Source organism: Burkholderia sp. JKS000303, assembly GCF_002563755.1.
In the GTDB taxonomy this organism is placed as follows: domain Bacteria; phylum Pseudomonadota; class Gammaproteobacteria; order Burkholderiales; family Burkholderiaceae; genus Burkholderia; species Burkholderia anthina_B.
On record NZ_PDBZ01000001.1, the window covers coordinates 4,220,170 to 4,334,660 of the forward strand.

At 67.0% G+C, this 114,491-nt stretch carries 100 protein-coding genes and 2 pseudogenes (2 of these 102 only partly in view); 46 read left to right on the forward strand and 56 right to left on the reverse strand.

Features of this window, described 5'->3' with window-relative positions; translation table 11 throughout:
- Together pcaQ and BX604_RS19785 are read right to left on the reverse strand one after the other, a co-directional pair.
- On the reverse strand, positions 1-893 hold the 5' portion of the coding sequence (gene pcaQ, locus BX604_RS19780) for a pca operon transcription factor PcaQ (RefSeq protein WP_098552285.1). The gene continues 94 nt to the left of window position 1, outside the view; the window shows 893 of its 987 coding nt (coding positions 1-893); it begins with the start codon at positions 891-893; its stop codon lies off the left edge, out of view.
- Between the two features lie 78 nt (positions 894-971).
- Positions 972-1,709, reverse strand: coding sequence for a helix-turn-helix domain-containing protein (locus BX604_RS19785; RefSeq protein WP_098552286.1), 738 nt, complete (start codon positions 1,707-1,709; stop codon positions 972-974).
- 120 nt (positions 1,710-1,829) lie between these two features.
- Here BX604_RS19785 and BX604_RS19790 point away from each other — a divergent pair, with 120 nt between their 5' ends.
- From BX604_RS19790 to pcaG, 3 genes are all read left to right on the forward strand, one after another.
- On the forward strand, positions 1,830-2,390 hold the full coding sequence (locus tag BX604_RS19790) for a YiiX/YebB-like N1pC/P60 family cysteine hydrolase (RefSeq protein ID WP_098552287.1): 561 nt from the start codon (positions 1,830-1,832) through the stop codon (positions 2,388-2,390).
- Between the two features lie 284 nt (positions 2,391-2,674).
- Positions 2,675-3,382: a protocatechuate 3,4-dioxygenase subunit beta gene (gene pcaH, locus BX604_RS19795; RefSeq protein WP_098552288.1), complete on the forward strand. Its 708-nt coding sequence runs from the start codon at positions 2,675-2,677 to the stop codon at positions 3,380-3,382.
- 3 nt (positions 3,383-3,385) lie between these two features.
- Complete coding sequence (pcaG, locus tag BX604_RS19800; RefSeq protein ID WP_096499042.1) at positions 3,386-3,979, forward strand: protocatechuate 3,4-dioxygenase subunit alpha; 594 nt, start codon at positions 3,386-3,388, stop codon at positions 3,977-3,979.
- Between the two features lie 464 nt (positions 3,980-4,443).
- On the opposite strand, the gene BX604_RS19805 is transcribed toward pcaG, so the two are convergent.
- Complete coding sequence (locus tag BX604_RS19805; protein WP_098552289.1) at positions 4,444-5,223, reverse strand: AraC family transcriptional regulator; 780 nt, start codon at positions 5,221-5,223, stop codon at positions 4,444-4,446.
- 142 nt (positions 5,224-5,365) lie between these two features.
- On the opposite strand from BX604_RS19805, the gene BX604_RS19810 reads away from it, so the two are divergent.
- Positions 5,366-6,145: an alpha/beta fold hydrolase gene (locus tag BX604_RS19810; protein ID WP_098552290.1), complete on the forward strand. Its 780-nt coding sequence runs from the start codon at positions 5,366-5,368 to the stop codon at positions 6,143-6,145.
- Positions 6,146-6,183: 38 nt separating this feature from the next.
- Here the strand turns inward: BX604_RS19810 and BX604_RS19815 are convergent, their stop codons facing one another.
- From BX604_RS19815 to gsiD, 3 genes are read right to left on the reverse strand one after another with little or no spacing between them, the layout of a single operon-like run.
- Positions 6,184-7,011 carry a M55 family metallopeptidase gene (locus BX604_RS19815; RefSeq protein ID WP_098552291.1) on the reverse strand — a complete coding sequence of 276 codons (828 nt, stop codon included), beginning with the start codon at positions 7,009-7,011 and terminating at the stop codon, positions 6,184-6,186.
- On the reverse strand, positions 7,008-8,099 hold the full coding sequence (locus BX604_RS19820) for a DmpA family aminopeptidase (protein WP_098552292.1): 1,092 nt from the start codon (positions 8,097-8,099) through the stop codon (positions 7,008-7,010). Before BX604_RS19820 ends, BX604_RS19815 begins: the two co-directional genes overlap by 4 nt.
- Positions 8,099-8,992: a glutathione ABC transporter permease GsiD gene (gsiD, locus tag BX604_RS19825; protein WP_098552293.1), complete on the reverse strand. Its 894-nt coding sequence runs from the start codon at positions 8,990-8,992 to the stop codon at positions 8,099-8,101. The genes BX604_RS19820 and gsiD overlap by 1 nt, the downstream gene beginning before the upstream one ends.
- A gap of 89 nt (positions 8,993-9,081) precedes the next feature.
- Between gsiD and BX604_RS19830 the strand changes: the two genes are divergently transcribed.
- Complete coding sequence (locus BX604_RS19830) at positions 9,082-10,134, forward strand: RNA-guided endonuclease InsQ/TnpB family protein (protein ID WP_098552294.1); 1,053 nt, start codon at positions 9,082-9,084, stop codon at positions 10,132-10,134.
- Positions 10,135-10,158: 24 nt separating this feature from the next.
- Here the strand turns inward: BX604_RS19830 and gsiC are convergent, their stop codons facing one another.
- The 5 genes from gsiC to BX604_RS19855 form a co-directional block, all read right to left on the reverse strand.
- The gene (gene gsiC / locus BX604_RS19835; RefSeq protein ID WP_098552295.1) at positions 10,159-11,079 is read right to left on the reverse strand and encodes a glutathione ABC transporter permease GsiC; all 921 of its coding nucleotides are present in this window, start codon (positions 11,077-11,079) and stop codon (positions 10,159-10,161) included.
- A gap of 70 nt (positions 11,080-11,149) precedes the next feature.
- The gene (gene gsiB / locus BX604_RS19840; RefSeq protein ID WP_098552296.1) at positions 11,150-12,712 is read right to left on the reverse strand and encodes a glutathione ABC transporter substrate-binding protein GsiB; all 1,563 of its coding nucleotides are present in this window, start codon (positions 12,710-12,712) and stop codon (positions 11,150-11,152) included.
- Between the two features lie 129 nt (positions 12,713-12,841).
- Entirely contained in the window at positions 12,842-14,740 is a 1,899-nt protein-coding gene (locus BX604_RS39910; RefSeq protein WP_098552297.1) for a dipeptide ABC transporter ATP-binding protein, read from the reverse strand.
- 27 nt (positions 14,741-14,767) lie between these two features.
- Positions 14,768-15,763, reverse strand: a complete 996-nt coding sequence (locus BX604_RS19850) for an isoaspartyl peptidase/L-asparaginase family protein (RefSeq protein WP_098552298.1) — start codon at positions 15,761-15,763, stop codon at positions 14,768-14,770.
- Positions 15,760-16,704: a MurR/RpiR family transcriptional regulator gene (locus tag BX604_RS19855; protein ID WP_098552299.1), complete on the reverse strand. Its 945-nt coding sequence runs from the start codon at positions 16,702-16,704 to the stop codon at positions 15,760-15,762. Before BX604_RS19855 ends, BX604_RS19850 begins: the two co-directional genes overlap by 4 nt.
- Before the next feature lie 450 nt (positions 16,705-17,154).
- Here BX604_RS19855 and BX604_RS19860 point away from each other — a divergent pair, with 450 nt between their 5' ends.
- The 5 genes from BX604_RS19860 (at position 17,155) to BX604_RS19875 (ending at position 23,007) form a co-directional block, all read left to right on the forward strand.
- A complete protein-coding gene (locus BX604_RS19860) occupies positions 17,155-18,426 on the forward strand; it encodes an MFS transporter (RefSeq protein ID WP_098552300.1) in 1,272 nt (423 codons plus the stop codon).
- Positions 18,427-18,453: 27 nt separating this feature from the next.
- Positions 18,454-20,874 (forward strand): glycoside hydrolase family 31 protein, encoded by a 2,421-nt coding sequence (locus BX604_RS19865; protein WP_098552301.1) that lies wholly within the window; start codon positions 18,454-18,456, stop codon positions 20,872-20,874.
- A gap of 113 nt (positions 20,875-20,987) precedes the next feature.
- Positions 20,988-22,175: a porin gene (locus BX604_RS19870; RefSeq protein ID WP_098552974.1), complete on the forward strand. Its 1,188-nt coding sequence runs from the start codon at positions 20,988-20,990 to the stop codon at positions 22,173-22,175.
- Positions 22,176-22,468: 293 nt separating this feature from the next.
- Positions 22,469-22,699: a hypothetical protein gene (locus BX604_RS38455; protein WP_143748063.1), complete on the forward strand. Its 231-nt coding sequence runs from the start codon at positions 22,469-22,471 to the stop codon at positions 22,697-22,699.
- A complete protein-coding gene (locus BX604_RS19875) occupies positions 22,696-23,007 on the forward strand; it encodes a hypothetical protein (protein WP_098552302.1) in 312 nt (103 codons plus the stop codon). The genes BX604_RS38455 and BX604_RS19875 overlap by 4 nt, the downstream gene beginning before the upstream one ends.
- Positions 23,008-23,093: 86 nt before the next feature.
- On the opposite strand, the gene BX604_RS19880 is transcribed toward BX604_RS19875, so the two are convergent.
- Positions 23,094-23,942 carry a class I SAM-dependent methyltransferase gene (locus tag BX604_RS19880; protein ID WP_098552303.1) on the reverse strand — a complete coding sequence of 283 codons (849 nt, stop codon included), beginning with the start codon at positions 23,940-23,942 and terminating at the stop codon, positions 23,094-23,096.
- A 151-nt stretch (positions 23,943-24,093) separates the two neighbouring features.
- On the opposite strand from BX604_RS19880, the gene BX604_RS19885 reads away from it, so the two are divergent.
- The 3 genes from BX604_RS19885 to BX604_RS19895 all read left to right on the forward strand — a co-directional run bounded on the left by BX604_RS19885 (position 24,094) and on the right by BX604_RS19895 (position 27,441).
- Positions 24,094-25,557, forward strand: coding sequence for a metallophosphoesterase family protein (locus BX604_RS19885; protein ID WP_098552304.1), 1,464 nt, complete (start codon positions 24,094-24,096; stop codon positions 25,555-25,557).
- A 56-nt stretch (positions 25,558-25,613) separates the two neighbouring features.
- On the forward strand, positions 25,614-27,068 hold the full coding sequence (locus BX604_RS19890; RefSeq protein WP_373562419.1) for a cytochrome-c peroxidase: 1,455 nt from the start codon (positions 25,614-25,616) through the stop codon (positions 27,066-27,068).
- A gap of 97 nt (positions 27,069-27,165) precedes the next feature.
- Positions 27,166-27,441, forward strand: coding sequence for a hypothetical protein (locus BX604_RS19895; RefSeq protein ID WP_098552305.1), 276 nt, complete (start codon positions 27,166-27,168; stop codon positions 27,439-27,441).
- A gap of 144 nt (positions 27,442-27,585) precedes the next feature.
- Here BX604_RS19895 and BX604_RS19900 read toward each other — a convergent pair whose 3' ends face one another.
- Entirely contained in the window at positions 27,586-29,064 is a 1,479-nt protein-coding gene (locus tag BX604_RS19900) for an aminotransferase-like domain-containing protein (RefSeq protein WP_179894828.1), read from the reverse strand.
- 203 nt (positions 29,065-29,267) lie between these two features.
- On the opposite strand from BX604_RS19900, the gene BX604_RS19905 reads away from it, so the two are divergent.
- The gene (locus BX604_RS19905) at positions 29,268-29,618 is read left to right on the forward strand and encodes a hypothetical protein (protein WP_098552307.1); all 351 of its coding nucleotides are present in this window, start codon (positions 29,268-29,270) and stop codon (positions 29,616-29,618) included.
- A 152-nt stretch (positions 29,619-29,770) separates the two neighbouring features.
- Here BX604_RS19905 and BX604_RS19910 read toward each other — a convergent pair whose 3' ends face one another.
- The 8 genes from BX604_RS19910 to gtdA form a co-directional block, all read right to left on the reverse strand.
- Entirely contained in the window at positions 29,771-30,193 is a 423-nt protein-coding gene (locus BX604_RS19910; protein WP_098552308.1) for a DUF6691 family protein, read from the reverse strand.
- Position 30,194: 1 nt separating this feature from the next.
- A complete protein-coding gene (locus BX604_RS19915) occupies positions 30,195-30,629 on the reverse strand; it encodes a YeeE/YedE family protein (RefSeq protein WP_098552309.1) in 435 nt (144 codons plus the stop codon).
- On the reverse strand, positions 30,619-30,972 hold the full coding sequence (locus tag BX604_RS19920) for an ArsR/SmtB family transcription factor (RefSeq protein ID WP_098552310.1): 354 nt from the start codon (positions 30,970-30,972) through the stop codon (positions 30,619-30,621). Before BX604_RS19920 ends, BX604_RS19915 begins: the two co-directional genes overlap by 11 nt.
- 118 nt (positions 30,973-31,090) lie before the next feature.
- The gene (locus BX604_RS19925) at positions 31,091-32,449 is read right to left on the reverse strand and encodes an MFS transporter (protein WP_098552311.1); all 1,359 of its coding nucleotides are present in this window, start codon (positions 32,447-32,449) and stop codon (positions 31,091-31,093) included.
- A gap of 78 nt (positions 32,450-32,527) precedes the next feature.
- Positions 32,528-33,736, reverse strand: a complete 1,209-nt coding sequence (locus tag BX604_RS19930; protein WP_098552312.1) for a 3-hydroxybenzoate 6-monooxygenase — start codon at positions 33,734-33,736, stop codon at positions 32,528-32,530.
- 19 nt (positions 33,737-33,755) lie between these two features.
- Entirely contained in the window at positions 33,756-34,397 is a 642-nt protein-coding gene (maiA, locus tag BX604_RS19935) for a maleylacetoacetate isomerase (protein ID WP_098552313.1), read from the reverse strand.
- Positions 34,398-34,431: 34 nt separating this feature from the next.
- Positions 34,432-35,130 (reverse strand): fumarylacetoacetate hydrolase family protein, encoded by a 699-nt coding sequence (locus tag BX604_RS19940; protein ID WP_098552314.1) that lies wholly within the window; start codon positions 35,128-35,130, stop codon positions 34,432-34,434.
- Between the two features lie 90 nt (positions 35,131-35,220).
- Positions 35,221-36,267, reverse strand: coding sequence for a gentisate 1,2-dioxygenase (gene gtdA, locus BX604_RS19945; RefSeq protein WP_098552315.1), 1,047 nt, complete (start codon positions 36,265-36,267; stop codon positions 35,221-35,223).
- A 164-nt stretch (positions 36,268-36,431) separates the two neighbouring features.
- On the opposite strand from gtdA, the gene BX604_RS19950 reads away from it, so the two are divergent.
- The gene (locus BX604_RS19950; RefSeq protein ID WP_098552316.1) at positions 36,432-37,376 is read left to right on the forward strand and encodes a LysR substrate-binding domain-containing protein; all 945 of its coding nucleotides are present in this window, start codon (positions 36,432-36,434) and stop codon (positions 37,374-37,376) included.
- 45 nt (positions 37,377-37,421) lie between these two features.
- Here the strand turns inward: BX604_RS19950 and BX604_RS19955 are convergent, their stop codons facing one another.
- The 4 genes from BX604_RS19955 to BX604_RS19970 form a co-directional block, all read right to left on the reverse strand.
- The gene (locus BX604_RS19955) at positions 37,422-38,690 is read right to left on the reverse strand and encodes an NAD(P)/FAD-dependent oxidoreductase (RefSeq protein ID WP_098552317.1); all 1,269 of its coding nucleotides are present in this window, start codon (positions 38,688-38,690) and stop codon (positions 37,422-37,424) included.
- A complete protein-coding gene (locus BX604_RS19960) occupies positions 38,687-38,920 on the reverse strand; it encodes a 2Fe-2S iron-sulfur cluster-binding protein (protein ID WP_098552318.1) in 234 nt (77 codons plus the stop codon). Before BX604_RS19960 ends, BX604_RS19955 begins: the two co-directional genes overlap by 4 nt.
- Before the next feature lie 100 nt (positions 38,921-39,020).
- A complete protein-coding gene (locus BX604_RS19965; RefSeq protein ID WP_098552319.1) occupies positions 39,021-40,148 on the reverse strand; it encodes an NAD(P)/FAD-dependent oxidoreductase in 1,128 nt (375 codons plus the stop codon).
- Complete coding sequence (locus BX604_RS19970; RefSeq protein ID WP_098552976.1) at positions 40,145-41,077, reverse strand: 4-hydroxyproline epimerase; 933 nt, start codon at positions 41,075-41,077, stop codon at positions 40,145-40,147. The genes BX604_RS19965 and BX604_RS19970 overlap by 4 nt, the downstream gene beginning before the upstream one ends.
- 622 nt (positions 41,078-41,699) lie before the next feature.
- Between BX604_RS19970 and BX604_RS19975 the strand changes: the two genes are divergently transcribed.
- The 4 genes from BX604_RS19975 to ilvD all read left to right on the forward strand — a co-directional run bounded on the left by BX604_RS19975 (position 41,700) and on the right by ilvD (position 48,124).
- Complete coding sequence (locus BX604_RS19975) at positions 41,700-43,325, forward strand: APC family permease (RefSeq protein WP_098552320.1); 1,626 nt, start codon at positions 41,700-41,702, stop codon at positions 43,323-43,325.
- Between the two features lie 69 nt (positions 43,326-43,394).
- Entirely contained in the window at positions 43,395-44,987 is a 1,593-nt protein-coding gene (locus tag BX604_RS19980) for an aldehyde dehydrogenase (NADP(+)) (RefSeq protein ID WP_098552321.1), read from the forward strand.
- Positions 44,980-46,002 carry an Ldh family oxidoreductase gene (locus BX604_RS19985; RefSeq protein ID WP_098552322.1) on the forward strand — a complete coding sequence of 341 codons (1,023 nt, stop codon included), beginning with the start codon at positions 44,980-44,982 and terminating at the stop codon, positions 46,000-46,002. The genes BX604_RS19980 and BX604_RS19985 overlap by 8 nt, the downstream gene beginning before the upstream one ends.
- A gap of 262 nt (positions 46,003-46,264) precedes the next feature.
- Positions 46,265-48,124, forward strand: a complete 1,860-nt coding sequence (ilvD, locus tag BX604_RS19990; RefSeq protein WP_098552323.1) for a dihydroxy-acid dehydratase — start codon at positions 46,265-46,267, stop codon at positions 48,122-48,124.
- Between the two features lie 102 nt (positions 48,125-48,226).
- Here ilvD and BX604_RS19995 read toward each other — a convergent pair whose 3' ends face one another.
- Both BX604_RS19995 and BX604_RS20000 read right to left on the reverse strand, forming a co-directional pair.
- Positions 48,227-48,994, reverse strand: a complete 768-nt coding sequence (locus BX604_RS19995) for an SH3 domain-containing protein (RefSeq protein WP_098552324.1) — start codon at positions 48,992-48,994, stop codon at positions 48,227-48,229.
- Between the two features lie 33 nt (positions 48,995-49,027).
- Positions 49,028-49,459, reverse strand: coding sequence for a hypothetical protein (locus BX604_RS20000; RefSeq protein ID WP_098552325.1), 432 nt, complete (start codon positions 49,457-49,459; stop codon positions 49,028-49,030).
- 305 nt (positions 49,460-49,764) lie between these two features.
- On the opposite strand from BX604_RS20000, the gene BX604_RS20005 reads away from it, so the two are divergent.
- Positions 49,765-51,336 (forward strand): sigma-70 family RNA polymerase sigma factor, encoded by a 1,572-nt coding sequence (locus tag BX604_RS20005; RefSeq protein WP_098552326.1) that lies wholly within the window; start codon positions 49,765-49,767, stop codon positions 51,334-51,336.
- Positions 51,337-51,462: 126 nt separating this feature from the next.
- Here the strand turns inward: BX604_RS20005 and tnpA are convergent.
- A pseudogene (gene tnpA / locus BX604_RS20010) lies at positions 51,463-51,934 on the reverse strand (IS200/IS605 family transposase).
- A 10-nt stretch (positions 51,935-51,944) separates the two neighbouring features.
- Here tnpA and BX604_RS20015 point away from each other — a divergent pair.
- Both BX604_RS20015 and BX604_RS20020 read left to right on the forward strand, forming a co-directional pair.
- Positions 51,945-52,397: pseudogene (locus BX604_RS20015) on the forward strand (RNA-guided endonuclease InsQ/TnpB family protein); the annotation flags it as partial.
- Between the two features lie 173 nt (positions 52,398-52,570).
- The gene (locus BX604_RS20020) at positions 52,571-53,449 is read left to right on the forward strand and encodes a helix-hairpin-helix domain-containing protein (protein ID WP_098552327.1); all 879 of its coding nucleotides are present in this window, start codon (positions 52,571-52,573) and stop codon (positions 53,447-53,449) included.
- Between the two features lie 45 nt (positions 53,450-53,494).
- On the opposite strand, the gene BX604_RS20025 is transcribed toward BX604_RS20020, so the two are convergent.
- On the reverse strand, positions 53,495-53,920 hold the full coding sequence (locus BX604_RS20025) for a helix-turn-helix domain-containing protein (RefSeq protein ID WP_098552328.1): 426 nt from the start codon (positions 53,918-53,920) through the stop codon (positions 53,495-53,497).
- Between the two features lie 140 nt (positions 53,921-54,060).
- Between BX604_RS20025 and BX604_RS20030 the strand changes: the two genes are divergently transcribed.
- Entirely contained in the window at positions 54,061-54,558 is a 498-nt protein-coding gene (locus BX604_RS20030) for a DUF2938 domain-containing protein (RefSeq protein ID WP_098552329.1), read from the forward strand.
- A gap of 87 nt (positions 54,559-54,645) precedes the next feature.
- Here BX604_RS20030 and BX604_RS20035 read toward each other — a convergent pair whose 3' ends face one another.
- Both BX604_RS20035 and BX604_RS20040 read right to left on the reverse strand, forming a co-directional pair.
- Positions 54,646-55,719 (reverse strand): tetratricopeptide repeat protein, encoded by a 1,074-nt coding sequence (locus BX604_RS20035; protein ID WP_098552330.1) that lies wholly within the window; start codon positions 55,717-55,719, stop codon positions 54,646-54,648.
- 56 nt (positions 55,720-55,775) lie between these two features.
- Entirely contained in the window at positions 55,776-56,216 is a 441-nt protein-coding gene (locus BX604_RS20040) for a MarR family winged helix-turn-helix transcriptional regulator (RefSeq protein ID WP_098552331.1), read from the reverse strand.
- A gap of 189 nt (positions 56,217-56,405) precedes the next feature.
- Between BX604_RS20040 and BX604_RS20045 the strand changes: the two genes are divergently transcribed.
- Positions 56,406-57,887, forward strand: coding sequence for a DHA2 family efflux MFS transporter permease subunit (locus BX604_RS20045; protein ID WP_098552332.1), 1,482 nt, complete (start codon positions 56,406-56,408; stop codon positions 57,885-57,887).
- Between the two features lie 57 nt (positions 57,888-57,944).
- Here BX604_RS20045 and BX604_RS20050 read toward each other — a convergent pair whose 3' ends face one another.
- Together BX604_RS20050 and BX604_RS38465 are read right to left on the reverse strand one after the other, a co-directional pair.
- Complete coding sequence (locus BX604_RS20050) at positions 57,945-59,459, reverse strand: acetyl-CoA hydrolase/transferase family protein (protein ID WP_098552333.1); 1,515 nt, start codon at positions 59,457-59,459, stop codon at positions 57,945-57,947.
- Between the two features lie 1,688 nt (positions 59,460-61,147).
- Positions 61,148-61,504 (reverse strand): hypothetical protein, encoded by a 357-nt coding sequence (locus BX604_RS38465; protein WP_143748064.1) that lies wholly within the window; start codon positions 61,502-61,504, stop codon positions 61,148-61,150.
- Here BX604_RS38465 and BX604_RS20060 point away from each other — a divergent pair.
- From BX604_RS20060 to BX604_RS20100, 9 genes are all read left to right on the forward strand, one after another.
- Positions 61,503-61,886 (forward strand): MarR family winged helix-turn-helix transcriptional regulator, encoded by a 384-nt coding sequence (locus BX604_RS20060; RefSeq protein WP_098552335.1) that lies wholly within the window; start codon positions 61,503-61,505, stop codon positions 61,884-61,886. The two genes, BX604_RS38465 and BX604_RS20060, sit on opposite strands and share 2 nt — an antisense overlap.
- A 57-nt stretch (positions 61,887-61,943) precedes the next feature.
- Positions 61,944-63,074, forward strand: coding sequence for a site-specific integrase (locus BX604_RS20065; protein WP_098552336.1), 1,131 nt, complete (start codon positions 61,944-61,946; stop codon positions 63,072-63,074).
- A 212-nt stretch (positions 63,075-63,286) separates the two neighbouring features.
- Positions 63,287-63,982, forward strand: coding sequence for a CDP-alcohol phosphatidyltransferase family protein (locus tag BX604_RS20070; protein WP_098552337.1), 696 nt, complete (start codon positions 63,287-63,289; stop codon positions 63,980-63,982).
- The gene (locus tag BX604_RS20075; protein ID WP_098552338.1) at positions 63,979-64,788 is read left to right on the forward strand and encodes a HalD/BesD family halogenase; all 810 of its coding nucleotides are present in this window, start codon (positions 63,979-63,981) and stop codon (positions 64,786-64,788) included. The genes BX604_RS20070 and BX604_RS20075 overlap by 4 nt, the downstream gene beginning before the upstream one ends.
- Positions 64,785-65,786 (forward strand): HpnL family protein, encoded by a 1,002-nt coding sequence (locus BX604_RS20080; RefSeq protein WP_098552339.1) that lies wholly within the window; start codon positions 64,785-64,787, stop codon positions 65,784-65,786. The genes BX604_RS20075 and BX604_RS20080 overlap by 4 nt, the downstream gene beginning before the upstream one ends.
- A gap of 36 nt (positions 65,787-65,822) precedes the next feature.
- Entirely contained in the window at positions 65,823-66,590 is a 768-nt protein-coding gene (locus BX604_RS20085) for a phosphocholine cytidylyltransferase family protein (protein WP_098552340.1), read from the forward strand.
- Positions 66,587-68,257 (forward strand): phosphoenolpyruvate mutase, encoded by a 1,671-nt coding sequence (gene aepX, locus BX604_RS20090; RefSeq protein WP_098552341.1) that lies wholly within the window; start codon positions 66,587-66,589, stop codon positions 68,255-68,257. The genes BX604_RS20085 and aepX overlap by 4 nt, the downstream gene beginning before the upstream one ends.
- Positions 68,254-69,441 (forward strand): phosphonopyruvate decarboxylase, encoded by a 1,188-nt coding sequence (gene aepY, locus BX604_RS20095; protein ID WP_098552342.1) that lies wholly within the window; start codon positions 68,254-68,256, stop codon positions 69,439-69,441. The genes aepX and aepY overlap by 4 nt, the downstream gene beginning before the upstream one ends.
- Complete coding sequence (locus BX604_RS20100) at positions 69,441-70,505, forward strand: 2-aminoethylphosphonate aminotransferase (protein WP_098552343.1); 1,065 nt, start codon at positions 69,441-69,443, stop codon at positions 70,503-70,505. The genes aepY and BX604_RS20100 overlap by 1 nt, the downstream gene beginning before the upstream one ends.
- A 187-nt stretch (positions 70,506-70,692) precedes the next feature.
- Here the strand turns inward: BX604_RS20100 and BX604_RS20105 are convergent, their stop codons facing one another.
- The 5 genes from BX604_RS20105 to BX604_RS20125 all read right to left on the reverse strand — a co-directional run bounded on the left by BX604_RS20105 (position 70,693) and on the right by BX604_RS20125 (position 76,220).
- A complete protein-coding gene (locus tag BX604_RS20105) occupies positions 70,693-72,147 on the reverse strand; it encodes a methylenetetrahydrofolate reductase C-terminal domain-containing protein (protein ID WP_098552344.1) in 1,455 nt (484 codons plus the stop codon).
- Between the two features lie 161 nt (positions 72,148-72,308).
- Positions 72,309-72,818 (reverse strand): flavin reductase family protein, encoded by a 510-nt coding sequence (locus BX604_RS20110; RefSeq protein WP_098552345.1) that lies wholly within the window; start codon positions 72,816-72,818, stop codon positions 72,309-72,311.
- Between the two features lie 293 nt (positions 72,819-73,111).
- On the reverse strand, positions 73,112-74,146 hold the full coding sequence (locus BX604_RS20115; protein WP_179894829.1) for a methionine synthase: 1,035 nt from the start codon (positions 74,144-74,146) through the stop codon (positions 73,112-73,114).
- A 27-nt stretch (positions 74,147-74,173) separates the two neighbouring features.
- Entirely contained in the window at positions 74,174-75,157 is a 984-nt protein-coding gene (locus BX604_RS20120; protein ID WP_098552347.1) for a DUF1852 domain-containing protein, read from the reverse strand.
- Positions 75,158-75,548: 391 nt separating this feature from the next.
- Positions 75,549-76,220 carry an epoxyqueuosine reductase QueH gene (locus BX604_RS20125; protein WP_098552348.1) on the reverse strand — a complete coding sequence of 224 codons (672 nt, stop codon included), beginning with the start codon at positions 76,218-76,220 and terminating at the stop codon, positions 75,549-75,551.
- A gap of 529 nt (positions 76,221-76,749) precedes the next feature.
- Here BX604_RS20125 and BX604_RS20130 point away from each other — a divergent pair.
- A complete protein-coding gene (locus tag BX604_RS20130) occupies positions 76,750-77,655 on the forward strand; it encodes a LysR family transcriptional regulator (RefSeq protein WP_098552349.1) in 906 nt (301 codons plus the stop codon).
- Between the two features lie 122 nt (positions 77,656-77,777).
- Positions 77,778-78,596 (forward strand): multidrug ABC transporter ATPase, encoded by an 819-nt coding sequence (locus BX604_RS20135; RefSeq protein WP_098552350.1) that lies wholly within the window; start codon positions 77,778-77,780, stop codon positions 78,594-78,596.
- A 13-nt stretch (positions 78,597-78,609) separates the two neighbouring features.
- Here BX604_RS20135 and BX604_RS20140 read toward each other — a convergent pair whose 3' ends face one another.
- Positions 78,610-79,761: an acyltransferase family protein gene (locus BX604_RS20140; RefSeq protein ID WP_098552351.1), complete on the reverse strand. Its 1,152-nt coding sequence runs from the start codon at positions 79,759-79,761 to the stop codon at positions 78,610-78,612.
- Between the two features lie 358 nt (positions 79,762-80,119).
- On the opposite strand from BX604_RS20140, the gene pip reads away from it, so the two are divergent.
- Complete coding sequence (pip, locus tag BX604_RS20145; RefSeq protein WP_098552352.1) at positions 80,120-81,052, forward strand: prolyl aminopeptidase; 933 nt, start codon at positions 80,120-80,122, stop codon at positions 81,050-81,052.
- 73 nt (positions 81,053-81,125) lie between these two features.
- On the opposite strand, the gene BX604_RS20150 is transcribed toward pip, so the two are convergent.
- The 7 genes from BX604_RS20150 to BX604_RS20180 all read right to left on the reverse strand — a co-directional run bounded on the left by BX604_RS20150 (position 81,126) and on the right by BX604_RS20180 (position 92,465).
- Complete coding sequence (locus BX604_RS20150) at positions 81,126-81,398, reverse strand: hypothetical protein (protein WP_098552977.1); 273 nt, start codon at positions 81,396-81,398, stop codon at positions 81,126-81,128.
- Positions 81,399-81,583: 185 nt separating this feature from the next.
- A complete protein-coding gene (locus tag BX604_RS20155) occupies positions 81,584-82,690 on the reverse strand; it encodes a transglutaminase family protein (RefSeq protein ID WP_098552353.1) in 1,107 nt (368 codons plus the stop codon).
- Positions 82,684-85,290, reverse strand: coding sequence for a circularly permuted type 2 ATP-grasp protein (locus BX604_RS20160; protein WP_098552978.1), 2,607 nt, complete (start codon positions 85,288-85,290; stop codon positions 82,684-82,686). Before BX604_RS20160 ends, BX604_RS20155 begins: the two co-directional genes overlap by 7 nt.
- A 224-nt stretch (positions 85,291-85,514) precedes the next feature.
- Positions 85,515-88,958: a transglutaminase family protein gene (locus BX604_RS20165; protein WP_098552354.1), complete on the reverse strand. Its 3,444-nt coding sequence runs from the start codon at positions 88,956-88,958 to the stop codon at positions 85,515-85,517.
- Positions 88,959-89,057: 99 nt separating this feature from the next.
- Positions 89,058-90,035 carry a transglutaminase family protein gene (locus BX604_RS20170; protein WP_098552355.1) on the reverse strand — a complete coding sequence of 326 codons (978 nt, stop codon included), beginning with the start codon at positions 90,033-90,035 and terminating at the stop codon, positions 89,058-89,060.
- Between the two features lie 8 nt (positions 90,036-90,043).
- Positions 90,044-90,985 (reverse strand): alpha-E domain-containing protein, encoded by a 942-nt coding sequence (locus BX604_RS20175; protein WP_098552356.1) that lies wholly within the window; start codon positions 90,983-90,985, stop codon positions 90,044-90,046.
- 64 nt (positions 90,986-91,049) lie between these two features.
- Positions 91,050-92,465: a circularly permuted type 2 ATP-grasp protein gene (locus BX604_RS20180; RefSeq protein ID WP_098552979.1), complete on the reverse strand. Its 1,416-nt coding sequence runs from the start codon at positions 92,463-92,465 to the stop codon at positions 91,050-91,052.
- Positions 92,466-93,073: 608 nt separating this feature from the next.
- Between BX604_RS20180 and BX604_RS20185 the strand changes: the two genes are divergently transcribed.
- Positions 93,074-94,069 carry a LysR substrate-binding domain-containing protein gene (locus BX604_RS20185; RefSeq protein WP_098552357.1) on the forward strand — a complete coding sequence of 332 codons (996 nt, stop codon included), beginning with the start codon at positions 93,074-93,076 and terminating at the stop codon, positions 94,067-94,069.
- 188 nt (positions 94,070-94,257) lie between these two features.
- Positions 94,258-95,094: a cytochrome c gene (locus BX604_RS20190; protein ID WP_098552358.1), complete on the forward strand. Its 837-nt coding sequence runs from the start codon at positions 94,258-94,260 to the stop codon at positions 95,092-95,094.
- A 10-nt stretch (positions 95,095-95,104) separates the two neighbouring features.
- Here BX604_RS20190 and BX604_RS20195 read toward each other — a convergent pair whose 3' ends face one another.
- From BX604_RS20195 to BX604_RS20205, 3 genes are read right to left on the reverse strand one after another with little or no spacing between them, the layout of a single operon-like run.
- The gene (locus BX604_RS20195; RefSeq protein WP_098552359.1) at positions 95,105-96,361 is read right to left on the reverse strand and encodes a Zn-dependent hydrolase; all 1,257 of its coding nucleotides are present in this window, start codon (positions 96,359-96,361) and stop codon (positions 95,105-95,107) included.
- Positions 96,354-96,896: an L-2-amino-thiazoline-4-carboxylic acid hydrolase gene (locus tag BX604_RS20200; protein ID WP_098552360.1), complete on the reverse strand. Its 543-nt coding sequence runs from the start codon at positions 96,894-96,896 to the stop codon at positions 96,354-96,356. Before BX604_RS20200 ends, BX604_RS20195 begins: the two co-directional genes overlap by 8 nt.
- Before the next feature lie 16 nt (positions 96,897-96,912).
- The gene (locus tag BX604_RS20205) at positions 96,913-98,079 is read right to left on the reverse strand and encodes a branched-chain amino acid ABC transporter substrate-binding protein (protein ID WP_098552361.1); all 1,167 of its coding nucleotides are present in this window, start codon (positions 98,077-98,079) and stop codon (positions 96,913-96,915) included.
- Between the two features lie 177 nt (positions 98,080-98,256).
- Here BX604_RS20205 and BX604_RS20210 point away from each other — a divergent pair, with 177 nt between their 5' ends.
- From BX604_RS20210 to ahpF, 6 genes are all read left to right on the forward strand, one after another.
- Complete coding sequence (locus BX604_RS20210; protein WP_098552362.1) at positions 98,257-99,150, forward strand: LysR substrate-binding domain-containing protein; 894 nt, start codon at positions 98,257-98,259, stop codon at positions 99,148-99,150.
- Between the two features lie 117 nt (positions 99,151-99,267).
- Positions 99,268-99,486: a ribbon-helix-helix protein, CopG family gene (locus BX604_RS20215; RefSeq protein WP_098552363.1), complete on the forward strand. Its 219-nt coding sequence runs from the start codon at positions 99,268-99,270 to the stop codon at positions 99,484-99,486.
- Positions 99,480-99,653 carry a hypothetical protein gene (locus tag BX604_RS39030; protein ID WP_179894830.1) on the forward strand — a complete coding sequence of 58 codons (174 nt, stop codon included), beginning with the start codon at positions 99,480-99,482 and terminating at the stop codon, positions 99,651-99,653. The genes BX604_RS20215 and BX604_RS39030 overlap by 7 nt, the downstream gene beginning before the upstream one ends.
- Positions 99,647-100,012: a type II toxin-antitoxin system VapC family toxin gene (locus BX604_RS20220; RefSeq protein ID WP_098552364.1), complete on the forward strand. Its 366-nt coding sequence runs from the start codon at positions 99,647-99,649 to the stop codon at positions 100,010-100,012. The genes BX604_RS39030 and BX604_RS20220 overlap by 7 nt, the downstream gene beginning before the upstream one ends.
- A gap of 544 nt (positions 100,013-100,556) precedes the next feature.
- A complete protein-coding gene (gene ahpC, locus BX604_RS20225; protein ID WP_006750178.1) occupies positions 100,557-101,120 on the forward strand; it encodes an alkyl hydroperoxide reductase subunit C in 564 nt (187 codons plus the stop codon).
- Positions 101,121-101,243: 123 nt separating this feature from the next.
- Positions 101,244-102,842, forward strand: a complete 1,599-nt coding sequence (gene ahpF, locus BX604_RS20230) for an alkyl hydroperoxide reductase subunit F (RefSeq protein WP_098552365.1) — start codon at positions 101,244-101,246, stop codon at positions 102,840-102,842.
- A gap of 121 nt (positions 102,843-102,963) precedes the next feature.
- Here ahpF and BX604_RS20235 read toward each other — a convergent pair whose 3' ends face one another.
- From BX604_RS20235 to BX604_RS20260, 5 genes are all read right to left on the reverse strand, one after another.
- Positions 102,964-103,740 carry an extensin gene (locus BX604_RS20235; RefSeq protein ID WP_098552366.1) on the reverse strand — a complete coding sequence of 259 codons (777 nt, stop codon included), beginning with the start codon at positions 103,738-103,740 and terminating at the stop codon, positions 102,964-102,966.
- Positions 103,741-104,178: 438 nt separating this feature from the next.
- On the reverse strand, positions 104,179-104,733 hold the full coding sequence (locus BX604_RS20245; protein ID WP_098552367.1) for a carboxymuconolactone decarboxylase family protein: 555 nt from the start codon (positions 104,731-104,733) through the stop codon (positions 104,179-104,181).
- Between the two features lie 25 nt (positions 104,734-104,758).
- On the reverse strand, positions 104,759-106,093 hold the full coding sequence (locus tag BX604_RS20250; protein WP_098552980.1) for an aspartate aminotransferase family protein: 1,335 nt from the start codon (positions 106,091-106,093) through the stop codon (positions 104,759-104,761).
- A 14-nt stretch (positions 106,094-106,107) separates the two neighbouring features.
- A complete protein-coding gene (locus BX604_RS20255; protein WP_098552368.1) occupies positions 106,108-107,157 on the reverse strand; it encodes a C45 family autoproteolytic acyltransferase/hydolase in 1,050 nt (349 codons plus the stop codon).
- Positions 107,158-107,351: 194 nt separating this feature from the next.
- On the reverse strand, positions 107,352-110,894 hold the full coding sequence (locus BX604_RS20260) for an ABC transporter ATP-binding protein/permease (RefSeq protein WP_098552369.1): 3,543 nt from the start codon (positions 110,892-110,894) through the stop codon (positions 107,352-107,354).
- Positions 110,895-111,013: 119 nt separating this feature from the next.
- Between BX604_RS20260 and BX604_RS20265 the strand changes: the two genes are divergently transcribed.
- Positions 111,014-111,967 (forward strand): LysR family transcriptional regulator, encoded by a 954-nt coding sequence (locus BX604_RS20265; protein WP_098552370.1) that lies wholly within the window; start codon positions 111,014-111,016, stop codon positions 111,965-111,967.
- A 42-nt stretch (positions 111,968-112,009) separates the two neighbouring features.
- On the opposite strand, the gene BX604_RS20270 is transcribed toward BX604_RS20265, so the two are convergent.
- Positions 112,010-112,381, reverse strand: coding sequence for an MAPEG family protein (locus BX604_RS20270; protein ID WP_098552371.1), 372 nt, complete (start codon positions 112,379-112,381; stop codon positions 112,010-112,012).
- Between the two features lie 303 nt (positions 112,382-112,684).
- Here BX604_RS20270 and alr point away from each other — a divergent pair, with 303 nt between their 5' ends.
- The gene (gene alr / locus BX604_RS20280; protein WP_098552373.1) at positions 112,685-113,806 is read left to right on the forward strand and encodes an alanine racemase; all 1,122 of its coding nucleotides are present in this window, start codon (positions 112,685-112,687) and stop codon (positions 113,804-113,806) included.
- Positions 113,807-113,977: 171 nt separating this feature from the next.
- On the opposite strand, the gene BX604_RS20285 is transcribed toward alr, so the two are convergent.
- A protein-coding gene (locus BX604_RS20285; protein WP_098552374.1) for an enoyl-CoA hydratase crosses the window boundary here: on the reverse strand, positions 113,978-114,491 show its 3' portion. 281 nt of this gene lie beyond the right edge of the window; 514 of the gene's 795 nt are visible here — the last part of the coding sequence; its start codon lies off the right edge, out of view; the stop codon is at positions 113,978-113,980.

Below are 114,491 nucleotides of genomic sequence, written 5' to 3' on the forward strand. Positions count from 1 at the left end.
TCGATCAGCGTCCGCGCAACCGGCGACGGCTGTGCATCGGTGCGCAGCACGAGGCCGACCGGTTCGTCGGTCCCCGCGGCCGGCAACGCGAGACGCGCGAGCGCACCGGCCGTCAGGTCGTATTCCGCCGCATAGAGTGGCACGAACCAGACCGCATCGTTCTCGAGCGCGAGCGCGCGCGCGACCGACACCGACAGCACCTCGATGAACGAATCCAGCGGCGGCGCGCCGCACGCGCCGAGCAGTTGTTCGGCCGACTGCCGGATCAACGTACCGAACGGCGGCAGCACGACCGGATAGCGCGCGAGTTCGCCGGCCGGTGCGGCGCTGGCCAGCAGCGGATGCCCGGCGCGCACGACCGCGACGAGCGGCTCGTTGTACAGCTGCTCGAATGCGAGCCCGATCATCCGCTCCGGTTCCGACAGGCGCCCGATCGCGCATTCGAGCGCGCCCGCCTTCAGGCGCTCCAGTAACTCGGCATTCGCGGCCGTCGCGATCCGCACGACGATGCGCGGCCAGCGTGCGGCCAGCGCCTTCATCAGCGCGGGCGCGAGCGACGCGGCAACCGTCGGCAGCATGCCGATTTCCAGCGTCGCGGCGGCGGCCCCGCCCTCGCGCGACAGCAAGCCGACGCCCTGCCGCAGCGCCAGCACGCACGCGTTCGCATGCGGCATGAACAGTTGCGCCTCACGGGTCGGCTGCGCGCCGTGTCGCCCGCGCTCGAACAGCTTCACGCCGAGGATCGACTCGAGTTCGGCGATCGTCTTCGACACGGCCGGCTGCGTGATCGACAGGCTTTCGGCCGCCTTCTGCACGCCGCCCAGTTGCGCGACCGCGAGAAAGCACTGCAGGTGCCGGAATTTGACGCGGCCGTCGGCGATTCGGTTATTCATAACGGGCGGTTATACGGAGGTCGATGAAATGCCATTTTGCATAACTTTCCGGATAGTCCCAAGCATTCGGCGGCTACGTCAGGCAGGACGCCGCAACGCGTGAAAGCCGGTCGGCTCCCAGACCCGCTTCGCGATCAGCAGGGCCGTCCCGTGCTTTTGTCCGAGCGGCGCGGACGACGACTCCGCGTGCAGCGCCGCCGCCTTGCTGCTCAGCCGCCGCAGTTCCTGCTCCAGTTCCGCGGCAGCCGCCTCGGTCAGCATCCCCTGCGAGAACGTCATCGTCTCGCCCGGGCCATCGAAGCGGCTGCCGAGAAAATCGTCGAGCACGTGCGCATGGAAGTAGCGGCGGATCGGGCCGCCCGGCAACCAGTCGAAATCGCGCGCGACACGCACGCGAATCCGGTCGCCCGGCAGCAGCGCGATCACGTTCATCCGGTCGAGCATCAGCAGGTATTTCACGCACTCGGCCTGCGTCAAGCTATAGGCCGCCACGATGTCCTGCACGGTCCAGTAATTGATCGCGCAGACGGCGACGAGCAGCAGCTTCTCGTCCGACACGAGCAGCGCCTCCTGCGGCTCGGTCAGCACCCTCAGCCGCGGCGCGGACGCGGACGCCTCCTGCACGAGCTCGGCAAGCGTATAGCCGAGCAGTTGCGCGATCTCCGCGACGCGCTCCAGCGTAAAGCGGCCGCTCGCGAACAGCCGCTTCACGCTGGTTTCGGACACGTCCAGCGCACGCGCGACGTCGCGATAAGTCATTCCCTGCGCCTTCAACTGGCGCTTCAGCGTTTCGATGAGTTGGGCGGTTTCGGTCATGTTGGTATCGAAAAATGATGCTCAAGGTCGGATATTAGGCTACCGACCTATCCAGGCAAGCACTTTTGGATACTTGTCTGCATAATCCGCTCCGTCCTGTCACACAACGACGGAGCTGCAATGACCACCCGAACCGAAACCGCCGACTTGGCCCCGCATCACCCCGCCTCGCGCGATGCCCGCGACACCGATCGGATGCTGCCGCTCGCCACGGCACGCACGCTGGCCGCCGGCGCACACGTCGGCGACCTCGTGTTCATCCGCGTGGCCGGCTCGTCCCGCGATGCGGCAGGCAGCGCGGGCGCGTGGGCCAACCGGTTCGGGATCGTCGTCGATACGTCGGGTGACGAGCCGCTGATCGCCGAGCCCGCGTTTGCGCGAACGAAGCTCACGCCGCTGTCGCGCTTCGTCGCCCGCGCCGACGGCGCACGCATCGCACTGGCACGCCGGATCGCGGCACCGACCGTCGAAGCGCAACGCGACGTGCACGCGGCGGCCGAACAGCGGATCGACATGCTGCTTCGCCACCGCTTCACCCTGCTGTCGCCACGCGGGTTCTGCGCGAACTACGTGACCGACGTGCTCGGCGCCGGGCAGGCCGCGACACCGGCCGCGCTGCTGCGCAGCGGCACGCTGGCGCTCGAATTCGACGGGATCGTGTTCGATTCCGGCTGCCGGTAACGACGCAACACGGGCACGCTCGGGGAGACCGGATAACAACAATAACGACATATCAAAAAACAGCGACGGGCTGGCTGGAGGGCCGTGCACGGGGTCGTCACCGACGACGCGAAGCCCGATCGCTTTTTCCGCCGGACAGGCTTCCTGTCCGGCGGATTTTCATTGGCGCGGCCGAACATAACGAACGGTTATGCGATTCGCGAAAAAAGGTCATTTTGCATAACTTTCCGGATTGGCTAAAGTCCTGCCATCCACTTCGCGAAATACCTATCAGGAGACGCCCGATGGATTCCCCCACGATCCTCACGCCGCGCGACTGGCCGTCGCACCCCGCGTATGTCCACCCCGAGTACCGTTCGTCGGTGAAGCGCGGCCCGACCCGCCCGATGATCCCGCTGAAGGAAAAGCTGCGCGACCAGTACGCCCCCGTCTACGGTGCGGAAGATCTCGGCGCGCTCGACCACGACCTGACGAAGAACGCCGTGAAGAACGGCGAGCCGCTCGGCGAGCGCATGGTCGTCACGGGCCGCGTGCTCGACGAAGGCGGCAAGCCGGTGCGCAACACGCTGGTCGAGGTGTGGCAGGCGAACGCAGCCGGCCGCTACGTGCACAAGGTCGACCAGCACGACACACCGCTCGACCCGAACTTCCTCGGTGCAGGCCGCTGCCTGACCGACGACGAAGGCCGCTACCGCTTCCTGACGATCAAGCCCGGCGCGTATCCGTGGGGCAACCATCCGAACGCGTGGCGCCCGAATCACATCCACTTCTCGCTGTTCGGCGACTACTTCGGCTCGCGCCTCGTCACGCAGATGTACTTCCCCGGCGACCCGCTGCTCGCGTACGACCCGATCTTCCAGGGCACGCCCGAGGCCGCGCGCGATCGCCTCATCTCGCGCTTCTCGATGGACATCACCGAAGAAGGCTATGCGCTCGGCTACGAATTCGACATCGTGCTGCGCGGCCGCGACGCCACCCCGATGGAGCGCTGAACCATGACGACGCTGAAGCAAACCCCTTCGCAGACGGTCGGCCCGTACTTCGCTTACGGCCTGTGCCCGCAGCAATACGATTACGACCTGAAGAGCCTGTTCACGCCGACGATCGCCGCATCGCACGCCGAAGGCGAGCACGTGCTGCTGATCGGCCAGGTGTTCGACGGTGACGGCAACATCGTCGGCGACGCCGTGCTCGAATTCACGCAGGTGGACAGCGCGGGCCGCTACCCGGCATCGCGCGACGACATCGCGAAGTCCGGCTTCACGGGCTTCGCGCGCGTCGGCACGGGCACCGATCCGCAGCAGCGTTTCGTCGTCGAGACGGTGAAGCCGGGCCGCATCGCCGCGGACGAAGCACCGCACATCAACGTGACCGTGATGATGCGCGGGATCCTGACGCACGCGTTCACCCGCGTGTATTTCGACGACGAAGCCGCGGCGAACGCGGCCGATCCGGTGCTGAACGAGGTGCCGGCCGAGCGCCGCGCGACGCTCGTCGCCAAGCGCGATGCGCAGCCGGGCCGCCCCGTCGTGTACCGCTTCGACATCCGCATGCAGGGCCCCGAAGAAACCGTGTTCTTCGACGTGTAACGCTCGAACCGGCACGCAACCGCACGCGCCGGCGCAGGCCGGCCTTGCATCGAACCGCCGCGTGGCGCGATACCGACTGGCATCGCATCATGCGGCGGTTTTTCGTTGGACGGCGCCATCATTCGATGCTGCGTCGCGACATGCCCGATCGCGGCTGTCGCAGCCTTCCGTTGACACCTTCTGCCCCCGATCTCGAACAGGCGATTCAAACGCATGCTGCGACAGCACATCAATTGTGCAGCGCACACGATATCGTTTGCGCGTTACGCGGCGTATGCTTGGCTATCTGCAACACACCAACGGAATTGAATCGAAACAGGCAACAATCCCCCGAGCAATGCGCGACACGCCAGCAGGCTGTTCGCGCATTTTTTCTGACCGAGTGCCTTTAAGCGCGTCTGACCGAATCCGGCAGGCGCGTTTTTTTCGCGCGCGGAAAAGTCGCGCCATCGCCGCCGCTCCGGCTACCGGCGAATCTCCAGATACCGGCTCGGCGTATCGCCCAGGATGCGCCGAAACGCGGACGTAAACGCGCTCGCGCTCGCATAGCCGAGATCGAATGCGACGCGCGTCACCGGCTGCCCGTCGCTCAGGCGGGTAATCGCCGCGAGCATGCACACCTGTTGACGCCACGCGGCGAAACTCACGCCGGTCTGCGCACGAAACAGCCGTGTGAAGGTGCGCCGGCTAACGCCCGCATCGGCCGCCACCTTGTCGAGATCGGCCGCGATCGACGGCGACGCCAGCAGATGGCGGCAGACCTTCGCGAGACGTGCATCGGCCGGCAGCGGCGCATGCAGCGACAGGCGCGGCATCGTCGCGATTTCCGCGACCAGCAGCGCCATCAGCTTGCCGGCCCGGCCGTCGACGTCGTACATCGCCGGCAGGTCGATCGCGTCGTCGATCAGCTGGCGCAACAGCGCCGATACGCCATATACGCCGCACTGCTCGGGCAGCCCCGCCTCCAGCGCGGCCTCGCCGGACACGAACGTGTTGAGCATCGTGACCGGCCCGGTCATCGTCATTTCGTGCCGCACGCCGGCCGGCACCCAGCACGCGCGCTGCGGCGGTACCAGCCAGCGCCCGTGCGGCGTCGACACGCTGATCGTGCCGCGCGACGCGAACGCGAATTGCCCGCGCCCGTGCGCGTGCTCGGGAAACGTTGTTCCCGCCGCATAGTCGTTGGCGGTCACCACCACGCTCCGGGGAATCTGTTCGTAGGGATCTAGCAGCGTATTTCTCACGGCCCGAATTCCATCATCATTGACCCGATATCGAAGGCGGGCCGCTTTCGCCCGATCTACGATTCGCTCCACCCTTGCGCGACCTGACGGCCGCAAGACCCGTCGGCCAGATCGGCCGCATGACCACTGCATCGGAGCGAACATGCCGAATACGTTTCATCGCGTGGGGGAAGGCCCCCACCCTGTTCTTGTCCTGCCCGGCTGGTTCGGCGACGCCCACGCGTTCGAACCCGTCGAAGCATGGCTGTCGCGCGAGCACTTCAGCTATGTCTTCATGGACTACCGAGGTTACGGCCGCATGCGCGACGCAGCGGGCCATTACACGATCGACGAGATCGCCGCCGACGCGCTCGCGCTGGCCGACGCGCTCGACTTCGCGACCTTCAGCCTCGTCGGCCACTCGATGGGCGCGATGGCGACCGAGAAAGTCGCCGTCATGGCCCCCGAGCGCGTGCGCGCGCTGGTGCAGATCACGCCCGTGCCTTCCGGCGGCCTGCCGTTCGACGCGGAGAAACGCGCGCTATTCGAGCGTGCCGCCAGCCACGTCGCCGATCGACGGACCATTATCGATCGCAGCACCGGCGGCCGGCTACCCGCCGCCTGGGTCGAGTGGAAAGCCGCGTATTCGGCAGCCCGCTCGTCGCCGCCGGCGTTCGGCGCGTACTTCCGTGCGTGGGCCGATACGGATTTCAGCGACGAGATCGCGGGCGCCCATCCGGTGAAGGTACTGATCGGCGAGCACGATGCGGCGTTCGACGCGGCGCTGATGGCCCGCACCTACCTGCGGCGCTATCCGCTCGCCACCGTCGACGTACTGCGCAATGCGGGCCACTATCCGATGAACGAGACGCCGCTCGCGCTGGCCGCGGCGATCGAAGCGTTCCTGCTCGCGGCGACGGCAAGCCCTGTCGCCCGGCACTGACGACGCGCGGCGCGCAGGCAGCATGGCGGCGGCCCGCATCAGCGCAGCATGAACGACATCGCCGACAGGCTGTTCAGCGTGCGCACCACATGTTCGACCGAAGGCCCGTCGAAGCGCAACGTCACCGCATCGGTCCGTTCGATCGACGGCAGCACGCAGAACAGGTCGGCGAGCGCGGCCGTCTGCACGCGCAGCGTGCACATGGCCGGCGCGGGCCGATGCGCGCCGGCGCGCCGGCCGGCCGACAGCGCGTGCGCGACCGTTTCGCGTGCGGCGGTCGCGATGCGCACGCACGACGCGGCCGGCGTGAGCGTATCGCCGCTCGATGCGCCGCCGGCCGTCTTGACCGTCTCGAAACGCGCGTCCGGAAACAGCGGCTGCGTTTCCTCGGCGAACACGTCGTCGCCCGACGCCAGCGCGACGTGCGCACCGTATTCGCGGGCCAGCGCGCCATACAGCCCGGCTTCGCCGAGCTCGACGCCGTTCAGCCACACCTGCGTGAACGCGAAGCTGTTGATCGTATGCGCGAGCACGCCGCGCGTCTGCGATTTCGCGTGAAAGCCGATCATGAATACGAGGTCGGGCTGCTGTTCGAGGCCGGCCATCATCCCGAGCGGGCGCGGCTTGCCAAGCACGACGCGCGCGCGGGCATCGAGCCCGTCGGGCAGCAGGTTGCGGAAGCCGCCGTGCGAGTCGTTGACCCACACGGCCTGCGCGCCGCCCGCGAACGCGCCTTCGATCGCCGCGTTCGCCTCGGCGGTCATCCAGCGCCGTGCGCGTTCGTATTCCGGATTGCCGGCACGCGTCTGCTCGGCGGCGAACACGCCGGCGACGCCTTCGATGTCGGTCGAGATCAGGATTTTCATGACTGGGTCGAACGTCCTTCGTTGCTTGCGTTGCCTTCGTTGAACAGGCGCTCGAGATCGGGCACCGCGTCGCGCAGCGATTGCCGCACGTGACCGTCGCGCCCGGCAACGGTCACGGCCTGCAGCAGCGCGTCGGCGATCGCATGCTCGACGCTTTCGGCCGCGGCCATGAACAGCGGATCGAGCGCCGCGTCGGCCACGAGGGCCGGCAGCGCGACGGTCGATGCATCGTGCGCGACGGTGTACGCGGTCGAGAATGCCAGTGCGATATCGCCGCTGCCGTGTCCGTAGACCGAACCGGTGCGGGCCAGTCCCGCGCCCGCGCGGCGTGCGAGCCGCGACAGCTGCCGCGCATCGAGCGGCGCATCGGTCGCGAGCAGCAGGATGATCGAGCCTTGCTCGGGCGGTGCTGCATGCGCAGCCGCCTCGGCGCGTCGTTGCGCAACGATGCGCCCGACCGGCACGCCGCCGAGCATGAGCATCGGCAGCCGGCCGAAATTCGCGAGCACGAGCGCGCCGACCGTGTACGGCCGACCGGCCGCGACGGCCACGCGCGATGCCGAGCCGATCCCGCCCTTCAGGTCGAAACACGACATCCCGCGCCCGGCGCCCACCGCACCGCGCGCGAAATCGCGCGCGGCCGTGCGGCACGCATCGTCGTAATGCGCGGCCGTCACCGCGAACGCCTGGATGTCGTTCAGATACCCGTCGTTGCACTCGAACACGAGCGGATTGACCGTCGACCAGTCGCGGCCGATCTGCGGATTCGCGGCGATGGCCGCGCGAATCTGTGCGTGCGCAACGGTGCCGACGCCGAACGTGTTGGTCAGCGCGATCGGCGTGTCGAGCGTGCCGAGTTCGTCGACCTGCACGAGCCCGACGCTCTTGCCGAAACCGTTGATCACGGCCGCGCCGGCCGGCACCTTGCTGCGATACAGGTCGCCCGGATGCGGCTTCACGACGGTGACGCCCGTCTGCACGCCGCCCGCGTCGAGCGTGGCATGGCCGACGCTCACGCCCGGCACGTCGGCGATCGTGCCGCGCGGCCCGGCCGGCAACGTCTGTGTCCACATCGAAACCGCGCCCATCAGCGACGCTCCAGCTTCGGATCGAGCGCGTCGCGCAGCCCGTCGCCGAGCAGGTTGAACGCGAGCACCGTCAGGAAGATCGCGAGACTCGGGAAGATCGCGATGTGCGGCGCGGTCACCATGTCCGCGCGCGCCTCGTTGAGCATCGCGCCCCACTCCGGCATCGGCGGCTGCGCGCCGAGCCCGAGGAACGACAGGCTCGCGGCCGTGATGATCGACGTGCCGATCCGCATCGTGAAGTAGACGACGACCGACGACACCGTGCCCGGCAGGATGTGCCGCATGATGATCGTCCAGTCGGACGCGCCGATGCTGCGCGCGGCCTCGACGTAGGTCATGTGCTTGAGCATCAGCGTGTTGCCGCGCACGAGCCGCGCGAACGCCGGGATGCTGAAGATCGCGACCGCGCAGATCACGTTGACCATCCCGTTGCCGAGGATCGCGACCACGCCGATCGCGAGCAGGATCCCCGGGAATGCGAACAGCACGTCGGCCACGCGCATCGTGATGCGGTCCCACCAGCCTTCGTAGTAGCCTGCGAGCAGCCCGAAGAACGTGCCGATGAGCGCGCCGAGCGCGACCGAGAAGAACCCGGCCGCGAGCGAGATGCGCGTGCCGGCGATGATCCGGCTGAAGATGTCGCGGCCGAGCGAATCGACGCCGAACCAGTGCACGGCCGACGGCCCCGCGTTCAGTGCGTCGTAGTCGAAGTAGTTTTCCGGATCGAACGGCACGATGTGCGGGCCGACGAACGCCAGGACGACGAGCGCGAGCACGAAGCCGGCCGCGACCAGCGCGACGGTCTGCTTGCGGAACTTGCGCCAGAATTCGCGCCACGGCGTGCGGATCGCCGCCGATGCGGCCGGCGCCGCGGGCTGGACAGTCGCGTTCATCAGTAGCTCCGAGAAACCCCGCCATTGATGGCGGGAAGGAAAGGAACGCAGTTGACAGGCAGCTTCTTCCACGAGTTAGGATCACCTGCATGATCCTTGTCTACCGCTACCGCGTGAAGTCGCTCAACGGACTGCTCAACCAGCAGAGCCGTGCGGTGAACTACGTCTGGAACTTCTGCAATGACACGCAGAAGCACGCGCTCAAGTGGAGCAAGAAGTGGCCGACGGGTTTCGACTTGAACGTGCTGACGACGGGGAGCAGCAAGGCGCTCGGCATCCACTCCGGCACGATCAACGCGACGTGCGAGCAATACGCGAAGTCGCGCAGCCAACACCGACGCTCTTACCTGCGCTATCGCGGCAGGAAATCGCTGGGCTGGGTGCCACTTAAGGGCCGCGACCTGAAGCGTGAAGGCAACGCATTCCGTTTCGCCGGCAACGCCTTCCGCGTGTTCAATAGCCGGCCGCTTCCTGACGGTAAGATCAAGGACGGAACCAACTTTGCGCAGGATGCGCGTGGCAATTGGTTCTTGAACATCGTGATCGAGGTGCCCGATGTTCAAGCTCGCCCGATCCGTTCCGGTGTCGGCATCGATCTCGGCCTGAAAGACTTCGCCACACTTTCGACGGGCGAGAAGTTGCCCAATGATCGGTTCGGCCGGCAAGCGGCGGAAAAGCTGGCGAAAGCGCAGCGAGCACGCAAGCACAAGCGGCATATCGCGAAGCTGCACGCGAAGGTGGCGAACGCCCGAGCAGATTTCCAGCACAAGCTCGCGCTCGATCTGGTGCGGCGCTTCGATTACATCGCGGTCGGCAACGTGTCGGCCGCCAAACTCGCCAGAACCAGGATGGCGAAGAGCGTCTACGACGCATCCTGGTCGTCCTTCCGAAACAAGCTCCGCTACAAGGCGATGGCGCACGGAGCCACGTTCGAGGAAGTGGACGAAAGCGGTTCTACCCAGTCCTGTTCGTCGTGCGGCTCGAAAGACAGCACGACGCGGCCGAGAGGTATCGCGGGACTGCGAATAAGAGAGTGGGCCTGCAGTGGCTGTCGTGTCGTGCATGATCGTGATACCAATGCTGCGTTGAACATTCTCCGATGCGGACGTGCATCGCCAGGTGTGGGAATCGCCCGCTTTTAGTCGGGCGAGGACGTCAAGCGGGCCTCACTTGAACCGGATGGTCGGGTTGATGACCGCATACAGCACGTCGACGGTCAGGTTGATCAGGATGAACTCGAGCGAGAACAGCAGCACGATCGCCTGGATCACCGGGTAGTCGCGCATCGTCACCGAGTCGACCAGCAGGCGCCCGAGCCCCGGCCAGTTGAACACGACCTCGACGACGATCGAGCCGCCGAGCAGGAAGCCGAACTGCAGCCCCATCATCGTGACGACCGGGATCATCGCGTTGCGCAGGCAGTGCTTGAGCACGACCATCGGCTCGCGCACGCCCTTCGCACGCGCGGTGCGCACGAAGTCCTCGTTGAGCACCTCGACGAACGACGCGCGCGTGAAGCGCGCCATCACGGCCGCGACCGCCGCGCCGAGCGTCAGCGACGGCAGCACGTAGCTCTTCCACGTGCCGTCCGGCACGACCGGCAGCCAGCCGAGCTTCACCGAGAAGATTTCCATCAGCAGCATGCCGAGCGCGAACGCGGGAAACGAGATGCCCGACACCGCGATCGTCATCCCGACGCGGTCGGGCCAGCGGTTGCGCCACACCGCCGACGCGATCCCGATCGCCATCCCGAACAGCGTCGCCCACACCATGCTGACGAGCGTGAGCAGCAGCGTCGGCATGAAGCGCTCGCCGATCTCGGTCGACACCGGCCGCTTGCTGCGCGTCGACATCCCGAAATCACCGTGCGCGATCTTCACGAAGAAGTTCGCGAACTGCGCGGGCAGCGGCCGGTCGAGCCCGAGATCGGCACGCACCAGCGCGACCGTCGCATCGTCGGCTTCGGGGCCGGCCGCGAGCCGCGCCGGGTCGCCCGGCAGCAGGTGCACGAACAGGAACACCAGCACCGCGACGATCGCGAGCGTGGGCAGCAGGCCGAACAGGCGTTTGGCGAGAAAATTCAGCATGGGGCAGCACCGGTCGAATCAGCGTGCCGGCAGCTTGCGCCGCCGGCACGGCATGGCGGGCGAATCGCCGTCATTTCAGCGAGATTTCGTCGAAGTTGAACGAGCCGTCCGGCATCACATACGCGCCCTGCAAACGCTTGCTGCGCGCATAGACGATCTTCTCCTGCACGAGGAAGATCCACGGCGCGTCGGTCCAGATCTGCTTCTGCGCGTCGGCATACAGCTCGGTCTTCTTCGCGCGGTCGACCGTCTCGAGTGCCTTCGCGAGATCGCCGTCCACCGCGTCGTTCTTGTAGTACGCGGTGTTGACGAGCTTCGGCGGCGCCGATGCGCTCGCGAGCAGCGGTGTGATCGCCCAGTTCGCTTCGCCCGTCGACGACGACCAGCCGATGTAGTACATCCGCACCGGCGCCTTCGCCGGATCCGGCGCGCTCTCGACCTTCGCGACGCGCTCGCCGGCTTCCAGCGCCTGCACCTGCACCTTCACGCCGACCTGCGCGAGTTGCTGCTGCACGAACTGGATCGCCTTCTGCGACGTCGAGTTGTTATACGCGGACCACAGCGTCGTCTCGAAGCCGTTCGGATAGCCGGCCTCCTTCAGCAGCGCGCGCGCCTTCGCCGGGTCGTACGGCCACGGGCCGAGCTTGGTCGCATAGTCGACGCCCTGCGGCACCACGCCGGTGGCCGGCGTCGCGAAACCGGAGAACGCCACCTTCGCGAGCGCTTCCTTGTTCACCGCATAGTTCAGCGCCTGGCGCACCTTCGGGTTGTCGAACGGCTTTTGCAGCGTGTTCAGCGACACGTAGCGCTGCACGATCGACGGCCGCTCGATGACGTCGACCTTCGCGTTGCCCTTCAGGTCGGCCGCCTGCTCGAACGGAATGCGGAACGCGAAATCGGCTTCGCCCGTCTTCATCAGCGCCGCGCGCGTGTTGTTGTCGACCACCGGCTTCCAGTCGATCGCGTCGATCTTCGGATAGCCCTTCTTCCAGTAGCCGGCGAACTTCTTCACCTTCAGGTCGTCGGTCTGCTTCCATTCGACGAACTCGAACGGCCCGGTGCCGACCGGATGCAGCGCGATGTCGCGCCCCCACTTCTTCAGCGCGGCCGGCGAGATCATCACGGCCGACGGGTGCGCGAGCGTGTTGATGAGCGCCGAGAACGGTTCGCGCAGCGTGATCTTCACCGTGTACGGATCGACCACTTCGGTCTTCTCGATCACGCGGAACATGTTGTAGCGCTTCAGGTGGTTCGCCGGATCGGTCACGCGGTCGAAGTTCGCCTTCACGGCCGCCGCGTTGAAGTCGGTGCCATCGTGGAATTTCACGCCCTGGCGCAGCTTGATCGTGTAGGTCTTCGCGTCGGGGCTGGCCTCGTAGCTCGTCGCGAGCACGTTGACGAGCTTCATGTCCTTGTCGAAGCCGAACAGCCCCTGGTAGAACGATTTGACGACGGCCTGCGACACCGTGTCGTTCGCGTCGTACGGGTCCATCGTCGTGAACGTCGAATCCACTGCCATCACCGCGGTCTGCTGCGCGAACGCCGGCAGTGCGACCGTCAGCGCGATCGCGCCGGCGAGCGCGGCGAAGCATGCGCGCGGACGAAACATCGGGAACGGATGCTGCTTGTTCATTTTGCTGGGCTCCTGTTGGATCGGTGACGCCTCACGGGCGTTTCGGTTTCGGTTTCGACTGCGTACTGCATGGCGCGCGCTCCTTGCCGAAGCGTCGCGCGACACGACGGGTCCGGCGTTACCCGGTGCTCAATACGCACCGCCGACGCGATGCGTGGCGACGTAGTGATCGGGGCCGACCGCGACGAGCGGCGCGACGGTCGGCTCGTCGCCCACCGCGCGGATCGGGCTCGGAATCTCGTCCGCCGCGAGCTGGCGCGGTGCGTGCCGGCGAGCGGGGTCGGCCACCGGCACCGCGCTCATCAGCTTCTTCGTGTACGGATGCTGCGGCGCTTCGAACACCGCGCGGCGCGGGCCGATCTCGACGATCTGGCCGAGATACATCACCGCGACGCGATGGCTGATGCGCTCGACCACGGCCATGTCGTGCGAGATGAACAGATACGCGACGCCAAGCTCGCGCTGCAGGTCGAGCATCAGGTTGACGATCTGCGCCTGCACCGACACGTCGAGCGCGGACACCGATTCGTCGGCGATCACGACCTTCGGATTCAGCGCGAGCGCGCGGGCAATCGCGATCCGCTGGCGCTGGCCGCCCGAGAATTCGTGCGGATAGCGGCGCGCGGCCTCCGGCGGCAGGCCGACCTTCTCCAGCAGCCAGTCGACACGCGCCTGCGCTTCGCGGCCGCTCGCGACGCCATGCACCAGCAGCGGCTCCATGATCGAGAACCCGACGGTCAGGCGCGGGTTCAACGACGCAAACGGATCCTGGAAGATGAACTGGATGTTCCGGCGCAACGCTTGCAGATCGGCGCCCTTCAGCGCGCTGATGTCGCGGCCGTCGAACTCGATCGAGCCGCTCTGCGATTCGACGAGGCGCAGCAGCGAGCGGCCGGTCGTCGACTTGCCGCAGCCCGATTCGCCGACGAGCGCGAGCGTCTCGCCCGCGCGCAACTCGAAGCTCACGCGCTCGACCGCATGCACGTACTGCGACACGCGGCCGAACACGCCGCTCTTCACCGGAAACCGCGTGACGAGATCGCGCACGCGCAGGATCGGCGGCGCGGCCGGATCGACGTGCGGCTGCGCAGCGGCGTCGTTCGCAGCCGGTGCAGGTGCGACCGCGTTCGTGCCGTCCACCTTCAGCAGCGGGAATTTCTCGGGCGCGTCGGTGCCCTGCATCGAGCCGAGCCGCGGCACGGCCGCGAGCAGCGCGCGCGTGTAGCGATGCGCAGGCGCCGCGAAGAGCCGGTCGGACTCGCCTTCCTCGACCTTCTCGCCGCGATACATCACGAGCACGCGGTCGGCCACTTCGGCGACCACGCCCATGTCGTGCGTGATGAAGATCACGCCCATGTTCATTTCGTCCTGCAGCCCGCGAATCAGTTGCAGGATCTGCGCCTGGATCGTCACGTCGAGCGCGGTCGTCGGTTCGTCGGCAATCAGCAGCGCGGGCCGGCACGACAGCGCCATCGCGATCATCACGCGCTGGCGCATCCCGCCGGACAACTGGTGCGGATAGCGCGCGAACACGCGGCGCGCTTCCGGGATGCGCACGAGGTCGAGCAGCCGCAATGCTTCGGCGCGCGCTTGGGTCGCGCTCTTCGACTGGTGCAGCGCGATCGCCTCGCTGATCTGGTCGCCGACCGTAAACACCGGGTTCAGCGACGTCATCGGCTCCTGGAAAATCATCGCGACGTCCGCGCCGCGAATGCCGCGCATCGCCGCCGCGCTCGCCTGCGCGAGGTCGACGAGCGCGCCGCCGCGGCGACGCAGTGCGATGCGCCCGCTCGTGATCTCGCCACCGCCGTGCTCGACGAGCCGCATCAGCGCGAGCGACGTGACCGACTTGCCCGAGCCCGATTCGCCGACGATCGCGAGCGTCTCGCCGCGATCGACGTGAAACGACACGTTACGCACCGCATCGAACGTCGCGCCTTCGCGGCGGAACATCACCGACAGGTCGTCGACGGCAACGACGCGCTGCTCGGGCAGCACCAGTCCGGACGGGTTACGGCTCGAAGTCATGCGAAGGTCTCCTCGTGCGATCCGCAATCAGGCCGCATCGTCGCGGTAGATGCCGACCACGGGCGTCTCGCCGACGCGCGCGTAGCCGCGATACATCCCTTCCGTGTTGAACGGCAGCGCGACGTTGCCGTGCGCATCGACCGCGATGATCCCGCCGCGGCCGGCCAGGCGCGGCAGCTTGTTCATCACGACGTCGTGCGCGGCGTCGGCGAGCGACGCGCCGCGATACGCGATCTGCGCGGCCACGTCATGCGCGGTCGCGAGCCGGATGAACATCTCGCCGGTGCCCGTCGCGGATACCGCGCAGGTCGCGTCGTCCGCGTAGCAGCCCGCGCCGATGATCGGCGAATCGCCGACGCGCCCGGGCTGCTTGTTCGTGATGCCGCCCGTCGACGTCGCCGCCGCGACATGGCCGTGCATGTCGCACGCGACCGCGCCGACCGTGCCGTGCTTGCGGTCCGGATCGAGCGGCTCGGCCGGTTGTGCAGCCCCAGCCCCGCCGAACGTAAAACTCGCCGCGTCGTGGTCGAGCATCGTGCCGGCTGCCGCACGCGCCTTCACCCACTGCGCGTGCCGCGCTTCGGTATCGAAGTAGCCGGGTTCGACGACGTCGAGCCCCTGCGCAGCCGCGAACGCGTCGGCGCCCGCGCCGGCGAACAGCACGTGCTCGCTCGCCTCCATCACGCGCCGCGCGGCGAGCACCGGGTTGCGCACGCGCGTCGCGCAGCAGATCGCGCCGGCCGCGAGCGTCGCGCCGTCCATCACGGCCGCGTCGAGTTCGTGCTTGCCTTCGGCCGTGTACACGGCGCCGCGCCCGGCGTTGAACAGCGGACAGTCCTCGAGCATCCGCACCGCGACGGTGACGGCGTCGAGCGCGCTGCCGCCGTCGGCGAGCACCTTCTGCGCGGCCTCCAGGATTGCGGTCAGCTCGGCGCGGTACTGGCGTTCGGTGTCGGTATCCATTGCATCGCGCAGGATCGTGCCTGCACCGCCGTGAATCGCGACGATCGCGGGTGAAGTCATGATTTTTTCGGACCAGTGGAAGAAGGTTTGGCGGCCGGTTGCGCCGCTTGAGGCTGAATCAGCCAGGGCAACAGGAATTCGGTCATTTCGGCGGCCGACTTCGCGGAACGGTGCGTGCGCAGCGCGACCGCGTCGATCAGCGCCTCGATCATCGTCAGCACGGCCGCCTCCGACGTCGCCGCGAAACGCCGCTCGGCCTTCACGTACAGCTTCAGCGACGCGATCGGCGCCAGCGGCGAATCGGGCCCGTCGGTGATGCCGAGTACCCGCGCGCCGCGTGCGGCTGCCCGGCGTGCGAGTTCGATCGTGTCCTTCACGTAGCGTGGAAACGCGAGCGCGATCACGAGATCGCGCGAGTCGGCCGTATACAGGCGCCGCGCCGCGTGCGACGGGCCGCCCAGCAGCGCGAGCGACTGCACGTTGTCGTGGCACACCGACAGCCCGTGTTCCATCAGCCCGGTGAGAAACGCACTCGAACCTGCGCCGAGAATCAGCACGCGCCGCGCGCCGACGATCGCCTCGACGACCGCTTCGACGTCGCTCGCATCCAGCTGCGCACGCGTGTTCTCGATGTTCGCGACAGCCTGGTCGAACACCGCGTCGATCCACGCGGCGCCACGCACGCCCGACTCCTGCTCCTGCGCGGAACGCAGCCGCTCGACCGGGCCGAGCGTCGCCTCGAAGCCGCGCACGAGCGCTGCGCGCATCGCCGGATAGCCGTCGAAGCCGAGCGCTTTCGCAAAGCGATTCGCGGTCGCGACCGAAGCATTCACCGCTTGCGCGAGTTCGTCGATGCGCATCGTCGCCGCGCGAAACGGGTTCGCGAGCACGAACTCGCCCATGCGACGGTGGATCGGGGTCATCAACGGCATCGCCGACGCGATGCGCTCGGCGATCGCGGGTTCATCCTGACTGGCATCGTGCGGAACGAGAGGCGTCATGCGAAGGGTCGTTGCAAGGTAGATGAAAATCAATTTACACAATCTGTCGCAAGGAAAAAAATAAATTTTCATCAGGGTTGTCACGCCCCTGCGGCGCGCGCTTCACGTCGTTCTATCGCGTCAACCTCGCCCGCGCCCGCCCTGCGGGCATTCCGCACGTGCTCCCCGGCCACCGTCTCGCACCCGGTTTTCACCTGTCCATCGGGAAAACCCCAAACAAGTTCGTTCGAATACAGATTCACGTTGACCAGATTCGAATTCGAACATAGGATGTTCGAAAATGATCAGTCGTCAGATAACATCCGCTTTCAATCGCTTCGAAATGTTCGAGTGAACGCCGATATTTTGCCAAAAATCTGACGAATTGGCGCCCAACAAGATCGGACATCGTACAAACAAGCCGGCACAAGCGACCGTGAACGGCCGGCTTGCCCGGATCAGGAGACAGCAGTGAAAACAGTCAAGGCGTTGCGCTGGTGGATCATCGTGCTGGTATGTCTCGGCACGATCCTCAACTACCTCGCACGAAATTCCCTGTCGGTGCTCGCACCGGAGCTGAAGCAGGTGTTCGCGATCTCGACGCAGCAGTATTCGTACATCGTCGGCGCGTTCCAGATCGGCTACACGATCATGCAGCCGGTGTGCGGGTTCGTCGTCGACCTGATCGGGCTGCGGCTCGGTTTCGCGCTGTTCGCGATGCTGTGGTCGGTGGTCGGCGTCGCGCACGGCTTTGCGTCCGGCTGGCTGTCGCTCGGCGTGCTGCGCGGCTTTCTCGGGCTGTTCGAGGCCGCCGCGATTCCGGCCGGAATGAAGGCGGTCGCCGAATGGTTTCCCGATCGCGAGAAATCCGTCGCGGTCGGCTATTTCAACGCCGGCACGTCGCTCGGCGCCGCGATCGCGCCGCCGCTCGTCGTCTTCCTGTCGATGCGCTTCGGCTGGCAATCCGCGTTCATGGCAACCGGCGCGCTGGGCTTCGTGTGGGCCGCGCTGTGGTACACGCAATACCGGTCGCCGGCCGACCATCCGCGCATCACGTCGCAGGAGCGCGCGCTGATCAGCGAAGGCCAGGCCACGATGCCGGCCGTATCGAAGCGCCGCATTCGCGACGTCGTCACCGCGCGCCGCTTCTGGGCAATCGCGCTGCCCCGCTTCTTCGCGGAACCCGCGTGGCAAACCTTCAGCTTCTGGATTCCGCTGTACCTCGCGACCGAGCGCCACATGGCGCTCACGCAGATCGCGATCTTCGCGTGGATGCCGTTTCTCGCGGCCGACCTCGGCGGCATCGCCGGCGGCTACCTGTCGCCTTACCTCGCAAGACGGTTCAAGCTGCCGCTCGTGTGGTCGCGTGTCGCCGGTGTCGCGCTCGGCGCGGTGCTGATGATCGGGCCGGCGGCGATCGGGATCGTGTCGTCGCCGTACATGGCCATCGCGCTGTTCTGCGTCGGCGGCTTCGCGCACCAGATGATCTCCGCGCTCGTCAACACGCTGTCGGCCGACGTGTTCGATCCCGAGGAAGTCGGCACCGCGAGCGGCTTCGCCGGGATGGCCGCGTGGATCGGCGGCCTCGGTTTCTCGCTGATGGTCGGCGCCCTCGCCGACAAGATCGGCTACGCGCCGCTGTTCGCCTGCCTCGGCCTGTTCGACATCATCGGCGTCACGCTGCTCGCGGTGCTGATCCGCGGACAGTCGAAGCAGGAACGCCTGCTCGCCCAGCACGCCTGACCTTCGCCCTTACCAGGAATCGCCTTCATGACTTCGCTTCTTCATCCGCCCGTGTTCCGCATCGCCGCCCGTCATGCGAACCGTGTGCTGCTCGCGTCCGAGGCGGGCGCGACGCTCGAGCTCTTCGTGCTCGAGGACGACATCGTGCGCGTACGCGTGCTACCCGACGCGACGCCGCGCAACCCGCGCACGTGGACGATCGCGCCGGGCCTCGACGACGTGCCGCTCGACGGCCGCGATCGCCTCGACCTGAGCGGCTTCACGCTGCCGGCCTACGACCTCGTCGAAGACGACGACACCCTGCGCATCGAAACCGCGCAGATCCGCGTCGACGTGAAGCTGCAAGGCGGCCACTGCACGTGGTCGATGCGCGGCGCCGACGGCGCGTGGCGCGTGGTGCTCGCCGACCGCGCGACGCAGGCGTACAACTTCGGCTGGTGGGACGAGCGCGCGTATCACTACGTCGCACGCGAGCGCGGCGACAAGGTGTTTGGCCTCGGCGAGCGCGCGGGCGAGCTCGACCGCACCGGAGCACGCTTCGAGATGCGCAACATCGACGCGATGGGCTACAGCGCGAAGCACACGGATCCGCTCTACAAGCACATCCCGTTCTACGTCACGTGGTCGCCCGATGCGTGCCAGGGCTTCGGGTTGTTCTACGACACGCTGTCGGACTGCTCGTTCGACATGGGCCGCGAGCTCGACAATTACCACGGCCTGTATCGCTATTTCGTCGCCGAGCACGGCGATCTCGACTACTACTTCATCGCGTCGCCCGACACGCCGCTCGCGGCCGCACGACGCTTCACGTGGCTCACCGGGCGGCCGGCGCGCACGCCGAAATGGGGCCTCGGCTATTCGGGTTCGACGATGAGCTACACCGATGCGCCGGATGCGCAGCAGCAGATGAACCAGTTCGTCGAGCAGTGCGACGCGCACGACATCCTGTGCGACTCGTTCCACCTGTCGTCGGGCTATACGTCGATCGGCGCGAAGCGCTACGTGTTCAACTGGAACCGCGAGAAATTTCCCGACGCGAAGGGTTTCGTGAAGCACTACCGCGATCACGGCATCCGGCTGTGCGCGAACATCAAGCCGTGCCTGTTGCGCGACCACCCTGCTTTCGACGATGCGGCGAAACGCGGGCTGCTAATCCGCTCGGCGTCCGGCGAGCCGGCGTGGGTGCAGTTCTGGGACGAAGTCGGCGCGTATATCGACTTCACGCAACCGGACGCCTACCGCTGGTGGCGCGAGCAGGTCACGTCGGCCCTGCTTGACTACGGGATCGAGTCAACGTGGAACGACAACAACGAATACGAGATCTGGTCGCCCGACGCGATCGCGCACGGCTTCGGCCAGCCGTTCCCGGCGCGCGAGGCGAAGGTGCTGCAGACGATGCTGATGATGCGTGCGTCGCGCGAAGCGCAGCGCGCGCATGCGCCGGCGCAGCGGCCGTTCCTCGTGTCGCGCTCCGGCGGCGCCGGCATGCAGCGCTACGTGCAGACCTGGTCCGGCGACAACTACACGTCGTGGGAAACGCTGCGCTACAACCTGAAGATGGGCCTCGGGCTCGCGCTGTCGGGCGTGTCGAACATCGGTCACGACATCGGCGGCTTCTCCGGCCCCGCGCCGTCGCCCGAGCTGCTGTTGCGCTGGGTGCAGTTCGGCATCTTCATGCCGCGCTTCAGCATCCATTCGTGGAACGACGACGGCACCGTCAATGAGCCGTGGATGTATCCGGAGATCACCGCGCAGATCGCGTCGCTGATCAAGCAGCGCTACCGGCTGCTGCCGTATCTCTATCACCTGCTGTGGCTGTCGACCACGCGCTACGAACCCGTGCTGCGGCCGACCTTCGGCGACTTCCCCGGCGACGCGCGCTGCTACGACGAATGCGACGACATGATGCTCGGCGACGCGCTGCTGGTCGCGCCGGTGGTCGACCCGGGCCACACGGAGCGCACGGTCTACCTGCCGTCCGGCGCGCGCTGGCTGTGCTGCGTAAGCGCGCAGTCGTTCGACGGCGGCGCGAGCGTCACGCTGCCGGCGCCGCTCGACACGCCGGTGATGCTGTTGCGCGAAGGCCGCGTGCTGCCGCTGAACGTCGCCGAACAACGGTTCGGCGCGCGCGCCGACACGCGCGGCTTCATCGTCGCGCCGCGCGTCGAGGACGGCGTCGCCCACGGCGAATGCGTCGAGGACGACGGCGAAACGGAAAGCTGGCGCGACGGCGAATACGGGCTGTGGCGTATCGAGACCGGACGCGAGGCGTCGGGCGTACTCGGCGTATCGGTGCGCTGGGATGGCCGCATGAGCCGCCCCGCCGAGCACGTCGAGATCCTGTTGCCGGCGTCGCTGCAAGGCGAGCTCGCCGTGCGCGGCGCACGCGTCGAGCACGATGCACCCGACGGCGCATGGCGGCGCATCGTCGTCGCACTCGCCGACTGACCGCGCGCATCGCACCCTGACCCGGCGGGCCGTTCGCGCGGCCCGCCACCCACCACAGAGGAGGCCTCGCAACCTCCCGCCCCGTTGAAGAGACTTGGAGATCGACAATGAAATTGAAAGCACCGCGTAACCGCTATGCAATCCTTATTTTCTCGGCCGCATCGCTCGGCACGTCCGCCGCGCATGCGCAAAGCAGCGTGACGCTGTACGGCGTGGTCGACGATTCGCTCGCCTATGTGAACAACCAGCAAGGCCATTCGAACATCTACATGCGCGACGGCAACCTGTATGCGTCGAAGTTCGGGCTGCGCGGCGACGAGGATCTCGGTGGCGGCACGCACGCGATCTTCGATCTGCAGTCGGGTTTCAACCTGAACACGGGCGCACAGTCGGCCGCCGGCACGATCTTCAACCGCGAGGCGTTCGTCGGGCTGCGCAACGACCATTACGGCACGGTGACGGCCGGCCGCCAGTACACGCCGTACTTCCTGCTGGTCGGCCCGTACGCGTCGAGCAGCTGGCTGACCGGCGCGACGGGCGCGCACCCGGGCGACATCGACGGCCTCGACACGACGACCCGCGTGAACAACTCCGTCACCTATACGTCGCCGACCTTCTCCGGGCTGACCGCGAGCGCGATGTACGCGTTCGGCGGCATCGCCGGCGCGACCGGCAAGGGCAACACGTTCAGCGCCGCGCTGCGCTATGCGAACGGGCCGGTCGGGATCGCGGCCGGCTACCTGCGCATCAACAGCTCGGGCTCGTCGGCGGGCTTCCTGAACCCGGCGACCGCCGCGTCGGGCAGCTTCGCCGTGTCCGTGCTGAACCAGGGCTACCTGACCGCCAAGGCCGTCGAACAGGTCGCGGCTGCCGGCAATTACACGCTCGGCAACCTGACGATGGGCCTGAACTACTCGAACGTGAAGTACCTGCCCGGCAACGGCTCCGCGTTCACCGACACCGCCGTGTTCAACACCTACGGCGCGCTTGCCGCGTATCGTTTCACGCCGGCGTTCTCGGTGGCCGGCGCGCTCTCGTACACGCTCGCGTCGAAGGCGAACGGCGTGTCGGATGCGGCACGCTACCAGCAGTATTCGCTGAAGGAGTCGTACAGCCTGTCGAAACGCACGACGCTCTACGCGCTGCAGGCGTACACGCATTCGAGCGGGCAGACGCTCGGCGCGCAAGGCACCGGCCAGATCGTCGATGCGGCGCCGATCGTCGGCGATTCGCAGCAGCTCACGCCGTCGACCACGCACGGCCAGTTCGTCGGCATGGCCGGGATCGCCGTGACGTTCTGAACGGGGGCGGCCACGCGCTGCCCGCCATTCGCCCCGGACGATGCGCATTCCCGCGCACCGTCCGGGTGCGTCGCCTCTTCCCTATCCCCGCTTCCGTTGCCGGCCGCTCGCGCACCGCGCGGATCGCGCGGCGCTCGCACTTGCTCCCGAACATTTACAATCCGTCAGGTTGATCCCTGCACGACCCTTCGTGCAATCCTGACACCGCGGCACGCGCCGTATCAGGGTCCGGCGCGCGGCACGCGTGGCCGGACGGCGTCGCGCCGCGTTGTGCCCACACCTGGATGCCCGTCATGCCGGAATCCCGTCGCCTGTCCCGAACCGCGTTCGAGCCGTCGGCCGTCCTGATGGCGCTTGCCGTCACCATGTTCGTCGTATTTCTGGTGCCGATGGTGGCGAACGGACTGGGCAACCGCCGAGCGGGCGAGCCGCGTACCGGCGCACGAGACAAGGACCGAATGAACAGCCACATCGCCCTCACCCCGTCGCGCGAATACGCGACGATCGACGGAGCCGCGCAATGAGCGGGTTCCTCCACCATCGCGCCGGCGACCTCGTCGCGCTCATCACGCTCGCCGTGCTTTACCTCGGCGGCGCCGGCGTCGCGCTCTGGCGGATCCGCGCTGCCGCGTCGCGCGGCAAGCTCTACTGGATCGCCTGCATCGCGCTGCTGGCCGGCGGCGCGATCGCGATGACCGTCAACCTGTCGCCAATGCCGAACAGCGGCGAAATGTCGTCGGGCTTCGCGCTCGGCGTCGAGGCGGTGCTGCTCGGGCTGGTGCTCGTTGCGGCGGGCTGCGCGTGGCTCATGCTGCGTGCAAGGCGTGGCTGAAGGCAATTCTTGACGCGTGCGGCTTCATCGCCGGCCAACCGCAGCGCGCATGGCGAACGTCGGCTCGCCAACCCTCTCCCCTTGCGTCACGCAGACGGCACACGCGCCGTGACAAGCCAGCACGCCGCATCGAAACGCACGTCCGTACCTTGCACGTAGCGCTCGAACGCGGCGCGCACCGTATCGGCCACGCGCCGCCGCGTCGCGTCATCCGCCTGTTGCAGCGCAAGTCCGACCGGCCCCATTCGCGCGATGTAGTCGTCCAGCGCACGCACCGGCAACGCGCACGCCATATCGAGCGGCTCGATCTCGACGTCGGCCCAGCCGCTGTCCGACAACACCGACGCGATCCGCTGCCGGTCGCCGAACGCGAATTGCCCCGGCGCACCGGGCTGCCGCGCCGGCAGGTTCGGCAGCAAGGGCGCCGCGGCGCGCTCGGCCGTCGTCATGAACGGATTGTCCGCGGCGCTGCGCCATGCGATGAATCGCAGTTGCGCGTTCTCGCGTGCCGCGTGGCGCAGGTTCGCGAATGCGCGCACCGGATCGTCGAAGAACATCACGCCGAAACGCGACACGATCAGGTCGAAACGATCGCGCGCAAATGCATGCGTCTGCGCATCGGCGCACATGAAGCCTGCGCGGACACCTTCGCGTTCCGCGCGATCCTGCGCAGCGGCGATCATCCGCGCCGAGATGTCGATACCCGTACAGTGCGCGTGCTCGCCAAGCCTGCGGGCGATCGCGCGCGTCACCGCCCCCGTGCCGCAGCCGACGTCGAGCACGCTGCGCGCGGACGATGCCGCCGCGGCATCCGCGAGCAGCGTCTCGAACGGTTCGAACATCCGGTCGAGCGACGTCCGTGCGTCGACCCATGCAAGCCCCGACGGGCCATTCCATAGCGCGGACTGCGCTTCGTTGGGCTGGTGCGTTTCCATCGTCGATTCCCCTTCGCGTGCCGCGTTGATCGTGAGCCTGACTATGCGACTTCAAGACGGCTTGAAGTCAAGCGCGCTCGCGACACACCTCGCTTTCATATTTATTACATTTGCGCTGCGTATCGTTGACGGCTTTCCCACGGTGCCACCCATGCGACGACTCCTCTCGCGCGCGCTGTTCGTGCGCTGCGCTCCGCTTGCCGCGCTCGCGGCGCTGTCCGCGTGTTCGAATCGCATCGATACGCCCGCCGATCCGGCCAGTGCCGCGATCAACGTCCAGGCCGCGTGGGTCGAGATTGGCGATGCGAACCAGGCGATCGCGCGCGTGATCACGAACTACAGTCCGGCTTCCGCGAGCGATCCGCTGTGTCCGCAACTGTCCGTCGACGGCAAGCTGTCGCGCATGACGCTGCGCGCCGGCACCGCGACCGTCGCGCAACGACCGACCGCGAGCGATCCGGCCGACTCCAAACCGTCGAGCTTCCCGGTATCGGTCTGCGAAGCGACATTGCCGGCCGACGCGCAAACGGCGAGCGTGGCGGGCCGTGTGCTGCCGCTGCCGAAAGCGCAGCCGCAGCGCATCGCGATCATCGCCGATACCGGCTGCCGGATGAAGAAGGCCGACAACGCATGGCAGGCGTGCAACGACGCAACGGTCTGGCCGTTCGACACGATCGCGGCGAGCGTCGCGAAGCTGTCGCCGGATCTGGTGCTGCACGTCGGCGACTATCACTACCGCGAGAACGCGTGCCCGCCCGACATCGCCGGCTGCAAGGACAGCCCGTGGGGCTATGGCTGGGATACGTGGCAGGCCGACCTGTTCCGCCCGGCCGCGCCGCTGTTCGCGAAAGCGCCGTGGGTGGTCGTGCGCGGCAACCACGAGGAATGCGCGCGGGCTGGCCAGGGCTGGTATCGCTTCCTCGATCCGCGCCCGTATTCGACGGCCCGTTCGTGCGACGATCCTGCCCACGACGACGACGCGAACTACTCGGAACCGTATGCGGTGTCGCTCGGCGGCGGCACGCAGGTGATCGTGTTCGATACCGCGAAGGTCGGCCGCAATCCGCTGAAGACGACCGACGCGCAATTCCGCCTCTACCAGAAGCAGTTCCAGACGGTGGCGTCGCTCGCGTCGAAGGCCGGCATGACGACGACGATCTTCACGAACCATCACCCGATCCTCGCGTTCGCGCCGATCGCCGGCAGCACGCCCGCGCCGGGCAATCTCGCGCTGCAGTCGGTGATGTCGAGCCTGAACGCGCAGGCGTACTATCCGCCCGGCATCCACGTCGCGCTGCACGGGCACGTACACGACTTCCAGGCGATCAATTTCTCGTCCGGGCATCCGGCGACGATCGTGTCCGGCAACGGCGGCGACAACCTCGATGTCGCGCTGCCCGACCCGTTCCCGGCCGACCTGACGCCCGCGCCCGGCGCGGTGATCGAACGGCTGTCGCACAACAACAGCTTCGGTTTCCTGATCATGGAGCGGCGCGCGGCACCGGCAACGGGCTGGGTGTTCCATGCCTATTCGGCGGCCGGCAAGCTGCTCGCATCGTGCAACCAGTCCGGCACGACGCTCGCCTGCGACAAGACGGGGTTCATCGCGCCGTGAGCGATGGCGTTCGAGTCAACCTCGGTTTGGTGGGTTCGGGCAGTCGTGCCCGGGAAATGGCCGGGTCGCTGATGCTGCGGATTTCGGTAGCGGCTTGTGCCGCGCTTCCTGTATCGCATTCGACTTCCGTTCCTTCACGTGCATGCCGGACGGTACGCGGATTCGCCGCGCCCCTGCTCGCCGGGGTAGCGCTCGCGGCTCACGCCGCCCCTTCCGAAACGACGCTGCTGCCCGGCGCGCCGCCGTCGCGCATCGTCGCCACGATCGGCAACGGCACGCCGCAGGTGACGGGCAAGATCGACGCGGCGACCGCGCACTTCGCGCCCGATCCGACGCTCGTCGCGCTTGGCCGCCGGATCTTCTTCGATCCGCGGCTGTCCGAGCCGCGCGGCATGTCGTGTGCGGGCTGCCACGATCCGGGCCGTGCGTTCGCGCCGACGCTGTCGGCGGCATCGCTCGCGGGGCCCGGCGTGCCGGAAGGCAGCCGCCACGGCCGCTTCAGCCAGCGCAACGCGCCGTCTCTGCTCTACGTGCGCTACGTGCCGCGCCGCCACTTCTACCAGGACGACGACGCGCCGGCGCCGTCGCCGTTTGGCGGACTGTTCGGCGACGGTCGCGCGGACACGCTTGCCGAGCAGATCCGCGGGCCGCTGTTCGATCCGAACGAGATGAACAACCGGTCGCCGGCCGCGCTGCTGCGCAAGGTCGACGCCACCGAACTCGCACCCGATCTCGCCGCGCGCTTCGGCGCGTCGGTGCGACGCGATCCCGGGCAACTGGTGCGCGCCTTGGGCTCGGCCGTCGAAGCCTACCTGCAGAGCGACGAAATGGCGCCGTTCACGTCGCGCTTCGACGCGTTCCTGCGCACACGCAAGCCGCTCGCGCCGGCCGAGATGCGCGGCCTGGCGCTGTTCCGGAATCCGGACAAGGGCAACTGCATGAGCTGCCATACGCTGTCGGAGACGTCGAGCCGGCCGGAGCGCTCGCTGTTCACCGATTTCGGCTACGACGCGATCGCGGTGCCGCGCAACCGCGCGTTGCCCGCGAACCGCGATCCGCGCCACTTCGACAACGGGCTGTGCGATACCGCCACGCGGCTGCGCTGGCCGGAACCGACGCAATGGTGCGGCTACCTGCGCACGCCGGGGCTGCGCAACGTCGCGGTCAAGCAGACGTTCATGCACAACGGCGTGTTCACGACGCTGCGCGACGCGGTCGCGTTCTACAACACGCGCTCGACCGACCCGGGCTACTGGTATCACGGCGCCACGACCTTCGACGACGTGCCGGCCGCCTATCGCGGCAACATCAACGTCAATTCGACGCCGATGAACCGCCGGCCGGGCACGCCGCCCGCACTGACCGACGCGGAAATCGACGACATCGTCGCGTTCCTCGGCGCGCTCACCGATGCGCGCTACGTGAATCTTGCCGCCCCCGCTGCCCCCGCCGTACCCGGCGCCCGAACCGCCGGACCGCCGGCCGCCCGAGCCACCGCGCCGGTGCGCTGACCCTGGCCGAACGGCCAGGCGCATGCGCGCCCGCTTGCGGCCGCCTCACATACTGGTTATATTTACAGTACTGTATTTATGAACAGTGAGGTGCGCGATGGAACATCTGGTCCGTATCGTCAACGACACCGATCGCCAAGTGCTGGCCTGGCTGCGTGCGCAGGTCGGCGACACCCGCGTCGAACGCGCGGCACGCCAGCTCGGGCATACCCGCAAACCGTTTCCGTCCGCGGTGTGCCGGTATCTGGGCATGAGCGCGCCGGCCACGCTGCGTCAGGCGGAACGGCCGCGTGTCGCACGCGACTTCTCGGTCGGCGATCGTTACCTGTCGTTGATCCGCCAGCACCTCGCCGCGCATACGGTCGGGCGATGAAAGCGCCGAAATCGTATCGCCGGTGCGGCGTCATGCCGCCGCAAGCCGACGTGGAAACGTCATGCCGGATCGGCCGGATCGCGCATCCGCTACACCGGCCGCGCCCGGGCGCCCCGTCGCCGGCCCGGTTGCCGGCCAGCCCGGTTACGCGGCCGCATCGCGTATCAACTGGCCGAGCGTTTCGATTGCCGCTTCATGCGCGGTGTCGAGCACACGCGTGCAGGCAAGCCGGATATACGCGTCAAAGCGATCGGAATTCGAAAAGATCGAGCCCGGCGCAATTCTTACTCCACGCGCCAGCGCAGCGTCGAACAGCGCTTCGGAATGTACGCCGTCCGGCAGCGCGATCCACAGCAGCATGCCGCCCGGCGGCCGGTTCATTCGCGTGCCGGCCGGAAAATGGCGTGCGATCGCGTCGATCGTCAAGTCGCGCTGCACGCGAAGCTGCTCGCGAAACCGGTGCAGGTGACGATCGAACGCGCCCGAGCCGACGAATTCGGCCGCGACAGCCTGCAGCAGCGCGGCGTTGTGCCGGCTGTGCGCGAACTTGAGCATCTTCACGCGTGCGTGCCAGCGCCCTGCGCTCATCCAGCCGAGCCGCATCCCGGGCGCCAGCACCTTGTTGAACGACGGGCAGTAGATCACGGTGCCGTCGCGGTCCCATGCCTTCACGGGCTTCACCGCGTGCGGCGCTTCGACGAGTTCGCGATACGGCTCGTCCTCGATCACGGCCACGCCGCGGCGCGAGCACAGTGCAACCAGCGCGGCCTTGCGGTCGTCCGGCATCACGCTGCCGAGCGGGTTTTGCAGGTTCGGCACGACGACCACGGCCCGGATGTCCGGATACGCGGCGAGCGCCACATCGAGCGCCTCGATCGACAAGCCGGTGGTCGGGCTGGCCGGAATCTCGAGCGCGCGCAGGCCGAGGCTTTCGAGCAACTGGATCAGGCCGAAGAAAGCCGGCGATTCGATCGCGATCGTGTCGCCGGGGCGCGCCACCGCGCGCAGCGCGAGATTCACCGCATCGACCCCGCCGCTCGTCGACATCACGTCGTCCGGTGACACGGTCACACCGTACGACACCGCGCGTTTGGCCATCGTCTGCCTGAATTCGGGCGAACCGCCGACGGGCCCCGCGTCGGTCAGCAACGTCGGCTTGCGCCGCAGTAGCCGGATCGCGAGCGTCTGCAGGCGCTCGGCCGGATACAGCGTCGCCTGCGCGGATGCGCCGCCGAGGTTCAGCGCATCGGGCGCCGCATTCGCGCGATCGATCACGCGCGACACGCGTTCGTGCAGGCCCGCGAACGGCGGCTCGACGCTCAGCGGCGGTCCGTCGCTTTCCGGCAGCGTGTCGAGCGCGGCCGCCGCGCGCCGCCGCACGAAATAGCCCGAGCGCGGCCTGGCTTCGCACCAGCCCGCATCCTCGAGCCGCCGGAACGCCTGGATCGCGGTCGACAAACTCACGCCGTGTTGCGCCATGAACGCGCGCACCGACGGCATCCGGTCGCCAGGCGACAGCGTACCGGCCGCGATGATGCGGCGGTAATGCTCGGCGAGCCGTTCGTAAAGCGGCTCGCCGGACAGCGGCAAAGGCGTGCGTGACAAGTCGGTGATGGGCGTCATGCGGGCCATCGTGCCCGCGCGCGCGGAGGCTCGCCAGATACAGATCTGGGGCAAACCCACCGATACAGCGATGCAAAATCACCGGCTGCACCGCAACAGATTCCCGTCCCCTGAATCTGTCCTGCTCGCATGCGTTTCCCTAACCTGAAGGCACGCTGTCGCCTCGCCGTCGCGAGGCTGCGCAATCGGGAAAAGGACTCGCCATGCGGACGCAGGACATCCGGCTCGACGCCGGGCAAAGCCACTTTGCGTGGTTCGACAAGGGTAGTCAGGTCATCGTGCTGGACGGCGCACTCGCGGTCACGCTGCGTCACGGCGGGCTCGACTGGCTGCCCGACGCGCCGCAATACGTTCGCCGCGTGCTCGAAGAAGGCGAATGCCTGACGATCGAGACGGGCGGTCACGTGGCGCTGTCGTCCAGCAGCGCCGGGCCGGCCGGCGCGACCGTCGTGGAACCTGCGGGCGGGCGCGGCGTGTTTGCCGGGTGGCGCGTGGTTTTACGCCGGTTGGTCGTACTGGTATTCGGCGACCGGAATGTGCGCGAGCCGTCCTGACGCGGCGGCTCGTGCCGCGGCGGGGGGCGCGGAAGTCGCGGAGGTTGCCAGACAACGATCGCATCGCCCCCACCTGACGATGACCGTGATGCGGCCGAACGCCCGCGCACGTTCGATCAATTCAACCACCGCAGCCCGAAGCGCGCTCCCGCTCAACGCACCTTCCGCCGACGCTCGATCCATTCGAACAACGCCATCCCCACCAGCATCGCGGCAACGAACGCGATGCCCTTCACCGACCCGAACCCGATCGACACGATCGCGGGCCCCGGGCAGAACCCCGCGAGTCCCCAGCCGATGCCGAACACGGCGCTGCCGACGACGAGCCGCACGGTAATCGTCCGCGCGGCCGGCCACTGCATCGGCAGGCCGAGCCATGAGCGCGTCCGGCGTTTCGCCCACGCGAACGCGAACCCGGCGACGCCGATCGCGCCGGCCATCACGAATACGAGCGACGGGTCCCAGCGGCCAGCCAGGTCGAGAAAACCGAGCACCTTCTGCGGATTGGCCATCCCGGACACGATGAGCCCGGCGCCGAACAGCAGCCCCGCCAGAAACGCGAATCCTGCCTGCATGTCAGCCTCCGAGCACGTGCCGCCGCACGAATACGGTCGCGAAGCCCGCGACCATGAAAACCGCCGTCGCGACGATCGATCGAGACGCACCCCGCGACAGCCCGCAGACCCCGTGCCCGCTCGTACACCCGCCCGCATACCGCGTGCCGATTCCCACGAGCAGGCCGGCCGCCAGCAGTTCGCCCCAGCCGGCATCGATCTGCAGCGTCACGCCCGCACCGGCAATGCGCATCGCCAGCGGCGCGGCAATCAAGCCGGCGACGAACGCGGCGCGCCAGTCGCGCTCCGCGGCGCCGGCCGTGAACAGCCCGCCGACGATGCCGCTGATCCCGGCAATGCGCCCGTTGAACGCGACGAGCCACGCAGCCGCGAGCCCGATCAGCACGCCGCCGGCCAGCGACAGCCACGGCGTGAAATGAAGCGCATCAAGCTGCATCGCGCGCCCCCTGCGCGGCCGGGCCGCAGAACTGCTCGTACAGCACGCTCATCACCGCGATCGCGGCCGCGCTGTCGAGCGAATAGTGGATGTTCTTGCCGTCGCGGCGCGTGCGGACCAGCGCGTTGTCCCGCAATACGCCGAGTTGCTGCGACAGCGTCGGCTGACGGATATCCAGCCGCGTCTCGAGATCGCTCACGCAGCGCTCGCCCTGCGACAGTTCGCACAGCAGCATCAGCCGGTCCGGATTCGACAGCACCTTGAGCAGCGCGCATGCCGATTCTGCTGCCGCGCGCATCTGTTCGGGCGCGGGCAGCAGCCCGGCCGATGGATCGGTGTTCATGGAGGGCAAAGATCAACGATTGATGAATAAATATTATATCAATTTATATATCGTTGTTCCACCCTGCCGCCGGTGCCGCCCGAACGCACCCGCAGCCCAAACTCCGCCCTATCCGTCGCTACGCCTGCTCGCCGGCAACCGCATCGGCCGTCGCCTGCCCAGCCCCCGCCCGCTGCACACCGAGCACGAGCACCGCGACCCCGGCGATCACGCAAGGCACGGCGACACAGGCAAACGCGGTCGGCAACGGCAACCCCATCGCGAGCATCGCGCCGCCCGCCATCGAACCGACGACCGATCCGCTGCGGCCGATCCCGTTTGCCCAGCTCACGCCCGTGGTGCGGCATTCGGTCGGATAGAACGCGGCCGACAGCGCATTCGCGCCGACCTGCGAGCCCGACACGCAGAAGCCGGCCGCGAACACGGCCAGCGCGGCCCCTCCCGGCGACGCGGCCAGCACGCCGATCGCCGCGACGAACACCCCGGCGCCCGCATAGCTGCATGCCAGCACGCGATGCGGATCGAAGCGGTCCATCAGCCAGCCGAGCACGATCGCGCCGAGCGTGCCGCCGACCTGGAACATCGCGGTCACGCGGGCGGCCATCTGCAGCGTCGCGCCGGTCGTGCGCAACAGCGTCGGCAGCCAGCTCGACAGCAGGTAGATGACGAGCAGGCTCATGAAGAACGTGAGCCACAGCAGCAGCGTGCCGCGCAGCAGGTCGGTGCTGAACAGCCGGCCGAGCGGCGAACCGGCCGGCTTGCCGCTCGGCGCGATGAACGATGCATGCGCGAGATGCGGGTCCGGCGCGATGCGGGTCAGCATCGCCATGATCCGCTCGCGCGCCGCGCCGGTGTTGACGAGATAGCGCACCGATTCCGGCAGCCGCCATGCCAGCACCGGCAGAAGCAGCAGCGGCGCGGCACCGCCGACGACGAGCACCGCGCGCCAGCCGTCACGCTCGATCAGCGCCGCAGCCGCCAGCCCGCCAAGCGCGGAGCCGATCGTGAAGCCGCAGAACATCGTCGTCACGAGCAGCGAGCGCCGCCGTGCGGGACAGTATTCGGATGTCAGCGTGATCGCGTTCGGCATCGCGCCGCCGAGCCCGAGGCCCGTCACGAAGCGCCATGCGATCAGTTCGGTCAAACCGCCCGCGCTCGCCGACGCGGCACTTGCGATACCGAAGCACGCGACACAAGCGAGCAGCAGGCGCTTGCGGCCGAACCGGTCGCCGAACGGCCCGAACGCGAGCGCGCCGGCCATCAGCCCGGCGAGGCCCGCACCGAATACCGGCGCGAGCTGCGCGGGCGACAGCCCCCATTCCGCTCGAATGACGGGGGCGATGAATCCGATCGATGCCGTGTCGAAACCGTCGATCGCGACGATCAGGAAGCACAGCGCGACGATCGCGGCCTGAAACGGCGCAACGCGATGCCGGTCGATCCACTCGCTGACGTCGATGGACAGCGTATCGGCCATGATGGTGTCTCCTCCATGAAGGCGGTCGCGCGTGATGTCGTTGGAATGCGTGCCGCCGGATTCGGGCTGAAGCGCGCGTCAGGCGACGGACTTCAGGCAATCCTCCGCACGCCAGCCGTGCAGCCAGTCGAGCGAGTCGTAGAACTGCGCCTGCGTGCGTCCGACCCACAGCGCATTACGCACCTGCCGCTCGACACCCTTCGCGTGATAGATCCGCCCCATCTCGCGCGCCGAATACAGCACGCGCGCGGTGCGCGGAATCCGTGCACGCTCGTACAGCGCGAACGCGGCCTCGAAATCGCCGTCGGTCTGCGCGACGGCCGCACCGAGCGTCACCGCATCCTCGAGCGCCTGGCACGCGCCCTGCGCGATGTATTGCGTCATCGGATGCGCGGCGTCGCCGAGCACCGTCGCACGCCCCACGCTCCAGCGTTCGACCGGATCGCGGTCAGCGGTCGCCCAGCGCTTCCACGACGTCGGCCGGTCAAGCATCTGCTTGGGCAGCGGATGAATGCCGTCGAAGTACGACAGCACCTCTTCCTTGCTGCCCTCGCGCACGCCCCAGGTTTCCTGCTCGCGGCTGTGAAACGTGACGACGAGGTTGTATTGCCGCCCGCCGCGCAGCGGATAGTGGACGAGATGGCAATGCGGGCCGGCCCACACGACCGGCGCGTTGATCTGCAGATCCTTCGGCATGTTCTCGACGTCGACGACCGCGCGGTACACGACGTGTCCCGTCACGCGATGCTCATCGCCGATCAGCGCATGACGAATCGCGGACTTCACGCCGTCGCAGCCGATCACCGCATCGGCGCGATAACGCTCGCCGTGCTGGTCGGTCACCGTCACGCCATGGGCATCCTGCTCGAACGCGCACACCTGCGTGCTGGTCCGGAACTCGATCAGCGGATGATCCTTGACCGCTTCATAGATCGACAGGTGAATATCCGCGCGATGGATCACCGCATACGGGTTGCCGAAGCGTTCGCGATACGCGGCGCCCGTGTCGATGCGCGCGACTTCCCGCGCATCGATGGCATCCATCAGTTGCAGCCAGTCGGTAAACACCGCCCGGCTGCGCGCGGCCTCGCCGACGCCCAGCGCGTCCAGCGCGTTGAACGCATTCGCGGCGAGCTGGATGCCCGCACCGATTTCGCCGATTTGCTCGGCCTGCTCGAGCAGCTTCACGCGAATGCCCTGGCGCGCGAGCGCCAGCGCCGTCGCGAGCCCGCCGATGCCGCCGCCGATCACGAGCACGCGTCGGCCCGGGTTGTTGTTCTCGCCCATGTCTGTCTCCTTCTTCGTGTTACGCGACGTAGTCCGGCTGCCGCTGCGGCTGCGCCGCGTCGAACGCCGGCTCGTGCCGCGCGTGTTCATATATCGCGAGGCTGCGCGGATACGCGCTCAGGTCGCAGTCCATCCGCAGCGCGTTCGCAATCTGCGGTACGAGGCACACGTCGGCGAGCGTCGGCGCAGCGCCGAAACACCACGGGCCGGTGTCCGCGCGCGAGAGCAGCCGTTCGACGCCGGCCATCCCTTCCGCGACCCAGTGCCGATACCACGCGCTCTTCTGCTGCGGCGTGACCTTCAGTTCGGTATCGAGGTAGCGCAGCACGCGCAGGTTGTTGACCGGATGGATGTCGCACGCGATCAGCGCCGCGAGTTCCAGCACGCGCGCGCGGCGCGGCGGTTCGAGCGGAATGAGCCGCGGCTCCGGATGAAGCTGGTCGAGGTAGTCGATGATCGCGAGCGACTGGCCGAGACGGAAATCGCCGTCGACCAGAGCGGGCACCGACGCCGACGGATTCACCTGCGCGACGTAGCCGGCCTCGCGATGTTCGCCCGTGCGGATGTTCACGGGCAGCGTGTCGTACGACAGCCCTTTCAGCGCGAGTGCGATACGCACCCGATAGGATGTCGAACTGTTGAAAAAACTATGCAGTTGCACGATGGGACCTTTCGAGGAAATCGACGAACGCGCGTCAGACCACACGCACGGTCAGCTCGCCGAGACGCTCGACGCCGACCTTCATCTCGTCGCCCTTGACCACCGCGCCGACGCCTTCGGGCGTGCCGGTGAAGATCACGTCGCCCGGTTCGAGGCGGAAGAATTTCGACAGGTCGGCGACCGTTTCCGCGACCGACCAGATCAGGTGCGACACGTCGCTCTTCTGCTTCGTCGTGCCGTTGACGGTCAGCCACAGGCCGGCCTGCTCGAAATGGCCGGCTTCGCTCGCCGGATGCACGGGCCCGATCGGCGCGGAGCGGTCGAACGCCTTGCCGATTTCCCACGGCCGGCCCATCTCGCGCATCTTCATCTGCAGGTCGCGGCGCGTCATGTCGAGACCGACCGCATAGCCCCACACGTGCTCGAGTGCCTGCTCGAGCGGAATGTCCGAACCGCCCTTGCCGATCACCGCGACCAGCTCGGCTTCGTAGTGGTAGTTCTGCGTCTGCGACGGATACGCGAGTTCGAGCGTTTCGCCGTACGCGACCGGCACGATCGAATCGGCCGGCTTGCAGAAGAAGAACGGCGGTTCGCGATCGGGATCGAAGCCCATTTCGCGTGCATGGGCGGCATAGTTGCGGCCGACGCAGTACACGCGGCGGACGGCGAAACAGGCGTCGCTACCGGCGACGGGAAGCGCCACCGGCGCTTCGGGCGGGAAAACGTAAGTCATGAACGGCTCCAGCGTAGGCATGAATGAAGGAATGCGCGCCGCCCGTGCGGCGCACCAGACGAATCGGAACGAACGGGAACAGCCGCGGCGTCAGTCGCGCGCTTCGCGCAGCAGGTTCAGCGCGGACAGCACGGGCCGGTCGGAATAGCTGAACAGCACGCTGTCGGACGACGCCGACAGCCGCACCGGCGCCCACGACGGCGCGACGAAGATGTCGTGCGGCGCGAACGCGAACGCGTCGTCGCCGATGTGCGCGGTGCCGCTGCCTTCGACGACGCAGTAGATCGTCGCGTCGGTGCTGCGATACGCGCGGCCATCGAAACCGGCCGGCAGGAACTGCATGAAGGTGGCGATCGTCGGCATCGGCCAGCCGCCCGTCGCAGGGTTCACGTAGCGCAGCTTCACGCCGTCCCACGCGTCGAGTTCGCCGTTGCGGTACAGCGCATCGAGCGCCTCGCGGGTGCGCGCATACGGGTAGCTGAATATCGGCGACGTCGGATCGCTCGCGCGATGCCGCACCGGCACCATGTTGTGACCGAAGCGCGCGAAGCTGTCGCCTTCCGCGCGGCTGACGGGCTGCTCGGCTTGCGGGTAGTTCTCCGCGAAACCGGCGTCGAGGTGGCGGACCAGCGGGATGTCGAGACCGTCGAGCCATACCACCGGCTCGCCGCCGTCTTCCACGGACGGATTGCCGTGGTCGTGCCAGGCCCACGACGGCGTGATGATGAAGTCGCCCGGATGCATCGTCGTGCGCTCGCCGTTCACCGCGGTCCACGCGCCCTTGCCTTCGACGATGAAGCGCAGCGCCGACTGCGTATGCCGGTGACTCGGCGCGATCTCGCCCGGCAGGATCAGCTGCAGGCCCGCGTACAGGCTCGGCGTCATGCTCGACTTGCCGGGCAGCCCCGGATTCTCCAGCACCAGCACGCGGCGCACGGCCTCTTCCGCGCTGATCACGTTGCCGGCCTGCATCACCAGGTCGCGCACCTGCGCGTACTTCCAGATCGCGGCTTGCGCGGCCGGCTGCGGCGTCTTCGGCACCAGGTTGTGCAGCGACTCCCACAGCGGCGCGAGGCGCTGCTCGGCGATCCGTGCGTAGTACTCGGCGCGCGTGGTATCGGGGTGTCGGCTGGTCATGATGTCTCCTTGAGGCGGCCGATCGCGGTCGGCGCGGTGTTCGGTCGAAGACCGCGTGCGGCGGCCCGTTGACGAATTTATATTCGACGCAGCCATACCCAGTAAAATGGCGAAATCATCTAATCCATATTGTTTTGGATATATCTTCCGATACGGAGCACGCGATGGACTGGACCTACCGGCTGCGATTGCGGCATCTGCAGGTGCTGCTGAGCCTGGCCAGCACGGGCAACCTGAGCCAGTCGGCGGCCGCGCTCGCGACCACGCAGCCCGCGCTGTCGAAGTGGCTGAAGGAGCTGGAGGAGGATGTCGGGCTGCCGCTGTTCGAGCGGCACGCGCGCGGCTTGCGGCCGACGCCGTACGGCGAAGCGCTGATCGAGCACGCGCGCCGCGTCGAGGCGCAACTCGACGTCGCGCGCGACGACATGGCCGCGCTGCGTGAAGGCGGCAGCGGCCTCGTGACGATCGGCACGTCGGGCGTCGCGGCCGCCGATACGGTGCCGCTCGCGGTGTCGCAGTTGCTGAAGCGGATGCCGCGCGCGCAGGTGCGGCTCGCCGAGAGCACGATGAACCAGCTGATGCCGCAGCTCGCGCGCGGCGAACTGGACATCGTGCTGGGCCGCTCAGGGTCCGCGTCCGTCGATCCGCATCTGCACGCCGAGGCGCTGTATGTCGATCCGGTGGTGTTCGTCGCGCGGCCCGATCACCCGCTCGTCGGCACGGCGTCCATCGGCTGGGACGAAGTGCTCGCGTACGCGTGGATCGTCTGGCCGCCCGGCACGCCGGTGCACAACGCGCTGCAGGTCGCGCTGACGGCCGCCGGCCGCGTGCAGCCGCCGCACTGCGTCGAATCGAATTCGTCGATCCTCAACCTCACGCTGCTGAACAACACCGATCTGCTGGGCGTCGCGTCGCATCGTGCCGCGCGGCGCTTCGAACAATTGAACGCGATCCGCATCCTGCCGATGCAGCTCGAGGGCCAGGGTGCGGTGTCGATGTACTGGCATCCGGACAGCGCGAACCGCGCGGCCGTCGCGGCCGCGATCGAATGCCTGCGCGCCTGTGCGGCGCCGCAGGTGGGCGGATGGGAGAAGGTGAAGGAGGAGTAAGCGGCGAAGCGGCCCGCCTGAACGGGGCCGCTTCGCCGTCGCGCGTCACGCGCCGTCGCAGGATGCCGTGTCGTCCAGCATCAACGTGCCGACCCGCGCGGGCACGAGCGGCGTGCGCGGCACCGGCGGCGTCCAGCCGAACAGCGCCTGCGCGGCCGCGCCGCACACGCGGCCCTGGCATGCGCCCATCCCGCAGCGCGTCTGCAGTTTCGCGGCCGTCCAGCCAGGCGCCGGCGCAACCGCATCGAAACGCACATCCTCGCACCGGCACAGCAGCGTATCGGGCCGCGCGAGCCGGCGGATCGGCTCGCGGATCGCGAAGCGCTCGCGCACCGCGTCGGCGAACGACTGCCAGCGCGCGCGCTGCGCGACCAGCGCGGCAAGGGGCGCCGTCTGCCCGGTCGCCGCATAGCCGGCGATTTCGCCTTCGACCATCGCCAGTTCGCTGCCGCCGACGCCCGTGCACTCGCCTGCCGCGAAATACCCGTCGCGGCTCGTGCGCTGATGCACGTCGACCGCCACCGCGCCGCTGTCGATCCGGCAACCGAGATGGCTCGGCAGCACGGTGTTCGGCACGAGACCGAAGCCGCACGCGAGCCGGTCGCAGTCGACCTCGAATTCGCGCTCGCCCTGCCGGATCCGCACGCGTTCGAGCCGCTTGTCGCCGAACGCCTCGACGACGTGCGCATTGGGCCGATAGGCTGCCGTGACGAGCTTCGCGGCTTGCGCGACCTTCGCCGGCCAGCGCCACAGCCCCACGCCGAAACCGGCCACGTCGCCCCACGCCGCCTGTTCGAGCACGTGCGACACCTGCGCGCCGGCCTGACGGGCCGTCGCCGCGCTCGCGAGCAGCAGCGGACCGCTGCCGGCGATCACCGTGCGCTGCCCGCGCACGTCGAGGCCGTACTTGATCAGCGCCTGCAGGCCGCCCGCGCCGGTAACGCCCGGCAGCGTCCAGCCCGGAAACGGCAGCAGCAGCTCGCGCGCGCCGCAGCAAAGAATCAGCGTGCGGAATTCGAGCAGAAGCCCGCGCTCGTCGTCCTCGAGCAGCAGCGTGCCCGGCTGCGTTTCGGCGACGATGCGCGTGGCCGCCAGATGGGTCACGTTCGGCAGCCGCAACACGGCAAGGCGTTCCGCGGCGGCCGGCACGGGTGTGGCGGCCGCCGCCTGGCGCCAGATCTGCCCGCCCGCCCGCGGGTTGTCGTCGATGATCGCGATCGTGGTGCCGCTTCGCGCGGCGGCCCGTGCGGCCGACAGCCCGGCCGGGCCCGCGCCGACGATCGCGACGTCGACGCTCAGTCGTTCCTGTTTCATCGCGTGCGCTCCACCTGCATCCCGTCGCGGCACAGCGTCTGGCAAGCCAGACGACGGCGGCCGTCGATCGTCATCTTGCACTCCTGGCAGATACCCATACCGCAAAACGGCGCACGCGCCGCCCCCGTGCACGACACGCGCGTCGTATCGTCGCCGCTCGCCGCGATGGCAGCCGCGACGGTCGCGCCGTCGGCCACCGTCAGCGCGCGGCCGTCCAGATGAATGATCATGTCAGCCTCCGCCGGGCCGCCCGGCACATACGGGAATCGGCCATCGAGGGATGGGGGGACTGCGTCCCCCCAAGCGAACGAAGTGAGCGTGGGGGTCGTTTCATGTCAGCGCTCCGGCTACGGGGGACGTCGTCAGGAAACGTCCCGGCAAATATGGTTCGATGTCGATGGGCGGACGCTCGCCGGCCATCAACGCGGCGACGAGCCGCGCGCTGCCCGGCGCGGTCGTGACGCCGAGCCCTTCGTGCCCGACTGCGAGCCACACGCCCGGGCGCGCCGGATGCTCGCCGAGCAACGGCAGGCCGTCGGGGCTCGCGGAGCGGAAGCCCGTCCACGAGCGAATGCCGTTCAGGTCGGCCAGATCCGGCAGGTAGCCGACCGCGCGGCGCAGCATGCGCGCGAGCACGGGCGGCTCGATGCGCGCGTCCTCGGTATCGAACTGGCGCGACGAACCGATCAGCAACTGGCCGGTCGGCCGCGGCTGCACGTTGAACGCGACCGACGTGCCGTCGCTCGCATGCGCGCTGGCCGCATAGCCGAGCTCGACGAGCTGGTGCGACACCTGGCCCGGATAACGGTCGGTGATCAGCAAGTGGCCCTTCTTCGGGCGCAGCGGCAGTTCGGGCAACAGCGTGCGCGCCGCGACGCCGTTCGCGACGACGACGCGTTCCGCGCGCAGCGTGTCGCCGCTCGCGAGGGTCACGCTCGGGCCGTCGACTGCTACAGCCCGGTCGCGCCGCAACGTGATGCCCGGTGCGCGCTGCAGCAGCCAGCTCGCGGCAACCGGCGCATACAGAATCGCGTCGCCGGGAATCTTCAGCGCGCCGCCGAGACCGGGACGCAGCATCGGCTCCAGCCGCGCGAGCGTCGCCGCGTCGATCAGGTCGCCCGCCACGCCGTGCGCGGCGAGCGTCGCCTGCTTGGCGCGCGCGAGGTCCATCTCGTGGGAATCGGCCGCGAGCCACAGCGTGCCGCAGTTGCGGTACGCGCAGCCGTCCGGCATCTCGCCGGCGAGCGAGCGCCACAGCTCGATCGAGTAATGACTCAGCGCGAGCTCGGCCGCGTTGTCGTCCATCGCGACGAGATGGCCCATGCCGGCGCCGGTGGCACCGCCGCTCGCGTCGTCGACGACGAGCACGCGCAGCCCGCGCTGCGCGAGTTCATGCGCGCATGCCGCGCCGACGATGCCGGCGCCGATCACGACGACGTCGGTCCTGGTTTCGCTCACGACACGATGCCCCAGCCGAACGGATCGTCTTCCTCGATCAGCAGCGTGGCTTCCGCGCTCAGGTGCGCGCTGCCGCGAATCGTCGGCACGATGCCGCCGTCGACCTGCGCATAGCTCGCCTGGAACACGCTGCCGATCACGCTCGCCTGCCGCCACACGACGCCCGGTTCGAGCTTGCCGTCGGCCGCGAGGCACGCGAGCTTCGCGCTCGTGCCGGTGCCGCACGGCGAACGGTCGTATGCGTGGCCCGGGCACAGCACGAAGCTGCGGCTGTCGTGTTCCGCATCGTCGGCAAACAGTTCGATATGGTCGATCTCGCCGCCGTTCGCGCCGGTGATGCCGCCCTGTTCGAGCCCTGCACGCACCGCCGACGAATAGGCGGTCAGCGCGGCGACGTTGTCGCCCACCACGCGCTGGCCGTGATCGCTGATCAGGAAGAACCAGTTGCCGCCCCACGCGATGTCGCCCTTCACGGGGCCGTAACCCGGCACGTCGACGGCGACGCCCTTCGCATGGCGATACGCGAGCACGTTGCGCACGCTGACCGACAGGTCGTCGTGCAGCGTCGCCTCGACGGTGCCGACCGGCGTTTCGATCTGGTGGACGCCCGGCTCGATGCGGCCCATGTGATGCAACGTGCGCACGACGCCGATCGTGCCGTGCCCGCACATCCCGAGATAACCGCTGTTGTTGAAGAAGATCACGCCGGCCGCCGCTTCCGGCGACATCGGTTCGCACAGCAGCGCACCGACCAGCACGTCGCTGCCGCGCGGCTCGAGAATGCACGCGGTGCGATAGCGATCGTGTTCGCGCGCGAGCACGTCGCGGCGCTCGGCCATCGTGCCGTTGCCGAGCGAGGGGAAACCGGACACGACGAGCCGCGTGGGTTCGCCGCCCGTGTGCGAATCGATGATCTGGATGCGCTTCATCATGAGCCGTCCGAAGTGGGGAAAGGAGCATAGCTTCCTCCGTCGCGCGTCCGTCCGCTTGTGGCTTTTCGATGAGGACGGCGACGAAATCGGCACAGTGCGGAGCACCTTTCGCGGCCCGTCCGGGCACTATGCCGATTTCGTCATTTTGCTCCGCGATACGGCTCAAGCGTGATGGGTGTTTGCACGGCGATACTGGTTGCACGTCGACGCGCCTGTCGTCGAACGATACGAAGCAGGAGATTGCAGTGAGTCGAAACGCCATCCAGCGGACCGGAGTTTTTCCCGTCATCAGCAACGGGGTTGCACCGGGCTCTTCCATCGCTTTCGACGCCGCGCACCGCGCCGAACAGCACCGGGTGAACCGCTGACCGCGCGGATTGCGCCGATCGATTTCCCCTCGGCGGCGCAGCGGCTTCCCCCCGTCGCGTCGTCACGTCCGGTTCGGCACGGCCCGTCCGGGCCCGCTCGTTGCGTCACCGCCTCCGGCAGCGCATGAACGGCCCCGCGACCCGCCCCGATCGCTCGCACCGGTCGCACGCCGGCCGGCAGGTGTGCGCCGCTGCTCCGTGAGCGCGCGGCGCAACCGCACCTGCCCCGAAATTACCCAGGAGACAAACCCATGCCAGGCCAAGGCAACACACACTCGTCCGTCCCGATGTCCGGCTCGGCGTCCGCCGACGCAGGTCACGGCAAGTTCAAGAAGCAGTTGTCGCTGACCGACCTGACGTTCATCGGGCTCGGCGCGATTTTCGGTTCGGGCTGGCTGTTCGCCGCGAGTCACGTGTCGACGATCGCCGGCCCGGCCGGCATCTTCTCGTGGCTGCTCGGCGGCTTCTCGGTGCTGCTGCTCGGCATCGTCTACTGCGAACTCGGCGCCGCGCTGCCGCGCGCGGGCGGCGTGGTCCGCTACCCGGTGTTCTCGCACGGCCCGCTGCTCGGCTACCTGATGGGCTTCATCACGCTGATCGCGTTCTCGAGCCTGATCGCGATCGAAGTGGTCGCCGCGCGCCAGTACGCGGCCGCCTGGTTTCCGAGCCTGACCAAGGCTGGCTCGAGCGACCCGACCACGCTCGGCTGGCTCCTGCAGGCCGGGCTGCTCTGCTTCTTCTTTTACCTGAACTATTCGAGCGTGAAGACGTTCGCGAAGGCGAACAACATCATCAGCATCTTCAAGTTCATCGTGCCGCTGTCGGTGATCGCGGTGCTGTTCACGTTCTTCAAGCCCGCCAACCTGACCGTGCACGGCTTCGCGCCGTTCGGCATGCCGGGTATCGAGATGGCCGTGTCGGCCGGCGGCATCATCTTCGCGTACCTCGGCCTCACGCCGATCGTGTCGGTCGCGAGCGAAGTGCGCAATCCGCAGCGCACGATCCCGATCGCGCTGCTCCTGTCGATCCTGCTGTCCACGCTGATCTACGTGCTGCTGCAGCTCGCGTTCATCGGCAGCATTCCCACCGACATGCTCGCCGCCGGCTGGCACGACGTGAGCAAGTCGTTCTCGCTGCCGTATCGCGACATCGCGCTCGCACTCGGCGTGGGCTGGCTCGCGGTGATGGTCGTCGCCGACGCGATGATCTCGCCGAGCGGCTGCGGCAACATCTACATGAACGCGACGCCGCGCGTCGTCTACGGCTGGGCGAAGACGGGCACGTTCTTCAAGGTGTTCACGCGCGTCGACGAAGCGTCGGGCATCCCGCGCGCGGGCCTCTGGCTCACGTTCGGTCTCGCGATCTTCTGGACGATGCCGTTCCCGTCGTGGGAAGCGCTGATCAACATCGTGTCGGCCGCGCTCGTGCTGAGCTATGCGGTCGCGCCCGTGTCGGTCGCCGCGTTGCGCCGCACCGCCCCCGACCTGCCGCGGCCGTTCCGCGCGGTCGCGTTCGGCATCACCGGCCCGGCATCGTTCGTGATCGCCGCGCTGATCGTCTACTGGTCCGGCTGGGGCACGGTGTCCTGGCTGCTCGGCCTGCAGATCGTGATGTTCGTGATCTATCTCGCATGCCGCCGCTGGGTGCCGACCGCGCACCTGAGCCTCGCCGAGCAGGTCCGTTCGTCGGCATGGCTGATCGCGTTCTACGCCGCGATGATCGTGCTGTCGTACTTCGGCGGCTTCGGCGGCACCGGCCAGCTCGCGCATCCGTACGACACGGCCGTCGTGGCGGCCGTCGCGCTCGTCATCTACTACTGGGGTGCCAACACCGGCATCCGTTCCGACAAGCTTCAGCTCGAAGACGACGAAGGCTGACGCCCCTCTTCCCCCTTCTCACTCCGGCCGGGCGCATCACGCCCGGCCCCGCATTTTTCGAGGAAAACCATGCAACTCACAGGTCAGCTCCTGATCGGCCAGTCGGCCATCGCCGGACAGAACGGCACCCTCAATGCAATCGCCGCCGCGACCGGCGAAACGCTCGAACCCGCGTTCGGCGGCGCGAGCCTGCAAGACCTGGAGACGGCCTGCGCGCTCGCCGACGACGCGTTCGACACGTACCGCGAAACGAGCCCCGAGCAACGCGCGGCGTTCCTCGACGCGATCGGCCGCAACATCATGGCGCTCGGCGACGACCTGATCGAGCGCTGCGTCACCGAAACCGGCCTGCCGCGCGCACGCGTCGAAGGCGAACGCGGCCGCACGGTCGGCCAGCTCGCGCTGTTCGCATCGCTGGTGCGCGACGGCGGTTACGTCGATGCGCGCATCGACCCGGCCCGCCCGGACCGCAAGCCGCTGCCGCGCGTCGACCTGCGCCTGCGCAACGTCGCGATCGGGCCGGTCGCCGTGTTCGGCGCGTCGAACTTCCCGCTCGCGTTCTCGGTCGCCGGCGGCGACACCGCATCGGCACTCGCGGCCGGCTGCCCGGTGATCGTCAAGGCGCATTCCGCGCATCCGGGCACGTCCGAACTCGTCGGTCGCGCGATCCAGCAAGCGGTGCGCGAATGCGGGCTGCCGGCCGGCGTGTTCTCGCTGCTGTTCGATGCGTCGCGCGAAATCGGCCAGGCGCTCGTCGCCGATCCGCGCGTCAAGGCCGTCGGTTTCACCGGCTCGCGCCGCGGCGGCGTCGCGCTGATGAACATCGCGGCCGCGCGCCACGAGCCGATTCCGGTCTACGCGGAGATGAGCTCGATCAACCCGGTGCTGCTGTTCCCGGCCGCGCTCGACGCGCGCCACGACACGATCGCGCCGCAGTTCGTCGCGTCACTCGCACTCGGCGCCGGCCAGTTCTGCACGAACCCGGGCCTCGTGCTCGCGATCGACGGCCCCGCGCTGCGCGCATTCGAAGCCGCGGCCGCCACCGCCGCGCAGGCCACCGCCGCGCAGACGATGCTGACGCCGCACATTCACGCGAGCTACGCACAAGGCGTTGCCTCGCTGCGCGCGCACGACAAGGTCGAGCTGCTCGCGGAAGGCGTGGAAGGCAGTCGCTACCAGGCGCGCGCGGCGCTGTTCGCAACCTCGGCGGACGCGTTCATCGCCCACCCGGAACTGCGTGACGAAGTGTTCGGCCCCGCCTCGCTGATCGTCCGCTGCCCGGATGCCGACACGCTGCATCGCGTGCTGAAATCGCTCGAAGGCCAGTTGACGATCGCCGCCCATCTCGCCGACGGCGATGCCGCGCTGTTCGCGACGCTGCGCCCGACGCTGGAGCGCAAGGCCGGCCGCATTCTCGTCAACGGCTTCGGCACGGGCGTCGAGGTCGGTCACGCGATGGTGCACGGCGGCCCGTTCCCGGCCACGTCCGACACGCGCACGACGTCGGTTGGCGCACGCGCGATCGAGCGCTTCGTGCGCCCGGTGTCGTACCAGGACGTGCCGGACGCCCTGCTGCCCGACGCGATCCGCAACGGCAATCCGCTGAACGTGCCGCAACGCATCGACGGCGTACCCGCGCCGCGGGAAGCGCGCGATGTCTGAGCCGCTCGCCGAAGTCGTCCTGTCGCTCGATGACGTGCACGCACTCGCGTTGCGGGTGCTGACGCACCACGGGATGTCCGATGCGCATGCGCAGGCGATCGCCAACGTGATCACGCAAGGCCAGCGCGACGAGTGCCACTCGCATGGCGTGTACCGGCTGCTCGTGTGCGTGCGCTCGCTGAAGAAAGGCAAGGTCGATCCGCAGGCCGTGCCGACGCTGCGCCGGCTGTCGTCGTCGATCGTCGCGGTCGACGCGCATCGTGGCTTCTCGCTGCTGAGCTTCGAAACCGGCCTGCCGGTGCTCGTCGAGATGGCGAAGCAGCACGGGATCGCCGCGATGGCGATCAACCACTGCTACCACTTCTCGGCGCTGTGGCCCGAGGTCGAAGCGATCGCCGCCGAAGGGCTGGTCGGCATCGCGATGAACCCGAGCCATAGCTGGGTCGCGCCGGAAGGCGGCCGCGAGCCGGTGTTCGGCACGAACCCGATCGCGTTCGCCTGGCCGCGCCCGGACGGCGTGCCGTACGTATTCGACTTCGCGACGAGCGCGATCGCGCGCGGCGACATCGAACTGCACGCGAAGCAAGGCAAGGCGATCCCGCCGCACTGGGCGATCGATGCCGACGGCCAGCCGACCACCGATCCGAAGGCCGCGCTGCAGGGCGCGATGCGCACGTTCGGCGGTCACAAGGGGTCGGCGCTCGCGGCGATGGTCGAGCTGCTCGGCGGCGCGCTGATCGGCGACATGACGAGCCAGGAGTCGATGGACTTCGACGAAGGCGTCGGCGCGACGCCGTGCCACGGCGAACTCGTGATCGCGTTCGACCCGAAGGTGTTCCTCGGCGACGATCTCGACGCGGGCCTCGCGCGCGGCGAGCGGATGTTCGGCGCGATCACCGGGCAAGGCGCGCGGCTGCCGTCGCAACGGCGCTTCGACGCCCGCGCGCGCAGCATCGCGAACGGCGTGCGGATTCCGCAGGCGCTGTACGACGAAATCCTGGCGCTGCTCGACTGACGCGTGCGCGGCGGCGGCCTCCATCGTCGGCGGAACGGCGGTGCGGCCGCCGCCTGCCGCGCCGTCCGGCGCTGCCCGCGCCCCGCCTGCGCGCACCGTATCCGGCGCATTGCCCGCCCCGCGGGCGCCACAGCCGCATCGGCTGTGGGATAATCGACGGGTTTGCCCTGGGCGCAGCTCAAGAGGTTGTTCGCACGGGCGCGAGAGAGGCCTTTATTCCCGTGCCTCCACCCTTTTCCGCGATATTTCTTCAGCCATCACCATGCCCACATACCGTTCCAAAACCTCCACCGCCGGCCGCAACATGGCAGGTGCGCGCTCGCTGTGGCGCGCCACCGGCATGAAAGACGACGATTTCTCGAAGCCGATCATCGCGGTCGTCAACTCGTTCACGCAGTTCGTGCCGGGGCACGTGCACCTGAAGGATCTCGGCCAGCTCGTCGCGCGCGAAATCGAAGCCGCGGGCGGCGTCGCGAAGGAATTCAACACGATCGCCGTCGACGACGGCATCGCGATGGGCCATGACGGCATGCTCTATTCGCTGCCAAGCCGCGACATCATCGCCGACTCGGTCGAGTACATGGTGAACGCGCACTGCGCGGACGCGATGGTCTGCATCTCGAACTGCGACAAGATCACGCCGGGGATGCTGATGGCCGCGATGCGCCTGAACATCCCGGTGATCTTCGTGTCGGGCGGCCCGATGGAAGCCGGCAAGACGCGCCTCGCGAACCCGGTGACCAAGACCGTCGAACTGAAGAAGCTCGACCTCGTCGACGCGATGGTGATCGCCGCCGACCAGTCGTATTCGGATGCGGACGTCGCCGAAGTCGAACGCTCGGCCTGCCCGACCTGCGGTTCGTGCTCGGGCATGTTCACCGCGAACTCGATGAACTGCCTGACCGAAGCGCTCGGCCTGTCGCTGCCCGGCAACGGCACGGTCGTCGCGACGCACGCCGATCGCGAGCAGCTGTTCAAGCGCGCCGGCCGCCGCATCGTCGAACTCACGCGCCAGCACTACGAGCAGGACGACATGCGCGTGCTGCCGCGCTCGGTCGGCTTCAAGGCGTTCGAAAACGCGATGACACTCGACATCGCGATGGGCGGTTCGACCAACACGATCCTGCACCTGCTGGCGATCGCGCAGGAAGCCGGCATCGACTTCACGATGAAGGACATTGATCGCCTGTCGCGCATCGTGCCGCAGCTGTGCAAGGTCGCGCCGAACACGAACAAGTACCACATCGAAGACGTGCACCGCGCCGGCGGCATCATGGCGATCCTCGGCGAGCTCGAGCGCGCCGGCAAGCTGCACACCGACGTGCCGACCGTGCACGCGCCGACGCTGAAGGATGCGCTCGACCAGTGGGACATCGTCCGCACGCAGGACGAAGCGGTCCGCACGTTCTACCTCGCCGGCCCGGCCGGGGTCCCGACGCAGGTCGCGTTCAGCCAGAACACGCGCTGGCCGAGCCTCGACGTCGATCGCGCCGAAGGCTGCATTCGCTCGTACGAGCATGCGTTCTCGAAGGAAGGCGGCCTCGCCGTGCTGACCGGCAACATCGCGCTCGACGGCTGCGTCGTGAAGACGGCCGGCGTCGACGAGAGCATCCACGTGTTCGAGGGCTCGGCCCACGTGACCGAATCGCAGGACGAAGCAGTCGAGAACATTCTGAACGACAAGGTCAAGGCCGGCGACATCGTGATCGTGCGCTACGAAGGCCCCAAGGGCGGTCCCGGCATGCAGGAAATGCTGTACCCGACGAGCTACATCAAGTCGAAGGGCCTCGGCAAGGATTGCGCATTGCTGACGGACGGCCGCTTCTCGGGCGGTACGTCGGGCCTGTCGATCGGCCATTGCTCGCCGGAAGCGGCAGCGGGCGGCGCGATCGGCCTCGTGCGCGACGGCGACAAGATCCGCATCGACATCCCGAATCGCACGATCGACGTGCTGGTGTCGGACGAGGAACTCGCGCGCCGCCGCGAAGAGCAGAACGCGAAGGGCTGGAAGCCGGCGCAACCGCGCCCGCGCAAGGTGTCCGCGGCGCTGAAGGCCTATGCGAAGCTCGTGATGTCGGCCGACAAGGGTGCCGTGCGCGACCTGTCGCTGCTCGACGACTGATGCAAGACGGCGGGCCGTGCGAACGGCCCGCCCGCCTGATCAGGAAGCCGCTCCCCGGAGCGGCTTTTTTGCGTCCGGCGCCGGTATCGGCGCGATCGGTCGTCAATGACGGAATTCGTCGCCGGCCCCGCCGTGGCCGCCTTCACCGCCACCGCCGTGGTTGCCGCCGCCGTGGTTTCCTCCTCCGTTTCCGCCGCCTTGCGGCCGTGCGCCGAAACCGCCGATCCGGGGCCCGCCGTTCGGCGCAGCCGGCGGCGGGCTCGGCGCACGCGCATTGCCGGGGGCACCCGGCATCGGCATCGGTGCCGGCGCACGGTTCGGGCCGTTCCAGCCGCCGCGCGTAGCCGACGGCCGTGCATCATGCTGGACTGGCGGCGCACCACCCGGGGCGTGCAGGATCGGGCCGCCCGGCTGCGGGCGCCCCTGCGCCGGCGGCATGCCTCCCGGGCCGACCCGCGGCTCGGGGTGATGCTCCCAGCGATCGCGGTCATGGAACCACGGCCGGTTCCGGTAGTAGCGATCCCAGTACGCGCCGATCGCGAAGCCGGTGATCGGCACGCCGATGATCGCGCCGTACTGGAGCAACGGCACGTAGTTGCCCTGGTACGGGTAGTCGAGTTGCTCCGCGTCGATCCAGCCGCGCACGCCCGGCAGCGCGACGTCGCACCACGAGTAGTCGCTCAGGCAGCCGAACACGTCCAGCGCGGTGCCGGGCGGGATCTGTGCGACGACCGGGTAATCGGGCGCGGGCCCGGCATACAGTTCGGCCCCCGAGTTCGTGTAGGCGCTGCTCTGTGCGTCGGCGATGCCCGGTACGACCGCGATGCCAAAGAGAACGGCGCACAGACTTCGAATGATGGTATTGCTCATGATGCTCTCCCGCGCGGTGCCGCCGCGCGTCGGTCAGTGTCGATGGCCACCACCCCAATGTCCGCCACCCCAGTGGCCGCCGCCCCACGGACGGCGCCAGTATCCGCCCCGGTATCCGCCGCCCCAGTGCCCCCAGAAGCCGAGGCCGATCGTGACGGGCGGGCCGTACCAGCCCGGGTAATACGCGGGATAGTAGGCCGGGTACGGCGCGTAGGCCGGCGCGGCATAGGCCGGGGCCTGCGCGTAATCGTCCGCCGGCGGCGGCGCGACCGGCACGGTCGGCGCAGCAGGCGCCGACGAGACGGACGGTGTCGGGCTCGCCGGTACAAACTCGCGCTGCGTTACCGTGGCAGGCACGGGTGCGTAATACGGTCCATAACCGTACGGACCTGTGTAATAGCAGCCGCTCAGCGTCAGCATGGCCAGCGCCATGGCGATCGGCCGCGCGGCAGTGATAGCGTTCATGTATTGCTCCGCAGGAATCCTTGCGCCACCGCGTGGCGCGCGCCTGCCTCTAGCTTACGTCCCCTGCATATTTCCGCGGGTATGATCGGTTACTTTTTGTTTCCCGCACCGAACGACGGTTCCGGCTGCCGCGGGCACGCCACGTGCTCGCGCGTCTGCCGCGCCGACGTTGAAGTTCGCGCAAATGCCCTCAACTTGAACCTAGTCAGACTTCCGGCGCGGACGGGCGTTCGCGGGCACCGGCAGCCTGAAACCCGCGGACTTCGGCCCGCCCAGACAGGAACGCGGCTCGCGCCGCCATCGACATGACTACGCCACGCCCCACACTCCGGGCGGACACGCCCCTCGATCCGATCATCCAGTTGCTGGCCCTTGCCGGCGAGCAGGGTTATCTGACGCACGCCGACCTCGTCGACGCGCTGCCGCCCGAAAGCGACAGCCCCGACGCGCTGGACGTCGTGCGCGCCGCGCTGGCGGACATCGGCATTGCCGTGCTCGACGAGCCGGCCGCGCCGGTGCCGTTCGCGGGCGCAGCGCCGGTCGACGTCGATCGCGACGCGCTCGACGAGGGTCGCGCGCTGCTCGGCGATCTCGCCCGCGGCACGAGCGCGTCGACCGATCCGCTCGCGCTCTACACGCGGCGCATCCATGCCGTGCCGCTGCTCAAGCGCGAAGACGAAATCGTGCTCGCGCGCGAAATCGAAACGGGCCACTATCAGATCCTGCATGCGCTTGCCGGTTGTCCGGCGGCGGTCGACGTGCTGCTCGCGCGTCACGGTACAACGGGCGCAACCGACGCGGCCGGCGACGAAAGCGCTGACGTCAAGGACGGCGACGCCGACACGCCCGCCCCCGCGCGCTACGACACGCTGCTCGACGCGGTCGCGGCCGTGCGCGGCGCATTGCACGCGCACGGCTGCCGTTCCGCCGAATACCGCGACGCGCGCAACCAGCTCGCCGCGCTGCTCGATACGCTCGCGTGGGTTGCACCGGCCGTCGATGACGCAAGCCGCGTCTTGCGTACGCTCGCGTCCACGCGGGCCGACGCCGCGCTGGACACGCCGGACACGCCCGCCGGCCGCGACGCCGCGTGCTTCGACACGGTCGCGCGGCGGGCGCTCGGCGCGGCGCTGAGCGACGGTCAGCAGAAAGTACGCGACGGCACCCGCGCGATGCTGGAAGCGAACCTGCGGCTCGTGCTGTCGATCGCGCGCAAGTACATGAACCGCGGCATCGAACTGCCGGACCTCGTGCAGGACGGCTGCCTGGGCCTGATGCGGGCGATCGAGAAGTTCGAATACCGGCGCGGCTTCAAGTTCTCGACCTACGCGACCTGGTGGATTCGGCAAGCGGTTGCACGCGCGGTCGCCGACCGCTCGCGCACGATCCGCGTGCCCGTGCACGTCGGCGACCAGTACCAGCGCGTGCAGCGGCATGCATTGCGGTTCCACCAGCGCACGGGCCGTCGCGCGACGCCGGCCGAGCTCGCCGCCGAAACCGGGATGGCCGAGGACAAGCTGCGCGCCGTGCTCGCGCTGCCCGCGGAGCCGCTGTCGCTCGACACGCCGATGCCCGACACGGACACCGGCCTCGTCGACCTGATCGAGGATCAGGCGTCGGCGAGCCCGTTCGAGCGCCTGGCGAACACCCGCATGCGCGAATGCGTGACGTCGCTGCTGCGCTCCGTCACGCCGGCCGAGGCCGACGTGCTGCGCCGGCGGTTCGGTCTCGGCGGCGCCGAGCCCGACACCTACGACGCGATCGCGCAGGACGCGGGGATGTCGCGCGAACGCGTGCGGCAGATCGAGAAGCGCGCACTCGCGACGCTGCGCACGGCCGCCGAGGCCGAAGGCGCGCACGCGTTCCTCGACGCGTAACCGGCCGCAGCGCGTGGCCGCGCGTTCGTGCTGCGTCCCGGCACGCACGCGACAGCGCCGCGCGCGACCCGGTTGCGGCACGCGCAACGTTTGCCATTGATCTGAATGCGCGTCAAACCTCGTTCTTCAGGACGAGGAAGGATAGCGCGGACGCCGTAGGCGTCCTTTGCGGCTGCTAATGCGGTTTTTTTGCTGTTCGATGTATTGGCGGACGATTTCGATAGGCGCTCCGCCACAATTTCCCGCAAAGCAAGACGGAGACCACAGCGCCCCGCCCCACGACTTTTTCCGAATGTGGGCGCATTCTGCCGGTTCATGCGACTTGAGACGCCGTTGAAGCTGTTCACCAGCGACGACACGGAATCCTTGGGCGGGTAGTGCACCAGCAGGTGTACATGGCCGTCCGCACCATCGAACTTCACCTGTTCGGATTCGAAGTCCAGACAGACACTGGCGAAGATGCTGCGCATGTCGTTCAGCATCTCCGTGGTAAGCACATTGCGCCGGTGCTTGTGGTCAGGAAGACCACATGCACACGGATCAGAAAGACGCGACCACGTCGAATGGCTTGACTCTCGCTTGTGGGCCACGCATACAATGGCCCGATCTACCTGCACAAAGCCACGACCACGATCAGCCAAAACCACGCGATGGTGTGCATCGAGGACTTGCAGGTACGAAACATGTCGAAGACGGTGGCTGGCAGCCCCGATGCGCCGGGCAAAAACGTTCGGGCCAAGTGCGGCCTGAACAAAGCCATCCTCGATCAGGGCTGGTTCGAATTTCGTCGTCAGCTGGACTACAAGCTGGCGTGGAACGGCGGCTGGCTCATTGCCGTGCCGCCGGCGAATACGAGTCGCACGTGCCCGGCCTGCGAATACGCGAGCGCGGAAAACCGGCAGACGCAGGCCGCATTCCGCTGCGTCGCGTGCGGTCATGAGGAGCATGCCGATGTGGTCGGTGCGATCAACATACTGGCGCGGGGACACCGCGTTGCAGCCTGTGGAGAGCCGGTGCAGTCAGGCCGCTCCGTGAAGCAGGAACCCGCCGAGGCGCTCTGAGATAAGCATCATCGTCTCAGACGCGGCAGGAATCCGCCGCCTTCAGGCGGCGGAGGATGTCAAGCGCATCAAGTTTTGTTCGCCGCTTGCCGTGACAATGTGCTGAAATGCAAGACAGGCCGGCGCGTGACGCGCCGCGTCCATTCCGTTTGCGCTTTCCCGGGCCCCTCTCCATGCAGACGAGCGTCAGCGAGACGAACGAGGAAAACCGGCAGATCGCGGCATGCCTGCGCGAAGCCGCGCAGTTGCTTGCCGACCAGGGCGCCAACCCGTATCGGGTGGCCGCCTACCGCGCGTCGGCCGACACGATCGAGTCGCTCGACGACGGCCTGCGCACCCGCTTCGACACGGGCGGCGTCGATGCGCTCGGCGCGCTGCCGGAGACCGGCACGGGCGTCGCGCAGGCGATCGCTGAACTGCTGGTGACCGGGCGCTGGCGCCTGCTCGACCGGCTGCGCGGCGAAGCGGAGCGCGCCTCCGCCTTCGAAGCCGTGCCGGGCATCGGCCACGCGCTCGCGCTGCGGATTCACGATCAATTGCACATCGACACGCTCGAGGATCTGGAACGCGCGGCCCGCAGCGGCCAGCTCGAAGCGATCGCGGGCGTCGGCCCGCGCCGCGCGGCCGGCATCCGCGTCGCGCTCGACGACGTGCTGACCCGGCGCCGCCGCTGGCAAGGCCACGCGCGCAACGCCGACCCCGGCACGGAGCCACCCGTCGAACTGCTGCTTTACATTGATCGCCTGTATCGCAACAAGGCCGCCGCCGGCATCCTGCCGACGCTCGTGCCCCGGCGCGTGAACGCGGACGTCAGCGTGTCGCCGCCGGTGATGCACATGACGAAAGGCGGCTGGCATTTCACCGCGCTGTGTCCGTATCCCGCGCGCCCGCAGGACGCCGTTCGCACGGCGGACTGGGTCGCGCTCTACTTCTACGATGCGTTGCAATGCGAGCATCAGCGGACGATCGTCACCGAAACGCTCGGCACGCTCGTCGGCAAGCGCATCGTGCGCGGACGCGAGATGGAATGCCGCGTGTACTACGCGGGATGAAGCCGGCCGGTCGCTGACCGCGCACGCGTTGCGCCGCCGCGCCGATTAGTCGCGTTCCGTCTTCGTGCGGCGCGCCGGATGGCGATGCGCGACGATGCGCAGCCGCTTCTGGAACGACGGGCATTCGAGATGGCTCGGCGCCGGGCACACGGCCGCGTGCCGCAACGCGTCGCGCACGGCGACAAGACGCCGAATCGTGCGGTCGAGTTCATCGGCCTTGTCGCCGAGCTTCGCCCGGTCGATCGCGGGCCGGCCGTCCACGCCGACCATCGCGAGAATGTCGTCGAGCGAAAATCCTGCCTCCCGGCCGAGCGCGACCAGCGCAAGGCGCTCCAGCACCGACTCGTCGTATTGCCGCCGCAGCCCGTGGCGACCGGCCGGGACGATCAGCCCCTTTTCCTCGTAGTAGCGCAGCGTGGACGCCGGCAAGCCCGTGCGACGCGCGACCTCCGCAATGTCCAGGCGACTCATGCTTGACCTCAAGTTAACTTGAAGTTGCAAGATAGTCGCTCCACTCGACGAAGACAAGCGCTGACCACCATGAACCCACTGAAACCGCCTCGCCTGCCGCTGCCCTGCGCAGCCGCCGCCGTTTGTCACGGAGGCGCGCGATGACCCCGCCCGATATCCTGCTCGACGTGTTGCTGATCGGCACTGGCGCCACGCTCCTGCTGGACCTGTGGACGCTGTTCCGGAAACGCGCATTCGGCACGCCGTCGCTCGATTACGCGCTGGTCGGCCGCTGGCTCGGCCACATGATGCACGGGCAGTTCCGGCATGCGTCGATCGTCACCGCCCCGTCCGTGCCGGGCGAACGAACGCTCGGCTGGATCGCGCATTACGCGATCGGCATCGCGTTCGCGACGCTGCCCGTCATGCTTGCCGGAGCGCAATGGATCGGCGCGCCGACGCCGCTCCCCGCGCTCGTCGCCGGACTCGGCAGCGTGATCGTGCCGTTCTTCGTGATGCAGCCGGCACTCGGCTTCGGCATCGCCGCATCACGCACGCCGCAGCCGGGCGTCGCGCGCCGGCGCAGCATCGTCACGCATCTGGTGTTCGGAGTGGGGCTTTATCTGGCTGCGGTCGCGCTGTCCGCATCGGGTCGCTGACGGGCCAGGCCGGAAACGGTCGCGCTGGCGCTGCCCGGTGGAGAATGCGCGCGCCACGTCCATCGAAGCGGCGCGGCCATCGGGACGTCACCCGCCGTCGCTGCGTTGCACGGTTTCCTCGTAATGGTCGAGCGCGTCGAGCAGCTTGCCCGGCCGGCTCATGGCCGCCTTCAGCTTTGCGGCTTTCTCGATATCGGCCGGCGCCGTGAGTTTCGCGCCCTGATCGAGATACGCCTGCGCACGCGTATGGCCCGCCGCCGCGGCCAGACCGAACAGCGCATTCGCGGCGATCGGGTCGTAGTCGACGCCGCTGCCCGAGTAGTACATCAGGCCAAGGTGAAACAGCGACGACGCGATGCCCTGCCCGGCAGCCAGCCGGTACCAGTTCACCGCTTCGGCGGCATCCTTCGGCACGCCCTGCCCGTTTTCATACATCAGGCCGAGATTGTTCTGCGCGTTCGCGTTGCCCTGTTCCGCGGCACGCTGGTACCAGTTGAATGCGTCGGTATCGCTCTGACGCACCCCGTGCCCGACGTCGTACAGATAGCCGAGGCTGTTCTGCGCCTTCGGGTTGTCCTGCTCGGCCGCCCGTCGATACCATTTCGCGGCTTCCGCGTAATCCTGCGGTACGCCCTTGCCGTCGTCGTACATCATCCCGAGGAACAATTGCCCTTTGGCCGAGCCATGTTCGGCCGCAAGCCGGTAGAACCGCACCGCCTCCGCCAGATCTTGCGGCACGCCTCGACCATCCTCGTACGCGCGGCCGAGATTGCCCCACGCGCTCGCGTTGTCCTGCGCGGCCGAGCGCCGATACCAGGCCACGGCCTCCGACGCACTTTGCGGAACGCCGGCGCCGTCTTCGTACAGCGTGCCGAGATTGTTCTGCGCGGACGAATCGCCCTGATCGGCCGCACGCCTGTACCACTTCGCGGCTTCGTCGACATTGCGCTCGACGCCGTTGCCGGTCTCGTACATCACGCCCACGTTGTACTCGCCGACCGGGTCGCCGTGCTTCGCCTTCGCCATCGCCTCGTCGAACGTCATGGGCGCGTCGTCGTCCTGCGCGAGCCACACGATGCCGATCCCGACGATCAGGACCAGCGCGAGCAAGGTGAAAAGTGCAATCCGGGTCTTCCGGCCGATGCGTCGTGCCTGTGTCATCTCTCAGTGTGCTCTTTATTGTTGTTCCAAACGGTGCGCCCTGACGGACGCCCGCGTCATTCGCCGCCGCTGTCGATCAGGTTGTGGCGCACGCGCCCGAGCAGGCGCACCAGCATGTCGCGCTCGTCGGGGGTGAACCCGCGCAACCCGTCGTCGGACACGGTATCGCTCACTTCCAGCATCTGCGGAAAGATCGCGCGCGACTTGTCGGTCAGCCTGATCACGAACGCGCGGCGATCGTCGTCGTTCGCGATCCGCTCGATCCAGCCGTAGCTTTCCATCCGGTCGAGCAGCCGCGTCAGCGAGATCGGCGTGATCTCGAGCCATTCCGCGAGCCGCGCCTGATTCATCTCGCCCTTCCACGTGAGATACGCGAGCACGCGGCTTTGCGCGCGCGTCAGCCCGATACGCTTCGCGCGCCGGTCGAACAGGCGCCCTTGCAAACGGGCCACGTCGCTGATCAGGTAGCCAATCCGGTTCTCGTAGGTCTTGTCCATCGGGCGATTATAGGGTCAAGCCGTCCATCTCCTCCCTGGTACGGGTGCGGCAATAAGCACGAATATAATAAGCGTGCTTATAATTCTGGTCATACCGGATCGCCGCCCACGGCGACCGCCCCACGGAGACACCGCTTGAATCCCCCCGCCGCCGACGCTGCCGCCTCGCCGCCCGCCCTCAATCGGCCGATGCTGACCCTGTCGATCATGCTCGCGACGCTGATCCAGACACTCGACAGCACGATCGCGAACGTCGCGCTGCCGCACATGCAGGGCACGCTGTCCGCGTCGCAGGACGAAATCACCTGGGTGCTGACCTCCTACATCGTCGCCGCGGCGATCGCGACGCCGCTGACCGGCTGGCTGTCCGACCGCCTCAGCATGAAGCGGCTGCTGACGATCTCGATCGCGGGCTTCACGATCGCATCCGCGCTGTGCGGGTTGTCCGAATCGCTCGTGCAGATCGTCGGCGCGCGGTTGCTGCAGGGCGTGTTCGGCGCCGCGCTGGTGCCGCTGTCGCAATCCATCCTGCTCGACATCAACCCGCGCGAGAAGCAGGGTCAGGCGATGGCGATCTGGGGGATGGGCGTGATGGTCGGCCCGATCCTCGGCCCGACGCTCGGCGGCTGGCTCACCGACAGCTACAACTGGCGCTGGGTGTTCTTCATCAACGTGCCGATCGGCGCGTTCGCGCTGGCCGGCGTGCTGACCTTCCTGCCCGCGCGCGCGCCGCGCCCGCACGTGAAATTCGACGCGTTCGGCTTCGCGACGCTCGCGCTCGCGATCGGGGCGTTTCAGGCGATGCTCGACCGCGGCGAACAGCTCGACTGGTTCGGTTCGTACGAGATCCGCATCGAGGCGCTCGTCGCGGCGCTCAGCTTCGCGTTCTTCCTCGTGCATACGGCGACCGTCGGCAAGGCGTCGTTCTTCAAGTCGGAATTGCTGCGCGACCCGAACTTCGCGACCGGCACGCTGTTCATCTTCGTCGTCGGCGCGGTGCTGTACGCGACGCGCGCGCTGTTGCCGCCGATGCTGCAGAACCTGATGGGCTATCCGGTCGCGACGACGGGCCTCGTCACCGCGCCGAGCGGTGCGGGCACGATGATCGCGATGCTGTTCGTCGGGCGATTATTGAAATACGTGGACGCGCGCGCGCTGCTGCTCGCCGGGCTGGCGATTTCCGCGCTCGCGCTATGGCAGATGATGCAGTACACGATCGTGCTGTCCGAGGCGGACATCGTGTGGCCCGGCGTGGTCCAGGGCTTCGGACTGGGGCTGGTGTTCGTGCCGCTGAGCGCGCTGTCGTTCTCGACGCTGACGCCCGAACTGCGCGCGGACGGCACGGCGACCTACAGCCTGATGCGCAACATCGGCAGCAGTATCGGCATCTCGATCGTGCAGACGCTGATGACGCGCAACACGCAGGTCGCGCATGCCGACCTCGCGACCCACATCACGCCGTTCAACCCGGCCGTGCAGGCGATGGCCGGCAGCCATCTGGACATCGCGCTGCTCGACCGCACGATCAACCAGCAGGCCGCGATGATCGCTTACCTGAACGACTTCAAGCTGATGTTCGTCGCGACGCTGCTGATGATCCCGCTGTTGCTGCTGATCCGCCCGCCGCAGAAAGCGGCGAGCGTCGACGTCTCGCACGCGGCGATGGATTGACCGCACGGCGGACGCACGCATCGCGCGCGCCCGCTGTGCGTCGTATCAAACCTTCGGTCAGGCCTTCATCGTGCCGGTGCGCACGTAGCGTTCGTGCCACGACAGCGCCTCGGCGAGCAGATGCGGCGTGTGCTTGCCGAAGCTCTCGCGCGACGCGCGCTCGAAGTAGTCCTCGAGCATCGGCCGGTAATCCGGGTGCGCACAGGTCGCGATGACCTTGCGCGCGCGCTGCTTCGGCGACAGGCCGCGCAGATCCGCGAGCCCCTGCTCGGTGACGACCACCGCGACATCGTGCTCGGTGTGATCGACGTGGCTCGCCATCGGCACGATCCGCGAGATCGCGCCGCCCTTCGCGGTACTGGCCGACATGAAGCACGACAGGTAGCCGTTGCGCGCGAAGTCGCCCGAGCCGCCGATGCCGTTCTGGATCTTCGTGCCCATCACGTGCGTCGAGTTCACGTTGCCGTAGATGTCGGCTTCGATCATCCCGTTCATCGCGATGCAGCCGAGACGACGCACGAGTTCCGGATGGTTGCTGATCTCCTGCGGGCGCAGCAGGATCTTTTCGCGGAACGTCGCGATCTCGTCGGCGAAACGCTGCACGGCGGCCGGGCTCAGCGACAGCGCGGTGGCCGACGCGAAGCTCAGCGTGCCGTCGTCGAGCAGGTCGAGCATGCCGTCCTGGATCACTTCGGTGTAAGCGGTCAGGTTCGAGAAGCCGGCCGAACTCAGTTCCGCGAGCACCGCGTTCGTGATGTTGCCGACCCCCGACTGCAGCGGCAGCAGGTTTTCCGGCAGGCGGCCGCGCTTCACTTCGTGGCGCAGAAAGTCGATCAGTTGCAGCGCAATCTGCTTCGACGTGGCGTCCGGCGCGGAGAATGCATTGCTGCGGTCCGGTGCGTCGGTCTCGACGATCGCGACGATCTTGTCGGCCGGGCAGCGCAGGTACGGCTCGCCGATGCGGTCGTCGCTTTTCGTCAGCGGAATCGGCTTGCGATGCGGCGGCAGCGCGGTACCGTAATAGACGTCGTGCATCCCGTCGAGGCCGAGCGGCTGGCGCGCGTTGACTTCGAGAATCACGTGCTTCGCCTGCTCGAGCCACGTCTTGTTGTTGCCGATCGACGCGGACGGAATCAGCAGCCCGTCCTCGCGGATGCCCGCGACTTCGACGATCGCGACGTCGAGCTCACCATACAGCCCGAACCACGCGTACTGCGCGACGTGGCTCAGGTGGACGTCCTGGTAGTCGACTTCGCCGTTGTTGATCTTGTCACGCAACGTCGGGTCGGACTGGTACGGCAAGCGCATCGAGATGCCGTTGGTGCGTGCGAGCGCGCCGTCGAGTTCCGGTGCGGTCGATGCGCCCGTCAGTACGTTGATCCGGAAGTCCTCGCCGCGCGAGTGCGCCGCGTCGATGTGGGCGGCGAGCGCGGCCGGCACGGCCTTCGGATAGCCCGAGCCGGTGAAGCCGCTCATGGCGACGGTCATGCCGGGACGGATCAGCGCGGCGGCTTCGTCGGCGGTGCGGACGAGCGAACGCAGGGCGGGAGCGAGGATGCGTGAAGAAGACATGGCTGGTTATCTGACTATCTGACGCTTTTGGTCGGTCGTTGACGTCGCGGGGGGTGTCTCCGGAGCGACGCGAAGCCCTTGGGGCCGCAAGGAGCGGCCGGCACCACAGGCACGGTCGGAGTATCGCAGAGGCCATCGCCGCGAAATGTCCGCCGAATGCAAAAGATACTTACTGAATGTATCGGGTATCGAACGGCCGTTCTGTGACAGGCACGAACCCCCGACGCACCGCGTTGCGCACACATCGAATGCACTCGAAAGGTGCGCGAAAGCAAACGACGAATCGATAGGACACTTATTACGAACACCTGAACGTCAATCGGTCGAAATCCGTGCAAATTGTCCGCGCGAACGGCCGTAATGAACGTGCAAGAACCGGTGCGCGATCGCCGCGGCCAATTGTCGCCCACCGCCGTTTTTTCGGGCCTGACCGATATCAAACCGCGCACGCGCGCAGCCACCCGCAGCACCCGCATGGAAACGCCGTCGAGCCCGTGCGACAGGCCCGAGCGCCCTTGACAGTCGCGCCGCGCGAACCACACTGGATCGGGTATGGCCGGCATGCGCGCGCACCGTTTCCCGCCTCCGGTTCGCAACCGGCCGGTGTCTGGAATACGCGGTAACACTCCCGCATGTCAGGACATTGATCGAATAAAAAGCACCAAATTAGTTATCCGTATGCCACGCTAGACTCACCCAGCAGCACCACACGACATCCCTCAGGGCTCACGCTCTGGGGGATTTTTTTGCTCCTATTCGATTTTCGAATGCAACGCCGGATTTCATTCAGTTTGTGCATGTGTGTGAGCACACCTATTTTTTCGCCCTAAGTCCACCCTCCGTCACCCTCTAGAACACCTCTAGAACACCTCTAGAACACCTCTAGCCGCTCTCAGTTCGTCTCCAGTAGCTCTCCTGGTTCCCTGCCCTGGCTGCCCTATAGGCTCACCATCCGGCCTCCTGTAGCGCCCCTATCGTTCCTCTTGAGAATTTCGTTTCTAAACATGTTGACTTCCTCTAGTGGAATGCTTAAAGTTCATCCCAACGCAGCACTGACCAATAAACACCCCCTGGAGAATGTGCATGGAACAAACCGTAATCGTCGCCCCTGCCTACATAACGGAACTCTGCGGCGTGGCGGCAGTGAAGGTTAGCGCGCGGAAGCTGTAGGCTACCGCCTCCAGGCCCGGACGAAACCCCTAGTACCCATATAGAAGCCGCACACGGGCTTCTCTCAGTTTACCCGTAGTGTTCCACTAGGGAATCTGATTGAGCAGCGCTACGGGCCTTTAAATCGGTTCTAGGAGGCATAGCAATGCCCTACGTAATCGAAGCCCAGGCCGCGCGGGGCTATGCGTGCCGCGTGACCTTCCGCGTGAAGCGTGACGCGTTCGCAGTAGCCCAGATGTGCGCCTGTCTGTTGCACTTCCCAGAGCCTGAGCGGGAGCTCCTTAGGGAGTCTCGTTTAGGCCCAGAGATGCCGGAACTGACCGTGAAAACGGACACCGGCCGCGTGACAGTCAAGCGTCAGTAGCCCAGCAGTAAGCAGCAGGTGCCCTAGCGGTCTCTCACGGGAGGTTGCTAGGGCGCTCTCTAGGTCACCTTTGGGATGGCCCAAGGATGGCCCAGCGAGCTGGGGCGGGAGACTTACGATGGTTTTTAATCATCTGATTAATTCCACTAAAGCATCACAATCCGAGAAAACTGTCAATCCTATGTACGAGGGTCATATCATAGGGTGAAACAATTTGAAAGACTGTGCATGCATACAGTAATGTCGCTGTTCCTCCCGTTACAAAGTTTAACAGTTTGCTGACTTTGATCCTCCAAACAATACCTTCCACAAGGGGAACTGTTGTATGCTGCTGTCTTTTGCTGGTTTTGACGTCCACATCGGCCACGATTACATAGAGCGGAATGGACGTAAGCTCTCGCTTGTCGAATTTCGACGGGAGGAAACCGGGGGCTATGAGTTGCTTATCCTGCGTCGCTGGCTGCTGGTAACCAGCCGCAGCATTCAATAAGACAAGAGGTGAATCCACCATGAGCATCACCGCGCTACACGTTGCATCTGAAGTCCTGCAAATCTTTCGCCAGCTCGCTGCCGCCAAGCTGGATAAACAGGACGTTCCGCCCAACTTGGTAGTGGTGTTTGCTGCTGTTGCTGCAAACCCTGGGCGCTCCCTTAAGGAGCTTCAGGAGGTCACCAACCTGGGCCAGGCTGTCATGTCCAGATCAGTATCCATGCTGGGACGTGGCAAGCCCGCTCTGGGCATCAGCGGGTTAGGCCTGGTCAGTACCGAGGAAGACCCTACGAACTACAGCCGCAAAATCGTCAACCTGACGCCCGAGGGGGAGGCGTTGCTGAGAGAGATTGACGAGCAGCTAGGCAGGTTCGTGAGGCAGCGCCCCGGTAAGGCCCAGTAGTGCCCCTTCGGACCACCTTCGGGTGGTCTGTTTCGTTTACCCACCTGGAGAACGCTTATGAATCTGAAGAAGCGCGGTAAGGTTTGGACAGTGGACTTCTATGACGAGGCGAGTAAGAAGCGCGTCCGGAAGTCCCTCCACACCGAAGACGAGAAGGAAGCCCGCAAGCGCGCCCTCAAGCTGGCCGCTGGGGAGCTCGATGAGGGCTCCCGTGGGGTCGCCTCTGGTTATGGCCCAACCCTGGAGGGAGCCTATAAGCGCTGCCTCCTGGAGTACCCAAAGTGGCGCGATGCGAAGTCAGCCAGAACCCTGGAGGGTGTCTGGAGGGCCGTGGCTGAGCACTTTGGGGAGCACACCAGGCTCTCTGACATCGACACCGCTGCGGTGACTCGCTACTCCAACAAGATGCGCGAAGCTGGCCTGTCTGGCAGCACCATCAACCAGCGGCTCTCATTCGTGTCCATCCTGTTCAAGCAGGCCATCTGCATGTGGGACTTCAAAGGCCTGGCGCTGCCCCGCTTCACCCGCGCGAAAATCAACCAGGGCCGCACCCGCCGCATCACGCCCGCTGAAGAGGCCGAGGCTATCCGCCTGTTCCGGGCAGGCCATCGACCCATCCACGCGGACATGGCCGACCTCGTAGCGGTGTTGATTGACACCGGGATGCGGCTCTCCGAAGCGCTGCGCATCTGCGACCGAGACTACGACCTCCAGGGCCGCTTCATCACCTGCTGGGAGAACAAGGCGAGCCACCCCAAGGTGGTCCCGATGACGGAGCGGGTCCACCGCATCATGACCCAGCGGGCAGGCTCAGGGATGCCCTTCGGAATGCTCGATGTGTCCGTAGCTGACCGTGAGTGGGCATGGGTGCGCACGAAGATGGGGCTGGATCACGACAAGGAGTTCGTGCTGCACACCCTGCGGCACACTACCGCGTCCCGCCTAGCGGACTCGGGGGCCGATGCGTTCCTCATCCAGCGCTTTATGGGGCACAAATCCATCCTGACGACCCAGAAGTACGTCCACGTGTCCCCGACGGCTCTCAGAGGCCTGGCACAAGCGCTGGAGGTCAGGACACAGCGTGACCAGGAGTCACAAAAACCGCGTGACCAAGGTGTGGCACAGGAGGGCCACAATCGGGATTCTGAGGGGTCTCAGGCAGTGTTCTTTAGTGCATCGGTGAAGTAAGCCAAAGCGGAATACGGAACGATCAACCGAGCGCCCTTGACAGTCGCGCCGCGCGAACCACACTGGATCGGGTATGGCCGGCATGCGCGCGCACCGTTTCCCGCCTCCGGTTCGCAACCGGCCGGTGTCTGGAATACGCGGTAACACTCCCGCATGTCAGGACATTGATCGAATAAAAAGCACCAAATTACAATTCCGTATATATTTCGCCGATGGACCAAAGAAAAACTGCAGCACGCTCCGAGCCCCCCCTGCCGCGCACCTGGGATGCGCGGCTGGCGCGCTCGCTCGTCCGACCGCTCGTCGACACGCCCGTTACACCGAATCACCTCACCACCGTCCGTCTGCTGATCGGCCTCGCCGGCGCCTGGTGCCTTGCGCACGGCGGTTTCGGCTGGAGCAACGCAGGCGCGTTCCTGATCGTGCTGTCGAACTTCGTCGACCACACCGACGGTGAACTCGCGCGCATCAGCGGCAAAACCAGCAAGATCGGTCACTTTTACGACCTCGCGGCCGATGCGCTGGTGACGGTCGCGCTGTTCGTCAGCATGGGCGTCGGCATCGTCGCCCAGGGCGGCCAGATGGCCGCATCGCCGGTGCTGCTCGGCGCAGTGGCCGGCGCGGCCGTCGCGCTGATCTTCTTCCTGCGCATGCGGATCGAATCGATCGCGGGCAAGGCCGGCACCAAGCAGGCGTTCGCCGGCGGCTTCGAGACGGAAGACGTGCTCTATCTGCTGCCGCTCGTGACCCTCACCAACGGCGTCCAGCCGTTTCTGCTCGCGGCGTCGATCGGCGCCCCGCTGTTCGCTGCCTGGGTCGTGATCGACTGGTGGCGCATCGTGCGACGCGGCAACCTCTCGCGGAACCAGACCGCGCAGAACCCAACCGAAATCCAGGCTTCCAAATGACTCCTAGCACGCGCGACGACTCCGTGCTGAGCCCGGCACGCCCCGCGCCTGCGCGCGCGGTGGCGGCCGATCCCGATCGCACCGTGGCCGACTGCGTCGGCCGCCTCGACCTCGACCATCTGCGCGGCGACTACACGCGCCAGGGGTCGTTCCTGTATCTGGACGCGTTCCTGCCGCCCGACGCCTACGCGAAACTCGCGGATGCCGCGCGCGCGCTGCAGCCCGGCCTGAACCGCAATTACCTGCCCGGCCACAAGCAGGGCGGCAGCGTGAGCCGTCATACGATCGACGAGCAGGCGCCGTACATCGCGGAGCTGTACCGCTCGAAGGCGCTGCTCGGCTTTCTCGAGAAGGTCACCGGCGACAAGCTGATGCTGTCGCCCGACAACGATCCGCACGCGTACGCGCTGTATTACTACACGAAGCCGGGCGACCACATCGGCTGGCACTACGACACGTCGTACTACGACGGCCGCCGCTACACGCTGCTGATCGGCGTGATCGACGAATCGTCGTGCCGGCTCGACTACGAGCTGCATACGCGCAACCCGGACGTGCCCGACGAACCGGGCTCCGTGCAGATCGCCGACGGCGGCATCGTGCTGTTCGACGGCGACAAGCTGCGCCATCGCATCACGCCGCTCGGCCAGAACGAGATGCGCGTATCGCTCACGTTCGAATACGTGACGAACCCCGGCATGCGGCCGTGGAAGCGCTTCATCTCGAACATGAAGGACGCGATCGCGTATTTCGGTTTCCGCCAGGTGTTCAAGCAACTGGCATCGCGACGGACGAGCGGGTCATGACACGCGCCGGCCTGATCCTGCTGTCGCTCGGAACGGCACTGTTCGTCGCCCTGCTCGCGTGGCAGGGCGTCGGCGCGGTTGCGTCGACGTTCCTCGCGGCAGGCTGGGGGCTCGCGCTCGTCGCGCTATTCCACATCGTGCCGCTCGTGATCGACGCGATGGCGATTTCCGTGATGTTCCGCCGCGGCCAGCCGGGCGCCGAGCTCGGCAACGCGCTGCGCGCGCGCTGGGTCGGCGAATCGGTGAACAGCCTGCTGCCTGCCGGGCAGATCGGCGGCCCGGTGCTGATGGTGCGCCATCTCGCCCAGCGCGGCACGCGCATGGCCGATGCGGCCGCCGTCGTCACCGTCAGCACGACGATGCAGGCGCTCGCGCAGATGGCGTTCGCGCTGATCGGCATCGCCGCGTTCAGCCTCTATGCGACGCACGATTCGGTCGCGCATCTGCGCATGCCCGCGCTGATCGCCACCGGCGTGCTCGGTGCACTGGCCATCGCGTTCTACGCGGCGCAGCGACGCGGGCTGTTCGGCCGCGGGCTGCGCCTCGCATCGAAGCTGCTCGGCCCGCGCGACTGGTCGTCGCTCGCGACCCGCGCGGACGCGATCGACGACGCGGTCGGCGCGCTGTACCGCGATCGCGCGAAGGTTGCGAAGACCTTCGCATTGAGCCTCGTCGGCTGGATCGTCGGCACCGCCGAAGTATGGCTCGCGCTGCACTTCCTCGGGCACCCGGTCAGCTGGCTCGACGCGCTGCTGCTCGAGAGCGTCGGCCAGGCGATTCGCGGTGCGGCATTCGCGATCCCGGGCTCGCTCGGCGCACAGGAAGGCGGTTACCTGCTGCTCGCCCCGCTGGTCGGCCTGCCGCCCGACGCGGCACTCGCGCTGTCGCTCGCGAAGCGCGCGCGCGAACTCGCGCTCGGCCTGCCCGGCCTGCTCTATCTGCATTTCAGTGAAAGAAACTGGCAGCGGCGCCGCGCGCCGCAGCCGCTCGCCGACTGATCGTTCAGATCCGCCGGCTTTTTGGTTGGAGAACCCATGCGAGCCATCATTCTTGCGGCAGGCCTCGGCTTGCGCCTGCAACAACCGCCCGAAGCGCAGTTCCCGAAGTGCCTGCTGCGCTTCGACGACGTGTCGCTGCTCGAGCGCCATCTGCGCGTGCTCGACGCCGCGGGCGTCGATGAAATCGTGCTCGGGCTCGGCTTCCAGTCCGAGAAGGTCGAGCAGGAGCTGAAGCGCCTCGGCCGCACCGCCGAGATCGTGATCAACGAACGCTACGACCTCGGCAGCGTGCTGACCGTGCACACCGTCGCCGATGCGATGACGCGCGGCGGCGACGTGCTGCTGATGGACGCTGACGTCCTGTACGACGAGAACATCCTGCACGCGCTGCTGGCCGATCCGGACAAGGCGGTCGATCGCCTGCTGATCGACCGCGACTTCGAAGCCGGCGACGAACCCGTGAAGCTGTGCGTGAAGAACGGCGTGCCGGTCGAACTGCGCAAGCAGCTCGCGGTCGACCTCGACTACGACACGATCGGCGAGTCGGTCGGCTTCTTCCGCTTCACCGAAGGCACCGCGCGCCGCCTCGCGAAAATCGTTGCGGGCTACGTCGACAGCGGCCGCGCGAACATGCCGCACGAGGAAGCCGTGCGCGACCTGCTGCTCGAAGGCGGCCATTCGTTCGATATCGCCGATGTCACCGGTTCGCCGTGGATCGAGATCGACTTCCCGAACGACGTCGCACGCGCGACGCAAGAGATCCTCCCCCTGATTCAACGCACGACCGCAGGAGCCGCACGATGAACGCACGCGAACCCAACTTCACCGAATCGCGCAGCGCACGCCTGCGCCGCATGCTCGTCAGCAGCGACCTCGAATTCCTGATGGAAGCGCACAACGGCCTGTCCGCGCGGATCGTCCGCGAAGCCGGCTTCAAGGGCATCTGGGCCTCGGGCCTCGCGATCTCCGCGCAGTTCGGCGTGCGCGACAACAACGAAGCGAGCTGGACGCAGGTCGTCGACGTGCTCGAGTTCATGGCCGACGCGAGCGACCTGCCGATCCTGCTCGACGGCGACACCGGCTACGGCAACTTCAACAACGTGCGCCGCCTCGTGAAAAAGCTCGAGCAGCGCGGCATCGCCGGCGTCTGTATCGAGGACAAGCAGTTCCCGAAGACCAACAGCTTCATCGGCGGCGAGCGCCAGCCGCTCGCGGAAATCGACGAGTTCTGCGGCAAGATCAAGGCCGGCAAGGATTCGCAGACCGATCCCGACTTCTCGATCGTCGCGCGCGTCGAGGCGCTGATCGCGGGCTGGGGGATGGACGAGGCGCTGCGCCGCGCGAACGCGTACGCGGAAGCCGGCGCCGACGCGATCCTGATCCACAGCAAGCTGTCGCGCCCGGACGAGATCCTGCAGTTCGCGCGTGAATGGAGCGGCAAGGCGCCGCTCGTGATCGTGCCGACCAAGTACTACAGCACGCCGACCGACGTGTTCCGCCAGGCCGGCATCAGCACCGTGATCTGGGCGAACCACCTGATCCGCGCGTCGGCATCCGCGATGCAGGCGACCGCGCGCGAGATCCACGAGAGCGAAACGCTGATCAACGTCGAGGACCGCGTTGCATCGGTCAACGAGATCTTCCGCCTGCAGGACGCCGATGAGTACTCGGCCGCCGAGCGTATCTATCTGTCGTCGTCGCGCGCGTCGAACGCCGCGATCGTGCTTGCCGCGAGCCGCGGCAAGGGCCTCGAAGCCGTGACCGAAGACAAGCCGAAGGTCATGCTGCCGGTCGCCGGCAAGCCGCTGCTGCGCTGGCTCGTCGACGGCTTCAAGACGCACGGCGTGAACGACATCACCGTGGTTGGCGGCTATCGCGCCGACGCGATCGACACATCGGGCATCAAGCTCGTGGTCAACGAACGCCATGCGCAGACGGGCGAACTCGCCTCGCTCGCATGTGCGGCCGAACGCCTGAACGGCGACACTGTGATCTCGTACGGCGACCTGCTGTTCCGCAGCTACATCGTGCGCGATCTGGCGGAGAGCGAGGCCGAGTTCAGCGTCGTCGTCGATTCGTCGCTGACCGAGCCGACCAACCAGAGCGTGCGCGACTTCGCGCTCTGCTCGGCTGCGGACGACCGCGGCCTGTTCGGTCAGAAGACCTACCTGCAACGCGTGTCGAGCGACGTCGCCGCAGGCACGCCGCACGGCCGCTGGATCGGCCTGCTGAACGTGCGTGGCGCCGGCGTCGACCGCCTGAAGGCGATGCTCGCGACGCTGCAGGCACGCCCCGATTTCGACACGCTCGACATCCCGTCCCTGCTCAACGAACTGATCGCCGCCGGCGAGAAGATCGAGGTGCAGTACGTGCACGGCCACTGGCGCGGCGTCAACGATCTGGAAGACTTCCGCCGCGCGGGCGACTTCGCGCACGGCCAGACGCCGCTCGGCAACGGGAGCGCGCAATGATCGAAGCGGCCCAGTTCGTCGAGGCCGCGCGCGAGCGCGGTTTCGACTGGTACGCGGGCGTGCCCTGCTCGTACCTGACGCCGTTCATCAATTACGTGCTGCAAGACCCGACGCTGCACTATCTGTCGGCCGCGAACGAAGGCGACGCGGTCGCGCTGATCGCGGGCGCCACGCTCGGCGGCAAGCGCGGGATCGCGATGATGCAGAACTCCGGGCTCGGCAACGCGGTGAGCCCGCTCACGTCGCTGACATGGACGTTCCGGCTGCCGCAGCTGCTGATCGTCACGTGGCGCGGCCAGCCCGGGGTATCGGACGAGCCGCAGCACGCGCTGATGGGCCCGATCACGCCGGCGATGCTCGACACGATGGAGATCCCGTGGGAGACGTTCCCGACCGACCCCGAACAGGTCGGCCCGGCGCTCGACCGCGCGATCGCGCACATGGACGAAACGGGTCGCCCGTACGCGCTCGTGATGCAGAAAGGCAGCGTCGCGCCGTATGAGCTGAAGGCGAACCCGGCAGCCACGCCGCGCGCGCATGTCGCGGCGCAGTCCGCAGCCCGTGCGGAATCGCCGGCCGCGTGGCCGACCCGCCACGACGCGCTGCAACGCGTGATCGCGCATACGCCGGTCGATTCGACCGTCGTGCTCGCGTCGACCGGCTTCTGCGGTCGCGAACTCTATGCGATCGACGATCGCCCGAACCAGCTGTACATGGTCGGCTCGATGGGCTGCGTGACGCCGCTCGCGCTCGGTCTCGCGCTCGCGCGCCCCGACCTGCGCGTGGTGGCCGTCGACGGCGACGGCGCCGCACTGATGCGCATGGGCGTGTTCGCGACGCTCGGCACCTACGGACCGTCCAACCTCACGCACGTGCTGCTCGACAACGGCGCGCACGAATCGACGGGCGGCCAGGCAACGGTGTCGCAGCATGTGTCGTTCGCGGGCGTCGCGGCCGCATGCGGCTATGCGTCGGCCGTCGAAGGCGACACGCTCGACGTGCTGGATGCCGCGCTCGACGCATCGGCCCCGAACGACGGCACGCGTTTCGTGCGGCTCGCGATCCGCACCGGCGTGCCCGATGGCCTGCCCCGCCCGACCGTCACTCCGGTCGAGGTCAAGACCCGTCTGATGCGGCATATCGGCGCCGCGCAGGCTGAAGTTCATGCCGAAGGAGCTCACTGATGCTGCTGCTGAACCCCGGCCCGGTAACGCTGACTGAACGCGTGCGCCGCAGCCTGCTGCAACCCGACCTGTGCCATCGCGAAAGCGAATTCTTCGATCTGCAGGATGAAGCGCGTGCGCGCCTCGTCGCCGCGTACGAACTCGATCCGGCCGAATGGGCCGCCGTGCTGATGACGGGCTCGGGCACGGCCGCGGTCGAAAGCATGATCGCGGCGCTCGTGCCGCAGGACGGCAAGCTGCTCGTGATCGAGAACGGCGTGTACGGCGAGCGCATCACGCAGATCGCGACGCAGTACGGCATCGCGCACGACGTGCTGAAGCACGAATGGATGCAGGCGCCCGATCTCGCGCAGATCGCCGCGCGGCTCGACGCGGGCGGCTATTCGCACGTCGCGGTGATTCATCACGAAACGACGACGGGCCGGCTGAACGATCTGGTCGCGATCGCCGAAGTCTGCCGCGCGCGCGGCGTGAAAATGCTCGTCGATGGCGTCAGCAGCTTTGGCGCCGAAGCGATCGACTTCGCCGGCGGCGTGATCGACGCGGTTGCCGCGACCGCGAACAAGTGCCTGCACGGCGTGCCGGGCGCGGCATTCGTGATCGTGCGGCGCAGCGCGCTCGCGAAGGCCGCGAGCCGCACTTACTACCTCGACCTCGGTCGTCTCGCGAAGCTGCAGGATCAGCGGAATACGCCGTTTACGCCGTCCGTGCATGCGTATTACGCGCTTGTCGAAGCGCTGCGTGAGTTTGATGAGGCCGGTGGCTGGCGTGCACGGCATGCGCATTACAAGGCGCTGGCTGATCAGGCGCAAGCCGGGCTTGCAGCGCGCGGGATGCCGCTTGTACTGCCGGAAGGTGCTTCGTCGGTTGTGCTGCGTGCGTATCGGCTGCCGCCAGGCGTTACATACGAGACGCTGCATGACGGGTTGAAGGCGCGCGGCTTCGTGATCTATGCGGGGCAAGGCGGGTTGTCGAAGGCGTTGTTCCGGATCTCGACGATGGGCGCGATTGCGGCGGCTGATGTCGATCGGTTGCTGGATGGGTTTACGGCGTTGACGCAGTAAGTTCTCGCCCGCACCGCTATGGAAAAAAGGCCCGCAAGGGCCTTTTTTTCGTCCATCTCCCGTTTTCGGGCAGCGTGGCACATTTGTCCCTGTGCGGCCACCCGTATCCGGCGGCCTTCATGGCCAGTCCGGGCTACCCGGTGATGTCCGTTGATCCCTGGCCAGGTATCGTTTTCCGAGGTTCGATTCAGCGCCCTGGTGTCGTCTCTTCTGGTTCGAACCATTCAGGCCAGGAGCTGCGGTGCCTGTTTTCTGCTTCGATACAGGGAATCAACGTCTGCGCCAGCACAGGTAGTTGATTGACGGATTTGGCAATCCGGTATTTGACACTGTGTACGCACTCTCGATCGTCAAATTCGCAACGATTGAGCCGGGTGCCGCCGCAGGGGCCGTTCGCCAAACCTTTGGGGCATGTCTCGGGGCAGACGTAGAGGGTGTCCTGCAAGCGGCAGCGGCCGCAGGTATCACAGCCGACCAGCGGCCGTTTGACCGTCCGTTCGACAGCATGCAGCGCACTCGCAGCCACGCCGATCTTCCAGATCGGCCGCGTGACGCCCCAGCCAAAGGCTCTGCCGAGCCATCCGGCGCGATCGAAGACCTGGCCATGTATCGTGGAGAGCAGCGTGTATCGCAGACGCTCCCGACGGGTGGCCGTGACATCGGATTGCCCCATTTCCCAGGCACCGATTTCGGGCGCGAAGCATACTTCAGGCGCCCCGGGCATCTGCCAGCTTGCATGCCATCGTGCGGCCCAATCGGTCAGCGAGGTCATGCCGTCCCGCTGCTCGGCAATCGCCTGCTCCAACGCCAACAGTTCGTCCAGCGTATGCACCCCGGACACATGAACACCGGCATAGCCCATCAATCGCAGGCCCACGATCTGCAGCGCCAAGCGCTCGAAGCTTCGTGCGCTGGCATGGGCATGCGATACCTGCTGCTCCCTGCTCAACAGTTCGCGCATGGATTCGGTGATGACGACGCCCGGCACGGCCTGCAGAACGGCCGCACGCTTGTCGGTCAACCTCATCACACAGGCCAGCATGGGTTTCATACGTCCCTGAGCGCGCATCCAGGTCTGCGCTTCACCATGCTTGGCCGCATCGAAACCCAGTTGCAGGGTCAGGAAATCGGCGCCGGCCAGAAGCTTTTTCTGCGCCTTCAGATACTGTGCGCCGCCCTCTTCTTCGCGGTATTTGAACGGGTTCAACGCAGCGCCCAACAGCCAGTCCGGACAGCGCTCACGCGCAATCTGCAGCGCGGATACCGACTCCAGATAGCGCACGGGCGCCTGACCAGGATCGTGGCCTGGCAAGCGATCACCACTGAGCACCAGCATTTGCTCCAGACCACGGGCCTGCATCGACGCCATCTGGCGCAGCAAGTCTGCACGCTCGCGATCCTTGCCCGAAAAGTGCAGCAGGGATGAGGCCGGATTTCCCAATGCGCCGGCGCCTTCCAGGGGGCTCAAGTCCGAGTGCAGGCCGACACGATCGGCGAAGGCTGGCAGTAACGGCCAGCCGGCCAAGTGCCCGCGTTGCACGATTTGCCCAAGCTCGGCCAAGCGCGAAGGGGATTGTTGAGGAACAATCTCCAGCACGCAGACGAAGCGCCCTTCGTTCAGCGCCTGTTTCAATGAACTCAAGACAGCTCGATACCGTGGTGTAAGTTGACCATCGCCCCATTGACCGGCATACCGATGGCAAAGCCAACGGGCAGTGCCAGCACCCATGCCGGTGCAGCCGGAACATCAGCGCAAGCAGCAACAAGAAGGCGAAGCGTAAAAAGGGCTGCGGAGGGAAACGCTCAAACCGCGCCGTGCGCGGCGATGTTGCAATACTGTCCTTTGAAATACAGCAACGGCTGCGTCGCAGCGGCTTCCTGCAGGTTTAACGCCTTCACTTCACCGATCACGATCAGGTGATCGCCTGCGGTGTGTTCGGCGTAAATTTCGCAATCAAGCCAGTGAAGGCTGCCGGCGATGACCGGGTTACCCAGCGGCGATTCCTGCCATTCGACGCCGTGCCACTTGTCCGTGCCGCGCCGAGCGAATTGGTTGGAGATCCTGACTTGCTCATCCGACAGGATGTTGACCGCGAATCGACCCGCCTGGCGAATTTTTGGATAGCTGGCCGAACTGGACATGACACTGAATGACACCAGCGGCGGGCTCATCGACACGCTATAGAACGACTGGCAAGTGAAGCCGATCGGCTCGTCATCAACGTGCGATGTAATCACGGTGATGCCGGATGCGTAGTGCCCGAGCGCTTCGCGAAAGCTCAATGGCTCGATAGCGGTACTGGAAAGTGACATGGTAAGGACTAAATACTGGATGCAGCTCGAACGTGTTCAGGAAGGTCTGGAGTAGCCTGGAATGAGCCCCAGGCGCACACCCTTCCACGGCGCCGCCTGATCCATTTCGACCAGAAACACGCGTTACCGGCCTGCTTGCGCTTGCCGGCTGAATCGGCGTCGACAAAGCTCTTTGCGTCATCCGGATACTCGGGCGACCAGGGCGGCGCATTTCAACAGATTCAGGGCGTGTTTAAAAACCCTCCCAAATCCACACCGACTTCAATCCCCCGAGCACGGCTTCCTACTTCAGTTCAGACCTCATTCGAGAGTTCTCTTCGGACGAGCTCTGCACCTGCGCTCAAAGCACTTAGCTTGCCCCTTGCGACGCCACGGGACAGGGGCGCCATGCCACAGTTGGTGCAAGGATAGAGCTTGTCGGCATCGACAAACTGAAGTGCTTTTCGCAAGGTACTGGCGACTTCCTCGGGCGTCTCAACGGTATCGGTCGCCACGTCGATGGCCCCCACCATCACCTTCTTACCGCGGATGAGCTCAATCAGATCCATTGGAACGCGAGAATTGTGGCATTCCAGCGAGACTATGTCGATGCTGGATTTTTGCAGCTTGGGGAAAGCCTCCTCATACTGCCGCCACTCCGACCCCAGCGTCTTTTTCCAATCCGTGTTGGCCTTGATGCCGTAGCCATAGCAAATATGCACGGCAGTTTCGCACTTGAGCCCTTCGATTGCCTTTTCCAACGTGGCAACACCCCAATCATTGACCTCATCAAAGAAGACGTTGAATGCGGGTTCATCAAACTGGATAATATCCACGCCCGCGGCCTCGAGCTCCCTGGCTTCCTGATTGAGAATCTTGGCGAATTCCCAAGCCAGCTTTTCGCGGCTTTTATAGTGGCCGTCATAAAGCGTATCAATCATGGTCATGGGACCCGGCAGAGCCCACTTTATGGGTTGCTTGGTTTGCTGACGCAGGAACTTGGCATCCTCGACAAAAACCGGCTTTTGACGAGCAACGTCACCAACGACCGTCGGCACGCTCGCATCGTAGCGATCGCGAATTCTGACGGTCTTGCGATTCTCGAAATCGACGCCGCTGAGGTGCTCGATAAACGTGGTAACAAAGTGCTGACGCGTTTGTTCGCCATCACTGACAATATCAATGCCTGCGTGTTGTTGTTCTTGCAACGACAAACGCAAAGCATCCTGCTTACCCTCAATCAAACCCTCATCCTGCAATTTCCAGGGTGACCAAAGTGTCTCGGGTTGCGCAAGCCAGGACGGTTTCGGCAGGCTGCCAGCAGTTGAAGTGGGTAACAATTTTTTCACAATAGACGACCTGGTGCTTTTGATTAATCAGAGAGCGTAGTTCGCGGACCACTGCTCAAGAACAGCCTGGTATGGCTTGATGAAATTCTGCTCGACAAACTTTCCCTGCTCGATGGCCAGCCGGCTACGTTCCTCTCGATCGTAAACAATTCGAGTCAATGAGAAATCCTGGTTCTTCAGGCTTGGCTGATAAGACTCCCCTGCCGCAGAATTCGCATTGTAAATCTCAGGCCGGTAAATCTTCTGGAACGTATCCATCGTGCTGATGGTGCCGATAAGCTCAAGGTCGGTGTAATCGCCGAGCAAATCGCCAGAAAAATAAAAAGCCAAAGGCGCAACACTATTCGGAGGCATGAAGTAGCGAACCTTCAACCCCATTTTTTTGAAATACTCGTCAGTCAAGGAGTATTCGTCTTGCAGGTATTCAACACCCAATACAGGGTGTCGATTTGCAGTCCGCTGATAGGTCTTGCTGCTCGACACGCTCAGGCAGATAACGGGCAGCTTGTTGAAATTATCTTTGTAAGCGCTTGAATTCACAAAACACTTGAAGAGCTTTCCATGCAGGGACCCAAAATCGTCCGGAATACCGAATTCCGGTTGATTCTTGTTATGCTCCAGCAACAGCACGCTGAAATCATAATCTCGCACGTAAGAGGAGAAATTGTTCCCCGCAATACCCTCAATGTGCCCGCCCGTTTTTCGATCAAAAATATTTGTTTTCAATATTTCGATCAAAGGAAGGGCATTGCCAGCGCCTTCACCGTCAACATTCATCTCGACGGAAATAATTTCAAGCTTGACGGCATAGCGATCACCTTTAGGGTTGTCCCAGTGCGCCAGGGCATTGAAACGATTGTCAATCATCCTGAAGGTGTTGCGCAAATTCTCCTGGCGACTCGTCCCTCTAGCCAGGTTAGCGAAGTTGGTGGTGATGCGCGTGTTTTCCGACGGACGATAGTCTTCGTCGAAACAAATGCTTTTAATGGCAAATGTGAAATCTTTACTCATTTTGATCTAACGCCTTGATTTCTGATAAAGCTTGAACTTATTTCTTGCTTTTTCAGAATTCTATGCTAGACCACACATGAATAAAAATGAATTGATTTCATGCACCCATTAGCCACGTTCATGATGCGGGGTACGCGTTGAGTCGCTCGCAGATTTGCCCCATCTTCCATGCCTGCTGAAGGCGGTCACGCGGTCATGCAACCCTTCATAGCCCCAGAAACAGGAGCATGCCTGAAAGAGACGCCACTCACTGCGGGACAAGGAATGATGAATGGATTGGCTGGAAGCCCGTTCGATCTTGCGCTGAATCGCTGCAGATAACGGATGCAGGTCGGCTGCGAGCCGCTTCAGATGCTCTGGCGGAATTCAGCGGATCTGCGCCATGGCGAGCTCAGGATTCGATTGCGCCGTCGTCGTCGCCGTAGAATTTCACGCCCAGCTGAATGCGTTCCCGGCCGCTTTCCAGACGATGCCGATTGGTGTCGCGGAGCGAGTAAACGCAGCCGCAATATTCTTGCTGGTAGAAGTTTTCTCGCTTGCTGATCTCGATCATGCGGGCTGATCCACCGGCCTTGCGCCAGTTGTACTCCCAATACATCAGATCGGGATAGCGGGACGCGGCACGCACGCCGCTGTCGTTGATCTGCTGCATGTTCTTCCAGCGGGAGATACCCAGCGAACTGGTCATGACCGAAAAACCATGCTCGTACGCATAGAGCGCCGTGCGCTCGAAACGCATGTCGAAGCACATCGTGCAGCGGATGCCCCGCTCCGGCTCGTTCTCCATCCCGCGTGCACGTTCGAACCAGTTATCCCGGTCGTAATCGGCGTCGACGAAGGGAATGCCAGACTTTTCGGCAAAGCGGACGTTTTCATCCTTGCGCAGTTCGTATTCCTTGCGCGGATGAATATTCGGGTTGTAAAAAAAGATCGTGAAGTCGATGCCCGACGCCACCATGGCTTCCATGACTTCCCCGGAGCACGGCGCACAGCACGAGTGCAGCAGCACCTTGTTCTGGCCTCCAGGCAGCGGGAGAGGCTTACGGTCATTGGTTGATGTCATGACATCTCCTTTCGCTGAAACGTCACGCAAGCTGATACACGACCGGCATGCTGATAGCGACGTTTGGCTTGCGCGCCAGTTATATCCAGCGGCCTCGTCGATCCGAAGGGTCATGCGTTGAAACGCGAACGCCATCCTTGCTGGAGTAGCCCGCGATTATCCTGGGCCGCCGGCTATCCGACCAGCGATTATTCTTCATATATCCATTAGTTTTGTTCATCCGAAAACCCGGTCGTCGGCCTCGCCCTGCGTTCACGGCAACCTTGCGCCCGAGGTCGAGACGAGTCTGCGCGATAACCACGATCAACCCCGCCTCCCAAGTTGGAGACTCGCCGAGCCGGCGCAGGACAAGCGCATCACGCGGGATCGAAGCACGACTGACCCATCCCGGATGTGCGCTGCCATCCAGTGACCCGCGCAGAAAGGTCAGCAATCGGAGCGATCAAGGGACTTATCTTCGATGAAGAAAAATGGCACTATTCCGGCCATCCATTAGATTTTTTCATTATTTTCCGGCTTATCCATTTCCATGCTCGAGCGCGTTCATCTCGTCATCGTTCGCGAAGTGGCCCGTCAGGGCTCACTCACCGCAGCCGCGGAGTCGCTTTTCCTCACGCAATCAGCGTTGAGCCACACGGTCAAAAAGATCGAACAGCAACTCGGCACCCCGATCTGGCATCGCGAAGGGCGCAGCCTGCGCCCGACGCAGGCCGGCCAGTATCTGCTCTCGCTCGCCGAGCGCCTTCTGCCCCAGTTCGAACTCGCCGAGGAGCGCATGAAGCAGTACGCGGCGGGCGAACGCGGCACGCTGCGCATCGGCATGGAATGCGCGCCGTGCTATCAGTGGCTGCTCAAGGTCGTTTCGCCGTATCTGGCGCGCTTTCCCGATGTGGACGTGGATGTGAAGCAGCGTTTCCAGTTTGGCGGGATCGGCGCGCTGATCGGCTACGACATCGACGTGCTGGTGACGCCCGACCCGCTCAACCGCCCCGGCCTGCGTTTCGAGCCGGTGTTCGACTACGAGCAGGTGCTGGTGGTCGCGGAAAATCATCGGCTGGCGGGCGAGCACGCTGTCGAACCGGAACAACTGGTCGACGAAACGCTCATTACCTATCCCGTGGAAACCGACCGGCTCGACATCTACAACCAGTTTCTGCGCCCCGCCGGCATCATTCCGCGACGGCACAAAACGATCGAGACGACCGACATCATGCTGCAGATGGTCGCCAGTCATCGTGGCGTGGCGGCGCTGCCCAAATGGCTCGCGGAAGAGTACGCGGACCGCATGCCGCTCGCGGTCGTGAAGCTCGGCAAGGACGGCATCGCCAAGCAGATTTTCCTCGGCACGCGCGAGGACGACGCGGTGGTGGATTACCTGAGCTCGTTCGTGGAATTCGCGCGCGAGTCGAATTGGCAGGCACCGCGCGTACGGTGACGACTACCTGCCTTGCCGCACTGGGTGCAGGCGCCGCACCCCACGCTACTCAGGGGTTGCGGATTCAACCCGTCGAAAAGCGCCCCCCACGAAGATCGTTGAAAACCTCTTCCAACGTGACCATGAGCATCCTTCGCTTCACCCCACTCCTGGCGCTCGCCATCGCCCCCGCCGTTCAGGCCGCCGACAACCAGGCTTGCGACGACGCAACCGTCGTCGCAGTCGCCCGCTGGGCCGGCATCACGAACGCACGCCTCGCCGCGCGCGACACGAACCGGCTCGTCGTCGCGTCGGCATGCAAGGTCATGCCGAACGCGCCGGAGACAACGATCGTGGCCACCGCATTCGACTCGCTGCCGAAGAGCAAGAACCCGGACGACAGCAACAAGCTGCAGGTCGTCGCGCTCGTCGAGGGCGGCAAGGTGGTCGCGGCCGAGCGGTCGATCGTTCAGGAAGATGCCATCACCGAGGTCGGCCCGGACAGCTATCGCATCGACACCGCACCCTACCGGCTGTCGCCCGACGTGCGCGCGTTCGGCGTCGAGTTCACGAGCAGCGCGCGCGGACCGAGCTGTGCCGACGCCTACGCCGAGAACGAACTGACGCTATGGATTCGCGACGGCGCCCGCCTCCGTCCTGTATTCGGTACCAATCTCAAAGGCTGGGTGGCTGTCAGCGGCCCCGTATGCACCCCCGATACCCGTGACCTGCGTAGCGAGTCCGCAAGGATGACGATTGCCGTCGAAAAGACATCGCACAACGGTTTCGCCGATCTGTCGATTACGGCGCACGTCGCCAATATGGAAAACGACGACGACAAAGACTCGGCCACGGGAAAACGTACCGTGCGCACGATCGTTAAATACGACGGCAAGTCGTACGGAATCGATATGTTCCGCGACTTCTGGTATTCACCCGCTTCCAAGAAACGCTTCAAGTAAGACTGCGCCCCACCTACTCCACCACCTTCGGCCCGATCGCATCGGTTGACGCGGGCATCCGCAATACATCGTCCCGAACGCGTCGCGCCTCGCGCGCCGCAAAGCGATCCTTCAACCGCAGGAACGGCTTCTCGACGACGAAGTAACTGGCGCTCGCAGCCAGCAACGCCCACACGATCCCGAGCGGGAATGCATGCGCGACCGGTAGATCCGGATTCGCGAACGGCTGCTGCCACAGATAGAGGCTGAACGAAATCGTGCCGACGAACACGACCGGCCCAGCCCGCAGCCACCGCGCGCACCAGAACGCGCTGCGGAAATTCAGCACGACGATCACGACCGCAATCAGCGCGGCTTCCAGCGTCACGCCATAGGTCGCATTCCAGAAGCCGCCGAGCCGATGCTCGGCAAGCGGCATCCCGAACAGCACGATGACGATGAGCGCCGTCACGATGTGCGTCTCGCCACGCCATGAACGGATCCATGCTTCGAGCCGTTCGCGATTGAGCGCCGCGTAGCAACCGATCAGGATCGGATCGACGCCGGTGTGCAGCATCATCCCGAGTTGCCCGCGCAGCGCCGGCGCGACGAAATACGTGAGCGCGCGCACCAGCGGCACGATCAGGATCAGCGCGGCGAGCCAGCGCGTATCGCGGCGACGCGCACCGTACAGGAACAGCAGCGGCCAAAACCAGTAAAACTGCTCCTCGAGCGCGAGCGACCAGAAATGACCGAGATACCACGCGCCGTCCGGATGCAGCGCGTTGTCGCCGGTCAACCCGAACCACGCCGAGTAATTCCACAGATGCAGCGCCGCATACAGCCACTGGCGGCGGTCGACGTCGAGCCAGCCGACGAGCGCGAGGGCACCGACAGTCGCGAGATACACGTAGCACGCCGGCCAGATTCGCAGCGCACGACGCACGTAGAACGACGTCAACGCGATCCCGCCGGTGCGCGCGAACTCCGCGCACAACACGCTGGTGATCAGGAAGCCACTGAGAACGAAGAAGATCAGCACGCCGAGCCGGCCGTCGGCAACCAGCCGCAGCGGCGCATACCAGCCGGTATAGCCGCCCGGCAGCACGTGCTCGGCATGACCGACGACGACCATCGTCACCGCGACGGCGCGCAACCCGGTCAACTGCGTGACGCGATGGTTCATCGGCGGGTTTCCGTTGGCACGGTGGAGGGACGATGAGAAGGCCGGCGCCCGCGACGGGCGCGCCGATATGCCACCCGGATTTTGTCTGAAAAATATCGAAATGAAATTGCTTGAAAAATTCCGGTGCGCAGGCCGCGCGGAAACCGGCCCGCGAAACGGGTGCCGGTCGGCGCACAGCGGTCGGGATGAATGGGCATAATGACAAGCCTTGTCCGGCGGCGGCCGGTCCGATGCCCACACAACGAATTTTGCGGCGCTGCAATATACGCTTCCGTATTGCGTGTCTTGCGCGTCTCGCGCCCGCACACCGGCCCGTGCTGCACCCGCCCCTCTGTCGACCCTCACCCGGAGCCTGCCTGTGTACCCACCGATCGAACCCTACGCCCACGGCCACCTCGACACCGGCGACGGCCATCGCATCTACTGGGAGCGCTGCGGCAACCCGTCCGGCAAGCCCGCGGTGTTCCTGCACGGCGGCCCGGGCGCCGGCTGCAGCCCCGACCATCGCCGCCTGTTCGATCCCGAGCGTTACGACATCCTGCTGTTCGACCAGCGCGGCTGCGGGCGCTCGACGCCGCATGCGAGCCTCGAGCACAACACGACCTGGGATCTGGTGGCGGACATCGAGCGGCTGCGCGAGATGGTGGGCGCGGAACAGTGGCTCGTGTTCGGCGGCTCGTGGGGCAGCGCGCTCGCCCTCGCCTACGCGGAAACGCATCCGCAACGCGTGAGCGCGCTCATCGTGCGCGGCATCTTCACGATGCGTCGTGCGGAATTGCTGTGGTACTACCAGGAAGGCGCGTCGTGGCTATTCCCGGACCTGTGGGAAGCATTCGTCGCGCCGATTCCGGAAGCCGAGCGCGGCGACCTGATGGCCGCCTATCATCGCCGGCTGACGGGCGACGACGAAGCCGCGAAGCTCGAAGCCGCCCGCGCATGGAGCATCTGGGAAGGCCGCACGATCACGCTGCTGCCCGATCCGGCACTGGCTGCGCACTTCGCGGACGGCCACTACGCGCTCGCGTTCGCGCGGATCGAAAACCACTACTTCGTGAATCGCGGGTTCGTCGACGAGGGCCAGTTGCTGCGCGATGCGCATCGTCTGGCCGGCATTCCTGGCGTGATCGTGCAGGGCCGCTACGACGTCGCGACGCCTGCGCGCACCGCGTGGGATCTCGCCAAAGCGTGGCCGGACGCGACGTTCGAAATCGTCGCGGATGCCGGGCACGCGTACAACGAGCCGGGCATCCTGAAGGCGCTGCTCGCGGCGACGGACCGGTTTGCCTCGTAAAGCCACATAACCCGCAGCACGACACCACGCGGCGCGCTGCAACCGGCCCTGCCGGCCTGCACGCGTCGCCCGCTCAAAGCACCGCTTCCACGATCGTCCTGCCGTTGATCGCACGCTCGACGAGCTGTTCGTCCCCGACCTTGCGGATTGCATCGTCGAGCAATCCTTCCGGCTCTTCGGTCGCCACCTTCAGCAGGCCCGACAAGCCACGCGCGTCGAGCACCACCAGCGTCTCCATCGAATCCGCGCGGCTCACGAGCACGCGGCGGAACGCCGGGCCCGCGCCAAAGCTCGCGCAAAGCTCAATCGTCTCGTTGCCGAGCGTGTAATCGAAGTGCTTGATCATGTCCGCCGCCGTTGCAGAGGTATGGCGACGCGCGACGGCGCGGCGCCGTAACGTCGACGCACCCGCGCGTGCCACCGGCGCCGGATCGGGGTCCGATCCATTCGCCGGCATGACCATGCTAGGCGCGCAGTATTAACGAAGACTTAAACGCCGAAGCAGCGCCATCGCGGGTCGATCACGCCGTATTACGGCGCTTCCTCGTCGAGCGGCTCGACCGTCACGCCAACCTTCAGCTCCTGATCCGCGCCGCCGCCGCGAATCACGCCGCGCAGCGGCGTCACGTCCGCATAGTCGCGGCCGATCGACAGCATCACGTAGTCGTCGCCCGGCGCGCGGTCGTTGGTCGGATCGAGCTGCAGCCAGCCGTCATCCTCCGGCCACGCAGGGTCGTACACGTCGACCCACGCATGCGACGCATCCGCGCCGATCAATCGCGGCTGACCGGGCGGCGGCTGCGTCAGCAGATAGCCGCTCACGTAACGCGCGGCAAGCCCGAGCGAGCGCAGCGCGCCGATCATCACGTGCGCGAAATCCTGGCACACGCCCTTGCGCAATCGCAGCGCATCGAGCGCGGTCGTCGTGATGTCGGTGCTGTTCGGCGTATATGCGAAATCGGCGTGAATCCGACGCATCAGATCCCATGCCGCCTGCACGAGCGGCCGCTGCGGCGTGAAGCTCCCGGCCGCATACGCGGCCAGCTCGGGATCGCACGCCACGTGCGGCGACGCGAACACGAATTCGCTCGCGGCGTCGTACGGTTGCCCCGCGCGAAACCGCAGGCGCTCGCGTACGGTTTCCCAGGCGGTCGCCTGTTCGGCATCGGGGTTCGCGATCGCGGGCGGCGGCGCACCGCGCGCACCTTGCGACCACACGGGGGTCGTCACGCGCACCGTGCTGCAACTGCGCACGAACAGCGTGTCATGCGGCTGGTTCAGCGCGAACGACGCGCGTGCGTTGCCGAAGGCGTCGATCTCGGTGCCGACCGTTTCCGGCCTCGGTTCGATCTCCAGCGCGAACGACAGCACCTGCTGGCGCAGCGTCGCGAGCGGCTGGAGTCGCGCCTGATGCTGCGCGGATTCGACCCGCGCGGCGTAACGGTATTCGGTGTCGTGCGTGACGCGCAGCAAACGGCCGGGCGCGACGGCAGCCGGCGTGGTCGGCGTGGTCGGCGTGGTCGGCGCGGTCGGCGCTACCGGCGCTTTCGGTGCGGCGCGTGTAACCGACGTCGCAGGCGTGGCGCTGCCGGAAGCGGATGCAGACGGCGTCTTCGCCGTGTGTTTCGGCGTCACCATAGCGTCCTGCCCGCCTCGCGCACGTGACTGAAATAGCGTTCGCCGATCCGGTTCGACAGATCCCACACGGCCTTCACCGTCGTATCGAGCGCCTCGAGCAGCTTGTCGTGCCGGCCATCGTCGCCGGTTTCGCACAGTTCGTGCAGCGACCACGCAGGCACGTCGGGAATCGTCTCGGCCAACTCGGACAGCGCGTAGCCTTCGCTGCGCTCGACCTTCGTCAGCCGGCCGCGCAGCGCCTGCACGACCCAGCCGAGCGAGCGCGGGTTGTCGGTGTCGAGCACCGCGAGCGACAGCAGCGGCGCGACGTCGAAGCCGCGCTGGAAACGCGAGCGGAACGTGATCGTGCTGTCGAACAGCTCCAGCACGAGCTCGAAGCCGTCCTGCCGGTGCACGGCGCCCTCTTCGAACGCGAGCTTCAGCACGCTGCACAGGAAATCCAGCCGGTCGATCTGCCGGCCGATCGACAGCAGCCGCCAGCCGTCGTCGCGCGTCATGTTGTCGGTCTGCGCGCCGGTGATCGCGCCAAGCAGCAGCCCGAGGCGTTCCAGCAGTTGCAGCGCCTCGTTGCCGATCTGCTCCTCGGCCTCCGGATGATCGGCGCTGTCGGCAAACAATTGCGTCGCGTCGTCGATCAGCCGCCACTGATCGCTCGACAGCCGCTCGCGAATCGCGGCGGCCGCGCCGCGCATCCCGAACAGGCAGGATGCGATGCCGGACGTGCGGTCCGCGCCGCGCGTGAGCGACGTCGCGAGCGCATGCTGGAACGCGCGCGGCGCATCGACGGCGTTCGGCGCGTCGGATGCGATCAGGCCGGTGTCGCGGCACAGCGTGTCGATCAGCTCCAGATGCGCGGGGCTGTCGACGTCGTCTTCGCCGCGCAGCCGTTCGAGCGCGGCACGTGCGAGACGCATCAGGTTGGTCGCGCGCTCGGTGTAGCGGCCGAGCCAGAACAGGTTCTCGGCCGCGCGGCTCGCGATCGCGCGCGGACGCCCGACGAGATCGTCGGGACCGAGACGGCTCTGCAGCAGCGTCGTCGAATCGACGATGCCTTCGGTCATCACCCACGTGTCGACGGTGCTGCCGCCGCGCGGCATCGGCGCATTGAACAGCGTGTCGCGCGTGCCGACCCGCGACAGTCCGCCCGGCAGGAGCCGCCAGCGCTGCGCACCGTCGGCGAGCGCGAACACGCGCAGCAGCAGCGGCTTCGGCACGATGCGCGCGCCGCCTTGGCCGTCGTGCGCGTCGTGCCCCGGCCAGGTGGGCGCCTGCGACAGCGGCAGGTCGGCCTGCACGGTGTAATGTTCGGGCCGTGCGAGAATCCGCGCGCGCCACTCGGCGAGCTGCGCCTGCGTGAGCCGCGCGCCGATCACCGGATCGAACGCGCCGCCGGCCTGCACATCGGGCGGATACGACGGCTTCACGATGCCGCGCGCGAGTTGCGGCAGCGCGTCGTCGCACGCGGCCGCCTCGCCGCACCACCACGAATGCACGGCAGGCAGCGTCAGCGTTTCGCCGAGCAGCCCTTCCGCGAGGCGCGGCATGAAGCCGAGCACGCCCGGCGATTCGAGAAAGCCGGAACCCGGCGCATTCGCGAGCAGCACGTTGCCGGCGCGCACGGCCTGCAGCAGCCCCGGCACGCCGAGCAGCGAATCGGGCCGCAGTTCGAGCGGATCGAGCCACGCGTCGTCGACGCGGCGCAGAATCCCGTGCACGGGTTCGAGCCCGCGCAGCGTCTTCAGGAATACGCGGTTGTCGCGCGCGGTCAGGTCGCCGCCCTCGACCAGCGTGAGGCCAAGGTAGCGCGCGAGATACGCATGCTCGAAATAGGTCGCGCTGTGCGGCCCCGGCGTCAGCAGCACGATTCGCGACTTCCGGGCGGCCGGACTCAGCGCCTGCATGCTCTGCAGCAGCGAACGGTACGCGGACGCGAGCCGCTGCACGCGCAGCCCGCGGAAGCCGCGCGGAAAGAGCCGCGACACGATCAGCCGGTTTTCGAGCAGATAGCCGAGGCCGGACGCGCCCTGCGTGTGCTGCGCGACGATCCGCCATTGCCCGTCGGGCCCGCGCGCGAGATCGAACGCGACGACGTGCAGCCACGTATCGCCCGGCACGCGCGCGCCGCGCATCGCGCGCAGGTAGCCGGGATGCCCGGTGACGAGCGCGGGCGGCAGCAGGCCGCGTTCCAGGATCGTCTGCGGGCCGTACAGGTCGGCCATCGCCGCGTTCAGCAGCCGCACGCGTTGCAGCACGCCGCGCTCGATCGCGACCCAGTCCTCGGGCGTGACGATCAGCGGCAGCAGGTCGAGCGACCACGGCCCGGCCGCGCCGTCGCCCGCGCGTTGTTCGTGCAGTTGATAGAACAGGCCGTTCTCGCGCATGCGTCGCTGCAACGCGTCGGCGCGGCGATCGAGGTCGGCCACGCCGTCGCTGCCGATCGACGTGAAAAAGCTGCGCCACGCCGGTGCGAGCAGCGGCGCGTTGAGGCCGGCAGCGCTGCCGCGCAGTTCGTCGTAGCGGCCTGCAGCGGCAGGCGCCGCGAGCGCGGCGGCCAGTTCCGCGGCGTCCGGCTGCGCGCCGGTATCGAAGAGCGTGGGCATCGCGTCGGCGGCGGCGAGATCGTCGGGGTGAATGGGCGGCACGGGCGTCGTTCCGTCGTCAAGGTGCGGCAGCGCCCGCGCGCCGCCGCATCGGCAATCGAGCGCGGCAGGCGCGGCGAGCAGCCGCACGCTGCCTGCATCCTAGCACTCCGTCGGGGCCGCCATCGGCCGGCGGGCCGGGAAGCGGCGAATCGCGCATCGACATCCGTTCTTTCATCCGGAGATCAGGGCCGTCGCAGGTCGAGCGTGAACGGGAATTCGCGGCTCGGCGCGGCGGCCGCGACCGTCATCCGCCCCGGCGTGTGCCCCATCGCGACGAAGCGCGCGAGCCGGCGGCTCTCGGCCTCGTAGGCATTGACGGGAAACGTCGCATAGTTGCGCCCGCCCGGATGCGCGACGTGATACCGGCAGCCGCCGAGCGAGCGTTGCAGCCACGTATCGACGATGTCGAACGTGAGCGGCGCATGCACGCCGATGGTCGGATGCAGCGCCGACGGCGGCGACCACGCCTTGTAGCGCACGCCCGCGACGTACTCGCCGACAGTGCCGGTCGGCTGCAGCGGCAGCGCGCGGCCATTGACGGTCACGACGTGCCGGTTGTCGTTCAGCCCCGTCACGCGCACCTCGAGCCGTTCGACCGACGAATCGACGTAGCGCACGGTGCCGCCGGTCGCGCCCTCTTCGCCCATCACGTGCCACGGCTCCAGCGCGCCGCGCAGCGACAGTTGCATCCCGTTCACCGCGATCTGGCCGAACAGCGGGAAGCGGAATTCGAAGTGCGGCGCGAACCACGCGGGATCGAACGCGAAACCGGCATCGCTCAGCTCGGCCAGCACGTCGTCGAAATCCATCCTGAGGAACGCCGGCAGCATGAAGCGATCGTGCAGCGCAGTGCCCCAACGCGTGAGCGGCGTCGTGTACGGCGCGGCCCAGAAGCGCGCGACCAGCGCGCGCAGCAGCAGTTGCTGCACGATGCTCATCCGCGCGTGCGGCGGCATCTCGAACGCGCGCAGTTCGAGCAGGCCGAGCCGACCGGTCGACGAATCGGGCGAATACAGCTTGTCGATGCAGAATTCGCTGCGGTGCGTGTTGCCGGTCACGTCGATCAGCAGGTTGCGCAGCACGCGGTCGACGAGCCACGGCGGCATGTCCTGCCCGTACAGCAGCGTGTTGCGCTGGATCTCGGCGAACGCGATGTCGAGTTCGTAGAGCTGATCGTTGCGCGCCTCGTCGACGCGCGGCGCCTGGCTCGTCGGTCCGATGAAGAGCCCGGAGAACAGGTACGACAGCGACGGATGGTTGTGCCAGTACGCAATCAGGCTCGCGAGCAGGTCCGGGCGACGCAGGAACGGGCTGTCGGCCGGCGTCGCGCCGCCGAGCACGAAGTGGTTGCCGCCGCCGGTGCCGACGTGCCGGCCGTCGACCATGAACTTCTCGCTCGACAGCCGCGACTGCCATGCCGCGTCGTACAGGAACTCGGTCTGGTCGACGAGCTCGCCGAAGCTCTTGGCCGGATGAATGTTCACCTCGATCACACCAGGGTCGGGCGTGACCTGCAGCAGCTTGAGCCGCGCATCGCGCGGCGGCGGATAGCCTTCGAGCACGAGCTTCACGTCGAGCGCGTGCGCGGTCAGCTCGATCGCCGCGAGCAGGTCGAGATAATCCTCGAGCGCGGCCAGCGGCGGCATGAACAGATACAGGATGCCGTTGCGCACTTCGGCGCACAGCGCGGTGCGCGTGATCCACGCGGCCGATTCGAAGCGCTCGGGGCGACGGTGCGCGTCCTGTGCAGCGGCCCCGGCGCTTGCCCCCGTGCCGTCGTTGCGCCACTGCATGACCGTCTGCGCGGACGCTTCGCGATGCACGCCGGCCAGATGGCGCGGCGCATCAGCGGCGCCCGCGTGTCGCGCACGCATGGCGGCCGCGTCCGGCAGCGCGTCGCGCGGCGCGAACGGATCGCGTTCGACCAGGTATGGATAGTCGGCGCTGCCGACCCACGGCAGCGAATCGAGCGGCAGCCGATAACCCATCGGCGAATCGCCGGGCACGAGGTACATGCGCTCGTCGCGGAAGAACCACGGTCCGGTCTGCCAGCGTGGGCCGTCGAGACCCGGCCGATCGCGGCCCGACCGATCGCGGCCCGACGAATCGTCCGTGCGCTTGATCGGCAGCACGTAGCCGACCACGCTGTCGAGCTGCTGCTCGAACACCTTGCGCAGCCGCGCGCGTTCGAGCTCGTCGTCGAGACGCGAATCGAACGGATCGACGTTGACGGGCAGCCGGCGCTCGCGCCACAGGTAGTACCAGACGTCCTCGTAACCGGCCCGCACGAATTCGTCGGTCAGCCCGAGCCGCGCGGCCAGCGCGTCGATGAAGCGCTTCGCGTCGTCGGTCGTGCACGCGGACGGTTCGCGCTCGTCGGCGAACAGCGAAGGATCGTGCCACACGGGCTGCCCGTCGGCGCGCCAGAAGATCGACAGCGCCCAGCGCGGCAGTTGCTCGCCCGGATACCACTTGCCCTGCCCGAAATGCAGGAAGCCGCCTTCGCCGTATTCGGCCCGCAGCCGCTGCACGAGTTCGGTTGCATAACCGCGCTTGGTCGGGCCGAGCGCATCGGTGTTCCATTCGGCGCCGTCGCGATCCTCGATCGACACGAAGGTCGGCTCACCGCCCTGCGTCAGCCGCACGTCGCCGGCCGTCAGCGCGCCGTCGACCTGCGCGCCGAGCGTGCGCACCGCGTCCCATTGCTGCTCCGTATACGGCTTCGTCACGCGCGGCGATTCGTACACGCGCGTCACCGTCATCACATGCTCGAACGAGACTTCGCATTCGTCGATCAGCCCTTCGACCGGCGCCGCACTGGTCGGCTGCGGCGTGCACGCGAGCGGAATATGGCCCTCTCCGGCGAGCAGGCCCGACGTCGGGTCGAAGCCGATCCAGCCTGCGCCCGGCAGGTAGACCTCGCACCACGCGTGCAGGTCGGTGAAGTCGACCGACGTGCCGCTCGGCCCGTCGAGCGCCTTCACGTCGGGCGTGAGCTGGATCAGGTAGCCGGACACGAAGCGCGCGGCGATGCCGAGATGCCGGCACAGCTGAACCAGGAGCCACGCACTGTCGCGGCACGATCCGGATGCGAGTTCTAGCGTCTGTTCGGGCGTCTGCACGCCCGGCTCCATCCGCACCAGATAACCGATGTCGCGCTGCAGTTGCTGGTTCAGCGCGACGACGAAGTTCACGGTGCCGGCCGGCGTGCGGTCGACGCCGTCGACGTACGCGCGGAACAGCGGCGCGGCACTCGTTTGCGGATCGCATGCGAGATACGGCGCGAGTTCGGTCTTCAGCGCGTCGTCATAGCTGAAGGGGTATTGCTCCGCGCTCGCTTCCAGAAAGAAGTCGAACGGGTTGTACACCGACATCTCGGCGACCAGATCAATCGTGATCTCGAAGTGTTCGGTGCGCTCCGGAAACACGAGCCGCGCGAGATAGTTCGAGAACGGATCCTGCTGCCAGTTGATGAAGTGCTGCGCGGGGTCGACCGTCATCGAATACGCGACGATCGGCGTCCGGCAGTGCGGCGCGGGCCGCAGCCGCACGATCTGCGGGCCGAGGTTCACGGGCCGGTCGTAACGGTAGCGGGTGGTGTGATGCAGCGCGACGTGGATGGGCATGGGGAAGCCGCTCGGTTCGGGTTGGGCCGCCCGCGCGCGCCGCGTCGCCGCTGCTACTGCGGCGGCGGCACGGCACGACGGGTTCGGCGAAGGGGCGCGTCAGACCAGTTCCGGCGACTGCACGACGCTGATCTCGACGCCGACGGCGCGCGCGCCGAGCCCCGTCACCGGCTGTGCGTCGCGATAGTCGAGACCGACGGCAATGCGCACGTAGCGCTCGTCCGGGCAGCGGTTCATGAACGGATCGAAGCCGACCCAGCCGAGCCCTTCGACGTAGGCCTCGGCCCATGCATGGCCGGCCGGCTGCTGCATCAGCGCAACGCCCTGCTGCTGCGCGGCGAGCGCCGCGTGCGGCGCACCCATCGACTGCGCGGCATGCGACGCGCCGAGCGCCTGCTGCATGCCGTCGCCGCTCTGCAACGCGAGCGCTTCCTCCGTGTCTTCCCCGCCAGCGCTCTGCTTCGCGTCGGCGATGCGCTGCATCGCGCTGTCGGCAAGCACGTAGCCGGAGATGTAGCGCGCGGGCACCTTCAACGCGCGTGCGGCTGCAATGAATGCATGGGCATGGTCGCGGCTCGTGCCCTCGCCGTTCTGCAACGCGGTTTCGGCGTCGACGGGCGCGTCCGCCGCCAGGTTCGGCGCGTACGCGATGCGGCCGTGCACTTCCGTCATCAGCCAGTGCAGCGCATCGAGGCTGCGCGGCTCGATCGGCAGCGCCTGCGCGAGCTCGCGCACGAGCTCGCCCGCTTTCGTGAGCGCCGTCTCGCGCTCGAAGATCCAGGGCGGCGCATATCCCTCCGGATTGCCGACGATGCCTGCACGGTCCTGTGTTTCGACGACGCCGGCCGCGACCACGACGATCTCGTGCTTCGGGCCGCGCTCGTGGCGCACGAGGTCGATCCGGTTGCCGAGCCCGTCGGCATACGACAGCGTCGGCTCGACGCCGTCGATCGTGACCTGCCACGCGCGCACCGTCTGCCCGGGCCCCGATTGCGGGCGCAGCCGCAGCCGTTGCAGCGCATGGGTGGCTTGATCGTCGAACTGATAACGCGAGATGTGTCGGATGGCGAGTCGCATGGCAAGTCTCAGTCGAAGTTGTAGGCCTGGGCGATGTCGACCCCGAGGCTGTTGTTGCGGCCGATGAAGTCGGTCAGGAACTCGTGCAGGCCGCTCTTGAAGATCCGCTCGACCGTGGTATCGGACAGCATCTGCAGGATCTTCGTGGCCGTGTCGTGACACGGGTGTGTCACGCCGTAATCCTTCGCGAGCAGGTTCAGGCTCGACACGACGCGCCCGTAGCAATAGCGCAGCGAGCGCGGCATGCGGCCGTTCAGGATCAGGTAGTCGGCGATGTTCATCGGCTTGTACTGCACGTCGTACACCCAGCGATACGACCGGTGTGCGGCCACGCAGCGCAGGATGGTCTCCCATTGATAGTTGTCGAGGATCGTGCCGACGTGCGACACCGACGGCAGCAGCAGGTGGTATTTCACGTCGATGATGCGCGCGGTGTTGTCCGCGCGCTCGACGTACGCGCCGATCTGCGCGAAATCGAAGATTTCGTTGCGCAGCATCGTGCTGTAGAAACTGCCGAGGATCAGCGCGGTCTCGCGCTTCACTTCGTCGAGCACGGCCGGCAGCGCGCTCTCCGGCACCGGCTGCGCGAGCGCGCGGCGCAGCGCGAGCCACGCGCCGTTGACGCTCTCCCACGCTTCGCGCGTGAGCGCCGTGCGCACCATCCGAGCATTCGAGCGCGCGGCCTCGATGCACGACAGCACGCTCGACGGGTTGTCGCGGTCGCGCAGCAGGTAGTCGGTCACGGTATCGGCGGCATAGGCGTCGTACTTCTGACGATAGCCGTCGTCCGCGCCCGAGCTGACCAGCACCGACGACCATTCGGCCGGCGCGTCGGACGTGCGCGTGAGCGCCATCCGCAGCCCGGCATCGACGATGCGCGCGATGTTCTCCGCGCGCTCGATATAGCGGTACATCCAGTAGAGACCGCTCGCAGTTCGTCCCAGAAGCATCTCGTGTCCACTCCGTCTTCGTTCGGTTCGCGCGCCGGCTGCGACGCGCGCGGTCGTGCCCGGCTCAGTCGGCCAGCACCCAGGTGTCCTTGGTGCCGCCGCCCTGGCTCGAGTTGACGACAAGCGATCCTTCCTTCAGCGCGACACGCGTGAGCCCGCCCGGCGTGATGCGGATCCGGTCCGACACCAGCACGAACGGCCGCAGGTCGACGTGGCGCGGCGCAAGGCCCGCTTCGGTCAGGATCGGCGTCGTGGACAACGCCAGCGTGGGTTGCGCGATGTAGTTCGCGGGCCGCGCGCGCAGCTTCGCGGCGAATGCTTCGAGTTCGGCCTTCGACGCGCACGGGCCGACCAGCATCCCGTAGCCGCCCGAGCCGTGCACTTCCTTCACGACCAGTTCGTCGAGATGCTCGAGCACGTACTTGAGGCTGTCGGCCTCGCCGCAGCGCCAGGTCGGCACGTTCTCCAGCAGCGCCTTGCGGCCCGTGTAGAACTCGACGATCTCCGGCATGTACGAATAGATCGCCTTGTCGTCGGCGATGCCGGTGCCGGGCGCGTTCGCGATCGTGATGTTGCCGGCGCGGTAGACGTCCATGATCCCGGCCACGCCGAGCACCGAATCGGGGCGGAACGTGAGCGGATCGAGGAACGCGTCGTCGACGCGGCGGTACAGCACGTCGATCGGCCGGAAGCCCTCGGTGGTACGCATCGCGACGCGTCCGTCGACCACCTGCAGGTCGCTGCCCTCGACGAGGTGCACGCCCATCTGGTCGGCGAGGAACGAATGTTCGTAGTACGCGGAATTGTGGATGCCGGGCGTGAGCACGGCGATGGTCGGGTTGTCGGCGTTGCCGTTCGGCGGGCACACGGCCGCGAGCGACTGGCGCAGCATCTGCGGATAGGTCTCGACCGGGCGCACCTTGACCTGCTGGAACAGCTCCGGGAAGAGCTGCATCATCGTCTCGCGGTTTTCCAGCATGTACGACACGCCCGACGGCGTGCGCGCGTTGTCTTCCAGCACGTAGAACGCGTTCTCGCTGGTGCGCACGATGTCGACGCCGATGATGTGCGTGTAAACGTTGCCGGGCGGCCGGAAGTCGATCATTTCCGGAATGAATGCTTCGTTGTGCGCAATCAGGTGCTTCGGCACGATGCCGGCGCGCACGATTTCCTGGCGGTGGTAGATGTCGTCGAGGAACGCGTTGAGCGCCATCACGCGCTGCTCGATGCCGAGCGACAGCCGGCTCCATTCGGCCCCCGAAATGATGCGCGGGACGATATCGAACGGAATCAGCCGCTCGGCGGCCTCGGCGTCGCCATACACGGCGAACGTGATGCCCGTCCTGCGGAACACGCCTTCCGCGTCGTGGGCTTTCTGGGCGAGGCTCGCGGGGTTCTGCGTGTCGAGCCACTGCTTCAGGCGCGCATAAGGCGCCCTGACCATTTCGCCGGATTGCAGCATTTCATCGAACGGTTTCATCGAATTGTTCTCCATCGTTCTCCCCGGCATTGCGCATGCCGGACCGGCGTAACCACTGCTTCGCAAGGAACGTGCCTTGCTTGACCCCCGTCGATTCCCCCTTTTCGCGTCATCCGCGCACGCCCGCGCGCCACGCCGCACCACGACGGTGCAAGACGGTTCGAACCGGCGCATCGGCGCATCGCGCTCGCGCGGCCGGCGCCGCGCCTGTCGAACATAGTTTCCCCGCGTGTCACGCGGATGCAATCTGCACCGCACCAATGCGCGCGTCGCGCGGCCCTGGCGCGATGCGGCGGCCCGTGCCGACCCCCGCCCCCGCCTGTCGCGAAGGGCGGACCGGCCACGCAACCGGCGCGGCCGGCCCTGGGGAAGTACCGTCTGCGGCCAACCCGTCGTTCGACGCGATGAACCAACCGGTTAGCCGGGTCCGGCGCCTCAACCGTATGTAGCCGTAATGCCGCCGACAACGCTCATGCATATTTCGACTGACACCGATCGAAAAAAAACATCGGCTGCGCACGCGTGAGGCGCGGTAGTCTAGAAGGTTCGTGCAGCGAAACGGCGCCGCCGCCCCCGTGGGCGCCCGACTATAAAAAGCGAAGATCGAAATGGAAGCAAAGTGGCTGGAAGATTTCCTGAGCCTCGCGGATACCAAGAGCTTTTCCCGGGCCGCGCGTCATCGGCATCTCACGCAATCGGCATTCAGCAGACGAATTGCCGCGCTCGAAACGTGGATGGATGCGAAGCTCGTCGACCGCAGCATCAATCCGATCGCGCTCACGCCGGCCGGGCAGATGTTCCGCGGGCTGGCCGCCGACATCCTGCGCAGCATGTATGCGGCACGCAATCTCGTAAACGGCTACGACCAGTTCGCGGCGAGCGACCAGGTCGTGCGGTTTGCAGTCGCGCATACGCTCGTGTTCACGCTGTTTCCCGAATGGCTCAAGCAACTGAACGGCGAAGTCGGCCACGTGACCGCGCGCGTCAATGCGGTGAACGTGCCCGAGGGCGTGCAGCAGCTCGTCGAAGGTGAATGCGATCTGCTGCTCGGCTATCACCATCCGCAACTGCCGATCGTGCTCGACCCGAACCACTTCCCGTTCGTCACGCTCGGCGTCGAACGGATCCTGCCCGTATCGACGCCCGACGCACGCGGCAAGCCCGTCTTCGAACTGCCGGGCACACCAGACGCGCCGCTGCCGCTGCTCGCGTATTCATCGGGTGCGTTCCTCGGCAACGTCGTCGAAATGCTGTTGCTGAACGCATCCGAGTCGTATGCGCTGCACCGGTGCTTCGAGACGCACATGTCCGAAGCGCTGAAGGGCATGGTCGTGGCCGGACACGGCATCGGCTGGCTGCCGGAGAGTTGCGTCGCGAAGGAACTCGCGGAAGGCTCGCTCGTGCGTGCAGGCTCGGAACACTGGATCACCGAGCTCGAGATCCGCCTGTACCGGTCGGCCCGCAAGCGCGGGCTCGCCGCCGAACAGCTGTGGACCTACATCATGAACCGGCCACGCGTCGCGACCGACAGCACGACCGCCACCGAACGACCGCTCGCGCCGGCCGTTCGCATCGCGCGTCGCAGCGCAGGCGGCAGCCGGTAACGTATCGCGCACGCTTCGCCCCAGCGCGGTATCAGTCGCTACTTTTCGGCCCAATCCCTGGCACTACGCCACCCCCGCGCCGAAGTCGCCAGCGCCGCCCGTACCGGATAGACTGTCGCCCGATTCCATCCATCGGCCGCGGCGCTCGCCTGCCTGTCGCCGCCGGAACGCCCTTCCACGGAGAACGAATGCTGAAGCGCCAGTGGTTTTCGCTGTTGCTGCTGACGATGTGCCTGATCGCCGCGCGTGCGGCCGCGCAAGGCTCGCTCGAACTCGATACCGACGGCGCGCCGCGCGTCCTGACGCGGCAGGCGCTACTTGCCCGCCCCGATGCGACCGACATCCACGTGCCGCGCGACATCGCGTACGGCCGGCCGATGACGTTCCGCGCGGTGCCGTTTGCCGCGCTGCTCGGCGACACGCCGCTGCCGGCGTCCGGCGTGCTCGAAACGCGCGCGGCCGACGGCTTCGCCGCGCAACTGCCGCTGGCGCTCGTGCGCCGCGGCGCGCCGGCCGGCGCCGTTGCGTGGCTCGCGATCGAGGATCCGGCTCATCCGTGGCCGAAGCTGCCCGGCAAGCCGGTCAGCGCCGGGCCGTTCTATCTCGTGTGGCTGGGGCCGGACGCGTCGTCGGTGCGCGGCGAGCAGTGGCCTTATCAGATCGCCCGGATCACGATCGAATCGTCGCCGCTCGCACGCTGGCCGTCGCTCGCCGTGGATCCTGCGCTGCCGGCGAACGATCCGGCCCGCGCGGGCCAGCGGCTGTTCGTCACGCAATGTCTCGCGTGCCACCGGCTCGACGGCGCGGGCAGCAGCCACGCCGGCCCGGACCTGAACACGCCGATGAACCCGGTCGACTACTTCCAGCCCGCCGCGCTGCGCCGCTACATCCGCAACCCGGCGTCGGTGCGCGACTGGCCGGGCCGCGTGATGCCGGCCTTCCCGCCCGATCAGTTGAGCGACCGGGAACTCGACCAGATCGTCGCTTACCTCACCTACATGGCGCGGCGCAACGCCGACAAGTAAGCCGCGCCGCTCAGACGCCCGGCTCCTGCGCGCTGTGCAGCACCGCGCGCAGCAGCACGTCGGCCCCGGCGGCCGCCCATTCCGGCGTGATCGCCTCGGCCTCGTTGTGGCTCAAGCCGTCGACGCACGGCACGAAGATCATGCCGGTCGGCGCGACGCGCGCGACATAGCACGCGTCGTGGCCCGCGCCGGACACGATGTCCATGTGCGACAGCCCGAGCGCCTGCGCCGCATCGCGCACCGCTCCGACGCAGGCCGATGCGAACGGCACCGGCGGATACTTGAAGATCTGCTCGATCTGCGCGCCGAGCCCGGCGGCGTCGGCCACGCGTGCCAGCTCCGCCCGCAACGCGGCATCGAGTGCGTCGAGCACCGCATCGTCAGGATGGCGAAATTCCACCGTGAAGAAGCAGCCGCCCGGCACCGTGTTGCGCGAATTCGGCCGTGCCTCGATCATCCCGACCGTCGCACGGGCGTGCGGCGCATGGCGACGGCCGAGCGCATCCACGAATTCGATCATCCGCGCAGCGCCCACGAGCGTGTCGCGACGGAATTCCATCGGTGTCGTGCCCGCGTGCGCGTCGACGCCCGTGAGCGTCACCTCGTACCAGCGTTGCCCCTGCCCGGCCGTCACGACGCCGATCGTCTTGCCGGCGCGCTCCAGAATCGCGCCCTGCTCGATATGCAGCTCGTACGCGGCATGCAGCGGATAACCGCCGACCGGCTCCGTGCCCGCATAGCCGATCCGCTCCAGTTCCTCGCCGATCGTCTTGCCCGCGCCGTCGGTGCGCGACAGCCCGTATTCGAGCGTATAGACGCCGGAGAACACGCCGGCCGAGATCATCGCCGGCGCGAAACGCGAGCCTTCCTCGTTGGTCCAGATCACGACGTCGATCGGGCGCTCGGTCTCGATGCCCGCATCGTTGAGCGCGCGCACGACTTCGAGGCCGCCGAGCACGCCGTAGATGCCGTCGTAGCGGCCGCCCGTCGGCTGCGAATCGGCGTGCGAACCGGTCAGCACCGGCGCGGCATCGGGATTGCGGCCCGCGCGCCGCGCGAACACGTTGCCCATCCGGTCCACGCGCACCGTGCAGCCGGCGTCCCGCGCCCACTGCACGAACAGGTCGCGCGACGCGCGATCGAGATCGGTCAGCGCGAGCCGGCAGACACCGCCCTTCGGCGTCGCGCCGATCTGCGCCATCCGTTCGAGCGATGCCCACAGGCGCTCGCTGTCGACGCGCGGCGCAAGCGCGAGGTTGTCACGCATTGCCGCTCTCCGGTGCGTCGTCGCGCGGCGTGGTCTGCAGCGCATAGCGGAAATCGCAGCGCTTGCCGCCCTGCATGATCGTGCTCGTGCGCGTCAGCGCGATGCGCGGGTCGTAGCCGTCGATGAAGTAGCTGTCGCGTGCGCAGCTCAGCAGGTGGCCGATCTCGCCGAGCCCCATCGCGTGGTACATCTCCGCGTAGCTGCAACGATGCACGTCGTAGTCGTAGTGCGCGTCGTCCGCGCGCCGCACTTCGACGTCGAGCGCGTCGTCCTTCTCCCACAGCACCTGCAGCGCGATGAACGACTGCACGCTCGTGCCGTCGGGCTCCTGCGCGGCGAACGAGCGGCCCGCGTCGACGGCCGCGCCGCGCACGGCTTCCGCGATCACGGCCTGCGCGCGCTCGGTGCCGAATTCGCGCTTCATGATCTCGTAGATCGGCTTGATGATTTCCGCTTCGATGCGGCGCCGCGCGAGGATCCCGAGGCGCGTGTCGTCCGGCGCTGCGGCGGCGGATGCCTGGGTGGTATCGGTCATGGGGTCGTCTCCGTCGTTATTTCGCTGCGGTGCGCGCGCCGCCGAGCACGTCGACGACGGTCCACTTGCCGCCGCGCACCTGATAGATCGTGAATGCCGGGTCCTTCAGATTGCCTTCGTTGTCGAACGCGATCCGGCCGGTCACGCCGGCACGGTCGATCGCCCGCACGGCCGCGACGAGCTTCGCCGGTTGCGTCGTGCCGGCCTTTTGCGCGGCGGCGATCAGCGTGGCCGCCGCGTCGTACGCGAACGGCGCGTGCAGCTCGATCGGCGCGTGAAAGCGGGCGCGGTATTGCGCGTCGAACGCCTTGCCGCCCGGCATCCGGTCGAGCGGCAGGCCCGGCTCGAGCGCCGTCACGCCGTCGCCGTCCTTGCCCGCGAGCGACAGGAAGGTCTGGCTCACGAAGCCGCCCGCACCCAGCAGCGGCGCGTTCACGCCGAGCTGGCGCATCCGGCGCGCGATCGGTGCCGCCTGCGCATCGAGCCCGCCGAAGAACACGAGATCCGCGCGCTTGCCCTTGATCGCGGTCAGCACGCCGCTGAAGTCGGTGGTCTTGTCGTTCACGTACTGGCGATCGACGATCGTGCCGCCGTTCGCCTGCACGCCCTTGATGAACTGGTCGGCCAGCCCCGCGCCGAACGACGTGCGATCGTCGATCACCGCGATGCGCTTCGCCTTCAACGTCTTCACCGCATAGGCGCCGGTGAAGTTGCCGCCCGCATCGTCGTGACCCATGATCCGGAACGCCGTCGCGTAGCCCTGCTGCGTGTACTGGTGGCCGGTGGACGCCGGCGCGATCTGCGGAATGCCCGCATCGCGATAGACGCGCGATGCCGGCACGCTGCAGCCCGTATTCCAGTGGCCGACGACGCCGATCACGTGCTGGTCGACGAGCTGCTGCGCGACCGCGACGGCCGTACGCGGGTCGGACTGATCGTCGGCCGCGACGAGCTTGTAGACGACCGGCTTGCCGCCGATGCTCGGATGCTTCGCGTTCGCGTCGTCGATCGCGAGCTGCGCGCCGTTCTGCAGGTCCTTGCCGATCCGTGCGGACGGGCCGGTGAGCGGCGCGGCGAGACCGATCAGGATCGTCTGCGGCGCGGATTGCGCGAAGGCGGGAACGGACGCGATCAGCGTGGCCGCGGAGAATGCGAGGCTGACGGGAAAGAAAGCGATTTTCATGTGCGGGGATCTGCGGTTCTGATCAAAACATGAAAAATATTAAAGATTCAGCACCCTCGCCCCAAATACTCAATTGTTGGATGCTTATTCCATTCTCGACACAATAACGTAATTGCCTGTAAATACAGGATATTTTTATGTTGTCGCTTACCCTGATTTTTCTATAAAATTCGATACATGAAAAATATCGAACAATTGCCGCACGATCCGCCGCTGCGCGCCGTCCGCGCGTTCGAGGCGTTCGCACGTCTCGGCTCGGTCACCGCGGCCGCGCACGAACTCGACATCACGCCGTCCGCGGTCAGTCATCAGCTGCAACTGCTCGAGGCATTCATCCAGACGCCGTTGACCGTGCGCGAAGGCCGGCTGCTCGCGCTCACCGACGAAGGGCGCGACTATTACCGTTCGATCAGCGCCGCGTTCTCGGTGCTGCGCAGCGCGACGCGCTTCGTGCGCGATCGTTCGTCGCTGCGGCAAATCACGATCAGCCTGATCCCGCTGCTCGGCATCGGCTGGTTCATTCCGCGGCTGCATGCGTTCCTCGCCGACAACACCGACGTGGACGTGACCGTGCTGTATGCGCACCACCGCAACTACCGAAGCGACGCGTCGGACCTGTCGATTCGCTTCGGCACCGGCGACTGGCCCGGCTACCGTTGCGAACGGCTGCTGCCGGGCGCGATGGTGCCGATGTGCAGCCCGTCGTTCCTGAAGCGCCACGGGCCGTTCCGCACGCCGGCCGACCTCGCGCATGCCCCGCTCGTGCACGACGAGGATCGCAGCACGTGGGTCAACTGGCTGCAGGGCGCCGGCGTGCGCCATGTGTCGCACGCGGTCGGGCCGATGTTCGAGGACGGGCAGCTCACGCTGAGCGCGGCGCGCGCGGATCTCGGTGCCGCGCTGCTGCGCGCGCCGCTGGTCGAGCGCGAACTGGCGAGCGGCGAGCTCGTGAAGCTGTTCGATCACGCGCTCGACGACGGGCGCGACTACTACCTGTGCACGCGCGAGGATGCGGACATGCCGGACGGCGCGCGACGGCTGGCCGAATGGCTGAGGAAAATGGCGACGTGAACACGCGGGTGGGCGGCTGTTCGCGCTCCCCTCCGGCAGCCCCCTCTGCCACGCCGGGCGCCTTGCGGGTGCCGGCAGGGATATATATGATATGCATATCGTATATCGGAGGTTGCGATGAGCCGCATTCTGGTTGATCTGTCGAATGGCCAGCTCGACGAGCTGGCCGCCATCGTCGAGACTGAGCAACGCCCTCGCGCTGCGATCATTCGCGATGCGATCGACGCGTATATCGCGCAGCACAAGCGTTCGCATGCCGACAACGTGTTCGGTCTCTGGAAAGATCGTGCGGTCGACGGGCTCACCTATCAGGAGGCACTGCGCTCAGAATGGTAAAAGCACACTTCGACACCCACGACGCGGCCCGGCATTCCGGCCGCACGAATCTGGCCGCCTGCCTCGCGCAGCGCCGGCCGCACCCCGCCGACACCGTGTTCGGCCTCTGGAGAAACCGCGCGCTCGACGGGCTCGCGTATCAGGAGGCACTGCGCGCGGAATGGTAAAAGCCCTCTTCGACACCAACATCCTGATCGACTACCTGGGTGGTGTGGAGGCCGCGCGAACGGAACTCGCCCGCTACGACTACCGCGCGATCAGCATCGTTACCTGGATGGAAGTCCTGGTCGGCGCGACGGCCAGCGACGACGCGGCGCTCCGCGCGTGGCTTTCGTCGTTCGCGATCATCCCGCTCGATGGCACGGTCGCGAATCGCGCTGTAACGATTCGCAAGGAACATCGCATGCGCCTGCCCGACGCGATCATCTGGGCGTCCGCGCAAGTGAACGGCCTGCTGCTCGTGTCGCGCAACACGAGGGATTTTCCCGTTACCGAACCCGGCGTCCGCGCGCCTTATCAGATCTAGCGTGAGTGGTGTCCGTCGAGCGCGACGGATACTCGCCCGTCCGCATCACGCTGCGTGCCCCCCCCCCAGCCGTGCTCGATCGCATCGCAAACGGCGCATCGCGCAGCGTGCATGCGGCGATCCATATTTCCGTGCAGCCCAACACCGCGACGCCGATACCCTGGCGCGTGAGCGTCGCGTGCGTGCGTGCGTGCGTGCGTGCGTGCGTCGATCTAATCACGCGATGCATGAAATCGAATGTGGCCCGCGGCCTCATTCCGTCCAATACGCCCAATACGCCCAATGCGCCGACGCGCGCCATGACGCCTCCATTGCCCTTCACGCGCGCGGCGGCCGCACGCAGATCGCGGACACCCCAGCCAAGTTACCGATCACCCGCAACAGCATGCGCGCGCTCGCGAAACGGATCGACCGCCACGAACAGGGGCCGGAAGCAGATAGAAATTCCCGATGCCGCGGATTGAAACAAGCAATTTCACAAACCTGGGGTGAACCCGGATACTGGGAACACTTCATCAACACCCCAGCAAAAGGAACTCGCAAGATGCCGATCATCAACACCCAAATCAAACCGTTCAAGGCAACCGCATACCACAACGGCGATTTCGTGCCCGTGACCGAAGAGAACTTCAAGGGCAAGTGGTCCGTCGTCGTGTTCTACCCGGCCGACTTCACGTTCGTCTGCCCGACCGAGCTGGGCGACCTCGCCGACCGCTACGCGGAATTCCAGAAGCTGGGTGTCGAAATCTACGGCGTGTCGACCGACACGCACTTCACGCACAAGGCCTGGCACGACACGTCGGACACGATCGGCAAGATCAAGTATCCGATGATCGGCGACCCGACGCTCACGCTGTCGCGCAACTTCGACGTGCTGATCGAGGAAGAAGGGATGGCACTGCGCGGCACGTTCGTGATCAACCCGGAAGGCGAGATCAAGCTGTGCGAAATCCACGACAACGGCATCGGCCGCGACGCAGGCGAACTGCTGCGCAAGGTGCAGGCTGCGCAATACATCGCGGCACACCCGGGTGAAGTGTGCCCGGCGAAGTGGACGCCGGGTGCGGAAACGCTGACCCCGTCGCTCGACCTGATCGGCAAGATCTAAGGGTCGCCGCGCGCCTCGCACGGGGCGCGCAACAAGCATCACCCCGGGCCGCCTCGCGCGGCCCGCGCCCTCCTCCGGCACGACGTGCCCGACCAGAGTTATCAATACGGAATCCGAAACGCCATGCTCGACGCCAATCTCAAGAACCAACTGAAAGCGTACCTCGAAAAGATCACGCGCCCGATCGAACTCGTCGCGTCGCTCGACGACAGCGCGAAGTCGCAGGAACTGCTTGCGCTGCTGAACGAGATTGCGTCGCTGACGTCGAGCGTGACCGTAACCGAACGCCGCGACGACGCCGAGCGCAAGCCGTCGTTCTCGATCGGCGAGCCCGGCAAGCCGGCCGGCATCCGCTTCGCCGGCATCCCGATGGGCCATGAATTCACGTCGCTCGTGCTCGCGCTGCTGCAGACGGGCGGCCATCCGATCAAGCTCGACGACGACGTGATCGAACAGATCCGTGCGCTCGACGGCGACTACGCGTTCGAAACGTATTTCTCGCTGTCGTGCCAGAACTGCCCGGAAGTCGTGCAGGCGCTGAACGTGATGTCGCTGATCAACCCGCGCGTCCGCCACGTCGCGATCGACGGCGCGCTGTTCCAGAACGAAGTCGACGCGCGCCAGATCATGGCCGTGCCGACGATGTTCCTGAATGGCGAATCGTTCGGCCAGGGCCGCAGCAGCGTGAAGGAAATCCTCGCGAAGCTCGATACGGGCGCCAGCGCCCGTGCCGCGAAGTCGCTCGAAAACAAGCCGGTGTTCGACACGCTGATCGTCGGCGGCGGCCCCGCCGGTGCGGCCGCCGCGATCTACTCGGCACGCAAGGGCATCGCGACGGGCGTCGTGGCCGAGCGTTTCGGCGGCCAAGTGCTCGACACGATGGCGATCGAGAACTTCGTATCGGTGCAGGAAACCGAAGGACCGAAGTTCGCGACCGCACTCGAGCAGCACGTGAAGCAGTATGACGTCGACATCATGGACGTGCAGCGCGCCGATGCGCTGATTCCGGGCGACCTGCACCAGATCCGTCTCGCGAACGGCGCGGTGCTGAGGGCGAAGACGATCGTGCTCGCGACCGGCGCGCGCTGGCGCGAAATCAACGTGCCGGGCGAGCGCGAATACCGCAACCGCGGTGTCGCTTACTGCCCGCACTGCGACGGCCCGCTGTTCAAGGGCAAGCGCGTCGCGGTGGTGGGTGGCGGCAACTCGGGCGTCGAAGCCGCGATTGATCTGGCCGGCATCGTGAAAGCCGTCACGCTGATCGAATTCGGCACGCAACTGCGCGCGGACGACGTGCTGCAGCGCAAGCTGCGCAGTCTGCCGAACGTGACGATCGTCACGCAGGCGCAGACGACCGAACTGACCGGCGACGGCAGCAAGCTGAACGGGATCGTCTACAAGGATCTGCGCTCGGGCGACACGAAGCGCATCGATCTCGAAGGCGTGTTCGTGCAGATCGGCCTCGTGCCGAACACCGAATGGCTGAAGGGCACGATCGAGCTGTCGAAGCACGGCGAGATCGTCGTCGATGCACGCGGCGCGACGTCGGTGCCGGGCGTGTTCGCGGCCGGCGACGTGACGACGGTGCCGTTCAAGCAGATCGTGATCGCGGTCGGCGAAGGCGCAAAGGCATCGCTCGGTGCGTTCGACTACCTGATCCGGCAAGACGCGACGCCGGCTGCGGCCGCTGCGCCGCAGGCCGAAGAAGCGATCGCCGCGTAACGCGCGACACGCCGCACCGAACAGTCTCTCTTGGCCCTGCATGCCCTGGTCGGCGTGCGGGGTCCTTTTTCATCCGGCGTCGGTTTGCGATGTGCGAGTGCACTGGCGGGCCGCGATTACCTTACTGAGCCACGGCAGGGCCCGCGTTCGCCGGGGCCGGTGCCTTGAAGCTGCTCGACTGGCGAACCAGCTGGTCCGTCATCGCGGCAGCCACCGCGTTCGAGCCCGCCGACGCGTGCTGCCCGTCGGGGTTCGACGGCGGCACGTATTGCGGCGGCGGCAGCGACGGATCGAGCTTCGCGGATTCGCGCACGAGTTCGGCCGTTTCCGGCGTTTCGCCATTCCTGGCCGTGGTCGTGGTGGTCGCTGCGTGGCGCTCGAGGCCATCGCGCTTGCGCACCGCGTGTTGCGGCGGCTGATATGCCTGCTGGCTCGACCGGCTCGCCTGCGCCGCCTGGACCGGCGGTGCGGATTGCACCGGTTGCGCGGGTTGCGCAGGTGCGGCCTTCGGCGGGGTCGCGCCCTCCGGCTCCACCGTCACGACATGGACGGTCGGCGGCGGCGCACTCGGCTTCGCCGGTGGTGCGTGCGCGGCGATCACCGGCACGACGGCAGCGGACGCCGGCGCCGCACTCGTGCGCGCGGCGGGCGCTTGTTGCGGCACGGTGTCGTCCACATGCGCGGACGGGATGGCGACCGCCGCAGGCGGCGCAATCGAGCCTTCCGCGGTGTGGCCGTCGTTCGCGGCCGCCACGGCGGCAGCCGGTGTGGAGGAATCGCCGATGCCGGCTTCCGCGATCGCGCGGTGGTCCGCACGCAGGAGCATCACGTAGCCGGTGCCGGCCGCGGCAACCAGCAATCCGCCGGCGATCATCAAGGTCTTTCGAGTACGAGTCATGCTTGCTCACCGAGCTTATCGACGTGAACAAGCCATCATACGCGTGCGTTCGCGCTCGATCCCGCGCGAATACATTTGGTTGCATTGATGTCGACCCCACGTCGCCGGGGCCGCGCAACAGCGCGCCGCCCTATCGTCAGACGGTTCGACGCTGTCGGTCTTCCGCCCTTCAGATGCAGAAGATGCGCGTATCAGCAGTTGTCCGAACGCAGCGTTGATGCGCCGTGCCCGGCGATCTTTCATCGGACGGTCGATATCGCAGAACAGGATCAAGCGAATTTCCCGAACTGAAGCGCAGGCGGTGCGATATGCGTCGGCACGACGCAGCGCGCGTAACGATCGAGCCAGGGCCAAAACGCAAAAAAGCCCGTGCAGACGGGCTTTTCGACACAATCGGAACGCACGCGCGGCCTGCGCCGATGCGCGTGCGTGCGGCGATTATTCCGGAAACGGTAACGCCGTTTGTCCTTCCGCGCGCATACCGAACGTGTTGAGCGTCATCGCGACGAGCGCGTAATAGCCGAGCAGCGCGACGAGGTTCACGACGGTCTCGTGACCGAAACGCGCCTGCGCGCGCGCGAAGGTTGCATCGCTCACGCGCTTCGTGTCGTACAGCTCGGTTGCGAACGCATGGATCAGCGCGTCGTCATCCGATTCGAACACCGGCTCGACGCCACGCTGGATCGCGTCGGCCGTCGCGGCCGGCACGCCGGCATCGAGCGCGATCGGATGATGGATGTGCCACTCGGCCTGCGAGCGCCAGCGCGCGGCGGTCACGAGAATCGCGAGCTCCGACAGGCGCAGCGACAGGCCCGTGCGATAGCGGCAGAACGCGCCGAGGCGTTGCGCGTGCTGCGCAAGCTCGGGGCTCGCGATCCAGCCGAGGAACGGCCCGTTCAGGTTGCCGCGCGGGCCGCTGAGGATCTCGGCGAGCACGGCCTTCTGTTCGTCGGTGGCCGATGCGGGATCGAAGGGAGGCAGTCTGTCTGTCATGGCGAGGATTCCGTGAGGTGGTCGTTTACGCGCCGGCCGATGCGAGCGCCGCGTCGATCGCGCCGGACAGCCGCTCGACGATGGTATCGATCTGCTGCGCGGTGCAGATGAACGGCGGCGCGATCAGGATGTGATCGCCATGAACGCCGTCGATCGTGCCCCCCATCGGATACACCATCAGGCCGCGCTGCATCGCCTCGCGCTTGACCGCCGCATGCAGCTTCGATGCCGGATCGAACGTCGCCTTGGTGTCGCGATCGCGCACGAGCTCGACGCCGACGAACAGGCCACGGCCGCGCACGTCGCCGACATGCGGATGCGCGCCGTAATGCTCGCGCAACGACGCACGCAGTTGCTCGCCGCGCGCCTTCACGTTGTCCAGCAGCTTGTCTTCGGCGATCACGCGCTGCACTTCGAGCGCGGCCGCGCAGGCCGTTGCATGGCCGAGATACGTATGGCCGTGCTGGAAGAAACCCGAGCCGTCGACGATGGCCCGGTAGATACGGTCGCTGACGAGCGTCGCGCCGATCGGCTGGTAGCCCGCGCCGAGCCCCTTCGCGATCGTCAGCAGGTCGGGCGCGACGCCGTCTTCGTCGCAGGCGAACAGATAACCCGTGCGCCCCATCCCCGACATGATTTCATCGAGAATCAGCAGCACGCCGTACTTGTCGCACACCGCACGGATCTTCTTCAGGTAGGTACGCACCGGCGGCACCGCGCCGGCCGTCGCGCCAACCACCGTTTCCGCGACGAACGCGGCGACGTTTTCCGCACCGAGTTCGACGATCTTCTGCTCGAGCTCATCGGCCAGACGCTGCGCATACGCTTCATCGGTTTCGCCGGCCAGCTGATCGCGGTACGCATAGCACGGGCTCACGTGATGCGCTTCGATCAGCAACGGCAGGAACGGCTCGCGCCGCCATGCGTTGCCGCCGATCGCAAGCGCGCCGAGCGTATTGCCGTGATAGCTCTGGCGGCGCGCGATGAAATGGCGGCGCGACGGTTCACCCTTCTCGACGAAATACTGGCGCGCGAGTTTCAGCGCGGCTTCGATCGCCTCGGATCCGCCCGACACGAAGTACACGTGTTCGAGGCCGGCCGGCGCCGCATCGACGAGCCGGTCGGCCAGTTCCTCGGCCACCTCGGTCGTGAAGAACGACGTATGCGCGTACGGCAGTTGCTGCGCCTGCCGCTTGATCGCGTCGATCACGCGCTGATTGCTGTGCCCGAGACACGACACCGCCGCGCCGCCGCACGCGTCGATATAGCGTTTGCCGGTCGAATCGACGATCTCGATACCGTCGCCTGCAACGGCAACGGGCAAGGTGGCGCGCGGAGCGCGATGAAAAACGGTCGTCATGCGTTGCCTCATGGTCAGGACGCGCTCGGCGCGTGCGCTATCGGCACGATGCGCATCGCGAAGCGCTGCGTGCCGTGTTGATGGACGGTGAAGTCGATCTCGGTGTCGCGAATCGCGAACACCGCGGTCGCCAGCGTGTTTTCGTCGTCGGGGTCGGCCGGATCGTCGCGATAGATCGGCAGCCCTTCCGGTGCGCGATCGCCCAGCACGCGCAGCAGCGCGGCTGCGTCGATCGCGTCGATATCCGGCGTCAGCGCATCGACGCGCCGCTGCCGATCGCCGGACGATTGCGTGACGATCTGTGCTTCCGCGTCGCAGCCCGGATGCACGAGATGGTTCGCGTGGCCGGCGAGATGCGCGACCTCGACGACCGAGCAGCGCGCGACGCTCGCCTCGATGCTGAGCACCCGCGTGTCGCCGGTCGCACCGAGCGTGTGATGGAAACCGCTTGCGCGGGCATGCGTGCGCAGCACGTCGGCTGCCGCATCGAGCGACGTCGCGTCGAGCACCGCGCGCGCGAGGATCATCCGCGGCACGCCGGCCGCCGGCGTGCGGATGCGCAAGTTGTTGATCGCCTGCGCGATGCCCGCACGGTTCGCGGCGAACGTATGGCCGGGCAGCGAGCCGGGGTAATAGAAACTGATGAAACCGGGTTTGCCGTGCGGCTGCACGTCGACGAGCAGGCACCGCTCGCGCAGGTACGGATCGCCGTCCTCGTTGTGCGCGATCCAGCGCGTGCCGTCCGCATCGCGCGCGGCGAGCGTCGTGCAACCGTCCGGTGCGTTGTGGATCAGTTCGCCACGGCAGTTCCACAGGAAAATGTCCTCGGCCGGCCAGCCGACGCCCGCGGCGATCCCGTCCAGCTCCGCGACGAGATCGGGGTACGCGGCCAGCGCGGCTTGTCGCAGCGCATCGACGAACGGATGGCCGCGCCAGCGGCGTACGGCCTGCCACGCGCTGCTCTGCTGCATGTACGCATCGAACACGGGGCGTGCGAGTTCGCCGAGGCGCACACCGATGTCGAACGGCGTGCCGGCGATGACGGGAGAAAGGGAAAGCGGCATGTCGGGTGTTAGGGTCTGATTCCGATGGCGGATCGCGCCCCCCGGCCGGCGCCGCCCGTCAAACGATGCCGGGCGCCCGCCGCGCGTGGCGCGCAATACGCGATGAGGAATTAGACAACCACACAACATATGTTGTCAATAGATGATTATCGACAACAATAAGTGTGGAACCTGCCACCCTTCAGCCAGCCCGGTCAGGCCGCCACCCCGCTCGCCTGATGCGAGACAAGCCGCGCATACGCGCCCTGCCGCGCGATCAGTTGCGCATGCGTGCCCGCCTCGATGATCCTGCCGTGCTCGATCACGAGAATCGCGTCGGCATTGCGGACGGTCGACAGCCGGTGCGCGATGATGACCGACGTGCGCTGCGCCATCAGATCCTCCAGCGCCGCGCGAATCTGCTGCTCGCTGATCGTGTCGAGATGCGACGTCGCTTCATCGAGGATCAGCACCGGCGCGTCCTTCAGGAACGCACGCGCGATCGCGACCCGCTGGCGCTGCCCGCCCGACAGTTGCACGCCGCGCTCGCCGACGCGCGTCGCGAGCCCGTCCGGCAACCGCGCGACGAAGTCGCCAAGCGCCGCCTGGTCGATCGCGCGCTGGACGTCGGCGGCCGACGCATCGTTCGCCGCGAGCCGGATGTTCGCTTCGAGCGTGTCGTTGAACAGGTAGGTATCCTGCGCAACAAGTGCGATGTGCCGGCGCAGATCGTCGAGCCGCAAGTCGCGCAGATCGACGCCGCCGAGCGTCACGCGTCCGTGCTGCGGATCCCAGAAGCGCAGCAGCAGACTCGCGACGGTCGACTTGCCCGCGCCCGATGCGCCCACCAGCGCAACCGTGCTGCCGGGCGGCACCTCGAAACTCACGCGGTCGATCGCCGGCACGCTGCGGCCCGGGTACGTGAAGCCCGCTTCCTCGAACCGCACGGTCGCATTGCCGGACAGCGCATGCGTGCCGTCGACGACCGTCACCGGCTCCTTCTCGAGCGCACGCAAGCGCCGCGTCGACGCGATCGTGTCGGCGAGTTGCCGCGCGACCTGACCGATCTCCGCAACGGGCATGAACGCGGCCACCGCGACGAGCACCAGCAGCGGCAGCGACTCGTGCGCGAACCAGCCACGTGCGCAGAGCAGCGCGCCCAGCGCCGCGACGGCCAGCCCGCCGAGCCCGCTCGCCACTTCGAGCGCGGCGCTTTGCGTCGACAGATCGTCGAGCAGCTTCGCGCGCTGCTGCCGGTACGCATCGGCTTGCGCGACGAACGCAGCGCGCCGCCGCGCGATCGCCTGGAACGCGGTCAGCTCCGCGAGGCCCTGGATCGTTTCGGTCAGGTGCGCGCCGAGCTGGCCGAGCGCTTCGCGTGCGCCGGTGCCGAGCCGGTCGACCTCGCGTCGCGCCAGCACCGGGGCCAGCCCGGCCCACAACAGGAACGGCAGCAGCACCAGCGCGAGCGGCCATGCGATCGACGCGAGCAGCACCAGCACGCCGGCCGGCACCAGCACCGCGACGAACGCGGGTGCGAGCGTATGCGCATAGAAGTACTCGACGGTCTCGACGTCCTGCGTCGCGAGCGCGACCAGGTCGCCGGAGCGACGGCGCAGCAATCCCGCCGGTGCGAGCCGTTCGAGCGTCGCGAACAGCGCGATACGCATTTCCGCGAGCATCCGGTACGCCATGTCGTGCGCGAGCCACGATTCGAGCCAGTGCAGCACGGCCGCGACCGGCGCGACGACGAGCAGCGCCGTGACGAGCGCGCCGTTCGCCTGCCCGGTCGACACGCCGCCGACCACCAGCGCGCCGATCACGCCGACGCCGATGAACGCGAGCACGCGGCCGATCCCGAACAGCACGGTGAGCACGACCTTGCCCGTCCACGGCCGCACGAACCGCAGCAGCGTGCGCAGGGTTTCCGGCCAGCCGATCGTCGCCGCGTCGTCGTTCAGCGGCCGGACCTGCGGGCCCGACGCGGCCCGGGCGCCCGCACCGCCGCCGGCCGCGGCCGTGCCGACGGCTTCGGTCGCCGCTTCGACCTGCGGCCCCATCAGCCGCCGATACGGGCCGTCGCGCACGATCAGTTCGGCATGCGTGCCCTCGTCGACGACGCGCCCCGCGTCGAGCACCAGGATCCGGTCCGCGCCGATCACGCTGGACAGCCGGTGCGCGAGCACCAGCGTCGTGCGGCCGCGCGTGAGCCGGTCGAGCGCCTGCTGGATCAGCGCCTCGTTCTCCGCATCGACCGACGACAGCGCCTCGTCGAGCAGCAGGATCGGCGCATCGCGCAACAGCGCCCGCGCAATGGCGATCCGCTGGCGCTGGCCGCCCGACAGCATCAGCCCGCGTTCGCCGATACGCGTCGCGTAGCCTTCGGGCAGCGCCGAGATGAAGTCGTGCGCGTTGGCCGCACGCGCGGCCGCGATCATGTCGGCGTCGCTCGCGTCGGGACGGCCGAGCCGCAAGTTGTCGGCGACGCTGCCGTCGAACAGCGTCGCGTCCTGCGCGACCACGGCAATCATTTCGCGCACCTGGTTCGCGTCGAGCGCGCGCACGTCGTGCCCGCCGATGCGGATCGCGCCGCCCTGCGCATCGTGCTGGCGCAGCAGCAGACGCACGATGGTCGACTTGCCCGCGCCGCTCGGGCCGACGATCGCGACCGTCTCGCCTTCGCGGACCGTGAAGCTCAGCGCCGCATGCGCATCCGCGCGACGCCCCGGATACGCGAAGCTGACGCCGTCGAACGCGATCTCCGGCCGCACGTGCGGCACGCGCGGCGCCACGGTGGCCGGCGTCTCGCTGCGGGCGTCGAGCAGCGCGTGAATCGCGTTCGCCGCCGACTGGCCGATCATCCCCTGATGCAGCACCGCGCGCAGGTCGCGCAGCGGCCGGAAAATCTCGCTGCCGGCCATCAGCACGATCAGCAGCGCTTCGAGACTCATGTCACCGTGGCGCACGCGCCATGCGCCGACCGCGATGGCCGCCGCCGCGCCAAGCCCGGTGCCGAGATCGGTGAAGAGCCGCGTCAGCAGGCCGAGCGCGAGCACCCAGAACGTGCTGTCGGACAGCGCGCGCGCCTTCTCGGCCAGCTTCGCGCCGAACGCACGGCTCTGCCCGAACGCCTTCAGCGTCGGCAGGCCCTGCACCGCATCGAGAAACTCCTCGCCGAACGCCTTGAACGCCACCGAACGCGCGAGCGCCGCGCGACGATCCGCGCGATGCACGAGCTGCGGCAGCGCGAGCGTGACGAGCGCCGCGACCAGCAGGATCGCGGCCGTCGGCACGTCCCACCATGCGAGCACCGCGAAGATCATGACCGGCGCGCACGCGGCGATCACGAGCTGCGGCAGGTAGACGCCGAAGAAGGTCTGCAGCTGCTCGACGCCGTCGACGACGGCGAGCATCACGCCGCCCGTGCGCTCACCGCTGAACCACGCAGGGCCGAGCGCGGCGATCCGGTCGAACAGCCGCGCGCGCAGCGCGGACTGCACGCGCCCGGCCGTCTGCTGCGCGAGCAGCGTGCGGCGATGGTCGAGCCACGCGCGCAGCAGCACGCAAGCCGCCGTCGCGGCGACGGTTTCGGCGATATCGCGCGCCGGTGCGCCGGAAAACACGAGCGCCAGCACGCGGCCGAGAAACACGAAACGCAGGATGCCGACGCCCATCGCGAGCAGCCCGAGCGCGACCGCGGCGGCGAGCCGCCCGCGCAATCCCGCCATCATCGCCCATAGTCGTCGGTCGAAATACATGAAGCCCTCCGGTCGGTTTTTCGTTGCGGTTTTAGTGACCGAATCAAGGCTACCCGCGCGCCCGACGCGCGGCAAAAGATGATTTTTCAACGGGTGTTGAGTCAACTACAATACCCCGCATGTCGCACCTTCCTCCCCTCAGCGCATTGCGTGCTTTCGAGGCGGCCGTCCGCCTCGGCGGATTCGCGCGCGCGGCGGCCGAGCTGAACGTGTCGACCAGCGCAATCAGTCACCAGATCCGCGCACTCGAAGAATCGCTGGGGGCGCGGCTGCTCGAACGCAGCACCGGGCTCGGCGGCATCAGCCTCACACCGGCGGGCGCCCGCCTGCTGCCGGCCGTCAGCGACGCGCTGTCGAAGCTGACCGACGCGTGCGCCGAGATTCGCGGCACCGCCACGCAACGGCTGACGGTGTCCGCCAACGCACCGTTTTCGTCGATGTGGCTCGCGCGCCGTCTCGCCGAATTCTCGTCGCTCCACCCTGACACGCCGTTGCATGCCGTCGTGGTCGACGACGAACCGGACTTCGCGCGCAGCGGCGTCGATCTCGCGATCGTGCACGTGCCCGCGCATCGGCTGCGCGCCGACGACGACATCCTGATCCGGGAAACCGTGTTCCCCGTCTGCAGTCCCGAGCTGTTCCCGTACGCATCGGGGTACGTGTGCCGCTCGCGGCTGCTGCAGGAGATGCACGAGGACAGCCCCGAGATCGACTGGCGCAACTGGGCGTCGGCGTTCGGACTGCCGGGAGATTTCGAAACGAAGATCGTCCGCTACAGCAGTTTCAGCCAGGTGATCGGCGCGGCGCTCGGCGGCGCGGGCATCGCGCTCGGCCGCGTGCCGCTGATCGAGCCCGAACTGCGCAGCGGCCGTCTCGTGCCGCTGGTGCCGGGCCTCGCGCGCGATGCGTCATGGCGCTTCGTGCTGCGCCGCAATCCGTCGACGCGGCACCGGCTGCTCGAACCGTTGATCGCATTCCTGCGCCGCGAAGCGGATGCGCCGCCGTTCAATGTCGCGAAGATCGTTGCGCCCGCATCCAACGACAGTCATGCGCGCGGCGCGGGCGGCGCATGACGGGTCGGCACGCGAAGCCGGTGCCGGCGGCCCGTCATCGCGTCACGGCGTAGCGAAGAACAGCGCGACGACGCAGGCCATGCCGGCGAACCACACGAGCGAGCGCAGCGACGCCCAGTTCAGCAGATACATCAGCGCATAGACGACGCGGGTCGCGACGAACGCCATCGCGAGCTGGTCGACATGGTGCGCGTTCGCGCCGTTGTGCCATGCCACGACCAATGCCGCGGTGAACAGCGCCAGCGCTTCCCACGCATTCTGATGCACGGCCTGCGCCCGGGCGCGCCAGCCGGCGAGCTTCGCCAGGTACTCGCGCGGCGCATGATTGTCGTAACCCTTGCGGGCCTTGGCCAGGAACGTCATCGGGAACGGCAACAGCGCCACGATGAACAGGCACAGCTGGGACGTCGTCATCACAGTCTCCTCCTTTATGATTACATTGCTCAATGACATAATCGCCGGAAGCTTAGCATTGCGCCGCGCCGATCGCGCACCGGTTTTCTAGACGGGAGACTCGGCACCGGCGCCCGTCGGAAGCCGCGATGACGCTGGTCCGACGCCAAAAATTCCACCAAATCATCGACAAATACGTTAATTAAAACTGGTCGAACACCAATAAGATAGCGCTCAACACTGGCTCGACGCGTTAGCGCGCGAGCCTGCCGACCCGAACCGCGCCGCCGCGCGCACCGAACGACTTTCGACCCGAGTCCGCCCATGCCCCGTCCCATCGTCGCCCACATCCGTCCTGACGCCATCCGCCACAACCTCGACTTCATCCGCCGCACCGCCGCGCAGTCGCGCGTGTGGGCCGTGGTCAAGGCCAACGCATACGGTCACGGCATCGAGCGCATCTATCCGGGCCTCGCGGCCGCCGACGGCATCGCGCTGCTCGATCTCGACGAAGCCGTGCGTGTGCGCGAGCTCGGCTGGGACAAGCCGGTGCTGCTGCTCGAAGGGATCTTCGAGCCGGCCGACGTCGAACTCGCCGATCGCCACCGGCTGACGGTGGCCGTGCACTGCGACCAGCAGCTCGACCTGCTGATCGCGGCGAAGCCGCAGCAGCCGATCGACATCCAGCTCAAGATGAACTCCGGGATGAACCGGCTCGGCTACCGGCCTCACGCATTCCGCGCCGCGTGGGAACGCGCGGCGAGCGCGCCGTCGATCGGCAAGATCACGCTGATGATGCATTTCGCGAACGCCGACGAAGGCGAAGTCGACTGGCAGCTCGAGCAGTTCGATGCGGCCACCGCCGGGATTCCGGGCGAGCGCTCGACATCGAATTCGGCGGCCGTGCTGTGGCATCCGCGCGCGCATCGCGACTGGGTGCGGCCCGGCACGATCCTGTACGGCGCATCACCGACCGGCGCGGCGCGGCACATCGCCGACACGCCGCTGATGGCCGCGATGACGCTCACCAGCAAGATCATCGGCGTGCAGACGCTCGCGCCGGAAGAAACCGTCGGCTACGGCCGCCGCTTCACGGCCGACCAGCCGATGCGGGTCGGCGTCGTCGCATGCGGCTACGCGGACGGCTATCCGCGTCACGCGCCGACCGGCACGCCGATCGCGGTGGACGGCGTGATGACGCGCGTCGTCGGCCGCGTGTCGATGGACATGCTGACCGTCGACCTGACGCCGTGCCCGAATGCAGGCATCGGGTCGGGCGTCGAGCTGTGGGGCGATCAGGTGAAGGTCGACGATGTCGCGGAAGCCAGCGGCACGATCGGCTACGAGCTGATGTGCGCGCTCGCGCGCCGCGTGCCGGTCGTGATCGTGCCGCCGGGCGCGTCGACGGTCGAGCCGGCGTTGCGCACGGGCAGCTACGGGCGCTAACGTACGCAGGCACGCAGGTCGCGGATGCGGCGACACGCTCGCGTGTCGTTGCGCATCCGGATCTTCAGGATTCGTTCGCGGGCCGCTCTGTTCACGAGCGGCCCGTTCGTCTTGACGACGCTTGATGACGCATGCGGGATGCCAGCCCCGCTGACGCGCCTGCGCGATGCGTCACGAACGCCACGTCGGCTTGCGCTTCTCCAGGAACGCGTCGATCCCCTCGCCGGCATCCTCTTCCATCATGTTGCGCGCCATCACGTCGCCCGCAAACGCGTACGCGTCGTCGATCGGCAACTCGCGCTGCCGGTAGAACATCTGCTTGCCGTAACGCACCGCCGCCGGGCTCTTCGCGACGATCTCCGCGACCTTGCGCGCGACGGCCGCGTCGAGCGCATCCTCGGGCACCGCTTCGTTGACGAGCCCCCACGCGGCGGCCGTCGCCGCATCGACGAAGCGCCCGGTGACGAGCATGTCGAACGCGCGCTTCGTCGATACGTTGCGGCTCAACGCGACAGAAGGCGTCGAACAGAACAGCCCGACGTTGATGCCCGATACCGCGAAGCGCGCGGTGTCGGCCGCGATCGCGAGATCGCACGCGGCGACGAGCTGGCAACCGGCCGCCGTCGCGATGCCGTGCACGCGTGCGATCACCGGCACCGGCAATGCGCGCATCGCGAGCATCACG

Bases quoted from the DNA above. Each gene is read 5' to 3' on its own strand.
- BX604_RS19785 (WP_098552286.1), bottom strand. From the start codon at position 1,709: ATGACCGAAACCGCCCAACTCATCGAAACGCTGAAGCGCCAGTTGAAG.
- BX604_RS19790 (WP_098552287.1), top strand. From the start codon at position 1,830: ATGACCACCCGAACCGAAACCGCCGACTTGGCCCCGCATCACCCCGCC.
- pcaH (WP_098552288.1), top strand. From the start codon at position 2,675: ATGGATTCCCCCACGATCCTCACGCCGCGCGACTGGCCGTCGCACCCC.
- pcaG (WP_096499042.1), top strand. From the start codon at position 3,386: ATGACGACGCTGAAGCAAACCCCTTCGCAGACGGTCGGCCCGTACTTC.
- BX604_RS19810 (WP_098552290.1), top strand. From the start codon at position 5,366: ATGCCGAATACGTTTCATCGCGTGGGGGAAGGCCCCCACCCTGTTCTT.
- BX604_RS19815 (WP_098552291.1), bottom strand. From the start codon at position 7,011: ATGAAAATCCTGATCTCGACCGACATCGAAGGCGTCGCCGGCGTGTTC.
- BX604_RS19820 (WP_098552292.1), bottom strand. From the start codon at position 8,099: ATGGGCGCGGTTTCGATGTGGACACAGACGTTGCCGGCCGGGCCGCGC.
- gsiD (WP_098552293.1), bottom strand. From the start codon at position 8,992: ATGAACGCGACTGTCCAGCCCGCGGCGCCGGCCGCATCGGCGGCGATC.
- BX604_RS19830 (WP_098552294.1), top strand. From the start codon at position 9,082: ATGATCCTTGTCTACCGCTACCGCGTGAAGTCGCTCAACGGACTGCTC.
- gsiC (WP_098552295.1), bottom strand. From the start codon at position 11,079: ATGCTGAATTTTCTCGCCAAACGCCTGTTCGGCCTGCTGCCCACGCTC.
- gsiB (WP_098552296.1), bottom strand. From the start codon at position 12,712: ATGAACAAGCAGCATCCGTTCCCGATGTTTCGTCCGCGCGCATGCTTC.
- BX604_RS39910 (WP_098552297.1), bottom strand. From the start codon at position 14,740: ATGACTTCGAGCCGTAACCCGTCCGGACTGGTGCTGCCCGAGCAGCGC.
- BX604_RS19850 (WP_098552298.1), bottom strand. From the start codon at position 15,763: ATGACTTCACCCGCGATCGTCGCGATTCACGGCGGTGCAGGCACGATC.
- BX604_RS19855 (WP_098552299.1), bottom strand. From the start codon at position 16,704: ATGACGCCTCTCGTTCCGCACGATGCCAGTCAGGATGAACCCGCGATC.
- BX604_RS19865 (WP_098552301.1), top strand. From the start codon at position 18,454: ATGACTTCGCTTCTTCATCCGCCCGTGTTCCGCATCGCCGCCCGTCAT.
- BX604_RS38455 (WP_143748063.1), top strand. From the start codon at position 22,469: ATGCCGGAATCCCGTCGCCTGTCCCGAACCGCGTTCGAGCCGTCGGCC.
- BX604_RS19875 (WP_098552302.1), top strand. From the start codon at position 22,696: ATGAGCGGGTTCCTCCACCATCGCGCCGGCGACCTCGTCGCGCTCATC.
- BX604_RS19880 (WP_098552303.1), bottom strand. From the start codon at position 23,942: ATGGAAACGCACCAGCCCAACGAAGCGCAGTCCGCGCTATGGAATGGC.
- BX604_RS19885 (WP_098552304.1), top strand. From the start codon at position 24,094: ATGCGACGACTCCTCTCGCGCGCGCTGTTCGTGCGCTGCGCTCCGCTT.
- BX604_RS19890 (WP_373562419.1), top strand. From the start codon at position 25,614: ATGGCCGGGTCGCTGATGCTGCGGATTTCGGTAGCGGCTTGTGCCGCG.
- BX604_RS19895 (WP_098552305.1), top strand. From the start codon at position 27,166: ATGGAACATCTGGTCCGTATCGTCAACGACACCGATCGCCAAGTGCTG.
- BX604_RS19900 (WP_179894828.1), bottom strand. From the start codon at position 29,064: ATGACGCCCATCACCGACTTGTCACGCACGCCTTTGCCGCTGTCCGGC.
- BX604_RS19905 (WP_098552307.1), top strand. From the start codon at position 29,268: ATGCGGACGCAGGACATCCGGCTCGACGCCGGGCAAAGCCACTTTGCG.
- BX604_RS19910 (WP_098552308.1), bottom strand. From the start codon at position 30,193: ATGCAGGCAGGATTCGCGTTTCTGGCGGGGCTGCTGTTCGGCGCCGGG.
- BX604_RS19915 (WP_098552309.1), bottom strand. From the start codon at position 30,629: ATGCAGCTTGATGCGCTTCATTTCACGCCGTGGCTGTCGCTGGCCGGC.
- BX604_RS19920 (WP_098552310.1), bottom strand. From the start codon at position 30,972: ATGAACACCGATCCATCGGCCGGGCTGCTGCCCGCGCCCGAACAGATG.
- BX604_RS19925 (WP_098552311.1), bottom strand. From the start codon at position 32,449: ATGGCCGATACGCTGTCCATCGACGTCAGCGAGTGGATCGACCGGCAT.
- BX604_RS19930 (WP_098552312.1), bottom strand. From the start codon at position 33,736: ATGGGCGAGAACAACAACCCGGGCCGACGCGTGCTCGTGATCGGCGGC.
- BX604_RS19940 (WP_098552314.1), bottom strand. From the start codon at position 35,130: ATGACTTACGTTTTCCCGCCCGAAGCGCCGGTGGCGCTTCCCGTCGCC.
- gtdA (WP_098552315.1), bottom strand. From the start codon at position 36,267: ATGACCAGCCGACACCCCGATACCACGCGCGCCGAGTACTACGCACGG.
- BX604_RS19950 (WP_098552316.1), top strand. From the start codon at position 36,432: ATGGACTGGACCTACCGGCTGCGATTGCGGCATCTGCAGGTGCTGCTG.
- BX604_RS19955 (WP_098552317.1), bottom strand. From the start codon at position 38,690: ATGAAACAGGAACGACTGAGCGTCGACGTCGCGATCGTCGGCGCGGGC.
- BX604_RS19960 (WP_098552318.1), bottom strand. From the start codon at position 38,920: ATGATCATTCATCTGGACGGCCGCGCGCTGACGGTGGCCGACGGCGCG.
- BX604_RS19970 (WP_098552976.1), bottom strand. From the start codon at position 41,077: ATGAAGCGCATCCAGATCATCGATTCGCACACGGGCGGCGAACCCACG.
- BX604_RS19975 (WP_098552320.1), top strand. From the start codon at position 41,700: ATGCCAGGCCAAGGCAACACACACTCGTCCGTCCCGATGTCCGGCTCG.
- BX604_RS19980 (WP_098552321.1), top strand. From the start codon at position 43,395: ATGCAACTCACAGGTCAGCTCCTGATCGGCCAGTCGGCCATCGCCGGA.
- BX604_RS19985 (WP_098552322.1), top strand. From the start codon at position 44,980: ATGTCTGAGCCGCTCGCCGAAGTCGTCCTGTCGCTCGATGACGTGCAC.
- ilvD (WP_098552323.1), top strand. From the start codon at position 46,265: ATGCCCACATACCGTTCCAAAACCTCCACCGCCGGCCGCAACATGGCA.
- BX604_RS19995 (WP_098552324.1), bottom strand. From the start codon at position 48,994: ATGAGCAATACCATCATTCGAAGTCTGTGCGCCGTTCTCTTTGGCATC.
- BX604_RS20000 (WP_098552325.1), bottom strand. From the start codon at position 49,459: ATGAACGCTATCACTGCCGCGCGGCCGATCGCCATGGCGCTGGCCATG.
- BX604_RS20005 (WP_098552326.1), top strand. From the start codon at position 49,765: ATGACTACGCCACGCCCCACACTCCGGGCGGACACGCCCCTCGATCCG.
- BX604_RS20020 (WP_098552327.1), top strand. From the start codon at position 52,571: ATGCAGACGAGCGTCAGCGAGACGAACGAGGAAAACCGGCAGATCGCG.
- BX604_RS20025 (WP_098552328.1), bottom strand. From the start codon at position 53,920: ATGAGTCGCCTGGACATTGCGGAGGTCGCGCGTCGCACGGGCTTGCCG.
- BX604_RS20030 (WP_098552329.1), top strand. From the start codon at position 54,061: ATGACCCCGCCCGATATCCTGCTCGACGTGTTGCTGATCGGCACTGGC.
- BX604_RS20035 (WP_098552330.1), bottom strand. From the start codon at position 55,719: ATGACACAGGCACGACGCATCGGCCGGAAGACCCGGATTGCACTTTTC.
- BX604_RS20040 (WP_098552331.1), bottom strand. From the start codon at position 56,216: ATGGACAAGACCTACGAGAACCGGATTGGCTACCTGATCAGCGACGTG.
- BX604_RS20045 (WP_098552332.1), top strand. From the start codon at position 56,406: ATGCTGACCCTGTCGATCATGCTCGCGACGCTGATCCAGACACTCGAC.
- BX604_RS20050 (WP_098552333.1), bottom strand. From the start codon at position 59,459: ATGTCTTCTTCACGCATCCTCGCTCCCGCCCTGCGTTCGCTCGTCCGC.
- BX604_RS20060 (WP_098552335.1), top strand. From the start codon at position 61,503: ATGAGCATCACCGCGCTACACGTTGCATCTGAAGTCCTGCAAATCTTT.
- BX604_RS38465 (WP_143748064.1), bottom strand. From the start codon at position 61,504: ATGGTGGATTCACCTCTTGTCTTATTGAATGCTGCGGCTGGTTACCAG.
- BX604_RS20065 (WP_098552336.1), top strand. From the start codon at position 61,944: ATGAATCTGAAGAAGCGCGGTAAGGTTTGGACAGTGGACTTCTATGAC.
- BX604_RS20070 (WP_098552337.1), top strand. From the start codon at position 63,287: ATGGACCAAAGAAAAACTGCAGCACGCTCCGAGCCCCCCCTGCCGCGC.
- BX604_RS20075 (WP_098552338.1), top strand. From the start codon at position 63,979: ATGACTCCTAGCACGCGCGACGACTCCGTGCTGAGCCCGGCACGCCCC.
- BX604_RS20080 (WP_098552339.1), top strand. From the start codon at position 64,785: ATGACACGCGCCGGCCTGATCCTGCTGTCGCTCGGAACGGCACTGTTC.
- BX604_RS20085 (WP_098552340.1), top strand. From the start codon at position 65,823: ATGCGAGCCATCATTCTTGCGGCAGGCCTCGGCTTGCGCCTGCAACAA.
- aepX (WP_098552341.1), top strand. From the start codon at position 66,587: ATGAACGCACGCGAACCCAACTTCACCGAATCGCGCAGCGCACGCCTG.
- aepY (WP_098552342.1), top strand. From the start codon at position 68,254: ATGATCGAAGCGGCCCAGTTCGTCGAGGCCGCGCGCGAGCGCGGTTTC.
- BX604_RS20100 (WP_098552343.1), top strand. From the start codon at position 69,441: ATGCTGCTGCTGAACCCCGGCCCGGTAACGCTGACTGAACGCGTGCGC.
- BX604_RS20110 (WP_098552345.1), bottom strand. From the start codon at position 72,818: ATGTCACTTTCCAGTACCGCTATCGAGCCATTGAGCTTTCGCGAAGCG.
- BX604_RS20120 (WP_098552347.1), bottom strand. From the start codon at position 75,157: ATGAGTAAAGATTTCACATTTGCCATTAAAAGCATTTGTTTCGACGAA.
- BX604_RS20125 (WP_098552348.1), bottom strand. From the start codon at position 76,220: ATGACATCAACCAATGACCGTAAGCCTCTCCCGCTGCCTGGAGGCCAG.
- BX604_RS20130 (WP_098552349.1), top strand. From the start codon at position 76,750: ATGCTCGAGCGCGTTCATCTCGTCATCGTTCGCGAAGTGGCCCGTCAG.
- BX604_RS20135 (WP_098552350.1), top strand. From the start codon at position 77,778: ATGAGCATCCTTCGCTTCACCCCACTCCTGGCGCTCGCCATCGCCCCC.
- BX604_RS20140 (WP_098552351.1), bottom strand. From the start codon at position 79,761: ATGAACCATCGCGTCACGCAGTTGACCGGGTTGCGCGCCGTCGCGGTG.
- BX604_RS20150 (WP_098552977.1), bottom strand. From the start codon at position 81,398: ATGATCAAGCACTTCGATTACACGCTCGGCAACGAGACGATTGAGCTT.
- BX604_RS20155 (WP_098552353.1), bottom strand. From the start codon at position 82,690: ATGGTGACGCCGAAACACACGGCGAAGACGCCGTCTGCATCCGCTTCC.
- BX604_RS20160 (WP_098552978.1), bottom strand. From the start codon at position 85,290: ATGCCCACGCTCTTCGATACCGGCGCGCAGCCGGACGCCGCGGAACTG.
- BX604_RS20165 (WP_098552354.1), bottom strand. From the start codon at position 88,958: ATGCCCATCCACGTCGCGCTGCATCACACCACCCGCTACCGTTACGAC.
- BX604_RS20170 (WP_098552355.1), bottom strand. From the start codon at position 90,035: ATGCGACTCGCCATCCGACACATCTCGCGTTATCAGTTCGACGATCAA.
- BX604_RS20175 (WP_098552356.1), bottom strand. From the start codon at position 90,985: ATGCTTCTGGGACGAACTGCGAGCGGTCTCTACTGGATGTACCGCTAT.
- BX604_RS20180 (WP_098552979.1), bottom strand. From the start codon at position 92,465: ATGAAACCGTTCGATGAAATGCTGCAATCCGGCGAAATGGTCAGGGCG.
- BX604_RS20185 (WP_098552357.1), top strand. From the start codon at position 93,074: ATGGAAGCAAAGTGGCTGGAAGATTTCCTGAGCCTCGCGGATACCAAG.
- BX604_RS20190 (WP_098552358.1), top strand. From the start codon at position 94,258: ATGCTGAAGCGCCAGTGGTTTTCGCTGTTGCTGCTGACGATGTGCCTG.
- BX604_RS20195 (WP_098552359.1), bottom strand. From the start codon at position 96,361: ATGCGTGACAACCTCGCGCTTGCGCCGCGCGTCGACAGCGAGCGCCTG.
- BX604_RS20200 (WP_098552360.1), bottom strand. From the start codon at position 96,896: ATGACCGATACCACCCAGGCATCCGCCGCCGCAGCGCCGGACGACACG.
- BX604_RS20205 (WP_098552361.1), bottom strand. From the start codon at position 98,079: ATGAAAATCGCTTTCTTTCCCGTCAGCCTCGCATTCTCCGCGGCCACG.
- BX604_RS20210 (WP_098552362.1), top strand. From the start codon at position 98,257: ATGAAAAATATCGAACAATTGCCGCACGATCCGCCGCTGCGCGCCGTC.
- BX604_RS20215 (WP_098552363.1), top strand. From the start codon at position 99,268: ATGAGCCGCATTCTGGTTGATCTGTCGAATGGCCAGCTCGACGAGCTG.
- BX604_RS39030 (WP_179894830.1), top strand. From the start codon at position 99,480: ATGGTAAAAGCACACTTCGACACCCACGACGCGGCCCGGCATTCCGGC.
- BX604_RS20220 (WP_098552364.1), top strand. From the start codon at position 99,647: ATGGTAAAAGCCCTCTTCGACACCAACATCCTGATCGACTACCTGGGT.
- ahpC (WP_006750178.1), top strand. From the start codon at position 100,557: ATGCCGATCATCAACACCCAAATCAAACCGTTCAAGGCAACCGCATAC.
- ahpF (WP_098552365.1), top strand. From the start codon at position 101,244: ATGCTCGACGCCAATCTCAAGAACCAACTGAAAGCGTACCTCGAAAAG.
- BX604_RS20235 (WP_098552366.1), bottom strand. From the start codon at position 103,740: ATGACTCGTACTCGAAAGACCTTGATGATCGCCGGCGGATTGCTGGTT.
- BX604_RS20245 (WP_098552367.1), bottom strand. From the start codon at position 104,733: ATGACAGACAGACTGCCTCCCTTCGATCCCGCATCGGCCACCGACGAA.
- BX604_RS20250 (WP_098552980.1), bottom strand. From the start codon at position 106,093: ATGACGACCGTTTTTCATCGCGCTCCGCGCGCCACCTTGCCCGTTGCC.
- BX604_RS20255 (WP_098552368.1), bottom strand. From the start codon at position 107,157: ATGCCGCTTTCCCTTTCTCCCGTCATCGCCGGCACGCCGTTCGACATC.
- BX604_RS20260 (WP_098552369.1), bottom strand. From the start codon at position 110,894: ATGTATTTCGACCGACGACTATGGGCGATGATGGCGGGATTGCGCGGG.
- BX604_RS20265 (WP_098552370.1), top strand. From the start codon at position 111,014: ATGTCGCACCTTCCTCCCCTCAGCGCATTGCGTGCTTTCGAGGCGGCC.
- BX604_RS20270 (WP_098552371.1), bottom strand. From the start codon at position 112,381: ATGACGACGTCCCAGCTGTGCCTGTTCATCGTGGCGCTGTTGCCGTTC.
- alr (WP_098552373.1), top strand. From the start codon at position 112,685: ATGCCCCGTCCCATCGTCGCCCACATCCGTCCTGACGCCATCCGCCAC.